We start from the raw sequence: 115,343 nt of genomic DNA, 5'->3' as shown, positions 1-115,343 counted from the left end.
GCGTGGCGCCGCCGATGATCGAGTTCTGCGGCGCGCCTTTCATGTCCGGCCAATACGGCATCATGCCGTAGCCGATCTCGAACTTCGAGTTCGCCTTGATGTCGGCGCGCGTCGCCGAGGAGCCGATGAAGATGCCGCATTCGCCGTTCTGGAACCGCGGCTCGGCGGCCTGGCCGCGGCCGCTATAGTCGAACAGCTTGGTCTTCTGCCACTCGCTGAGCGCTCCGATGTGATGCACGAGCGAGGGATTGTTGATGGTCAATTCCGCATCGAGGCCGCCAAAGCCATTCGCGCGCGTGGCCAGCGGAAGATTGTGAAACGCCGAAAAGTTCTCGACATGGATCCAGGACGGCCAGGACGTGGTGAAGCCGCACACCGCGCCGCGGTCGCGCAGGCGCTTTGCGGCGGCACCGAGTTCCGGCCAGGTCTTCGGCGGCGTCTCCGGATCGAGACCGGCGTCGCGGAACATCGTCTTGTTGTAGTACAGGATCGGCGTCGAGGAATTGAACGGGAACGACAACAGATTGCCGGCCGCATCGGTGTAGTAGCCGGAGACCGCGGGCAAATAGTCGGCCAGCGAGAACGGCTCGCCCTGGTCCCGCATCAAAGTGAATACCGGATAGATCGCGCCCTTGGCCGCGGTCATGGTGGCGGTGGCGACCTCGTTGACCTGAACGATGGCGGGCTGGCTGCGCGAGCGGAAGGCGAAGATCGCAGCCGTCACGGTCTCGGTGTAGTTGCCCTTGTAGGTGGGCACGATGCGGTAGTCGGATTGCGAGGCGTTGAAGTCGGATGCGAGCTTCTCGAGCTGCTTGCCGAGCTCGCCGGACATCGCGTGCCACCAGGCGATGTCGGTGGCGGCCTGCGCTTTCGAGATGAATGTGAGAGCCGCGACAGTGGCGACGACCGGCAAAAGGCGCAATGCTGAAATCACGATGGCTCTTCCATCTGGAGCGGCGAGCGGCAACCGCTCCTGCTTAAGGCGCGGCATATCCGGTTTCAACCGGGAATGAAGGACAGCCGCGCCGCACAATCACTCCGAGGACCGAAGCGGGATGGCCTTCCCTTTACCATCTGCTAGATTGCATTGAACCTTTTGCCTTCGCCATAGACTCCAGCACTGAGGGGTTGAGTGTGCCAGTGTTGAACCGTGCCGAACTCTCGCGGACCGGGGTGATCTTCGTCGCGCTTCTGCTCGCCGCATTCTCGATAGGCATGCGCGCGACGGGCGCCGTTGCGCGCGAATTTCGCGCCGCCGACACCCAGGCCGAGGATTACCCGACCGTCCAGGCGCTGCGCTACATGGGCGCCCTGATCGCCGAGCGCAGCGGCGGCCGCCACGAGATCAAGGTGTTCCACTCCCGCCAGCTCGGCGAGGAAAAGGAGACCATCGAGCAGACCCGGGCCGGCGCGATCGACCTCAACCGGACCAACGTGGCCCTGATCGGCAATTTCGTTCCGGCGATGAACGTGCTCGCGATGCCGTTCCTGTTCCGGTCCATCGAGCACATGCAGAAGGTGCTGGACGGCCCTGTTGGCAGCGAGATCCTCGGCAGCTTCGAGCCCTACGGCTTCGTCGGGCTCGCCTTCTACGATTCCGGCGCGCGGTCGATCTACAATGGGGTGCGACCGGTACGGACTATCGCGGACCTCAGGGGACTGCGGATCCGGGTGCAGCAGTCGGAGTTGATGAGCCAGATGATGCGCGCGCTCGGCGCCGAGCCGGTCGAGCTTCCTTACGGGCAAGTGCTCACCGGGCTCGCCAACCATCTGATCGACGGCGCCGAAAACAACTGGCCATCCTTCGTGACCACGGACCATTACAAGCATGCCGGCTATTACACGCTCACAGAGCACACGATGAGCCCCGAGGTGCTGGTGATCTCGCTGAAGGCCTGGCAGAGCCTGTCGCCGGACGACCAGACCATCTTCCGGGAGGCCGCGCAGCGCTCCAGCCGGTTCATGCGCGAGAAATGGCGCGACCTTGAGGAGCAGTCGCAGCGCAAGGCGCAGGAAGCCGGCGTCACCATCGTCAGGGACATCGACCGCAAGCCGTTCGAGGACGCGATGGCGGCGATCTACGCCAAGGCCGGGCGCGATCCCGCCGGGGCCGCGCTGATCGAACGTATTCGCAAGGTGGAGTGAGCCCGTTTGGCTGCACTTGGACATCACGAGCACGCGGACAGGCCGGCCGGCCCGATCGGGCGGCTGCGCGCGCGTGTCGTCGGCGTGCTGCGGGCGGTGCCGATCCGCTGGCGCATCCTGTCGATCGCGGCGCTGAACTCCGCCGTCGTAGTGGTGCTGGTGGCGATGATCTGGAATGGCGCGCAGGTGCTGGGCTCGGCCTGGGACGACGTGCGCCAGGTGCGCGAATCCGACCGGATCCTGGCGCTGCTCGAAAGCGAGACCGGACGGCTGCACAATCTGATCCACCGCTACATCAACCAGCCGAGCCCGGACCTGTTCGCCGAGATTCTCCTGCTGCGCGAGGCGGTGCTGGGCACGCTGGCGAACCGCGCCGCCAAGGACCCGATGCTGTCGGGCTCGGTCGAGGAGCTGGAGCGCACCACCGACCGCTTCCTCAACGGCTTCGGCGAGCTGCGCAGCGTGCAGGCCACCATCGCGACGACCTATGAGGAGCAGGTTCAGGGCCCAGCCAGGGACATGGCCGGGCTCTATTCCATCATCGAAGGCGCCACCGGCCATCGCGACGCGCTGATCTGGCCCTCGCTCGGAAAATCCCGCGAGGCCTTCACCGCGATGCTGGTGGCGGCCAATTCCTATTATCTGTCGCAGTCGTCGGGCGCGGCCGACGACGCGCGGCGCAACACCGAGACGATCGAGAAGACCATCCCCGTGATGATCGATCTCGCCGACAATGATTTGCAGAAGATGGCCTTGCGGCGGCTAGGGGCCCGCACCGCCGCGCTGCGCGAGGGCTTCGCAAAGCTCTCCGAGCAGCTTGCGAGCCGCACCGAGCTGCTCCGCAACACCATCGACGCCAGCCAGGCCGAGGCGATCGGCGCCATCGACGACCTCTCCACCAAGATGCGCCAGCGCGAGCAGAAGGCGCAGGAGACCTTCGACCGCACGCTGGCCGCCATTTCCAGGCGGGTGCTGTCGATCGCGGTGATCTTCCTCGGCATCATCCTCACCGCCGGCGTGCTGATCGCGCTGTCGGTGCGGCTGCCGTTGCAGCAGATCATGACCGCGATGCGCGCGATCACGCTCGGCGACCTCGACCGCGAGGTGCAGGGCACCAAGGCCCGCGACGAGGTCGGGGCCATGGCGCGCGCGGTGGAGGTGTTCCGCGAGAACGCGATCGCCAAGCGCGAGACCGAGGACGAGCTGCGCGCATCGAAGGAGAAAGCCGAAAGCGCGCTGCTGGAGCTCAACGCCGCGCAGCAGAACCTGATCGACGCCGAGCGGCTGGCGGCGCTCGGCGGCCTCGTGGCCGGCGTCGCGCACGAAGTCAACAATCCCATCGGCATCAGCCTGACGGTCGCCTCGAGCTTTGCCCGGCGCACCGAGATCTTCGAGGCCCAGCTCAGGGGCGAGGGCGGCCTGCGCCGCTCGCAGCTGGAGGAATTCGTGCAGTCCTCGCGCGATGCCTCGCAGCAGCTCGTCGCCAATCTCCAGCGCGCCGGCGAGCTGATCCAGTCGTTCAAGCAGGTCGCGGTCGACCGCTCCCATGCCGAGCGGCGGCAATTCTCGCTCAGCGAGGCCACCGACCAGATCATCGCCAGCCTCAGGCCGGTCTTGAAGCGCTCGCCGATCACGCTCGGGGTCGACGTGCCCGAGGGCCTGCTGCTCGATGGCTATCCCGGCTCCTACGGCCAGATCCTGACCAACCTGTTCCTCAACGCCGCCAACCACGCCTTCGCCGACGGGCGCGCCGGCACCATCACGATCTCGGCGCGGCCGCGCGGGACCGAGGACATCGAGCTCATCTTCACCGACGACGGGGCCGGCATGACCCCGGACGTGCAGCGGCAGGCCTTTGACCCTTTCTTTACCACCCGGCGCAATGAAGGCGGCACGGGACTTGGCCTGCATATCGTCTATAACCTCGTCACCCAGCAGCTCGGCGGTCGCATGATGCTGGAATCCAAGCTGGGACAAGGCACCACTTTTCGCATTATCATGCCCCGGGTCGCCAAGGGCGGCGCGCAGAGCACAGAAAGTGACGGGACTTCTCAATGGCCGAACAGGACGATGTCCTCCACCTGATCGACGATACCGGTACCGCGTCGGAGGATAGCAACGCCCGAAAATGGAAGATCGCCGTCATCGACGACGATCCGGCGGTGCATGACGGCACGCGTTTCGCGCTCTCGGATTACAGCCTGAACGGCCAGAGCCTGGAGATCCTGTCGGCCTATTCCGCGGCGGAAGGCCGCAAGCTGATGGCCGAGCACGGCGACATCGCCGCCGTGCTGCTCGACGTCATCATGGAGACCGACGTCGCCGGCCTCGAGCTGGTCGAGTTCATCCGCAACGAGATCAAGAACGAGACGGTCCGCATCATCCTGCGCACCGGCCAGCCCGGCCAGGCGCCGGAGCGGCGCGTGATCGTGCAGTACGACATCAACGACTACAAGGCCAAGACCGAGCTCACCGCCGACAAGCTGTTCACATCGCTGACCGCAGCGCTGCGCTCCTATCAGCAGCTCGAGCGCATGGTGCAGACAAGGCGCGGGCTCGAGATCATCATCGACGCGGCCTCGACGCTGTACGACTTCAAGTCGATGCAGCGGCTCGCCGAGGGCGTGCTGACCCAGCTCGCCTCGCTGCTCAATGTCGACTGCGCCGGCATACTGGTGCTGCGCGACAATGGCGGCATCGACCCCGAGCTCTCGGTGCTCGCCGGCAGCGGCTGTTACAGCCGCTTCATCGGCACGACGTCGTCCAAGGCGCTCGACCCCGATTTGCGCGCGATGGTGGAAGCGGCCTTCCAGGGCCGCAAGAACGAATTCGCCGACCACCGCAGCGTGATTTACTTGCGCACCGGCTCAGGCCGCGAGGTCGTGGTGCTGCTGCAGGCCGAGCGCGAGCTGTCGGAGACCGACCGCTCGCTGGTCGAGATCTTCTCCTCCAGGCTCTCGATCGCCTTCGACAACGTCATCCTCTACCAGCAGCTGCAGGACGCCAACACCCAGCTGGAGGACCGCGTCGCCCAGCGCACCCGCGCGCTGATGCAGGCCAACCGCCGCCTCTCCGCGCAATGGCTGCGGCTGCAGCGCGCCAACGGCTTCAAGAACGAGATCCTCGGCACCGTCGCGCACGATCTGAAGAACCCGCTCGGCGTCATCCTCGGCCGCACCGAGATGCTGAAGGAATTGATCTCGACCGGCGCCTCGGAAAGCGGCGTAGTGGCCCAGGTCGACCACATCCGCGACGCCACCAAGCGGCTGACCACGATGGTCGACCATCTGATCTCGGACGCGATGGCCGATGCCTTCGACATCACCATCCGCCGCGAGCCGGTCGACGTCGCCGCTTTGGTCAAGGAGGTCGCCGAGGCCAACCAGCCGCTCGCCGTCAACAAGCAGCAGGCGATCAGCGTCACCGCACCAGCCAACATCGTCACCATGTGCGACACCGACCGCATCCGCGAGGCGATCGACAACCTCATCAGCAACGCCATCAAATATTCGCCGATCGGCGGCAAGATCGGCGTCGCCGTCAGCCACGAGGGCGGCGACACCATCGTCCGCGTCAGCGACGAGGGCGCCGGCCTGTCACCGGAGGATCTCGGCCGCCTGTTCGGCCGCTTCCAGCGGCTGTCGGCCAAGCCGACCGCCGGCGAGAGCTCGACCGGGCTCGGACTGTCGATCGTCAAGCGCATCGTCGACATGCATGGCGGCGAGGTGACCGCCGACAGCGAGGGGCCCGGCAAGGGCTCGACCTTCACCATCACCCTCCCCGCGACCGAAATGCCGTGACTGAGAGACCATGACCCAAAGCCAGCACATCATGATCGTCGACGACGAAGCCCCGGCCCGGGAGATGGTCGGCGATTATCTCAAGATGCACGGCTTCACCGTGACGCTGTGCGATGGCGGCAAGTCGCTGCGTGCCGCGATCGACGGCAGCATGCCCGACCTCGTCGTGCTCGATCTCAACATGCCCGAGGAGGATGGTCTCTCGATCATCCGCGACCTCAAGAGCCGCATCAACGTGCCCGTCATCATGCTGACGGCGACCGCGAGCCCGATCGATCGCGTCGTCGGCCTCGAGCTCGGCGCCGACGATTACGTGGCAAAGCCCTGCGAGCTGCGCGAATTGATGGCGCGCATCCGCTCGGTGCTGCGGCGGAGCGTGCCGGCCAAGGCAGCAGCGCCGGAAGCCGCGGCGGCGAAATCCGACAAGGACCAGCTGGTGCGGTTCGGCACCAAATGGCTCGACCTCGAAGCCCAGGCCTTGCGCGACGACGAGGGCAACGAGCATCCGCTGACCGCGTCCGAGTTCGGGCTGTTGAAAGTGTTCGCGGCCAATCCGAAGCGCGTGCTGTCGCGCGAGCGCCTGCTGGAATTGGCCAATGCGCGCGACGCCGAAGCCTTCGACCGCGCCGTGGACCTGCGCATCATGCGCATCCGCCGCAAGATCGAGCCCGACCCGGCCAAGCCGGCCGTGATCCGCACTATCCGCGGCGGCGGCTATCTGTTCTCGCCGCAGGGCGAGAAGGCGTAGAGGGCGGGCGGCGGAGCGCGGTGCCGTAGCCCGGATGGAGCGCAGCGCAATCCGGGGCGCTGTATACGCGGATCGAATTGTCCCGGATTTCGCTGCGCTGCATCCGGGCTACAAGAGCAAGCCGGTGTAGGTTCGCGGAGCGCCATCTGGAACGACATCGGTGGGTACAGCGCGACCGAACGCAATCCCCCCGAATACGTTCCGTGGCGCCCCTGCCCGCCTCCAAACCCCCACCCCGTATTTTCCGTACATTGAAATTCCACGACTTTTTGCTCCGAATGTTTCGTCGCGCCCCCTTCGACGAAACAATTTGGCGGCGCACGAAACCATTTTCCGCTTTTCGTGCAGACGTCCCGAAACGTTGGCTCATTAACACTTTGGTCCAAGGAAACGCCGCTCGGTTGCGGCGCTACGGGGAGCCAAGTCAATGCGGAACGTCATCGCCATCAACGCCCAGGCCAGCCAGAGCATCATTGCCGCTCAGGCGACTTCGGACGACATGCTTCTCGAAAGCATTGCCGGCGGCAACCGGACGTCGATGCATATTCTTTATTGCCGGCACAATGTGCGGGTGTACCGCTTCATCCTGCGTATCGTGCGTGACGCCACCGCGGCGGAAGATCTGGTCAGCCAGGTGTTCCTGGACGTGTGGCGGACCGCCGGCCAGTTTCAGGGCCGCTCGCAGGTCTCGACGTGGCTGCTTTCGATCGCCCGTTTCAAGGCGCTGACCGCGATGCGCCAGCGCCGCTTCGAGGACATCGACCAGGAAGACGTGCGCCAGATTCCCGACGGTGCCGACACGCCGGAGACCTCGCTCGACCGCAGCGACACCAGTGCCATCCTGCGCGCCTGCGTGCAGAAACTGTCGCCCGCGCATCGCGAGATCATCAACCTCGTCTACTACCACGAGAAGTCGGTGGAAGAGGTCGGGCAGATCATCGGCATTCCCCAGAGCACCGTGAAGACGCGGATGTTCTACGCCCGCAAGCAGCTGGCCGAATTGCTTAAGGGCGCCGGCGTCGAGCGTTTCGCCGCCTGAGGTCAACGATTTCAAAGGGATAGGGCTCGATATGGGCCCATCCCAGGACACGGAAGCGTTACCGCCCACGAAACAATTGAAACAAAGCACAACATCAGGCGGAAAAACTTCCCCCCTATAAAGCTCACATACGGTTTCGTTAAACCTCCCAAGACCTCCAGCGACCCGGACGATGCCCCCGTCCGGGTCGTTTTGTATTTGGACCCGGGCTCCGCTCCACTTGCAGCAGCGCACGTCACGAGCGCGTGACGCCGCGTAACGTGCCGCGCATCCAATCCGAACTGCCCTCGTGACCTCCTTCACGAGTGCCCCGATGCTCGAACTGCTCTTCGCTCTCCTCGCCGGCATTCTCACCATCGCCGCGCCATGCACGCTGCCGATGCTGCCGATCCTGCTTGGCGCCTCGATCGGGCGCGCGGGACATTTGCGCCCCGCGATGATCGCGCTCGGCTTCGTCGTCTCGTTCTCGGCGACCGCGCTGCTGTTAGGTGCGATCACGCGGCTGTTCGATTTCGATCCGAACGTGCTGCGCGAGGCGGCCGCGATCCTGCTGCTCGGCTTCGGCCTGCTGATGCTGTGGCCGGCGCCGTTCGAATGGCTGTCGATCCGGCTCAATGGCTGGCTCGATCTCGGCAATTCCGGCGCCACGCAGCGCGAGGGCGCGTTCGGCGGGCTGATCCTCGGCACCACGCTCGGCCTGGTCTGGACGCCCTGCGCCGGCCCGGTGCTCGGCTCGATCCTGACGCTGGTTGCGACCTCGAACAACCTGACCTGGGCCGGCACGCTGCTCCTCGCCTACGCCATTGGTGCGGCGATCCCGATGCTGGCGATCGCCTATGGCGGACAGGCCGCGACCACGCGCGTGCGCAGCATTTCGCGGATCTCGCCGCGCCTGCAACAGGGCTTTGGCATCGTCGTGATCGCTTTCGCGCTCGCCGCCTATTTCCAATACGACACGCTGATCGTGGCGTGGCTCACCGGCTTCTACCCCACCGGCCAGATCGGCCTGTAATCACCGAAGATTTCACCCGGAGGACGCTTCTATGGCTTTCAAACTGCTCGCCGTCTCAGCCGCACTTGTCGGCTTCGCCGTCACCGGCGCCGTCATCCCCGGCGTCTGCGACGAGGTGTCCCGCGCAACGCCTGTCTTCACTGCCCCCGCCGCGCCCATCACCGTCGCCGCCGCGAGCCAGCAGGCGGCGCCCGACTTCACCGGCATCAACAACTGGTTCAACTCCAAGCCGCTGAGCATGGCCGACCTCCGCGGCAAGGTCGTGCTGGTCGACTTCTGGACCTATGGCTGCGTCAACTGCGTCAACACGCTGCCGCATGTCACCGAGCTCTATGCGAAGTACCGGGACAAGGGCCTCGTCGTGGTCGGCGTGCACACGCCCGAATTCCCGTTCGAGCGCTCGGCCTCCAACGTCCAGGCCGCGCTGAAGCGCCACGGCATCACCTATCCGGTGGCGCAGGACAATGATTCCAAGACCTGGAACGCCTACCGCAACCAATATTGGCCGGCGCAATACATCATCGACCAGTCCGGCAAGATCGTGTTCCAGCACGCCGGCGAAGGCCGCTACGACGAGATCGACCGCACCGTGGCGAAGCTGCTCAACGCCAGCAGCTGAGCACGCAGGGACATCGCGGCCGGCTCGGGTCTCGCCCTTGTTGCTTGACTCCATGGACCCGTCCGTGGAGTTTCGCGGGCATCGAAATCAGCCGCCCGCAATGGACGACGCGACCGCCAGCACCGACATTCGCCTTCGTGAAGGTTCCTCGATCGCGCAGCGGCTGATCGTGGCCGGCTGCGCGGCGGCCGTGGCGCTGTGCTTCACGCCGGGCCTGTTCACGCACGACACGCTGGAGATCGTCATCTCAGTGGTCGCGCTGCTGGTGGGAGCGGGATTCGTCGTCGGCATCATGATCGCGCCGGCGGTGGTGTGGATCATCACGGCGAACGAGATCCTGATCGGGCGGCAAAGTCCGTTCGGCAGGCTGCGCACGCGGGTCGTCGCGAAAGACGATATCACGGCGCTACAGGTTCCCGGCAGCAAGCGCGTGAAGGCCCGTTTCCAGCTCGTGTTCACGCTGGCTTCCGGGGAGCGCCTGACCTCCCCGCCGATCTCCGACGTCACCCATGTTCGCGACACCGTGGCCCGGATCGCGGCGCAGTTCGAAGTCCCCAATGTCGAGGATCCCGTTAATCCGCTCGACGCCAGCAATCCCGAGATGCAGCTCGGCGAGCCGCTGGAGACGTTTTCCGCGCGGGACATCCGGATCGTGTCGCTGATCGCCGTCTCGTTGTCCGCCCTGCCCTACGCCTACAAGCTGTGGCGCGGATGGCCGCCGAGCCATGTCGACATCCTGCTGCTGCCGCTCGGCGTGCTCGCCGCATTCGCCGTGCACCGCTACGCCAACCTCGTGACCGGCGCCTTCTGGATCATCCGCGAGAGCGATATCCGTGTCGAACGCCTGTGGGGCGACGGCAGCCCGCGCGCCGACCACATCGCCGGACCCGACGTGAAGACTATCACGGTCGAGCGTCGCGGCCGGTCCGAGGACGAGCATTGCATCGTCGTGATTCGACTGCATTCGGGGCGAAGGTTTCGCAGCCCGCGGATCGGCTCGCGGGTGGAGGCGCGCGCGGTGGGGGCGGAGATCGTGCGGCGGCTGGGGATTGGGGCGGAGAGCAACAAGATCTGACTTTGCCAGTTGGGTCGGATGATATGACCTCGGGCTCGGTCTGCGCCTCTCCCGCTTGCGGGAGAGGTCGGCGCGTCCGGGCGATGCGAAGCATCGTCCCGCGCGCCTCCTCTGGAGGAGTCTCCCTGGAGGCGAAACCCTCTCCCCGGCCCTCCCCCGCAAGCGGGGGCGGGAGCGCAGCACCGTTGCCGCCGCGACCTAAGCTTTTCGCGCCATCCCCTGTTTGTGGCATTGCCCGGCACCGTTAAAAAACCATAGGCATTCTCGTGACATATCAGGGCGGCGCGCCATCAACTTGCCATGAACCTGCCCCTCAGGTTTGATGGATCTGAATGATTTGCGCTGTGGCAGCGGGGAGAGCTTGAGATGACGGATTTTCGTCGCCTGACCGGGATGTTCATGGCTGCGGTGGGGCTCATTCTGTCCGCCCCGCAGGCCTCCGCCCAGCAGCCTGACCGCGGCGACGAGCCCGGCCTGGTCGCTGACGACGCCTACCAGCTCGAGCCGGAATGGCAGAAGCAGGTGGTCTATTTCCGCACCACCGAACCGCCGGGCACGATCATCGTCTCGACCGCCGAGCGTCACCTCTATCTGGTTCAGCCCGGCGGGCGCGCGATCCGCTACGGCATCGGCGTCGGCCGCGACGGCTTCCAATGGCAGGGGCTGGTGACCATCACCAACAAGAAGGAATGGCCGGATTGGACGCCGCCGCCGGAGATGATCCAGCGCCAGCCCTATCTGCCGCGCTTCATGGCCGGCGGCCCCGGCAATCCGCTCGGGGCCCGCGCCATGTATCTGGGCACCACGGTCTACCGCATCCACGGCACCAACCGCCCTGACACGATCGGCACCAAGGTGTCCTCGGGCTGCTTCCGCCTCGTCAACAACGACGTCGCCGATCTCTACGACCGCGTGCCCGTCGGCACCAAGGTCGTCATCCGTCAGAAGCCTGAACTGTAAGGCTGTCGCTGGAGCATGATCCCCGGGGATCATGCTCCGCACCCTCCTCCCAATTCCTTTTCCCGATTTTTCGAGAGAGCAACATGATGCGCAGTTTTCGTGGCGGCCTGCTGATCGGGCTCGCTGTCGCCGTGCTGGTCGCCGTTCTGGCCATCATCTACGAGTTCTACGACACCCGCACGCTGAAGCGCACCGTGCGCCGCGGCGAGGTGCTGTGCGGCGTCAACAAGGGCCTGCCGGGCTTCTCGTACTCCGAGGACAACAAGAACTGGAGCGGCTTCGACGTCGATTTCTGCCGCGCGGTGGCGGCGGCGATCTTCAACGACCCCGGCAAGGCGAAGTTCATCCCGCTCGATGCCAGCGAACGCTTCAAGGAACTGCAGAGCCGCAAGGTGGACATCCTCTCGCGCAACTCGACCTGGAGCATGGCGCGCGAGCTCGATTACGACCTCTACTTCCCCGCGGTCGCCTACTACGACGGCGCCGGCTTCATGCTGCCGCGGTCGCGCAACAAGGAGACGTCGCTGGACCTCGACGGCAGCAAGGTCTGCGTCCAGGCCAACACCACGACGGCGCTCAACGTCGCCGACTACTTCAAGGCCAACAACATGAAGTACGACGAGGTGAAGTTCGACAACCTCGCCGACGTGGTGAAGGCCTACGACACCGGCAAGTGCGACACCTTCTCCGCCGACGTCTCGCAGCTCTACGCGCTCCGGCTGAACCTGACCAAGCCCGGCGACCACATGATCCTGCCGGACATGATCTCCAAGGAGCCGCTCGCCCCCGTGGTGCGCCAGCGCGACGACGACTGGATGATGATCGTGAAGTGGACGCTGTACGCGATGATCAATGCCGAGGAGCTGGGCGTCACCTCGGAGAACATCGACGAGGCGCTGAAGTCGAAGAAGCCGGAAGTGATGCGCCTCGTCGGCACCGAGGGCAATTACGGCGAGCAGCTCGGGCTGACCAAGGACTGGGTCGTCCGCATCATCCGCCACGTCGGCAATTACGGCGAGATGTACGAGCGCAACATCGGCGAGAAGTCCAAGCTGAAGATCCCGCGCGGCATGAACCAGCTCTGGAACGCCGGCGGCGTGCAGTACGCGCCGCCGATGAGGTAAGGTAAAGCGGCTCTCTCTGCTGTCGTCCCGGCGAACGCCGGGACCCATACCGCGTGATCTATCGATCAGCGCAGGTGACAGTACCGCGCGAAGCTCTTTAACTGCGAGCCTTCGCCAAACTACTCCCTGGGATTATGGGTCCCGGCGTTCGCCGGGACGACACCTGGGGTGCGGCACTATCGTGCCCTGGACTGTCGCCTCAATACCCGCGCGACCGCGCCAGCTGCTCGGTGTGGTAGTTCGCATCGCCGAACAGCTCCTCGCAGACCCTGGCGCGCTTCATGAAGAAGCCGATGTCGAACTGGTCGGTCATGCCCATGCCGCCGTGCATCTGCACGCCTTCCTGCACCGCGCGCGTCGCGGTGGTACCGGCGCGCGCCTTGGCGACGGCGACGGCTGAGGTCGCCTTGGCGACATCGGCGTCGAGGGCCTGCAGCGCTTTCATGGTGGCGGCGCGGGTGATCTCGATGTCGACATAGAGCTCGGCGGCGCGGTGCTGCAGGGCCTGGAATTCGCCGATCAGCTTGCCGAACTGCTTTCTGCTCTTGAGGTACTCGACGGTGCGATTGAAGACCTCATCGCTGAGGCCGACCATCTCGGCGGCGACCGCGCCGCGGCCGATGTCCAGCACGCCGTCGAGCAGGCTTGCTGCCTGATCGACCTCGCCGAGCACGCTGTCGGCGTTGACCTCGACATTGGCGAATTCGATCCGCGCCGCATTGTGCGCATCGACCATGATGGTGCGCTCGATCGCAACGCCCTTGGCCTTGGGGTTCACGAGGAACAGGGTCAAGCCGTCACGCTCCCCGGCGGCACCTGCGGTGCGCGCGGCAACGATCACGAGATCGGCGACGTGGCCGTCGACCACCAGCGCCTTGGCGCCGGAAAGCTTGAAGCCGTTGCCGGCGCGTACGGCCTGCAAGCTGGTCTGCAGCGGGCGATGCTTGGCGCCCTCGTCGATCGCCAGCGTCGCGAGCAGCGAGCCGTTCGAAATCTTCGGCAGATATTCCGACTTCTGCGCGGCATTGCCGCCGCGGTTCAGCGCGGAAGCCGCGACCACTGACGTCGCGAGGAAGGGCGACGGCATCAAGGTGCGGCCGATCTCCTCCATCACGACGCCGGCCTCGACATAGCCGAGCCCGCTGCCGCCGAACTCTTCCGGCACCAGCAGGCCGGCAAAGCCCATCTCGGCGAAGGAATGCCACAGTTCTTTCGAGTAGCCGGTGGGATCCTTGCTGTCGCGCAGATGCCGCAGATGCGACACCGGCGCCTTGTCGCTGATCAGCCCGCGCGCGCTGTCGCGGAGCATCGATTGTTCTTCGGTGAGGACGAGGGCCATGGGCGTGTTTCCGATGAGAGATCTTTTTGGTTCGTCATTCCGGGATGCGCCGTAAGGCGCAGGCCCGGAATCCATTTCACAGCAGAGAATGCGGCCTGATGGATTCCGGGCTCGCGACTTCGTCGCGCCCCGGAATGACGGGTGGTGAGAGTGCGGCTCAAGCCCCCGGCAAATCCAGGATACGCTTGGCGACGATGCCGAGCATCACCTCCGTGGTGCCGCCCTCGATCGAGTTCGCCTTGGTGCGCAGCCAGGCGCGCGGACGGGCGCCCTGCCTGGAGCGCTCGCTCTCCCATTCCAGCGCATCGACGCCGCCGGCCGACATCAGGATCTCGTAGCGGCGCTTGTTGAGCTCGGTGCCGTAATATTTCATCGCGGACGAGAATGCCGGATGCGCCTGCCCGGCCTTGGCGAGATCGACCGCGCGCTCGGCGCAGGCGGCGAGCGCGGCTTCATCGACGTCGAAACTGGCAATCTTTCCGCGCAGCATGGCATCGTCGAGCTTGCCCTGCGTATCGGTGCCGACGGAATCCGCCGCGATCTGGCCGAGCGGACGGCCGACGCCGCGCTCGCCCATCCCTGAGATCATCGCACGCTCGTGCTGCAGCAGATATTTGGCGACGTCCCAGCCGCGATTGACGGTGCCGACCACATGCGATTTCGGCACGCGGACGCCGTCGAAGAAGGTCTCGCAGAACGGCGAATAGCCGGAGATCAACAGGATCGGCTTGGTCGTCACGCCCTTCGAGGTCATGTCGAACAGGATGAAGCTGATGCCGTCGTGCTTCTTCGCCGTGGGATCGGTGCGCACCAGGCAGAAGATCCAGTCGGCGTAATTGGCGTAGGAGGTCCAGATCTTCTGACCGGTGATGACGAAGTCGTCGCCGTCGCTCTCGGCGCGGGTCTGCAGCGAGGCGAGATCGGAGCCGGCATTCGGCTCGGAATAGCCCTGGCACCAGCGGATTTCGCCCGCCGCGATTTTAGGTAGATGCTCCCTCTTCTGGGCGTCGTTGCCGTATTTGAGCAAAGCGGGCCCAAGCATCCAGATCCCGAAACTCGACAGCGGCGGACGCGCGCCAATCCTGGCCATCTCGGCACGCAGCACCTTGTGCTCGGCCGCGCTGAGGCCGCCGCCGCCATACTCCTTCGGCCAATCCGGCACGGTCCAGCCCTTGTCGCGCATGCGTTCGAACCAGATGCGCTGCGGCTCGGAGGAGAACTTTGCGTTGCGCCCGCCCCAGAACACATCGGCGTCGGAGGTCGCGGGCTTGCGCATCTCCGGCGGGCAGTTGGCTTCGAGCCAGGCGCGCGTCTCGTTGCGGAATGTTTCGAGCTCGGCGGATTCGGTATCGCTGGTTTTGAGTTCAGACATTGGTCGTTTCCATCAATCGAAATCGGCTTGTTGGGCGCGACTCTGGGCCAAGCCCTCGCGGAATTCAACCACTTCCGCGCGGGCGCATTCGGCTATAGTCGCGTCAACAGAGTGCTTGAAAACATGGAGGAAACGACCATGCGCCTGAAACTTCTTTCGCCTGGCGAAATGAGCGAGAGCCAGCGGCAGACCTATGACGAGTCGATTGCCGGCAAGCGCGGCAAACCGCCGGCGCCGATGATGGCCTGGCTGAACAGTCCCGACATGGCCCGCCACGCGACGCGGCTCGGCGAGGTCTTGCGCTACGACACGATCTTCCCGGCCAAGCTCTCGGAGATCGCGATCCTGGTGACGGCGCGGCACTGGACCGCGCACTACGAATGGTACGCGCACAAGCGCCTCGCGCTCGCGGGCGGCATGGACCCTGCCATCATCGACGCCATTCGCGACCGCCGCACGCCGGACTTCGACGATCCCAAGGGCAAGATGGTCTACGATCTCGCCAAGTCGCTGCATGAGGGCCATGGCGTCGAGAAGGGACTCTACGACGCGGCGGTGACATTGCTCGGCGAGCGCGGCGTCGTCGAGGTGATCGGGCTGTGCGGCTATTACACGATGGTGTCGATGACGCTGAACACGTTCGAGTTCGAGCTGCCCGAGGGCGAGGAGAAGGAGCTGGCTTGATTGCCGATGCTGATGCGCAATTGCGCATCAGGAAACGCTGGGTTTCAGGATAGGCCAATAGCAGTGTCCCGAGGTCCACCCTATGTGGAGTTCATCAACGGAGCATTCACATGTCGCAAAGCCCAGCCGTCGCCGCCGGCACGAAGATCGGCCACGTTCACCTCAAGGTCGCCGATCTCGATCGTGCGCTCGGCTTCTATTGCGGCGTGCTCGGCTTCGAGCTGATGCAGAAGATGGGATCTGGCGCAGCCTTCATCTCGGCCGGCGGCTATCATCACCACATCGGGCTCAACACCTGGGAGAGCAAAGGCGGCTCGCCGCCGCCGCCAGGAACGACGGGGCTCTATCACACCGCCATCCTTTATCCGACGCGCGCAGCGCTGGCGGATGCGCTGCACCGTGTGCTGACGGCGGGCATCGCGCTGGACGGCGCCAGCGACCACGGCGTCAGCGAGGCGCTGTATCTGCGCGACCCGGATCAGAACGGCGTCGAGCTGTATTGGGACAAGCCCAGGGAGCAATGGCCGTTCGGGGCGGACGGCAAGCTGGCGATGTTCACCAAGCGGCTGGATGTGGAGCGGTTGTTGACGGCGCGGGAGGCGTGATGCCGTAGGGCGGATTCGCGGAGCGTAATCCGCCAACTTCGTTCCTCACGCGCTGCAAGGCGGCGGATTACACTCCGCTAATCCGCCCTACGAGACCTGTTTCCTCGGACCATGATCAGCGCGGCGGCCGCCAGCTCCAGCGCGATGCAGAGATAGAATGGCAGCGAATAGCCGCCGGACCAGTCGCGCAAGGCGCCGACCACGCCGGGACCGAACGCGTAGGTGACCTGATTGATCGCGGTGTTCAGGCTGATCAGCACGCCGAATGAGCTGCTGTCGAACTCCTGCTGCACGATCAGCGACGGCAGCGTGATGAGATTGCCGACCGAGAAGCCGAACAATGCGCAAGCCGCGATCAGCACGTAATCATTGTGCAGGTTGATGACGACGAGCAGCGCGGCGGCCTGGCTGAGGAACGACAGCGCGGATGCGAGGCGCTGGTTGAGACGGTCGATCACCAGCGAGAACAGCACGCGGCCGACCACCGCCATCGCGGTCAACACCGCGACCGCGACGGCGGCGCGCTCGCGGCCGATCACGGGATCGAGGAACGAGATCAAATGCACGATGAAGCCGACCTGGGCGAACAACACCAGTGCGAACGCAATCGTCACGGTGAGGAAGCCGACGTCGCGCAGCGCCCAGGCGCGGATCTGCGTCGACGATTGCGGCTTCGCCTTCGTCGCCGCGTGCCAGCCGTGGTGGGCCGGCGGCCGGCCGACCACGAGCAGGATCACCGGCAGCAGCAACACCAGCATGGCGCCGGCCGCGATGTACATCGCACTGGCAAAGCCGACGTGGCCGATCAAGGTCACCAGCAATGGCACGCCGACGATGCCGCCGAAGCTGGCGCCGTTGAGCGCGAGGCTGATCGCCATGCCGCGCTTGTGGTCGAACCACAGGCTGATGGTGTTGGTGATCATGGCAAGGCTGGTGCCGGCCCAGCCGAAGGCGAGCACGGCGTTGGCGAGATAGAGCTGCCAGGGTTCGCGCACCGCGCCGATCGCGACGCCGGCTGCCGCCATTGCCAGCGTGCCGGCGACGAGACAAAGCCGCGGGCCGTATTTGCGCACGGCCTCGCCGACGAACACGACGAGCAGCGCGCCGAACAGGTAGAAAAACGTCGTGCCTGCGGAGATCAGCGTGGTGGGCCAGCCCCGCGCGCGCTGCAGCTCGGCGACATAGACGCTCTGGCCGTAGAAGCCGAGCCCCCAGCCGAAGGTCGCGAGCAGGAAGCAGACGGCGACGATGCGCCAGCCTTCGTAGCGAAGGGAGGATTCGTCGATGCGAGCGTCTTGCCGGGGATTGTCGAGCATTCGCGCTTTTCCTTCGCTGTCCCCACGCCGGGTTCATGATGAGCATCATGTAACGGTGCGGGACCAGAAAATCACTTCGACAGCGATCGAAGCATCAACGCTGCTGACAGCCTCCCGCCAATCAGACCGCGTCCGGGAACTCACCCATCACAGCCTCCAGTCGCGCCCTACGGCGGCGGGCATACGAGACGAGCGAGAGCACGATGAGGCCGAGAACGACCGGCGGGAACACCACCAAATTCACCGCCGACCAGCCGTAATTGGCGAGCAATTGCCCCGAGGAGAACGAGCCGATCGCCATCATGCCGAACACCAGAAAATCGTTGAAGGCCTGAACCTTGTTGCGCTCCTGCGGGCGGTGCGTCTCCAGCACCAGCGCGGAGGCGCCGATGAAGGAGAAATTCCAGCCCACGCCGAGCACGACCAGCGTGGCCCAGAAATGCATCGCGGTGAGGCCCGAGAGGCCGATGCCGGCGGCGCCGGCTTCGAGCAGCAGGCCGGCCGCCACGATCTTCGGGGCACCGAAGCGGGCGATCAGCGCGCCGGTGAAGAAGCTCGGCCCGTACATCGCGACGATGTGCCATTGAATGCCGAAATTGGAATCGGAGACGGACAGGCCGCACATCTTCATGGCGAGCGGCGCCGAGGTCATCACCAGGTTCATCATGGGATAGGAGATGACGCCGCACAGCGCCGCCGCGATGAAGCGCGGCTGCGTCACGATGGCGAACAGCGGCCGGCCGCCATGCAGATCGGCCGGCGCGGGTTTTGGCATATCGACGCCGGCGACGATGCCCATGGCGATCAGCGCCACCGCCGCCTGCACCAGGAAGCTGAAGGCGAACAGATAGGGCTGCCAGACGTCCATGGTCCATTGTACGAGCTGCGGACCGAGCACGCCGGCGAACACGCCACCCGCCATCACCCAGGACACGGCCTTGGGCCGGTAAGCTGCGCTGGCGCCGTCGGCGGCAGCGAAGCGATAGGACTGCGCCACGGAGCCATAGAGGCCGCCGAGGAAGGTCGCGATGCAGAACAGCGCGAACGAGCCGTGCAGGATCGCGAACGAGCCGAGCAGGCCGGTCAGCGTGCCGAGGCCGGTGCCGATGACGAAGGCCACGCGGCGGCCGTAGCGGCGCGAGATCGCGCCGGTCGGCAGCGTGCCGGCTGCGAGCCCGACCACGTACATCGAGATCGGAACGGTCGCGAACGACATGTCAGGCGCGAGCGTGGCGCCGACGATCGCGCCGGTGGCGAAGATCACGGCCGAGTTGGCTCCCGTCAGCGCCTGCGCTGCGGCGAGGCGCACCACATTGGCGCGCACGCGGGCGTCATCGGCGATCTCATGGGTCGAAGTCACGTCCAGCATCGGCTTTTCCGCCCCAAGGGACTTTCGAGGGCTTTGTTGATTCGCGGCACTATGGAGGGGTGAGGGAAGGCCGGCAACCGGCGCAAACGGGCGCAGGCCATGCCTGTGACGCAATCGGTGCGATGATAGCGGAGCGCGCCCTTGACGGCTTGCGCTCGATCAAATCTGATCCGCCGCGATTTTTCGGGAGTTTCGTTCATGATCGTCGACGACAGGCCCACGCTTCAAGCTCCCGACGACGATCCCTGGCTCTGGCTGGAGGAGATCGAAGGCAAGCAGGCGCTGGATTTCGTGGAGCGGCAGAACAGCCTGACGCTGCAGGCGTTCGGCGGGAAGGCCTTCGAGCACGACCGCGACGTTCTCGCGGCGATCTACGATCGCCCGGACAACATTCCCTATGTCGGCCGGCGCGGCGATCATCTCTACAATCTCTGGAAGGACGCCGGCAATCCGCGCGGCCTGTGGCGGCGAACCACGCTGGCCGAATTTCGCAAGCCTACGCCTTCCTGGGAGACCGTGCTCGACATCGACCAGCTCGCCGCGAACGAGGGCGAGGACTGGCTGCTCAGCGGAATCGCCACGATGCCGGGAAGCCCGCGCGTGATGCTGAGCCTGTCGCGCGGCGGCAGCGACGCCGTGGTGTTGCGGGAGTTCGACATGGCCACGAGGAGCTTCGTGGCGGACGGCTTTACGCTGCCCGAGGCGAAGGGCGGCGCCGACTGGGTCGATGCCGACACGCTGCTGCTGGCGAGCGCCCATGGCGAGGGCATGGCGACGACGTCGGGTTACGCGCGGACCGTGCGGCTGTGGCGGCGCGGCCAGCCGGTGGAACAGGCTTCCGTGCTGTTCGAAGCTTCCGTGAACGACATGGCCGCGTATGGCCATATCGACCGCATGACTCCAGAGCGCGCGATCTGGTTCGGCCGGATGCTGGACTTCTTCAACTACAGCGTCTCGATCGGAGACCGGACCGGCCCCGTCTCGAAGCTGGACCTCCCCACCGCCATCGAGCTGCAAGCCCATGGCGACTGGCTCGCGATCAAGCCGCGCGCAGATTGGTCGGTGGCCGGACAGACCCACAAGGCGGACACCGTGCTCGGCATCGCGCTTGCGGACTTGCTGGCGGGCCGCCGCGACTTCGCCGTGCTGTTCGAGCCGGCGCCGCGCCGGGCGGTCCAGGGCTTTTTCTGGGCCGCCGGCAAGCTCGTGCTGTCGATCCTCGACGAGCTCCGCCCGCGCTTCGAGATCTGCACGCCGTCCGCCACCGGCTGGAGCCGCGCGACGCTTCCCGGCCTGCCGCAAATCGGCGTCGTCGATGTCTGGCCGCTCGATCGCGATCCCAGCGAGAGCAATGGCGATCTGCTCGCCAACGTGCAGGACCCGCTGACGCCGCCGTCACTGCTGTTGCTCGAGCGCGGCGTCGCAAGTCCGGTCGTGCTGAAGCAGGCGCCGAAGACATTCACCGCCGATGGGCTCGTGGTGACGCAGCACGAGGCAATCTCCATCGACGGCGAGCGCATTCCCTATGTGCAGACCGGCCCCGCGAAAGAGAGCGGCGATGCGCCGGTCTATATGAGCGCCTATGGCGGCTTCGCGCTCGCGGTGAAGCCGTATTACAATTCCTCGCTCGGCAAGCTGTGGCTGGAGCGCGGCGGCACCATTGTGCAGGCAAACTTGCGCGGCGGCGGCGAGTTCGGCACGCGCTGGCACGACGCCGGACGGCTCGCCGGCAAGAAGCTCTCGCATGACGATTTCGCCGCGGTCGCGGCCGATCTCGTCCGCCGCGGCGTGACGAGCGCGAAGCGCATCGCAGCCCAAGGCGGATCGAACGGCGGCATCCTCATCACCAACATGCTGGTGCGCTATCCCGAGCGCTTCGGCGCGCTGTTCTGCACCATCCCGCTGGTCGACATGCGCCGCTACACCAAGCTGCTCGCGGGCGCGAGCTGGATCGCGGAGTATGGCGATCCCGACAAGCCCGAGGAATGGGAGTGGCTGAAGACCTACTCGGCCTATCACAATGTGAAGGCCGGCCAATCCTATCCGCCGATCCTGATCGCCACCACGCGGCGCGACGACCGCGTCCATCCCGGCCACGCCCGCAAGATGGCGGCGAAGCTCCAGGCGATGGGCTATGAGGCCTGGTTCTACGAGCCGGCCGCCGGCGGCCACGGCTACGGCAAGGACAACAGGGAGCGCGCGGGATTCGAGGTGCTCGGCTATCGGTTCTTGAAGGAGAAGATCGGATGGCGGGACGGCGAGGTGTGACGCCGCTTGATGCGTAACCGCGAGCGGCGGGGTGGTGCACCTCCCGCCCAGCTAGCGCACAAACACCAGCGTCAGATTGTTCGCGGGCATGTCGATGGAGTCAACGAGGCGAAGGCCTACGCCGCGCGCGAGCGCCTCGACGTCGCCGATGTCACGCACGCCCCATTCAGGGTTGCCTTCACGCAAGGAGGTGTCGAACACCGCATTGCTGAGCGCGGTGTGCTTGCCGCCGCGCTTGAAGGGGCCATAGAGGAACAGCTTGCCGTCGCTGCGCAAATATCGGCCCGCGCCGGCGAACAGGCCCTCGGCCACGGCCCAGGGCGCGATGTGAATGACGTTGGCGCAGAACACGGCGGCAAGACTGGTCGGCACTTGCCCGTTCTTCATCTCCGCGCACCAGTCGGGATCGGTGAGATCGATCCGCAACGGGCTGCGGATGTTGGCGAGGCCCGCATAGACGCGCCAGGCCTCGATGCTCCTGAGATGGCGCTGATTGAGGTCGCTCGGCCACCAGATCAGGCCGGGCGTGTGGCGGGCGAAATGGACCACGTGCTGGCCGGTTCCGCTGCCGAGCTCGACCACGTTGCCGGTCATGCCGGTAAGGTGCTGTTCCAGCGCGTCCCAGAGCGGCCCGTGATTGCGATGGAAGGCCGGTGCATCGAGCCGCCCGTCCGGCTCGACCCGCCCGCCGTCCCTGCCAAATTCGACGACATATTCAGCCAAGTGAAGTCCCCAAAATAAGCGAGATAGAAAGTGAGTCCATGTGGGCCAAACGCCCTAGAATAATTTGCTAGTGCCAACCCACTAGATGAACGAACAATCTCATCGGTTGTAATGCGGAGGATATTAACTCCATTTTGCCGCGTGCATAGTCTTGATTGTCAGGCGGTGCCCTTTGTGCTTTGGAACGACTATATTTCCGGTAACGAGATCATCGACATAACGCTCGGGACGATACCTTGACCGCCTTTCCTCGCAAGCTTGCCGTCCTGCTGGCGCTGGCCCTCTCCGCCGGTGCGGCTGGGGCGCGGGCGCAATCTGCCGTCGCCGACGGCCAGAAGCTCGCCTTCGACCGCGGCAAGGGCAATTGCCTGACTTGCCACGCCATCAAAGGCGGCGACCTGCCGGGAACGATCGGGCCGGAACTGAAGGATCTCAAGACCAAGTACCCCGATCGCAACGAGCTCACCGCGATCATCTACGACGAGACCAAGCGCAATCCGCAGACCATGATGCCGCCGTTCGGCCGGAACCGGATTTTGACCGAACAGGAGATCAGCGCGATCGTTGATTTCCTGCAGACGCTGTAGCGGCACGCCAGGAGACCTCTGATGACCACGACCACCGGCCTTCACCCGACGCGGCGCCTGATCCTTCAGGGCGCGGCCTCGGTCGCGCTGATCGGCCTTGGCAATCTGCCGTTCGCTGCCGGCCCGGCGCGCGCCGCGGCCAACGACAAATATCCGGAAGAGGCGTTCAAGCAGAAGAACGAGGCCGACGCGATCAAGGCGCTCTACGGCAAGACCGCCGAGCCTTCCGACAAGGTCAAGCTGGATGCGCCGGAGATTGCCGAGAACGGCGGCGTGGTGCCGGTCTCGGTGACGACGACGCTCGACAAGGTGACCTCGATCTCGTTCCTCGTGGCCGAGAATCCGTTCGCGCTCGCAGCGTCCTACAAATTCGCCGACGGCACCGTTCCGGCCGTTGCCAACCGGCTGAAGATGGCCAAGTCCACCAAACTGGTCGCCATCGTCGAAGCCGACGGCAAGCTCTACAGCGCGGCCAAGGACGTGAAGGTCACCGTCGGCGGCTGCGGCGGCTAGGAGGATCGGTCCGATGGCATCAAGCATTCGCGTGCGCGCAACATCCAATGGCGACATCACCGAGGTGCAGGCGCTGATCCAGCACCCGATGGATACCGGCCTCGTCAAAAATCCCGCCGGCGAGCTGATCCCGGCGCACTACATCCAGCAGCTCAAGTTCGAATGGAACGGCAAGGACGTCTTCGTCGCCGATTGGGGCACTGCGGTCTCCAAGGACCCCTACGTCAAGTTCAGCTTCAAGGGGGCCAAGAAGGGCGACGAGCTCAAGATCTCCTGGACCGACAACAAGGGCGGTTCGGATACCACCACCGCGAAGATCGCGTGATGAAGACCCGCACCTCCCTGCTGCTTGGCTCGCTCAGCGCCGCGCTCGTTGCGTTTGCCCTCACCTCGCCGCGCGTCGTCGCGGCGGACAAGGTCGATCCGGTGGCTGACGCCAAGGCGTTCCAGAACTTCTTCTTCCAGAAGTTTCCTGATGTGAAGCACGAGGATTTCGTCAACGGTCCCTATTCGATGAACGCGGACCTGAAGCGGCAATGGCAGGAGAAGGAGGAATTCCCGCCTTACGAGTTCGCGCTCGATGCCGGCAAGGAGATGTTCTCAACCCCGTTCAAGAACGGCAAGACCTACGCTGACTGCTTCCCAAACGGCGGCATCGGCATCCGCCAGAACTATCCCTATTTCGACGAGAAGGACGGCAAGGTCGTCACGCTCGAGCTCGCGCTCAACCGCTGCCGCGAGGCCAATGGCGAACCGCCCTATTCCTACGTCAAGGACGAGATGGCCTCGCTGACCGCCTATATGGCGTTCACCTCGCGCGGCAAGCCGATGGACATCAAGATCCCCGATGATCCCCGCGCGCTGGAAGCCTTCGAGAACGGCAAGCGCTATTTCTACACGCGGCGCGGCCAGCTGAATTTCTCCTGCGCGAGCTGCCACGTGCAGAGCCCGGGCGAGCGCATCCGCGCCGAGATTCTGGCGCCCGCGCTCGGTATCCTGAACGCGATGCCGATCTACCGCTCCGAATGGAGCGGCATGGGCACAACCAGCCGCCGCTTCGTCACCTGCAACAGCCAGACCCGCGCGGTTCCGCTCGAGCCGCAGTCGGACGAGTATCGCGACGTCGAATATTACCTGTCCTACGTCGCCAACGGCCTGCCAATCTCGGGCCCGGGAGCGCGGCCATGAAGCGGTCACTTCCTCTCGCCATGCTGCTCGCGCTTTGCTTCGCGCCCAATGCGCGCGCGGCAAATGAAGCGGACTACAAGGCGGCCTTTGCCGCCGCGGAAGCCGCATCGAAGGAGGCTACGGGCTTGCGCAATCAGTGGACCGTGACCGTTCAGGCGCTGACGGCGGCCAAGAAGGCGGCGGATGGCGGCGATTTCGACCGCGCCACTGCCGCAGCCAAGGAGGCCGAGGCGCTGGCAAAGGCCTCGATCTTCCAGGCGAACACCGAAAAAGAAGCCTGGAAGGCGATGGAAATCCGCTAAACTGGGTTTCTAACCGGAACAGCCTTGCGACCACTCGAGGGCGCGGAGAATTTTGGGATGGCGATCCGCCGCCGCGATTTCCTGAAGAGCGCAGGCCTTGCCGCCGCATCGCTCAGTCTGCCGCGGCTTGCGCGGGGCACCGAGACCGCGGGCATTTACGACCTCGAGCGGTTCGGCAACGCGCGGATCCTGCACATCACCGACACGCATGCGCAGCTCAACCCGGTCTATTTCCGCGAGCCCAGCATCAATATCGGCATCGGCGAGATGGCCGGACGCCCTCCGCATCTGGTCGGCCGCGCCTTCCTGGATCGGTTCGGCATCCGCCCCGACAGCGCCGATGCCTATGCCTTCACCTGCGTCGAGTTCGAGAAGTCCGCAGGCCGCTTCGGCAAGCTCGGCGGCTTCGCCCATCTGAAGACGCTGATCGACCGCTTGCGGGCCGACGTCGGCGAGAGACGGTCGTTGCTCCTCGACGGCGGCGACCTCTGGCAGGGCACCGGGCTTGCCAATGTCATGCAGGGCCGCGACATGGTCGAGGTCGCCAATCTGCTCGGCATCGAGGCGATGACCGGACATTGGGAATTCACCTATGGCGAGCAGGTGCTGCGCGACAATCTCGAGCGCTTCAAGGGCGAGTTCCTGGCGCAGAACGTCTTCCTGACCGAAGAGGCCGCGTTCAACGATGCCCCCGCCTTCGACAAGGCCAGTGGGCGCGTGTTCAAGCCGTCTGTCATCAAGGAGATCGGCGGCCATCGGGTCGCGATCGTCGGCCAGGCCTTCCCTTACGTGCCGATCGCGCATCCCAAGCGGTTCACGCCGGACTGGAGCTTCGGCATCCGCGAGGAGGAGTTGCAGAAGCATGTCGATGCCTTGCGCGGCACCGACAAGGTCGATGCGGTCATTCTGCTCTCGCACAACGGCATGGATGTCGACCTCAAGCTCGCAAGCCGCGTCACCGGCATCGACGTCATCCTCGGCGGCCACACCCATGATGCCGTGCCGCAGCCGATGCCAGTGAAGAACGCCGCCGGCACCACGCTCGTCACCAATGCCGGCTCCAACGGAAAATTCCTTGCCGTGCTGGATCTCGCCATCGACAAGGGCAAGGTCGGCGACGTCCGGTATCATCTGCTGCCGGTTTATTCCGAGCTGCTGAAGCCCGATCCAGCCATGGCCGAGTTGATCGGCCGGGTGCGCGCGCCGCATGTGACCGACTGGTCGGAAAAGATCGCAACGCCCGACCGCCTGCTCTATCGGCGCGGCAATTTCTCCGGACCGGTCGACGAGCTGATCTGCACCGCGCTCCGCACCGAGCTCGATACCGAGATCGCGCTGTCGCCGGGATTCCGCTGGGGCGTCACCGCACTGTCCGGCCAGGGGCTGACCATGGAGGATTTGCTCGCGGAGACCGCGATCACCTATCCCGAGACCTATGTGCAGGAGATGACGGGCGCGCAGATCAAGGACGTGCTGGAAGACATCTGCGACAACCTCTTCAACGCCGATCCCTATTACCAGCAGGGCGGCGACATGGTGCGCGCCGGCGGGCTCAGCTACAGCTGCACGCCCAATGCTGCGACCGGCAGCCGCATCTCGGAGCTGAAGCTTCATAATGGCAAGGCGCTCAGCGCCAGCCACCGCTACAAGGTCGCGGGCTGGGCTTCGGTCAACAGCCAGCAGGGCGCGCCGGTGTGGGACGTCGTCGGCAAATATCTGCGCTCTGGCCGGATGTTTCAGGAGCGGCTCGGCTCCGGCGTCACGCTGAAGGGCGTCGACGGCAATCCGGGCATCGCGGGACAGGGATGAAGCGGGCGCAGATCCTGACCGCGCTGGCGCTGCTCGCCTTCGCCGCGCTTCCGCCGGCCTCGGCAGAGCAGGTGCCGCTGCAAGACAAGCCGTTCGCCGAGCACAGGATCGTGCTGCAACTCTCCGACGGGGATGCGCGGAAGCAGGCGCTGGTGCTGAGCGTCGCCAACAACCTCCTGAAGGCCTACGACCCCGACAAGATCGCGATCGAGGTGGTGACGTTCGGCCCCGGCATCGATCTCCTGTTGTCCGGCAGCGAGCGCCGCAAGCAGGTCGAAAGCCTGATCGCGCAAGGCGTTCGCTTCGACATCTGCCTCAACACGGTGGACACGATCGAGCGGGAGACCGGCAAGCGGCCGGAGTTCATCCCCGCGGCGACGCCGGTGCAGGTGGGCGTCGGGCAGATCCTGTTCCTGGCGGAGAACGGGTACACGCTGGTGCGGCCCTGACGGGCACCGCGGTCTAGCGCCGCAATCCCTGTCGTCCCTGCCTAGTGCGCAATTGCGCACGGGGCGCAGGGACCCATACCGCGTGATCTATCGATCGCGGCGGCAGGAGTACCGAACGACTAATCGTCGCCAAACTACTCCCTGGGGTTATGGGTCCCTGCGCCCCGTGCGCAATTGCGCACTCGGCAGGGACGACACCGAATTTGTCGGGCAAGTATCGCGCCCATCTGCAGGTCATTCCGCACAGCAAAAATCTTCCAAATCTCGTGATCTTATCAGTGAATTGCTTCTCTTTCCGGGGCCCGGCGTAGTAGAATCCTCGAAATCAGTTCCACTGCCGGACTTCCTGCCATGATCTTTCGCCAACTCTTCGACAGCGTTTCGGGGACCTACAGCTATCTGCTCGCCAGCCGCGCCGGCGGCGAAGCGCTAATTCTTGATCCCGTGCTGGAGAAGGTCGATCGCTACTGCCAATTGCTGCGCGAGCTCGACCTCAAGCTGGTCAAGGCGGTCGACACCCATCTGCATGCCGACCACGTCACCGGCCTCGGTGAGCTGCGCGACCGCACCCATTGCATGACCGTGATGGGCGACCAGACCAAGGCCGACGTCGTGGCGATGCGGGTCGCCGACGGCGACAAGGTGACGATCGAGGGGCTGTCGCTCGACGTGATGTACACGCCCGGCCACACCGACGATTCCTATTCCTATCTGATGGGTGATCGCGTCTTCACCGGCGACACGCTGCTGATCCGCGGCACCGGCCGCACCGATTTCCAGAACGGCTCGTCGCGCGCCCAGTATGATTCGATCTTCAACCGGCTCTTGAAGCTGCCGGAGGAGACGATGGTGTTCCCCGCGCACGACTACAAGGGCGACACCGTCTCCACCATCGGCGAGGAGAAGCGCTACAACCCGCGCCTCCAGGTGCGCTCGGTCGACGAATATATCGAGCTGATGGCGAACCTGAAGCTGCCCAACCCGAAGATGATGGACGTGGCGGTGCCCGCCAACATGCATGTCGGCCTGCACCAGGAGGAGTTGGAGAAGGAAGGCCGCGCGCTCAGCGCCGTCGAGGCGATCCGCGCGCTCGGCCGGCCCGACATGCTGCTGGTCGATCTGCGCGAGGCCAACGAACGCGCCAAGCACGGCATGCTCGAAGGCGCGCTGCACACGCCCTATCCCTCCGTCGAGGAGAGCCTCAAGCCCGGCGGCATGCTGCGCGAGGTCGCGGCCGCCACCGGCCGCCGCATCGTGTTCTTCTGCGCCTTTGGCGAGCGCTCGGCGATGGCCGTGGCCGCCGCCAAGGCGGCCGGCCTCTCCAACACGGCGCACATCGCCGGCGGCGTGGATGCCTGGAAGAAGGCCGGCGGGCCGCTGGTGCACTGACGGCCGCTAGCCATTCTCGGGGCGGTTCTTGCGCTAGGTCAGGGACCGCTCATATTTCGGGAGTAGGATCGGGTGCAGCATCACCATCCGGAACCAGCCATGACCAAGTTCTGCAAACCGAGCGAACCGCCCAAAGCCGCCGACAAGAAGCCGGCGGACAACAAGGCGAAGACACCCCCGCCGCCTCTCGATGACGACGATTACGAGGACGGCGACATCGCCACGCCCAAACGCGACCGCTACGGGGTGGACGACGAGCCGTTGTGAGGGTTCGCGCCTGATTTGGAGACCGCTGTCCGGTACTGTGACCGATCACAATCGAGACATCACGCGGTATGGGTCCCTGAGTTCGCAGGGACGACTGATGGGATGAGGCTCTGCTTCCCCACCCGCGCTACCTGCCATGCGCCTGCGTTCATGGACAAATAACCGCTCTCCCCGATAGTTTCCGCGCTCCAAGGGAGTGAAACGGAACTGCAATGGTCGACGTTCTCGCCGCACCGCAGCATGGCAAGGCGGACAGCGCGCTGCGCACGCTGACGGGAATCTCGATCGCGCATTGGGTCAGCCATTTTCATCTGCTGGTCCTGCCGATGCTGTTCCCGTTCCTCAAGGCGCAGCTCGGGGTCGGCTATATCGAGCTCGGCTTCGCGCTCACCGTGTTCGCGGTGGTGTCGGGATTGACCCAGGCGCCGACCGGCTATCTCGTCGATCATTTTGGCGCGCGTAAAATCCTGCTCGCCGGGCTCGCGCTCGGCGGCTGCGCACTGATCCTGCTCGGCCTGCACCTCAGTTACGCCTCGCTGATCGCCTGCGCCGTGCTGCTGGGCCTTGCCAACAGCGTCTATCATCCCGCCGACTACGCGATCCTGGCCGAGCATATGGACGAGGCGCGGATGGGCCGCGCCTTCTCGATCCACACCTTCGCCGGATTTCTAGGCGGCGCGGTGGCGCCGGCAATCGTGGCGGCGTTCGTCACCGTGTCCGGCGGCGTCGGCGCGCTGATCGCATCGGGTGCGATCGGCATTCTGGTGGCGCTGCTGCTGCTCGCCATGAACATTCCCGACGCCGGCGCCAGCAGGAAGAAGCCGGGCGCGGCGACCACGCCGAAGCAGGCCGTCATCACCCCGGCATTGATCACGCTGACGGCGCTGTTCATGCTGCTCAGCCTGTCGGTCGCGGGCATCAACAATTTCGGCGTCGTCGCGCTGATGAGCGGTTACGGCACGTCCTATTCGGCGGCCAACGTCATGCTGACGGCATTCCTCGGCGCCAGCGCCGCCGGCGTGCTCGCCGGCGGTTTCCTCGCCGATCACACCGAACGCCACGGCTATGTCGCGGCGGCCTGCTTTGCCGTCAACGCGGCGATCGTGCTGCTGATCGCGCTGGTGACGCTGCCGGGCTGGCTTCTGACTTCCGCGATGACCGTGGCGGGCTTCCTCTCCGGCGTGATCGCTCCCTCGCGCGACATGCTGGTGCGCAACGCAGCTCCTCCCGGCGCAGCAGGCCGCGCCTTCGGCATCGTCTCCACCGGCTTCAATCTCGGCGGCATCGTCTCACCGCTGCTGTTCGGCTGGATCATGGACCAGAACGCGCCGCACTGGGTGTTCGGCGCGTCGGTGGTGTTCATGGTCGCGACGGTGGTGCTGTCGCCGTTCACGGAGCGGAAGCGGGAAGCTTGAGCGGTCGGTCTCGCCACGAATTCAGCTGTCGTCCCTGCGAACGCAGGGACCCATAACCACAGGGAGAGGTTGAAGCGCGAGACTAGTCACTCCGAGTCTTCGCCAAACATCTCCCTGGGGTTATGGGTCCCGGATCTGCGCTTCGCTTGTCCGGGACGACGGCTGAGAGAGTTGCGCAGAACAAACAACAAAACAAACCGGGAAGAGACACCATGAGCACCCCTGATCTCGTCATCCGCGGCGGCACTGTCGCGGATGGAAACGGCGGCGAGCTGTTCGAGGCCGATGTCGCCATCACCAGCGGCAGGATCAGCGAGGTCGGCAAGGTCGCCGCGAAGGGACGCGAAGAGATCGATGCGCGCGGCAAGCTAGTGACGCCGGGCTTCGTCGACGTGCACACCCATTACGACGGCCAGGTGACCTGGAGCCAGGACATCACGCCGTCCTCGCAGAACGGCGTCACCACCGCGATCATGGGCAATTGCGGCGTCGGCTTTGCGCCGTGCAAGCCCGCCGACCACACTCGCCTGATCCAGCTGATGGAAGGCGTCGAGGACATTCCCGAGCCGGTGCTGAGCGCCGGCATTCCCTGGGCCTGGGAGAGCTTTCCGGACTACATGGACTGGCTGGCCAAGCGCGATTTCGACATCGACGTTGGCGCGCAGCTGCCGCATGCGGCGCTGCGGGTCTATGTCATGGGCGAGCGCGGTGCGCGCCGCGATCCCTCGACCGCCGAGGACAACGCAGCGATGGCCAAGCTCGCGGGCGAAGCGGTGCGCTCCGGCGCGCTCGGCTTCTCGACCTCGCGCACGCTCAACCACCGCACCTCGACGGGCGATTTCACGCCTACGCTGAAAGCCGGCGAGGACGAGCTCACCGCGATTGCGGGCGCGATGCACCGGCAGGGCCGCAGCGTGCTGCAATTCGTGCTCGATCTCTCCACCATCCACGAAGACCTGCCGATGATGCTGCGGGTCGCGGATGCTACTCGCTGCCCGATCTCGTTCTCGATCACGCAGAACGACAAATCGCCCAACCGCTGGCGCCAGACGCTGGACGAGATCAATGCGGCGGCACAGCGCGGCCTCTCCATCACCGCGCAGATCGCGGCGCGTCCGGTCGGACTCCTGCTCGGGCTCGAGCTGTCACGCAATCCATTCCAGACCCATCCGAGCTACAGGGCGATCGCGCATCTGCCGCTGGGGGAGCGGCTGGCGCGGCTGCATCAACCGGAAGTGCGCAAGGCGATCCTGAGCGAGACGGCGACCGCGACCGACGATCCGCTGTTCTTCCGGCCCAACTACGACAAGATGTTCCTGCTCGGCGATCCCCCCGATTACGAGCAGCCGCCGGAGAATGCGCTGGGGCCGCAGGCGCGCAGGCAGGGCCGCCAGCCGGAAGAGCTCGCCTATGACGCGATGCTGTCGGACGAGGGCCGCGGCATGCTCTATGTGCCGTTCCTGAATTACGCAGACGGCAATCTCGACGCGACGCGCGAGATGTTGATCGACCCGCAATCGGTGCCGGGCCTGTCCGACGGCGGCGCGCATTGCGGCATCATCTGCGATGCGAGCTTCCCGACCTATCTCCTGACGCACTGGACGCGCGACCGCACGCGCGGCGAGAAGCTGTCGATCCCGTTCGTGGTCGCGGCGCAGTCGCGCAAGACCGCGCTCTCGGTCGGCCTCACCGACCGCGGGCTGATCGCGCCGGGCTACAAGGCCGACGTCAACGTGATCGACTATGACCGGCTGCACCTGCATCCGCCCAAGGTGCACTACGATCTGCCGGTCGGCGGGCGGCGGTTATTGCAGGATGTCGACGGCTATGACGCCACGATCGTCTCGGGCGTGGTGACGCGGCGGCAGGGCGAGGCGACGGGCCTCCGGCCGGGGAAGCTGATTCGGGGGGCGCAGGGAGTGAACTAGGCCGGGGTGAGAGGCGCGAAAGCGTATCAACAATCTCGCTGTCGTCCCTGCGAACGCAGGGACCCATAACCACAGGAAGACGTGTGGCGGAGGATGGCAACTCGGTACTGCGATCTATCATAACCGAGAGATCACGCGGTATGGGTCCCTGCGTTCGCAGGGACGACAGCGGAGTGTAATGCCATTAGTCGCCTACGTCGGCGACACCGCGCCCTTTAGCGCGGCGGCCTGCGGTGTCGCACCGCGCGTCAGCCTGGCCTTTTCCGTGTTCGGCCAGAGCAAGAGCAGGCCGAGCAGGCCGGAGCAGACCATGATCACGGCGTTGATGGTGAAGCCGGTCATGTAGCCGTCGATGGTGCTGCCGGCGCGCTGGATCGTCGCCCCCATCACGGCCGGCGCGATGACGCCGGCCAGCGTGTAGAGCGCGCCATAGATCGCGAGGATGGCGCCGCGCTGCGAGGTTGGTGTGAACTCGCCGAGCATGGGCGGACAGACGACATAGATCGCCCCGCACAGCCCCGATCCGATCACGAGCAGCGCGATCTGCAGGCCTGCGCCCTGAACGTGCGGCATCGTCGCCAGGATCAGTCCGCCGATCACCAGCGGCACCGAGCCGAGCACGCCGCGCGCCGCGCGGGTGTTGTAGCCGCGCGCCATCATCACCTGCGAGATCCACCCGGTGAGAATGACGATGGTGGCGCCGAACACCCAGGGCAGGATCGAGATGAAGCCGGCCTGGCTCTGCGAGAAACCGAGCCCCTTGACGATGAACGGCGTGAACCAGGTCAGGCCGAGCGACAGCGCCCAATAGGCGCCGAAGGTCGCCGCGACGCAACCGATGAAGGTGCGCGAGGTGAGCAGCTGCAAGTAAGGGATTTTCTGCTCGGTCGCCGCCAGGACCTGCGTGTCCTCCAGCGGCCCCTCCTTGCCGAGTGCGAGCCAGGCGCAAACCCAGATCAGGCCGACGACGCCGAGCGCGCCGAACGCATAGTGCCAGGAATGATTGACGATGACCCAGTTCAGCGCCGGCACCGCCAGGATCACGCCGAAGGCCGAGCCTTGCGACAGGATCGCGGTCGGCAGCGTACGCTTCTCGTCGGGAAACCATTTGTAGATGGCGTGCGCGGCGACCGAGAACGCCGGGCCTTCGCCGGCGCCCAGCACGATGCGGCAGATCAGGAGCGTCGTGAAGGAGACGGTGCCGACCATCGGAAACTGCGCCAGCGCCCAGACCACCGCGAGAACCAGCAGCACCCAGCGGGTCGGAACCTTGTTGACGATGAAGCCGACCACGATGGCGGCGATCGAGAACAGAAAGAAGAACGAGGAGCCGAGCAGGCCGAACTGCTCCGGGGTGAGCTTGAGATCGGTCATGATCGGCACGCCGGCGAGGCCCACCACGATCTTGTCGGCGAAGTTCACGAGCATGAAGAGGAAGAGGAGGAAGGTGATGGTCCAGGCGCCCTTCGGCGTCGCGCTTGACACCCTCGCCGACTTGCCCGCCGCCTCTGGCGTTCCCTGAGCGCTCATGAATCCCCCCGTCCTTGTCTCTTGGTCTTTTGGCACTTTTTTGATTTGGCCGCCTTGGAAGCTAACAACGGCTTCGAGAGCAACGCAACCAGCATTTCCCCGGCAGGTGTGCTACGCAGCAATTCCGCTAATTCCGTCCGGCGCCATTCATCGTGCTGAGCATCAAGAATCTCTCCAAGACCTTCTCCTCGGCCGGCGAGCCGGTCCACGTGCTGCGCGGCGTCGATCTCGACCTCAGGGCAGGCGAGCGCGTCGCACTGACCGGCGAGTCCGGTAGCGGCAAGAGCACGCTGCTGCATCTGATCGCGGGGCTGGACGCCGCCGATGGCGGCACGATCCGGCTCGAGGACGTCGAGATCACTGCATTGTCGGATGCGGGACGGGCCCGCCTGCGGCGCGACAGCATCGGCCTCGTCTTTCAGCAATTCAACCTGATCCCCAGCCTGTCGGTTGCAGACAATCTCGCTTTCCAGGCGCGGATCGCCGGCCGACATGATGCAGCCTGGTCCAAGGAGCTGATCGAGCGGCTCGGGCTAGGGAGCCTGCTCAAACGTTATCCAGAGCAATTATCAGGCGGCCAGCAGCAGCGGGTCGCGATCGGCCGGGCGCTGGCGACCAAGCCTTCGCTGCTGCTGGCGGACGAGCCGACCGGCAATCTGGACGAAGCCACCGCCGAGGATGTGCTGGCGCTGACACGCGATCTCGTCGCGCGCACCGGCTGCGGCTTCCTGATGGTGACGCACAGCCTGCATCTCGCCGGCACGCTCGATCGCCACCTCACCTTGCATGCGGGACGGATCGCATGAGGCGCGCGCTCTGGATCCTCGCGGTGCTGCTCAGCCATTGGCGGCGTCACAAGATGCAGTTCGCGACGCTGCTGGTCGGGCTGATCGCGGCGACCGCGCTGTGGAGCGGCGTGCAGGCCATCAACCAGCAGGCCCGCACCGCCTATGACCGCGCCGCGGCGACGTTCGGCGGCAGCCGCACCGCGATGCTGGTGGCGCCTGATACGGCGACCTTTTCGCAGGACTTGTTCGTCAAGCTGCGCCGCGCCGGCTGGCCGGTGTCGCCGGCGCTGGAGGGCCGGGTCCAGATCAACGGTCGCTCGCTGCGGCTGCTCGGGATCGAGCCGGTGACGCTGCCGGTCGATGTCGGCAATGCGCCGCGCCTTGGTGCCGCGGATCTCGGCAGTTTCGTTGCACCGCCGGGTCAGACTCTGGTGGCGCGGGAGACGCTGAGCGATCTGCGGGCGCAGGAGGGCGCGGCGCTTCCAACCAGCGACGGCGCAACATTGCCGCCGCTGCGCGTGCTGCCGCAGCTCGTGCCCGACGTGCTGGTGGTCGATATCGGCGTGGCGCAGCGCCTCCTCAACAAGCCGGACCAGGTGTCGCGGCTTCTGGTCGGCAAGCCCAGAAGCACGCCTGCGCCGCTCGCCAGCGTGGTCGGCGACCAGTTGCAGCTGATCGAGCCGAGCGCGGAGACCGAGCTCGAGCGCCTCACCGACAGTTTTCACCTCAACCTCACCGCATTCGGCCTGCTGTCGTTCTTCGTCGGCCTGTTCATCGTCAACTCCGCCGTCGGCCTCGCCTTCGAGCAGCGGCTGCCGATGCTACGCACCTTGCGCGCCTGCGGCGCCTCGGCCCGGCTGGTCAACACGGTGCTGGTGATCGAGCTGGTGGTGCTGGCGCTGGTCGCAGGATTGATCGGGCTTGTCTGCGGCTATTTCATCGCCGCCGTGCTGCTGCCCGACGTCGCGGCGTCGCTGCGCGGGCTCTACGGCGCGCAGATTCCCGGGCAGCTTTCCTTACGGCCAGAATGGTGGCTCGCCGGCATCGGCATCAGCATTGCGGGTGCGCTGGTGGCGGCGGCGACCAGCCTGATCAAGGCGATCCGGATGCCGGTGCTGGCGACCGCGCAGCCGCGCGCCTGGCAGCAGCGGCAGCGTCGCTGGCTGGTGCTGCAGAGCTGTGCGGCCTGCGCCGTGTTCGCGGTCGCGCTGTTGCTGCTGCGCTTTGGCGAATCGCTGATCGCGGGCTTTGGCGTGCTGGCGGCCCTGATGCTGGGCGCGGCCCTGATCCTGCCGGCGTTGCTCGAACTGCTCCTGCTCGCAGGCCAACGGACCGCGCGACAACCGCTGGCGCTGTGGTTCTGGGCCGACAGCCGGCAGCAGCTCTCCGGTCTGTCGCTGGCGCTGATGGCTCTGCTGCTCGCGCTTGCCGTCAATGTCGGGGTCTCCACCATGGTGGAGACGTTCAGCCGCACCTTCCTCGGCTGGCTCAACGGACGGCTCGCGGCCGACGTCTACATCAGTGCCTCCGACAATGCGCAAGCTGTCGCGATCCGGAGCTGGCTGCGCGAGCGCAGCGAAGTGCAGGCGATCCTGTCGGGCGGACGGGCCGAGACGCAGGTTCAAGGCCAGCCGGTGGAATTGCTCGGCCTGCCCGATCACGCACTCTATCGCGAACGCTGGCCGCTGCTGGAGACCGCGCCGCGCGCCTGGACCCGGCTGGTGCCGGGCAATGCCGCCTTCATCAGCGAGCAGCTCAGCCGCCGCCTGAACGTGCACATCGGCGACGTGATCGAAGTGCCCGCGCCGGGAGGGACGTGGGAGCTCGACATCGTCGGCATCTATGCCGATTACGGCAATCCCCGGGGACAGCTGACCGTGAATGTTGCGGCACTGATCCGGCAGTTTCCGCAGACGCCGCAAACGCGGATCGGACTGATCGTCGCCAGAGAGAACATCCCCGGCCTGATCGCGGCCCTGCAGAAGCAGTTTGCACTCGGCGAGCGCAACGTCGCGGACCAGGCAACCGTGAAGGCGGAATCGATCCGTATCTTCAACCGCACCTTTGCGGTGACCTCCGCGCTGAACGCGTTCACGCTCGGCGTCGCCGGCATCGCGCTGCTCACCAGCCTGCTGACGCTGGCGAACTCGCGTCTGCCGCAACTCGCACCGCTGTGGGCGATCGGCATCACGCGGCCGCGTCTGGCTGCAATCGAACTGACCAAGACACTGTCGGTGGCGCTGTTCACGGCGCTGCTGGCGGTGCCACTGGGGCTGGTGGTGGCGTGGTGCCTGATCGCGATCGTGAACGTGAAGGCGTTCGGCTGGCGGTTGCCGTTCCATGTGTTTCCGCTGCAGCTGGTCGAGCTGGTCGCGGTCGCGCTGATCGCCTCGCTGTTTGCGGCATTGCTGCCGATGATCCGGCTGGCGCGAATGCAGCCGACGAGCCTCGTCAAGGTGTTTGCCAATGAGCGCTGACGGGATCTCACGGCGCGCCTTTGCCGGCGGCATCGCGGCGCTGACGCTCGCACGCCGCGCCGGCGCGCAAGGTTATGCCGGGCTCGGCGAGACCGCGGACGGCTTTGCGAAGGTGACGCCGGGAAAGATTTTTGCCTTCCCCGCCGATCACGGCCCGCATCCGGAGTTTCGCATCGAGTGGTGGTACCTGACGGCGAACCTCAGGGACGGCAGCGGTGCGGCGTGCGGCCTGCAATGGACGCTATTTCGTCAGGCGGCGCAGCCGGGCCCGCAAGGCGAAGGCTGGGCCAATCAGCAGATCTGGATGGCGCATGCCGCCGTGACGCGGGCCGACACCCACCGCTTCAACGAGGTGTTTTCACGCGGCGGGATCGGGCAGGCCGGCGTCACCGCAACCCCGTTTGCAGCCTGGATCGACGATTGGGAGATGAAGGGTCTCGATCGCACGGACGATCGCAGCCTGGCGCCGCTGACGCTGAAGGCGTCGAGCACCGATTTCAGCTACGCCCTGACGCTGGAGGCCGATCGTCCGGTCGTGCTGCAGGGAGATCGCGGCTACAGCCGCAAATCGGAGCGCGGCCAGGCTTCCTATTATTACAGCCAGCCGTTCTATCGCGCCCGCGGCACGCTCACGATCGACGACAAAGTGGTCGATGTCTCAGGTCAGGCCTGGATGGACCGCGAATGGAGCAGCCAGCCGCTCGACACCGATCAGACCGGCTGGGACTGGCTGTCGCTGCACCTTGCGTCCGGCGACAAGCTGATGCTGTACCGGCTGCGGCAAAAGGACGGCAGGGATTATCCGTTCGGCAATTGGATCAGCGCCGCCGGCGAAACGAAGATGATTGCGGGCGGCGACATCCAGATGATTCCGAAAGCGACCGCTGAGGTCGCAGGGCGCAAGCTACCGGTGGAATGGCAGATCGCGATCCCGTCGCGATCCTTCGCGATTGCGTGCAAGCCGCTCAATCCCAAGGCCTGGATGGGGACTGGCTTTTCCTATTGGGAGGGACCGATCGGCTTTGCCGGCACGCATGACGGCGTTGGCTATCTCGAGCTGACGGGCTATTGAAGCGGCGACCTCTTCAAAGGATTCCGCGATGTATCATTTCACCGCCCTCGTCACGCTGCTGGCGATCGCATTTTATTTCTTCACCGCCATGAACGTCTCGCGCTCGCGCAGCAAGACCGGCGTCAAGGTGCCCGCGATGTCGGGCCATCCGGACTTCGAACGCGCCTTCCGCATCCAGATGAACACGCTGGAATGGATGCCGATCTTTCTGCCGGCGCTCTGGCTGTTCGCGGTCTATATCGGCGATGCCGCCGCGGCCGGACTCGGCGCGGTCTGGATCATCGGCCGCATCGTTTATTTCATGGGTTATTCCAAGGCCGCCGCAAAGCGCGGCCCAGGCTTCATGATCCAGGGCATCGCCGCCATCGCGCTGTGGGCGGGAGCACTGGGGGCGGTGGTGCTGCGGTTGGTGTGAGGCGATCTGCCGCCACATATCCCGCTGTCGTCCCGGACAAGCGAAGCGCAGATCCAGGACCCATATCCACAGGAAGAGGTTGTAGCGCGAGCAGGTAACGCCGAGTCCCCGTAACCACATCTGCCTGGGGTTATGGGTCCCGGATCGGCGCGCGCTTGAGGCGCGCTTGTCCGGGACGACGCCGAGTGTGTAGCGCTCGCTGTGCCTCTTCCTGCTATTTCGTCAGCGGGCAGCCGCTGTCCTTGGCGGTGAAGAACGCCTTGTCGCCGGGGACGGTGGCGAGCAGCTTGTAATAGTCCCAGGGCTTCTTCGACTCCGCGGGCTTCTTGACCTCGAACAGATACATGTCGTGGACCATGCGACCGTTCTCGAGCACCTTGCCGCCCTGCGCGAAATCGTCGTCGACCGGAAGCTCCTTCAGCTTCTTGGCGACGGCATCGGGATCCTTGGTGCCGGCAGCCTTGACCGCCTTCAGGTAGCTCAGCGTCGCCGAATAGGTGCCGGCCTGGATCATGTTCGGCATCCGGCCGGTGCGCTTGAGGAAGCGTTCGCCGAGATTGCGGCTCTTGTCGTTGACGTCCCAGTAATAGCCCTCGGTCAGCACCAGGCCTTGCGCGGCCTGCAGGCCGAGGCCGTGCACTTCGGCCAGCGTCATCAAGAGGCCGGCGAGCTTCTGGCCGCCAGAGACGATGCCGAACTCGGAGGCCTGCTTGATCGAGTTGGTGGTGTCGAGGCCGGCATTGGCGAGGCCGACGATCTTGGCCTTGGAGCTCTGCGCCTGTAGCAGGAAGGAGGAGAAGTCCGAGGAGTTGAGCGGCACGCGCACCGAGCCGACCACCTTGCCGCCGTTCGCCGTGACGATCTCGCTGGTGTCCTTTTCCAGCGCGTAGCCGAACGCGTAATCCGCGGTGAGGAAGAACCAGGTGTCGCCGCCGGCTTTCGTCAACGCGCCGCCGGTGCCGACGCCGAGCGCGCGGGTGTCGTAGGCCCAGTGGAAGCCGTAGGGCTGGCAGGCATCGCCGGTCAGCCGCGAGGTCGCGGCGCCGACCACGATGTCGATCTTCTTCTTTTCCTTGGACAGCTCGTGGATCGCCAGTGCGACCGAGGAGGTCGTCAGCTCCGTGATCATGTCGACGTTCTCGACGTCGTACCAGCGCCGCGCGATCGAGGTCGCGAGGTCAGGCTTGTTCTGGTGGTCCGCGGTGACGAGCTCGACCTTCTGGCCCAGCACCTCGCCGCCAAAATCCTCAATCGCCATCCTGGCAGCTTCCACCGACCATTTGCCGCCGTAATCGGCATAGACGCCCGACTGGTCGTTGAGAATGCCGATCTTGACGCCTTGCGCGGACGCCGGCGCCGCCAGCACCAAAGCAGAGGTTGCGACGGCGGCCAAAAGTGCTGATTTCATCTGTTAGCTCCCAGCAGTTTTCTGTTTTGAAATCGCGCGGATATTAGGGAAGAACCCCGCGCCTGCCCATCCATTTCAAGTTGGTCGTTAGTATGGGATTCTGCGCGCCCAATACCCGCTGTCGTCCCGGGCAAGCGCGCCTCAAGCGCGCGCAGATCCGGGACCCCCGCGCGAGCGCTTGCGCTCGTCGCGACCCCAGGGAGGAGTTTGGCGAAGACTCGGAGTTGCCAGCATCGCCCCACACTTCTGCCTGTGGTTATGGATCCCCGCGTTCGCGGGGATGACGGCGGAGGGTGTGGAGGCGCCGGTGGCCAGCACTTGCCTCTAAGAGGCCGCCGCCTCCGGCTTCTTCCCCTCGTTCCGCCCTTCCGCCAGGTTCCGCACCACCACATAGAAGATCGGGGTGAAGAGCAGGCCGAACAGGGTGACGCCGATCATGCCGAAGAACACGGCGACGCCGACCGCCTGCCGCATCTCGGAGCCGGAACCGGTCGAGATCACCAGCGGCAGCACGCCGAGGATGAAGGCGAACGACGTCATCAGGATCGGCCGCAGGCGCAGGCGGCAGGCCTCGATCACGGCCTCCAGGCGCGGCTTACCCTCGTTCTCGATGTCGCGCGCGAACTCGACGATCAGGATCGCGTTCTTGGCCGCCAGCCCCACCAGCACGACGAAGCCGATCTGGGTGAGGATGTTGACGTCCTGTCCCATGAGGCGCACGCCGATGGTGGCAGCCAGCAGACACATCGGCACGATCAGGATCACCGCAAACGGCAGGGTCCAGCTGCCATATTGCGCGGCGAGCACGAGGTAGACGAACAGCACGCAGATCGGGAACACGTAGAGGCCGGCATTGCCGCCGGTGATCTGCTGATAGGACAGGTCCGTCCATTCGAAGGTAAAGCCGCTCGGCAAGGTGTCGTCCGCCAGCTTCTTGATCGCGTTGAGCGCCGTGGTCGAGCTGGTGCCCGGCGCCGGCTCGCCCTGGAGCTCAGACGCGGCATAGAGATTGTAGCGCGCGACGCGGTCAGGACCCGAGACGTCCTTGAATTCGACCACGCTGCCGAGCATCACCATGTCGCCGGAAGCATTGCGGGTGCGCAGGCGCGCGAGGTCGCTGGGTTCTTTCCGGAACGGGAAGTCGGCCTGCGCGGTGACGTGATAGGTGCGGCCGAACAGGTTGAAGTCGTTGACATAGGTCGATCCGAAATAACTCTGGATCGTGTCGTTGATGTTGGAGATGGGAACGCCGAGCTTCTGCGCCTTGGTGCGGTCGATGTCGACGAAGAGCTGCGGCGTATTGGCCGTGAACGGCGAGAACACGGAGGGGCCGAGCAGCGAGGGCGATTTGCGCGCCGCGGCGACAAGCTCGTCGGTGGCCGCAGCGAGCAATTCGGGCCCGCGGCCCTGGCGATCCTGGATACGGATGGTGAAGCCGCCACCGGTGCCGATGCCGGGCACGGCCGGCGGCGGAATCACGATGATGAAGGCGCCCTGGATCGCGGACAGTCGCTTGCGCAGATCGACCGTGATGGCGTTGGCCGAAAGCCCCTTCTTGATCCGCGCCTCCGGTTCGTCGAATACCGGGAACAGCGCAGCCGCGTTACCGGCTTGCGTGCGCGTCGCGCCGGAGAAGCCGGCAAAAGCCGCAACGCGGACGATACCCGGCGTATCCAGCGCGATTCGCTCGATCTCGCGCACGACCTCCGTGGTACGCGCCAGCGAGGCCGCGCCGGGCAACTGCACGGAGACGATGACGTAGCCGCGGTCCTGCGCCGGGATGAAGCCTTGCGGCGTGGTTGCGATCAGCCAGCCGGCGCTCCCGATCAGCACGACGTAGATCAGGAGCATCATCATCGAGTGCCGGATCACGAAATTGGCAAGGCCGGCATAGCCGTGCGCCAACCGGTCGAACACGCGGTTGAACACCCCCGTGAAGGCATTCCAACCTCGTGCTATGACGTTCCAAGCCGCCGGCGGGCGCTTCGCTTCATGCGGAGTGAGGATTTGCGAAGCCAGCGCCGGCGACAGCGTCAGCGAGCAGAAGCAAGAGATCGCGGTCGCAACCGCGATGGTGACGGCGAATTGCTGGAAGAACTGCCCGGAAATGCCGCCGAGAAACGCCGTCGGCACGAACACCGCGCAGAGCACCAGCGCGATCGAGACCAGCGCGCCGCCGACCTCCTCCATGGTCTTCAGCGCGGCGTCGCGCCGGCTCAGGCCGTGCTCGAGATGCCGCTCGACATTCTCGACCACCACGATGGCGTCGTCGACGACGATGCCGACGGCGAGGACAAGGCCGAACAGCGTGAGATTGTTGATGGAGAAGCCGAGCGCCGCCATCACCGCGAAGGTGCCGACCAGCGACACCGGGATCGCGATGATCGGAATGATCGCGGGCCGCCATCCCTGCAGGAACACCAGCACCACGACGACCACTAGCAGCATGGCCTCATAGATGGTCTTGATCAGCTCGTGGACGGACTGCGCGATGAACTCGGTCGGGTTGTAGCCGATATTGTAATCGAGACCCCTAGGGAAACTCTCCTTGAGCCTCACCATGGTGTCGTTGATGTTCTTTGCGGTGGCGAGCGCGTTCGATCCCGGCCGCTGCGTCACCAGCATGGCGACCGCGGATTTGCGCAGCAGGAAGCTGTTGGTGGAGTACGCCAGCGCACCGAGCTCGATGCGGGCGACATCGCGCAAGCGCACGACGCGGCCGTCGGAGCCCGCCTTGATCAGAATGTCCTCGAACTGCTTCTGGTCCTTCAGGCGCCCCGTGAAGGTGAGGTTGGGCTGGAAGGCCCGATCTGCGATCGGCGGCTCGGCGATCTGCCCGCCGGCGATCTGCACGTTCTGGGCCCGGATCGCCGTCAGCACTTCGGCCGAGGTCAGGCCGAGATTGGCGATGCGGTCAGGATCGAGCCACAGCCGCATCGAGTAATCGCGCGCGCCAAAGATCTGGATGTCGCCGACGCCGTCGAGGCGCAGCAGCTGGTCGCGGACCTGCAGCAGCGCATAGTTGGAGATGTAGAGCTGGTCGAAGGTGTCGTCCGGCGACAGCATGAACACGACCATGAGAATGTCGGGCGAGTTCTTGCGGGTGGTGACGCCGTTGCGCTGGACCTCCTCGGGCAGCCGCGGCTGCGCGATCGCGACGCGGTTCTGCACCAGCACCTGGGCCTTGTCGAGGTCGGTGCCGAGCTTGAAGGTGACGGTGATGGTGAGCTGGCCGTTCGAGGTCGCCTGGCTGTACAGATACAGCATGTCCTCGACGCCGTTGATCTCCTGCTCGATGGGAGCTGCCACCGTATCGGACACGGTCTGTGCGGAAGCGCCGGGATATTGCGTGGTGACGACCACGGTCGGCGGCACCACTTGCGGATATTCGGAGACCGGCAGCGTGGTGTAGGCGAGCGCGCCGACGATCAGGAGCACGATCGACAGCACCATCGCCAGGATGGGCTGGTTGATGGAGAGACGGCCGAGATTCATGATTTGCCACCGGCCGGAGCTTGCGCGGTCTGCGGCGCGACCTTGGCGCCGACACGGGCGCGCTGGATGCCGTTGACGATGACACGGTCCTCCGCCTTCAATCCTTCGCGGATCACGCGCAGGCCGTCGTCGAGCGGTCCAAGCACAACGGGACGCGCCTCGACCGTGTCGTCGGGCTTCACGACGAACACGATCTTGCGGGACTGATCGGTCGCAACAGCGACGTCCGGAATCAGCAGCGCCTCATAAGGCGCGCTGCCGATCAGCCGGACACGGCCGAACTGGCCGGGCAGGATCGACAGGTCCGTGTTCTTGATCACCGCGCGGCTGCGCAGCGTGCCGGTGGAGACGTCGAGCCGGTTGTCGAGGAAATTGATGGTTCCTTCGTGCGACGGCTTGGTTTCGCCGGCGAGCGTCACTTGCACCGGGTTGGCCGTGTCGCGCGAGCTCGGGCGGCGGCCTTCGAACCACAACTTGCTGTATTTGATGAAAGTTGCCTCATCCATGTCGAAATAGACGTAGATCGGATCCAGCGTGACGATCGACGTGAGCAACGTCGACGTGCCGGTATCGCTGCCCTGCACGAGATTGCCGGGACTGACGAGGTGGCGGCCGACCCGGCCCGTGAGCGGCGCTGTCACGTGGGTGAATTCGATGTTGAGTCGTGCAACCTTCAGCGCGCCCTCGGCCTGCATCTCGGCGGCGTGCGCGGCCTGGAGGGCCTGACGGCGCTGGTCCACGACCTGCTCGGAGACGGCACTGCTCTGCACCAGGCTGAGGCCGCGATCGAGCTCGCGCTTGGCGAGCTCCACCTTCGCCCGTGCATCCGAGAGCTGTCCCTCCGCCTGCGTGGCGACTGCCTCGAACGGACGCGGGTCGATCACGTAGAGCAGATCGCCCTGATGCACGATGGCGCCGTCCTGGAATTCGACCGAATTGACGAAGCCGCCAACACGCGGGCGCACCTGCACCTCCTCGACCGCCTCGAAGCGCCCGGTGAACTCATCCCAATCGGTGACTGTGCGCTTGACCGGCTGGGCGACCGTCACCGGCGCGGGCGGCGGAGCCGTGGCTTGCGAGGCCGGCTGGCCGCAACTTGCGAGTGCGAATGATGCGGCGAGGAGGCTCGCCATTGCGTAGCGCCGTGACTGGAAGAATTCGTGCTTTTTGACAAGTCGCTTGCTTCCGTCCGGTCCGCTCATCCCAGGTCCTCGCATCGCCCTCGTCGCAAAAGCCGCGGAAAACGCAGGGTAGGCGATTACCCGCGGGTGTTCCAAGATGGGTTGAGTTCATGAACACTTCAAGACCAAAGCGCACGCGCGACTTCCGCGCCCGCCCTGGCCGGATGGCGGGTTGACAGGGTGCGAGTTGGGTGCGCGGGAGGGCCTTCCTTCGCGTCTGCCCGCACGCGGGCAGACGCGAAAAGAAGCCAGCGTCTTCGCACATGACGGACGCGGCGGGCTCGGTTAGATTGCCCGCACAAAAACAAGGCAAATTGTCCGGGAGGACAGGCGTGCACCAGGGACGTGTCGTTTTCGGCGCGATCGAGGAGGTCGTGTTCGGCCATCCCTCGGCCGGCGCCATCGTCGCGCAGATGGACCGGCTGGGAACGCGCCGCGCCTTCCTGATGGTTTCGGGCACGCTCAACCGGCAGACCGACGAAATCGAAAAGATCAAACAAGCGCTGGGCTCCCGCTGCGCAGGCCTGTTCGACGCCATGCCGGCGCATACGCCGCGCGAGGCGGTGATTGCGGCCACAAATGCAGCCCGGGAGGCTGGAGCTGATCTGATCGTCACCGTCGGCGGCGGCTCGATCACCGACGGCGCCAAGGCGGTGCAGCTTTGCCTTGCCAACGACATCACCGATATCGACGGCATCGACCGCATCCGCGTGCACAAGGGCATCGCGCCCGAGATGAAGGCGCCGACGGTGCGGCAGATCAGCGTGCCGACCACGATCGCCGGCGGCGAGTTCAGCGCGATCGCCGGCGTCACCGACCGAGCCACGCATGTGAAGCAGATGCTGCGGCATCCACTGGCGGTGCCGCGCGCGACCATCCTCGACCCGGCCATCACCGTGCACACGCCGGAATGGCTGTTCCTGTCGACCGGCATCCGCGCCATCGACCATTGCGTCGAGGCGATCTGCTCGCGTGAGACGCATCCCTATGCCGATGCGCAAACGGTGAAGGGCCTCGCCATGCTTGCCGATGCGTTGCCGCGGGTGAAGGCCGATCCGTCCGACCTCGACGCGCGGATGGACGCACAGATCGGCACCTGGCTGTCGATGGGCGCCCTTGCCGCCGGCGTGCCGATGGGCGCGAGCCACGGCATCGGCTACGTCCTGGGCGCGGCCTTCGACGTGCCGCACGGCTACACCTCCTGCATCATGCTGCCGGCGGTGATGCGTTGGAATGCCCGCGACAACGCCGAGCGGCAGATGATCGTCGCCGCCGCCATGGGCTTTCCCGGCCACGCCGCCGCCGACGTGCTCGACGCCTTCATCCGCTCGCTCGGCATGCCGCGCAGCCTTGGCGACGTCCGCGTCACGCCGGAGCATTTCGAGACGATCGCCGAACAAGCGATGCGCACGAACTGGATTCCGCGCAACCCGCGCAAGATCGAAGGCCCTGCCGACGTTCGCGAAATCCTGCTTCTCGCAGCATGATTGAAGCCGGAGGATAGATGTACCCAGGTCAGCATGCCCGCCTGCGCCCGCTGCAGCCCGCCTTCATCATGGCGTCGACCGGCGAGGCTGTCACCTATCGCGAGCTCGAAGCGCGCAGCAACCGGCTCGCGCATCTCTTCCGCAAGCACGGATTGAGGCGGCTTGACCACTACGCGATCTTCATGGAGAACAATTCGCGCTATCTGGAAGCTTGCGGCGCCGGCGAGCGCTCCGGTCTCTATTACACCTGCATCAACTCGTTCCTGACACCGGGCGAGCTCGCTTATCTCCTGGTCAACAGCCAGTTGAAGATCCTGATCACGTCGGTGGCCAAGCTCGACATCGCGCGCGAGGCGATCCAGGCCTGCCCCGACATCGAGCTCTGCATCGTCGCCGACGGACCTGGTGAGAGCGAGCGCATTGTCGGGCTTGCGGACGTCACCGCGGACCTGCCGGCGACGCCGATCGCGGACGAGTGGCTCGGCACGGCCATGCTCTATTCATCGGGCACGACGGGACGCCCGAAAGGCATCCTGCGTCCGCTGCCGGAGGAGAAGCCGAAGCACAATCTGCCGCTGTTCGATTTCCTGACAAAGCTCTGGCACTATCGCGAGGGCATGGTCTACCTCTCGCCGGCCCCGCTCTACCACTCCGCGCCGCAGGCCGCCGTGAACCTCACGATCCGCATGGGCGGCACCGTGATCATCATGGAGAGTTTCGATCCCGAGCGCTACCTCGAGCTGGTGCAGCGCTGGGGCATCACCCACACCCAGCTGGTGCCGACGATGTTCTCGCGCATGTTGAAGCTGCCGGAGGAGGTGCGCGGCCGCTACGACCTGTCGTCGCTGGAGATCGCGATCCACGCCGCTGCACCCTGCCCGGCCCTCGTCAAGGACGACATGATCAAATGGTGGGCCCCATCATCCACGAATATTACGGCGCGACCGAAGGCCTCGGCTTCACCGCCTGCAACAGCGAGGAATGGCTCAGCCACCGCGGCACCGTCGGCAAGGTGCTGCTCGGCGACCTCCACATTCTCGACGAGAACATGCGGGAATGCCCGATCGGCACGCCCGGCCAGGTCTGGTTCAAGACGGCAACGCCGTTCGAATATTTCAACGACCCCGAGAAGACCAAGGAGGCACGCTCGGCCGACGGCAGCATGAGCACGGTCGGCGATGTCGGCTATGTCGACGCCGATCGCTTCCTGTACCTGACCGACCGCGCGACCTTCATGATCATCTCCGGCGGCGTGAACATCTATCCGCAGGAGTGTGAAAATCTCCTGATCACCCATCCGAAGGTGGCCGATGCCGCCGTGTTCGGCGTGCCCAATGCCGATCTCGGCGAAGAGGTGAAGGCCGTGGTGCAGCCGATGCCCGGCATCGTGCCGGAGGTGGCGCTCGCCGAAGAGCTGATCGCGTTCTGCGCGACATCGCTGTCGCGTCAGAAGGTGCCGCGCTCGGTCGATTTCGAGAAAGAATTGCCGCGGCTGCCGACGGGCAAGCTGTACAAGCGGCTGCTGCGGGATCGGTATTGGGGGAACAAGGCGTCGCGGATCGTGTGAGGGCGGAGCGGCAATCTTGCTGTCGTCCCGGCGAACGCCGGGACCCATACCGCGTGATCCATCGATGTGAGCAGTAACAGTACCGAACGACTTTCTTCGCCTAACTACTCCCTGGGGTAATGGGTCCCGGCGTTCGCCGGGACGACGGCGGTGTTTGTTGAGATCGCTGCACGCAATAGCTGCAACAGGACACCTCTCTTCGCACCTGCACTCTCACATTTTGAAACGCTGAAAGCCCTGCGGCCTTCGTCATCCGAATTGTCGAGGCGGCCTACAGCGTTACGGGTTGCCTCCCCCGGCTTGCGTGCTATCGTCGGCTCAAACAGGTCGCAAAAGGCCGATGTCCAGGGAGGATGAGCATGCGGAGCGTGTGGGCGCTTGCCGTAACGGCGACGCTATCTGTGCTGACGGCCTCAACCGCCACGCTCGCCGGCGAGCCCAAGCAGGGCGGCGTCTTGCGGATCTATCACCGCGACAGTCCGGCCAACGCATCGATCCTCGAAGGCGCGACCTATTCGGTCAACGTGCCGTTCATGGGGGTCTTCAACAATCTCGTCATTTACGATCAGCACATCGCGCAGAACAGTCCCGACACTCTCCGACCAGAGCTCGCCGAAAGCTGGTCCTGGAGCAGCGACAACAAGAAGCTGACATTCAAGCTGCGCCAGGGCGTCAAATGGCACGACGGCAAGCCGTTCACCTCGGCCGACGTCAAATGCAGCTTCGATCTCCTGATGGGAAAAACGCAGCAGAAGCTGCGGCAGAATCCGCGCAAGGCCTGGTACAGCGAAGTCAACGAGATCACGACGAACGGTGATTTCGAGGTGTCCTTCGACCTGAAGCGGCCGCAGCCCTCGCTGCTGGCAATGCTCGCGTCCGGCTATACGCCGGTCTATCCCTGTCACGTCTCGCCGGCGGACATGCGCACCCATCCGATCGGGACCGGACCTTTCAAGTTCGTCGAGTTCAAGGCCAATGAATCGATCAAGCTGACGCGAAATCCGGACTATTGGAAGAAGGGCCTGCCTCATCTCGACGGCGTCGAATACACCATCATCACCAACCGCTCGACCGCGATCCTCGCCTTCGTCGCCGGCAAGTTCGACATGACCTTCCCGACCCACATCACGATCCCGCTGCTGAAGGACATCAAGTCGCAAGCCCCGAACGCGACCTGCGTCGTCGAGCCGACCAACGTGTCGACCAACATCATCGTCAACTCCACCTCGGCGCCGTTCGACAACATCGACATTCGCCGGGCCGTGGCCCTGGCGCTCGACCGCAAGGCCTTCGTCGACATCCTGTTCGAAGGCCAGGCCGATATCGGCGGCACCATGCTGCCGCCACCCCAGGGCATCTGGGGCATGCCCAAGGACAGACTGGAGACCATTCCGGGCTACGGCCCGGACGTGATGGCGAATCGGGAGGAAGCCAAGAAGCTGATGCAAAAGGCGGGCTACGGTCCCGACAAGCATCTCGCGGTGAAGGTCTCGACGCGCAACATCGCGGAATATCGCGACCCCGCCGTGATCCTGATCGACCAGCTCAAGAGCATCTATATCGACGGCGAGCTCGACGTCGTGGAAACAGCGAACTGGTTCCCGAAAGTCGCGCGCAAGGACTACATGCTCGGCCTCAATCTCACCGGCAATTCGGTCGACGATCCCGACCAGTCCTTCTACGAAAACTATTCCTGCGGTTCGGAGCGGAACTACACCAATTATTGCAACAAGGAGATCGAAAAGCTGTTCGACGTGCAGTCGCAGGAGACCGACATCGCCAAGCGCAAGCCGCTGGTGTGGGAGATCGACAAGAAGCTGCAGGAGGACGTCGCCCGTCCCATCATCTTCCACGCACGCGCCGGCACGTGCTGGCAACCCTACGTCAAGGGCGTCACGATCATGTCGAACAGCTCCTATAACGGCTTTCGCTACGAGGATGTGTGGCTCGACAAGTAACCGGCCTGGCTGAAGAGTAGCGGCTCGCGGAGGGCGAAGCATGTTTGCCTATCTGGTGCGACGCCTGTTGCTGATGCTCGTGACCCTGTTCGGGATCTCGGTCGTCATCTTCCTCCTGCTGCGCATCGTGCCCGGAAACATCGTCGACATCCTGTTCGCCGCCGCCGGCTATGTCGATCCCGCCGACAAGGCCAATCTGGAGAAGGAGCTCGGCATCGACCAGCCGCTGATCGTACAATATTGGCACTGGATCAGCGGCTTTCTGCGCGGCGACTTCGGTTACTCCTACGTCTCGGAGAAGCCGGCGCTGCAGGAGATCCTGCCGCGCATCCCGATCACGGCGAAGCTTGCCGGCCTCGCATTGCTGTTCTCGGCCTCGATCGGCATTCCATTGGGCGTCATCAGTGCGGTCAAGCAGGGCACGCGGCTCGACTACGCCTTGCGCGTGGTCAGCCTGAGCGGATTGTCGCTGCCGTCGTTCTGGCTCGGCTTGCTCATCCTCACAGCGGCGGTCGCGATGTTCGGCCAGATACCGATCTTCAATCCGAACCCGAAGACCTGGCTCGAGGCGTTTGCAACCTACGCCGTTCCGGCCGCCGCCGTCGGCTTCCGTAGTGCTGCGCTGACCATGCGCATCACGCGATCCTCGATGCTGGAGGTGCTGCGGCAGGACTACATCCGCACCGCCCGCGCCAAGGGCGCCTCCGAGACGGCCGTGAACTATCAGCACGCGCTGAAGAACGCGATCCTGCCCGTCATCACCGTGATCGGCATCGAGGCGGCGTTCCTGATCGGCGGCCTGATCGTCACCGAGACGGTGTTCAACATCCCCGGCGTCGCCCGCTTCCTGGTCGAGGCGATCCGCTGGCGCGACTATCCGATCGTGCAGAACCTCGTGATGCTCATCGCCGTGGTCGTGGTGGTCGCGAATTTCACCGTCGACATGCTCTACGCGGTGTTCGACCCGCGGATCAGATACACGGATTAGGAGAGCTGTTTGGCCGCGATCGACTTCGACGTTGAACTGCGGCGGGCCGGCGCGCATGCGACCGGAGGCTGGCGGCGCGTGCTGTTCCTGGCGCAGCGGCACGTGCTGGGCGCGGCCGGGCTGACCATCTTGGCGGTGTTCGTGCTCACCGCGATCTTTGCCGACTTCATCGCGCGCTACGATCCCCTCACCATCGATTCCGCGCGTGCGCTCGCTCGCCCGAGCTGGGCGCACTGGATGGGGACGGACTCGTTCGGCCGCGATGTGTTCAGCCGCATCATCCACGGCGCGCGGATCTCGCTCGCCGTCGGCATCGGCTCGACCGCGCTCGGCGGCACGATCGGCGTCGTCGTCGGACTGACGTCGGGCTATCTGTCCGGCTGGGTCGATCTCGTATTCCAGCGCGTCTCCGACGTGCTTCAGGCGCTGCCGCTGCTGGTCCTTGCCCTGATCATGACCGCAGCGCTCGGCCCGTCTTTGCCGAACGTCATCATCGCCATCGCGATTCCGCTGATCCCGACCGTATCGCGCGTCACCCGCGCCAACACGCTGGCGCTGCGCGAGCAGCCCTTCGTCGAAGCCGCCAAGTCGATCGGCATGAGCGAGGTGCGCATCGCGCTGCGCCATGTGCTGCCGAATACGCTGGCGCCGCTCATCGTGCTCGCGACCGCCCAGCTCGGCTCGACCATCCTGACCGAGGCCTCGCTGTCCTTTCTCGGCCTCGGCATTCCCGAACCTTATCCATCATGGGGCCGCATGCTCTCCGAATCCGCCGCCGAATATGTCCGCACCGCGCCCTGGCTGGTGATCTTCCCCGGGATTGCCATCAGCCTCGCCGTGTTCGGCGCAAACCTGTTCGGCGACGCGCTGCGCGACATTCTGGATCCGAGGCAACGCGGCTGATGGCGGACAAATCCGATCTCGTGCTCGAAGTGAAGAACCTGAAGACGGTGTTCTTCACCAATTCCGGCCTGTTCAAGGCCGTGGACGATCTCTCCTTTTCCGTGAGGCGCGGCGAGACGCTGGCGATCGTCGGCGAGTCCGGCTGCGGCAAGAGCGTCACCGCGCTGTCGCTGATGCGGCTGGTGCCCGATCCGCCCGGACGCATCGTCGGCGGCTCCGTTACGCTGGAAGGCACCGACCTGCTGGCGCTGAATGAGGCGCAGATGCGCGCCGTCAGGGGCAATCGCATCTCCATGATCTTTCAGGAGCCGATGACATCGCTCAACCCGGTGATGCGAATCGGCGATCAGATCGTCGAGGCCGTGCGGTTACACCGGAACATCTCGTCGAAGGAAGCGCAGGCCATCGCCGTAGAGATGCTGCGGCTGGTGCGCATTCCCGAGCCGGCGCGGCGGGCGCGCGAATATCCGCATCAGCTGTCCGGCGGCATGCGCCAGCGCGCGATGATCGCGATGGCGCTGGCCTGCCGGCCGGCGCTGCTGCTCGCGGACGAGCCGACCACCGCGCTCGACGTCACCATCCAGGCGCAGATCCTGGCGCTGATCCTCGACCTGCAGAAGGAGCTCGGCACCGGACTCGTGCTGATCACGCACGATCTCGGCGTCGTCGCGCAGACCGCACAGCGCGTGATCGTGATGTATGCGGGGCGGAAGGTCGAGGAAGCCAGCGTCGAAGCGCTGTTCGCCGCGCCAAAGCATCCCTATACGCGCGGGCTGATGGCCTCGATCCCGGCGGTCCCGGCGCACGGAATCGTCGCCCCGGCACGGTTGAACGAAATTCCGGGCACGGTGCCATCGCTGGTGCGGTTGCCGCAGGGTTGTGCCTTCGCGCCGCGCTGCAAGCTCGCGATCAAGCGTTGCCAGGACGAATATCCGCCGCTGGCGGATTGGGGCGGAGGCCATCTCGCGGCGTGCTGGCGCGCGGAAGAAGTGGCGGAGGTGGCATGACCGAGGCGCTGCTCGAGGTCACCGACCTCAAGAAATATTACCCGGTGCGCGCCGGGGTGCTGCGCCGACAAGTCGGCACCGTGCACTCGGTCGACGGCGTCTCGTTCTCCGTTGCAGCCGGCGAGACGCTGGGGCTGGTCGGCGAGTCCGGCTGCGGCAAGTCGACGGTGGCGCGTAGCGTGCTGCGGCTGGTCGAACCGACCTCAGGGCAGATTCGTCTCGACGGCGAGGACATCACGCATCTGTCCAAGACGGCGTTGCGCCCGCACCGCCGCTCGATGCAGATTGTATTCCAGGACCCGTTCGCCTCGCTCAATCCGCGCATGACCGCCGGGGACATTGTCGGCGAACCGCTCGCCGTGCACGGGCTCGCGAGCGGCAAGGAGCTGGAAGCGCGGGTCGCAAGACTGTTCGAGCAGGTCGGCCTGCGCCCGGACCAGATGCGCAACTTCCCGCATCAGTTCTCTGGCGGCCAGCGCCAGCGCATCTGCATCGCACGGGCGCTGGCGCTGGGGCCGCGCCTGATCGTCTGCGACGAGCCGGTGTCCGCGCTCGATGTCTCGATCCAGGCGCAGGTGATCAATCTGTTGATCGACCTGCAGCGGCAGCACGGCTTCTCGTATCTCTTCATCGCGCACGACCTCGCCGTGGTCGCTCATATCAGCCACCGCGTCGCCGTGATGTATCTCGGCCGCATCGTCGAGATCGCCGCCAAGGACGAACTGTTCCGCAATCCCCGGCATCCCTACACGCAGGCGCTGCTTGCCTCCGTGCCGGTCGCCAATCCGCTCGCAAAGAAGCTCGCGCCGCTGGTCGATGGCGACGTGCCGAGCCCGGTCAATCCGCCGCCCGGCTGCGCGTTTCACACCCGCTGCCGGTTCGCGATCGACCGGTGCAAGATCGAGCGGCCGGCGCTGCTGGATGCCGGCGGCGGGCATCAGGTGGCGTGTCTGCTCAACGAGGGAACGGGGCGGAACAACGCGGCTGTGTAGATCCTGTAAGGTGGGTTAGGGTTAGCGTCAGCGTAACCCACCCTACGATACTGCGATCGCCGCCACGATTCTGCCCGTGGTGACCTGCTCGCCTTCAGCGACATCGATCGCGGCGATCACGCCATCGATGCCCGCCTTGTGGATGTGCTCCATCTTCATCGCTTCCAGCGTCAGCACCGGCTGGCCGGCGGTCACGCGCTCGCCCGGCTTGACCAGGACGGCGACGACGCGGCCGTTCATGGCGGCGCGGACCTTGCCGTCCCCGCCGTTGGCGGCAGCGGCTTTGGGCGCGGCGAGGGTGAGATCGACGATCGAGAGCGGGATGCCGCGATGTTGAACATACATCCGATCGCCATCGCGCAGGAATTTTGCGCTGTCCATCACGCCGTCATGGCGAAAGCGGATCGTATCGGCGTTGAGCTGCTCGACCTCGAACTTGTCCTGGCGGCCGTCGGTCCCGACGATGTAGCTGCCGTCGCGCTCGCGGTTGATTTCGAGCTCCAGCGTCTGGCCGGCGAGCTCGATTTTCGCCGGCAGCGGGAACGTGGCCGACAGGCTTCGGCCCCCCTGCCAGGACGGCGCGCGTAGGTTGGTGACGTAGAGCAGCAGGCCCGCCAGCGCGGTGTCGAAGGCTGCACCGGCACGCGGCGCCAGCAACTCGTCGCGGTGTGCGCCGATGAAGGCCGTCGTCGCCTCGCCCCTGGCAAAGCCGGGATGACGCAGGCAGGACATCAGGAACGACTGGTTTGTGGTGACGCCGAACGCGGTGAGCTGCTCCAGGCCGACAATCAGCCGCCCCCTCGCCTCCTCGCGCGTCGCGCCATGGCTGATCACCTTGGCGATCATGGAATCGTAGAATGGCGGGATCTCCGAACCCGATTGCAGCGCATGCTCGACGCGGACGTTGGCTGGCATCTGCCAGCGCGCCATGCGGCCTGATTGCGGCATGAAATCCTGCACGGCATCTTCCGAGCAGAGCCGGACCTCGATGGCGTGGCCGGAGAACTTGACGGCCTGTTGCTTCACCGGCAGCGCCTCGCCGCGCGCGACGCGCAGCTGCAGCTCGACGAGGTCGAGCCCGGTGATGGCCTCAGTCACGGGATGCTCGACCTGGAGTCGCGTATTCATCTCCATGAAGTAGAATTCGCCGCTGGCGTCGAGCAGGAATTCCAGCGTCCCGGCGCCCTCGTAGCGCAGCGCCTTCACCGCAGCGACGGCAACCTCGCCCATCTTCGCGCGCAGCTCGGGCGTGACCGCGGGCGACGGCGCTTCCTCGATCAGCTTCTGGTGCCGGCGCTGCACCGAGCAATCGCGCTCGCCGAGATGAATGGCGTTGCCGTGACTGTCGCCGAACACCTGGATCTCGACGTGGCGGGGATTTTGGATGGCGCGTTCGAGGATCACGGTGGGATCGCCGAACGCCGCCTTGGCTTCCGACCGCGCGCTGCGCAGCGCGTCGGGGAACGCCGCAGCGTCCGCGACGAGCCGCATGCCGCGGCCGCCACCGCCGGCCACCGCCTTGATCATCACGGGGAAGCCGATCTTTTTGGCCTCCGCCAGCATGACCTCGTCACTTTGGTCAGCGCCCTGATAGCCCGGCACGCAGGGCACGCCGGCCTTCTTCATGATCTCCTTGGCGCCGGCCTTGTTGCCCATCGCCTCGATCGCCTGCGGCGACGGGCCGATGAAGACGAGGCCGGCATCTTTGCAAGCCTGCGCGAAATCTTCGTTCTCGGCGAGGAAGCCGTAGCCGGGGTGAACGGCATCGGCGCCGCTCGCCTTCGCCGCCGCGATGATCGCGGGGATGTTGAGATAGGATTGCGCCGGCAGGGCCTCGCCGATGCGCACAGCCTGGTCGGCTTGCCGCACATGGAGGGTGTCACGATCGGCGTCCGAATAGACCGCGACGACGCCAAGGCCGAGCTGCCGCGCGCTGCGCATCACGCGCAGTGCGATCTCGCCGCGATTGGCCACCAACACCTTCTGGAACGGCCGGTGATGCACTGATCCGTTCCTCATGGGCGGGCCACCGAGAACTGCATGCGCTGCGGCGCGCGTGCGTCACCCTCGCGGCAGATCGCGAGCACTTCGGAGAGAACCGCACGGGTGTCGCGCGGATCGATCACACCGTCGTCGAGCACGCGGGCGCTGGTCGAGAACACGTCCATCTGGCCGTCGAACACGCCGATGATCTGGGCCTTCATCGCGTCGAGCTTGTCTTTCTCGACCGGCTTGCCCCGCCGCGCCGCGGCGGCCTCGGTCACGATCGCCATGGTTTCGGCGGCCTGCTCGCCGCCCATCACGGCGGTCTTCGCGTTCGGCCAGGAGAAGCAGAAGCGCGGATGGAAGCCGCGGCCGCACATGCCGTAATTTCCAGCCCCGAACGAGGCGCCGCAATAGATCGTGATCTGCGGCACAGTTGCCGAGGTCACCGCCTGGATCATCTTGGAGCCGTGCTTGATCATGCCGGCTTCTTCGTAGGCTTTGCCGACCATGTAGCCGGTGGTGTTGTTGAGATAGAGGATCGGCGTGCGCGTCTGGCAGCAGGCCTGGATGAAATGCGTCGCCTTGTTGGCGCCGGCGGGATCGAGCGGCCCGTTGTTGGTGATGACGCCGATCGCCTGGCCCTCGATGCGGGCATGGCCGCAGACGGTGGCCGGGCCGTAATTTGGCGCCATCTCCGTGAAGTCGGAATCATCGACGATGCGGGCGATCACCTGCTTCATGTCGACGGTGCGCTTGTGGTCCATCGGCATGATGCCGAGCAGCTCGTCCTGGTCGTAGCGCGGCGGCTTGAACTCCCGCGCCGTCCGGCCCGGCCGCTCCCATTCCAGCGCCGCCATGATCTCGCGCGCGATGCGAAGGGCATCGCGGTCGTCCTCGGCAAGATAATCGCCGAGGCCGGAGACCTGCGTGTGCATCTCGGCGCCGCCGAGCTCCTCCTCGGTCGCGATCTCGCCGGTTGCCGCTTTCAGCAGCGGTGGCCCGGCGAGGAAGGCGCGGGTGCGGCCGCGGACCATGACGATGTAGTCGGACAGGCCGGTCTGATAGGCGCCGCCCGCCGTGGACGAGCCGTGCGTCACGGTGACGACCGGCAGGCCTGCGGCCGAGAGCCGCGCGAGGTTACGGAAGATGTTGCCACCGCGGACAAAGTCCTCGACGCGGTAGCGCAGGAGATTGGCGCCGGCACTTTCGACGAGCTGAACATAAGGCAGCTTGTTCTCCAGCGCGAGCTCCTGCACGCGCAGCGTCTTGTCGAGACCGTAAGGCTGCAGCGCACCGGCATCGATGCCGGAATCGTTGGCGCTGACCATGCAGCGGATGCCCGACACGAAGCCGATGCCGGCGATGACACCGCCGCCGGGCACGCTCTTGTTCGCATCCGGCACATCGAACATGTAGCCGGCGAGCGTGGAGAGCTCGATGAAGGGCGCGCCGGGATCGAGCACCAGCGCGACCCGCTCGCGGGGCAGCAATTGTCCGCGCTTGTGGAAGCGGTCTTTCGCCGCCGCCGAGGCCGCACGCGTGCGCTCTTCCAGCGCGCGCATGCGATCGATCAGGCCGAGCATGCCGTCGCGGTTGGCGTGGTAGGCGGCGCTGCCGGGGGAAATGGTGTTTTCGATAGTGGACATGACTTGATCCTGCTCGTCATTGCGAGGAGCGGAGCGACGAAGCAATCCAGGCTGCCTCAGCGGAAAGACTCTGGATTGCTTTGCTTCGCTTCGCTCGCAACGACGGGTGAGGCTACGTTCAGCGATTCGTCCCAAAGATCTTCCGCGCCTCGGCGGGGCTTGCGATCTCGCGGCCGGCGCGGCGGGCGCAGGCGGCGATCGCCTCGATCAGTTGGCCGTTCGACGTCACCTTCTTGCCGTCGGCGAGATAAAAGGCGTCCTCGAGACCGGTGCGCAAATGGCCGCCGAGCTCGGCGCAGCGCTGGTGCAGCGGCCAGATCTCCTCGCGACCGATCGCGGTGACCTGGAACTGCGCCTCCGGCCGCTTCAGCTTGATCAGGATCGGCAGCAATTCCGGGTCGGCGGGCATGCCGGAGGCAACGCCCATGACGAAATTGTATTCGAGCGGCCCCTTGTACATCCCGACCTGGCGGTACATGCCGACACAGCGGACGATGCCGACGTCGAAACACTCGAACTCGGGGATGGTGCCGACCTCGTTCATGACGTCGAGATAGTCCTTCACCTTCTCGACCGCGTTGTCGAACATCATAGGCGGCCAGGCCCAGGTGTTGTCGGCCTTCACCTTCAGATAGTTCAGCGAGCCGGCGTTGCAGGCGGCGATCTCGGGTTTGGTCTCGCGGATGCAATCGAGCGCGCCTGAGTAGTTCGGCCCTGACACGCCCGAGGTGTGGTTGATGATCACGCCGGGGCAGGCCTCGCGGATGGCCTGCTGGATCTCCTTGCTGACAGCGACCTCCCAGGATGGCAGGTGCCCCTTGCCCGGCGCCTGCTGGCGCAGATGGATGTGCATGATGGACGCGCCAGCATCGAACGCAGCCTTGGCCTCGCGCGCCATCTGTTCGGGCGTCACGGGCACATTGTGCTGCTTCGGGTCGGTGAGCACGCCGTTCAGCGCGCAGGTGATGACGGCCTTGTCGCTCATGCCAAAAATGTCTCGCACGTTGAGAATTCAACGATGCGATCATGTGATGAGCGGCATGCGGCTTCTTGCGCGGAGAAGCTGGGAAAAACGAGATGCCGCAGGGTGGTTAGCCGAAGGCGTAACCCACCTCTTTGGCTTTAGCGGAGACAGAAGTGGTGGGTTACGCTTCGCTAACCCATCCTACGAAGCATCAACTCGCTTCCGCCAGCCGCACCGTCTCGGTGCTGCGATAGATCGCAAGGTCGCGCGAGCCGACGAAGATCGCGCGCGGCTTCAGACCGTAGAAACGGCGGATCGAATGGCTGAAATGCGTGGAATCGGGATAGCCGATGTCCTGCGCGAGATGGGCGAGGTTGAGGTCCTGGTTGGCGAAGTGCAGCAAATGGCGCGCACGCTTCCAGGCGCGGAACGAGCGGAAGGAGATGCCGGTCTCTTCCTTGAACAGATGCAGGAAGCGCGAGGCGGAGAGGCCCGCCTCCGCCGCGCAGGTGTCCGCCGTCACCGGCTCCCCGGAGAAACGCCCGATGCGGGCGACGGCGCGGGTGACACGCGGATCGAGCACGCGACGCGGTAGCGCCTCGCCAAAGCACATCTCGTCGAATTCGGCGGTGGTGATATCGCCATAGCGGCGCTGGCGGAGCAGCGCGTAGGCGGCCAGGATCTTGCGGGCATAGGCGGCTTTGTCCGGCCCCCGCATCCGCTCGGCCAACGCCTCGATCACGCCGTCCGGCATGCTCTCGGGCTCCAGCGTTACGCTGATGGCGGTGCGGTAATCGCTGGCAATGGAATGCCGCTGGTTCGGCATCGTGACGAACAGCTCGCCCGTGGCGAGAGCGTCGTCGATGGTCAGGTGCAAATTGCCCTTCACTGCCACGTAGACATGGCAGCAGCCGGGCGTCCGTTTGCGAGGGCGGCCGAGCAGGCCGGCATAGAACACCCGCTCCGGCGTGATCAGCATCAGATGGTCGGATTCGCGACCTTTATCTTCCATTGGGATCCTCCTCGCGCGGCTCTCTGGCCGCTGCGGACGGAGGTCACCTTAGCGGAAATTTGGGCGCTGTCACGACGGGATAGCGCTGTCATGACGCGCAAAGCGTTGGCATTCCAGGACGGCATCCAGCCAGTTCCGGAACCGTCACGAGGCGGCAGTCCGACTGCGAGGGCTTACGCCCTCACACGCGGTGCAACATTCTGCTCGACGCCGGCCTTTTGCTCCGCAGCAACGGCACGCTTGAAACCCTCGCGTTGCTGCAGACGCGCCCAATAGGCTGCGACATTTGGCCCGAAATCCTTCGCGAGCCCGATATTGTCGGCAAGTCGAAGCGCATAGCCGATCACGATGTCGGCGGCGGTGAAGCGGCCGGCGCACAAGGTTTCGGCATTTGCGGTCGCTGCCTCAACGGCGCGCAGGCGTCCCAGAAACCATTTCGCATAGTCGCCCGCGACCTGCGGATTGCGGCGCTCCTCCGGCTCGAGCTGAGAGTACCGAAGCACCAGCGTCTGCGGAAAGGTTAACGTGGCGTCGCTGAAATACATCCAGTTCAGGAACGCGCCATAGGCAGGATCCTCCGGCCCGACCATCAGCGGCGTCGGCCCGTGCTTGATGCCGAGATAGTGGCAGATGCCCGACGACTCCGTCATCCTGGTCTCGCCGTCGACCAGGAAGGGAATCGTGCCGAGCGGATTGAGCGCCAGATATTCCTTGGCAAACACCCGCGGCGGGAACGGCAGCATCTTCAATTCATAAGGCAGCCCCATCTCCTCCAGCATCCAGAGCGGGCGGAACGAGCGCGCGGCGTCGCAATGATAGAGCGTGATCATCAGGCGTTTCCTTTACTCCCCGGCAGCGTGCCCATCATCTTGCACAGGACCATCAGCATGACCTCGTCGGCACCACCGCCGATCGAGGTCAGGCGGCTGTCGCGATAGGCGCGGCTGACCGGCGTCTCGTTGGTAAAGCCCATTCCGCCCCAATATTGCAAGCAGGCGTCGGTGAGCTCGCGGCCGAGCCGGCCGGCCTTCAGCTTCGCCATGGTCGCAAGCCGCGTCACGTCCTCGCCGGCGACCAGCTGCTCGGCAGCGCGATAGATCAGCGCGCGCAGCAACTCGACCTCGGTCTGCATCTCGGCGAGCTTGAAGTGCACGACCTGGTTGTCGAGAATACTTTGGCCGAAGGCCTTGCGATTGCGGGTGTATTCGATGGTCTGGTCGATGATGTATTCGTGCGACTTCAGGCAGGCCGCCGCACCCCAGAGCCGCTCCTCCTGGAACTGGATCATCTGGTAAGTAAAGCCCTTTCCCTCTTCGCCGATCCGGTTGCGCTTGGGCACGCGGACATTGTCGAAGAAGATCTGCGCCGTGTCCGACGAGCGCATGCCCATCTTGTCGAGCTTTCGCGCGATGGTGACGCCCTTGCTCTTCATGGGCACGCAGATCAGCGATTTGTTGCGGTGAACGGGCCCGTCGCCGGTGTTGGCGAGCAGGCAGATCCAGTCGGCTTGCGTGCCGTTGGTGATCCACATCTTGCCGCCGTCGATCACGTAATCGTCGCCGTCGGAGCGGGCCTGCGTCTTGATCGAGGCGACGTCGGAGCCCGCGCCGGGCTCGGAGACGCCGATGCAGGCGACGAAATCGCCGGAGATAGACGGCGCCAGGAATTCGCGCCGCACCTCGTCCGAACCAAAGCGCGCCAGAGCCGGCGTCGCCATGTCGGTCTGCACCCCGATCGCCATCGGCACGCCGCCGCAGGTGATGGCGCCGAGCTCTTCCGCCATCATCAGCGCATAGGAATAGTCAAGGCCGGAGCCGCCGAATTCGACCGGCTTGTTCAGCCCGAGGAAGCCGAGGCTGCCCATCTTCTTGAACAGCTCGTGCGCCGGGAAGATGTCGGCCTTTTCCCATTCATCGACGTGCGGATTGATCTCATTGGCGATGAACTTCTGCAGGGAACGGCGGATGTCGTCGTGGTCGGCGGTAAATAGCATTTTTGTCCTCTGTCATTCCGGGGCGCGCGCAGCGCGAGCCCGGAATCCATTCCTCTACGGTACGTACGGCCCGATGGATTCCGGGCTCGTACGCGTTGCGCACGCCCCGGAATGACCGGGCCTCACAACCCCATCTGCCGTGACGCCAGATCCTTCATGATCTCCTCGGTGCCGCCGCCGATGGCGTTGACCTTGACCTCGCGGTAGATGCGCTCGGCCTTGATGCCGCGCATGAATCCGGCGCCGCCAAAGATCTGCACGGCTTCGGAGGCGCAGAAAGCCATGGTCTGTGTCGCCTGGTTCTTCATCATGCAGATTTCCGCGACCGGGCTTTCGCCCTGCTCGAGCCGCCAGGCCAGCATTTCCAGCATCGCCTGAGAAGCTGCGACCTTCTGCGCCATGTCCACGATCTTGTGGCGGATGACCTGGTGCTGCGCCAGCGGCTTGCCGAAGGTCTTGCGCTCTTTGGCATAGGCGATGGCTTCGTCGAGACAGACGCGCGCAAAGGCCGTGCAGCCCGCGGCCATGCCCATGCGCTCGCTGTTGAAGTTCTGCATGATGATCTTGAAGCCCTGGCCCTCCTTGCCGATCAGATTCTCGGCCGGCACGCGGCATGCGTCGAAATGCAAGGTCGCGGTGTCGGAGGCCCACCAGCCCATTTTCTTCAGTTTTGTCCTGGACAGGCCGGGCGTGTCGCCCTCAATCAGGAGCAGGCTGACGCCCCCGGCGCCCTCGCCGCCTGTACGCACCGCAACGGTCAGATAATCGGCGCGCATCCCTGAGGTGATGAAAGTCTTCTCACCGCTCACGACGTAGTGATCGCCATTGCGCCGCGCCCGCGTGCTGAGATTCGCGACGTCGGAGCCCCCGCCCGGCTCGGTGATCGCGAGCGCCGAGATCTTGTCGCCCGCCAGCACCTGCGGCAGCACGCGCGCCTTCACCTCGGGCCGTGCCGCGCGCGCGATCGGCGGCGAGCCGATGGTGTGGCTCATCAGGCTGGCGCTGACGCCGCCCGCGCCCGCCCGCGCCAGCTCCTGGCTGGCCACGATCTTCATGAACTGGTCGGCGGCGGTGCCGCCATATTCCTCGGGGAATCCCAGGCCCAACAGCCCGATCTCCGCCGCCTTGCGATAGAGCGCGCGCGGAAATTCGCCGGCCTCGTCCCATTCATGGGCGAAGGGGGTGATCTCCTTCTCGACGAAGCGGCGCATTACGTCGCGGAAGGCGTCGTGCTCGGCGGTATAAAACGGGCTCTTCATCGCTTTCGCCTCGCGGCCGGATTCGTCTCGGCCACCATGGCTGGAACATTGCTGGTTCACTTGCGCGGAGTGGCTGGCTGGTGCGGACGCTTCGCGCAAGGCAGTCACCTAGCAACTCAACGCAAGACGCTTTTCCCCGCTCGCAGGCCAACTCTGGCGCAAAAAAGTTGCTGCACAGACTCCGGCTGGCCCCAGGGCCACGCCGGGCATGGTGCGCCGAGGGAGGAATCTTTGGCCGTTCGTTACTACGACTGGATCGTTCATCATGGCCGCCGCACGCCTGACAAGGTCGCGGTGATCGACCTCGCGAGCGAGCGCCGCTTCACCTATTCGCAGCTCGACGGCCGCGTCTCGCGCCTCGCCTCGTTCCTGCGCCACACGCTCAACATCTCCCGCGGTGACCGCGTCGCGGTGCTTGCGCTGAACACCACCGATACGCTGGAGGTACAATTCGCCTGCGGGCGGCTTGGTGCTATCTTCGTGCCGCTGAATACCCGCCTCACCGTCCCCGAGCTTCAATTCATCACCAGCGATTGCGCGCCGAAGGTGATGATCCACGACACCGATCTGGCCGAGACGGCGCTCAGCGTCGCGAAGCTCTGCGGCATCGCCAGCAGCCTGCTGCTCGGCCCCGGCGGGTCCTATGAGGCCGGCATCGCCGCCGCAAAGCCGCTCGACCGCGCCGAAGAGGTCACGCTCGATGATGTCTCGACCATCATGTACACCTCGGGCACGACGGGCCATCCGAAGGGTGCGACCATCACCCATGGCATGACCTTCTGGAATTGCGTCAATCTCGGCGGCCCCGCCTGCATCGGGCCGGCCTCGGTGCTGCTCACCGTGCTGCCCCTGTTCCACACCGGCGGTCTCAATTGCTACACCAATCCCGTGCTGCACGCCGGCGGTACCGTGATGATCATGCGCGCTTTCGATCCCGGCACCGCGCTCGGCCTGATCGACGATCCCGCGCAGGGCATCAACGTGTTCTTCGGCGTGCCCGCGATCTACCAGTTCATGGCGCAGCATCCGGCCTTCGCGACCACCGATCTCAGCCGGCTGATCGTCGGCGGTGTCGGCGGCGCACCGATGCCGGTGCCGCTGCTCAAGGTGTGGGAAGCGCGCGGCGTCGCCCTGCAGCAGGGCTACGGCATGACGGAGACCTCGCCGGCCGTGCTGGTGCTCGATCGCGAGGATGCGGCGCGCAAGGCCGGCTCCGCCGGGAAACCGGTGCTGCATACCGAAGTGCGGATCGTGCGGCCCGACGGCAGTGAAGCCGATGTCGGCGAGCTCGGCGAGCTCTGGGTCAAGGGACCCAACATCACGCCCGGTTACTGGAACAGGCCGGAGGCGAACAAGACCTCCTTCACCGACGGCTGGCTGCACACCGGCGACGCGACGCGCGTCGACGAGGAGGGCTTCTACTACATCGTCGACCGCTGGAAGGACATGTACATCTCCGGCGGCGAGAACGTCTATCCGGCCGAGGTCGAGAACGTCCTGCACCAGCTCACGGCCATCGCGGAAGCCGCGGTGATCGGCATCCCGGATCCGCAATGGGGCGAGGTCGGCCTTGCCATCGTCGCGGTCAAGCCGGGACAAAAGCTGACGGAGGCTGATGTCTTTGCGCACTGCGTCGGCAATCTGGCGCGCTTCAAATGCCCGCGCCAGATCCGCTTCGTCGATGCATTGCCACGCAACGCCACCGGCAAGATCCACAAGCCGACCTTACGCAAGGACTTCTCGGTGGTCTCCGAGGTCGACAAGAAAGTCGCCAACGCCTGATCGAAGCGCCCTGACGGGCGCTTTTCTTTTGACGTGCCTCCCCAAAAGAAACCAAAGAAACCCCAAGGAATTTTCATGAACAAGAAACTCGCACTGCTTGCCGCAGCAACAGCGATGACGCTGCTTGCGACCCAATCCGCCCAGGCGCAGAAGAAATACGACACCGGCGTCACCGACACCGAGATCAAAATCGGCAATGTCGAGGCGTATTCGGGTCCTGCGTCCGCCTACGGCGTCATCGGCAAGACCGAGGAAGCCTATTTCAAGATGATCAACGACCAGGGCGGCATCAACGGCCGCAAGATCAACTGGATCTCCTATGATGACGGCTATTCGCCGCCCAAGACCGTGGAACAGGTCCGCAAGCTGATCGAGAGCGACGAGGTATTTTTGATCTTCAACGCGCTGGGCACGCCGACCCAGACCGCCGTTCAGAAATATCACAACAGCAAGAAGGTGCCGCAGCTCTTCCTCGCCACCGGCGCCTCCAAATGGAACGACCCGAAGAACTTTCCCTGGACTATGGGCTTCCAGCCCAGCTACCGGGTCGAGGCCCAGATCTTCGCCAAATACATTCTGAAGGAGAAGCCGGACGCGAAGGTGGCGATCTTCTATGCCAACGATGACTTCGGCAAAGACTATGTCGCCGGCATCAAGGACGTCTTCGGCGACAAGGCCTCCAAGCTGATCGTCGCCGAAGAGAGCTACGAGACGTCGGAACCGTCGATCGACGCCCATATCGTCAAGCTCAAGGGCACCGGCGCTGACGTCTTCGTCAATATCGCGACCCCGAAATTCGCGGCGCAGGCGATCAAGAAAATCGCGGAGCTGGAGTGGAAACCGATGCACCTGATGACCGACGTATCGGTGTCGATCGGCGCGGTGATGAAGCCCGCCGGCCTCGAGGCGTCCGAAGGCGTGCTCTCGGCCGGCTATCTGAAGGATGCCTCGGATCCGCAGTGGAAGGACGACGAGGGCATGAAGAGGTTCATGACCTTCATCGACAAGTACATGCCGGGCGCCAACATCTCGGACGCCAACCTGGTCTACGCTTATGCCGCGGCCCAGACGATGGTGCAGGTACTGAAACAGTCGGGCGACAACCTGACCCGCGAGAACGTGATGAAGCAGGCTGCCAGTCTGAAAGACTTCGTTCCTGACACGCTGATCCCGGGGATCAAGATCAACACCTCCGCCAACGACTTCGCGCCGATCGAGCAGCTCAAGATGTGGCGGTTCAAGAAGGGCCAATGGGAGCTATTTGGTGATATCATCAGCGCGGAGACCGGAGGCTAGCTTTCGCGCATGTCCCTATCGAGCGATCCGGAGCCGCCCCCGGCGGAGGCGGCTCCGCACAGGAGTGAAACAACGGCCGGGAGGCCGTTTTTCTTTCTTCACATCCGCAAGACCGCCGGCGTCTCGATGCGTGGCCTGCTGGCCAACCGTTTTCCCGCCGACAGGCTCTTGTTTCAGGCGCATTCTGTGAGCGGCCCGCAACGGCCGGGCGAGGCGCTGTTCGCAACCGGCCATGTCGGGTTCGACTATGCCGCGCGGTTCGAAAGCGATCCGGTCATCTTCACGGTGCTGCGGGAGCCGATGGCGCGCTGCCTGTCGGCCTACCACTTCTTCCAAAGTCACAGCGAGGCCTATCTGCGAAGCCTCGCGACCGAGCTGAGCGCCGAGGAGTATCAGAGCCGCCTGCGTTTCCAGGAGAGGGCCCGCGAGCTCGGCCCGGCGCGCTTTTTTGCCGAGGAGGAGAGGCTGGCGCGTCATTGGCTCGCCAATGTGCAAACGCGACAACTGGCCGGCGCTGATTTTGCCGAATGCCGCGATGACGATCCGCGCCTGCTGGATGCAGCCCTGCGACATCTCGCGCGGATCGATCTCACCGGCATCCTCGAACGCAGGCAAGACACCCTGCGTCTGCTCGGTCGGATGATGGGCTGGGGTGCGTTCGGCCCGTTGGCTCACCTCAATCGCACACCGCAGGCCCGCTTGTCCGACATGGACCCGGATTCCCGGGATATCCTCCGGTCCTGGAATGGGCTGGATCTGCGGCTCTACGCGGAGGCCTGTCGGTTGTTCGACGAGAAGCTGGGTGCTCCACTGGATCCGGCGAGGCCGCCGATGCTCGCAACGCTGCTTGCGGCGAACCGCTTCACACCGGACCAGCCGTTGCACGGACACGGCTGGCATGAACGGGAATATTTCGAGAATCGCTTCTTGTGCTGGAATTCGGCGCCGACGGCGACGCTGAACCTGCGAGTGCAGGCGGCCCGCCCGGCGCACTTCAGATGTCTCCTATCACATGTCATCAATGCGGACGCGCTCGACCGGCTCGAGATCGCACTGAACGGCCGCGAGCTGGATCTGCGCAAGCGCGCGGTCAGTGACGGCATCCTCCTCGAGAGCAACATTCCCGCAACGGCCTGGCCGGCATATCTGCATCATGCGGCGCTAGCCTTCCAATGTCCGGTGATGGGAAGCCCGCGCGATCTCGACGCGGCTTCACCGGACGGGCGGCGATTCGGTTTTGCCCTGGGCTGGCTGGAGCTTGATTGAAGCTTCGGCATCCCGGCACACCTCGATGGACACTATGGACAGGCCAAGGCGGCGGGAATCGTCGATGCCTCTGAGCACGGGGCATGACCATGCAAGGACGGCGATGCCCGAGGACGGCAGATCGAGACACAGCGTATAACTGTCAGGGCCGATCGTGATCGCGGAGGGATCGACGCGCACGCCGTCGAGATAGAAATACGCACCGATCTCGCGCAGCGGTGCGCGCAAGGCGGGGCTTCGGATCAGGACGGTGTTGCGCCCCGCGCCCCCCTGGATGCGAACAGCGGCCTGCGGCTCACTCCAGCGGAAGAGGTGCCCCGCCGACGATTCGAGGCCATGGAATCCGGCTTGCCCGAGTACGCGATCTCCCAGGAATTTCGCCGCCGGCCCGGCCTGACCACGCATGCGACGAATGCATTCAAGTCGCTGCAGATGGATCAGCGCGGCGATGTAGCGCCTCATCCATCGCGCGATCGCCGCGCTCGACCCGATCGCCGTCAGCGCGCTCAGGCCGAAATACGCCTGCATCACGGCCAGGCGCGCGGCGACGCGAACGAGACGATCGCCGCACAAAGCCAATCGACCCCAGCGCCAGAAGGCGCGCAGCTTTTCATCGGGCCGCTTCCAGCCGCGGCCTTCGAGGCTGTATTGCACGAGCGCATTCATCGCCGCGCGGGCGAGCGATACGTCGAATCCGGCCCATTCGACCCATTCAACGGGAATTTCGAGCAGCTCGCTGCCGGGCTCGCGGCGCGCCTCGCTGAGATAACGGATCTCGCCCTGAACGAAATCGAGCGTGAACGTCTTCAATTCTCCGATTTCGCCGACGTAATAGTGGTGGAAGCGCGCCTCCTCCAGATAGCCGATGGCATGGCCTTTCGCGTGATAGGCCGCAGCCAGCACCCATTCGGCGAAATGGCCGAGCTCCTCGCGCAGGCCGCCGCATTCCCAATAGACGTCACGCCGCGTGACGAAGCACTGATCGAGCACTTTCCGCCAGGGATGCTGCTTCATGCCGAACTCGATGTCGGCCTGGTACATCGCTGCCTCGGCTTTCGAGAGCCTGTTATGGCAGATCGGCACCGAATGGCAGGAGAAGCCGGCCCAGTCGGGATGGGCTTCGATGGCGCGGATGCACAGCTCGATCACGTCAGGCTCGGGCCAGCAATGCGACTCCGTGAAGAACAGATGGCTGCCGCGGGCCTTGGTTGCACCGAGCGCGCACAGCCCGATGTCGTGTTCGGACTCGGCGAACTCGATGCGCGCCGCGTCACCGGCCAGCGCCTGCAGCTCCTCGCGCGCCCGGAAGTCGGGCGGCACGACCAGGATGATCTCGTAGAGCGATTTGTCCGCGGTCTGCGACGTCCAGCCCAGCCAGGACTGCTCCCATTGCCCGCGATGATATTCGAGCGGGATGATGATGGAGAACAGCGGAGATCGGCCGCCGTATCGCGCGGGCTCGTCCTGCATGGTCCACCCTTATAGACGCATGCCCGGTCGGTGCAGGACTATTTCTTGCGGACTATAGCGTCAAAAACAGCGCAAACGGCTCTTCTACCGTGCGTCGCAGGTGCTTTCGATACAAGGCATGGTTGGCGTCGTCGGGAGCCACCCGCCCCAGCGACGGCTGCTGGATGTTTTTGAGCGGCACATAGGCGATCGGCGCCGCGATCGGCGTGAGCTGCGAGCCGGGGCCTGCGCGCAGCGTCGAGATGATGCCGTACATCTCGCCGGCAACCGTCGGCCGCGACACCGTGATCACGCGATGCTGGCCGTGCTTGATGATGACGAGGTAGATGAAGCCGGACTGATGGGGAACGGCGACCTCGCCGGTGTGCTCGTAGGCAGTATCGGTCCGCTCGCCCTCGCGGAAGACCAACGAAGAAACCTTCGGCTCCCAGACGATCTCGGTGCGATAGGCGAAGATCGCATCCTTGTCGCCGAACGACGGCCGCAGCGTGATGTAGACGTCCTCGAGCCAGCTCACCGCGCGGTGCGCATAGGAGCCGAGGCTGTCAGGCGCGACATCGTTTGCGGCCGGCGGCGTCACCACGACGATGCTTTTGCGCAAGGAGACGCCCAGCGCCTGCTCCAGCCGGACCGTCGTCGCCAGCGTGAACGGCCTGCGGCCGCCGAGCACCTTCTCCAGCGTCGACAGGCTGAGCTTGGCCTGTTCGGCCAGCGTCTGCCGGGAGATCCGGCGTCTGGCGAGCTCCTCGCGGATGGTCTCGGCGATCTCGCGACTCTGCTCGTCGGAGAGCTGCTTGTCGGTGACTTTATCCTGCATCTGCATCGCTAGCCCTGCCTTGGGAGGGCCAGTCTAGCAGGCCGGACAAACCAGCACAAAACCGCACATGACCGCCCACGTGCGGCGTGCCCGGGCCGGCCGCGGCGGAACATTGCCGATCATTCTGCTCGCGAAATCGGCCCCTCCCGGCGAATGCTCAAAGCCAGCAAACGTCCGCCAGGAGCAGGCCAAATGGACACCTACGACACAGCCGACAACGACGAGCACCCCATGTTGAACCGGCTGATCAAGCTTGGATTGCTGCTTCTCGCGCAGGGCATCGCGGTGATGCTGATGGCCTTCGTGGCCCTGCTGGTCAGCTTCGGGACGAGCTGGTCGACAACGACCGAGCAGGCCAGCCTGCTCCAGCCCGGCGATGCCAGGTCCGGCACGCTGCTCCTGAAGGACGACGGCGCCACCACGGAAGCAGTCCGCCTCGGTATCGACATCGACATCACGGTATCGGGCCCGACGCTGCGCGCCCGGGTCACCCAGATATTCCGCAACCCGACCAAGGATTGGGTCGAGGCAACCTATGTCTATCCGCTCGCAACCGGGGGCGCCGTCGATACGCTGAAGATGGTGGTCGGCGACCGCGTCATTGTCGGAGACGTCAAGGAGCGGCAGCAGGCGCGCGTGATCTACGAGGAAGCGCGCCGCGCCGGTCAGAAGGCCGCGCTCACCGAGCAGGAACGGCCGAACATCTTCACCAATTCGGTTGCCAATATCGGCCCCGGCGAAACCGTGCTGGTGCAGATCGAATATCAGGAGCCGGTGCATCAGTCCGGCAATGAATATTCGCTGCGCCTGCCGCTGGTGGTCGGGCCGCGCTACAATCCGGCGCCAATCGTGCAGAGCGTCGACTTCCGCCATGACGGCTCGGGCTGGGGCGCGACGACGACCGATTCAGTGCCGGACCGCGACCGTATCTCACCGCCCGTGCTGGACCCGGCCAGGAACGCGCCGGTCAACCCGACCACCATCACGGTGCGCCTGAAGGCCGGCTTTGCACTCGGCGAGGTCAAGAGCCACCACCACAAGGTCAAGGTCGAGAGTCCGGACAACACGACGCGAATCGTCACGCTCGCCGACGGCGCCGTTCCCGCTGACCGCGACTTCGAGCTGACCTGGAAGCCTGCCGCCGAGAAGGCGCCGTCGGTCGGCCTGTTCCGCGAACGTGTCGGCGATGCCGATTACCTGCTCGCCTTCGTCACTCCGCCCAGCGCCGAGCAAACGGCCCAAAAGCCGCTGCCGCGTGAGGTCGTGTTCGTGATCGACAATTCGGGATCGATGGGCGGCACGTCGATCGTCCAGGCCAAGGCGAGCCTCACTTACGCGCTCTCCCGGCTCCAGCCGACCGACCGCTTCAACGTCATCCGCTTCGACGATACCATGGACGTGCTGTTCCCGGCTTCCGTGCCGGCAGACGCTGTCCATGTCGGCGAGGCGACCTCGTTCGTCAGCGCGTTGCAGGCGCGCGGCGGCACCGAGATGGTGCCGGCGATGCGCGCCGCGCTCGCCGACAAGCTCGGCGACACTGGCATGGTTCGCCAGGTCGTCTTCCTGACCGACGGCGCCATCGGCAATGAACAGCAATTGTTCGAAGCGATCACGGCGATGCGCGGCCGCTCGCGCGTCTTCATGGTCGGCATCGGGTCGGCGCCCAACACCTATCTGATGACACGCGCCGCTGAGCTCGGCCGCGGGGCCTTCACCCATATCGGATCCGTCGAGCAGGTCGAGGAGCGCATGCGCGGCCTGTTCGCCAAGCTCGAAAATCCAGCCGTGACCGGCCTCACCGCGAAGTTCTCCGAGGCCAAGGCCGACGTCACCCCGGCGATCATCCCCGACGTCTATCGCGACGAGCCGCTGGTGCTGGCGGCAAAGCTCGACAAGCTCGCGGGCTCGCTCGAGATCAAGGGACGCGTCGGCGACCGTCCATGGTCGGTGACGCTGCCGCTGCAGAATGCCGCCGAAGGCAAGGGCCTGTCGAAACTCTGGGCCAAGCGCAAGATCGGTGACGCCGAGGTGGCGCGCGCCATGCGGGAGCTCGCGCCCGAGGAGGCGGACAAGGCGATCCTGGCGCTGGCGCTCGACCATCAGATCGTCACGCGCCTGACCAGCCTTGTCGCCGTCGACAAGACGCCGAGCCGCCCCGAAGGCGCGCCGCTCAAGCTCAGCGAGCTTCCGATCAACCTGCCGGCCGGGTGGGATTTCGACAAGGTGTTTGGCGAACGGCCGCAGATCCCGCCGCAGCTGCGTGAACGCCACGCCGATGCAGGCGCGTCACCGGCCGCACGGCGCCCCGCACCAGCAGCGCCCGATGCCATCCGTCTGCCCAAAACGGCAACCTCGGCCGAGCTGAAGATGATCGCGGGTCTGATCCTGATCGTGCTCGCCCTGGTCCTGTTCGTGTTCAACCGGCGTCAGCTTGCTCACTGACGCCGTTTGAGAGAGGAGCACCCCGAACTCCTCTGTTAGCGCGCGCGGCTGCCCGTCCCATACCAACGGCCGCGCGCGCCTTTTTTCTCAACGTCATTGCGGGAAGCCAAGCGACGAAGCAATGACGAGCAGGCGAAACACAATGCCCCGCTTCCTATCCCCCCTGGCTCTGGCGCTGATCGGCCTCTTCCTGTTCGGCGACGGCGCCTATATCCATGCCAAGGCGTGGCTGGCGCAGGTGCTGCTGGAGCGCGCCTTCGACAGAAGCATTGCGACGGGTGAAGCGATCAAGCCGTGGTCATGGGCCGACACCTGGCCGGTCGCGCGGATCGAGGTGAAGCGGATCGGCGCCAGCGCGATCGTGCTGGATGGCGCGAGCGGGCAGTCGCTTGCCTTTGGACCCGGCCACCTCCACCAAACGGTTGATGCCGGCGAGCGCGGCATTGCGGTATATGCCGGGCATCGCGACACACATTTCCGTTTCCTGCGGAATGTTGCCATTGGTGACGTGATCGATGTCACACGTAGCGACGGCAAACAGTTTCGCTATCGGGCGGATTCATCCGCCGTGGTCCGCTTCGATGCGTCGGGCATCGATCCCACGGCGCAGGATGCCGAACTCGTGCTCACGACCTGCTGGCCATTCGACGCCGCCACGTCCGGTCCGGAGCGGTATGTCCTGCATGCCACCTTGATTGGAACAGGTGAATAGCGGTTCGCAATCCGTCCATCCCGCATCGACAAGCCCTCTGAAATCGCGCCGGACGGGCCGCACCATTGCGTTTGACGAGACCGTGAACTGGCGCCGCCGACCGAAGGCCTGTAAGAATGGCTCATTGATTTTTTACGCTGTGATTTTGAAAGAACGATAGATGGACGACGAGTTCAGGCAGCGCCTCGAACAACGATTCGAGCAGCTCGAAAATCGCGTCGCACTCCTGGAAAGAAACCAGGATCTCATTGCCGCGGGGCAAAGGAGATCTTCGCTGCGGAGCCTGTGGCGGCGTCCGCCGATGTGGACCTTCGAGCAATATCCGCCGCGCCTGCTCAATCTGCGTGCATTCCCTCCAGCCCCCGCCATCGACGAGAATGCACCACGAATCGCAATGGTCACGCCGAGCTACAACCAGGCGCAATATCTCGGCGACACGATCGAGAGCATCGTCGGTCAGAACTATCCGAAACTGTATTATCACGTGCAGGATGGCGCCTCGATCGATGGCACGGTCGATCTCCTGAAGAGCCGCGGCAGCGGTATCAGCTGGAAGAGCGAACCAGACAACGGGCAGTCGCACGCGATCAATCTCGGCTTCGCCGGCACCGACAGCGATATCATGGCTTACCTCAACAGCGACGATATGCTGCTGCCGGGGACGCTGGCCTATGTCGCCAACTACTTCGCGGCGCATCCGCATGTCGACATCGTCTATGGCCATCGTGTCTTCGTCGATCGCGAGGGGCTCGAGGTCGGCCGTGCCGTACTGCCGCCCCATGACGGGCACGCGCTGCAATATGCCGATTATATCCCGCAGGAGACGATGTTCTGGCGCAGGCGCGTGTGGGACAGGATCGGGCCGCTCGACGAGAGCTTTCACTACGCGATGGACTGGGATTTCATCCTGCGGGCGCAGGAAGCGGGATTCAAATTCGTCCGCCTGCCGCGATTTCTCGCCTGCTTCCGCATCCACGACGCGCAGAAGACGGCATCGACCTACGCGATCGGCGTCCGGGAGATGGGGATCTTGCGGCGTCGCGTTCTCGGCTTCGATCCGACCCAGCTGCAAATCCGCCGCGCCATCGCCCCCTATCTCGCAAGGCAGGTCGTCTTCCACTACGCCCACAAGCTGAGCCTGCTGCGGTACTGAGCGGGCGGCGATCAGCGGCCTTGTGGCGAACGAACACCGTCATCGATCCAGATGCGCTCGAGGCCGATGCCGAGGGGGCGCACATCGGAGCTCAATCCCAGATCCGCAGGGGAGCGTGGATCGGATAGCGACAGGCTGATGGTCAGTGTCCCGTCGGCGGCAATCGCGGCGGGATCGAGCGTCAGCCTGCGCTGGCCCGCGAACGCCGCTTTCGCAAATATCAATTGCTGCGGCGCTCCGTCGCCGACGCGGCAAGCCGCACGCAGTTGCGGGTTTCTGTCGGAAACGAAGGCCCGGCACGCCAGCACGAGCTCGACCGGTCGTGACGGAATGGGATGAACCTCGAAGCGGAGCACGCAATTCCTGGCGACGGACCAGGTGCCCCATTGCTCCGGATCGCTCCATCCCTCGATCAACGCGGCGACGCCCGCTCCGCCACGTCTGAATTCGAGCGCCCCCGCACCGAGGACCGGCGCCGACATGGGAGCCGCCAGAGCGGCCGGATCGAACGGCTCCTGATCCGGAACGAACTGCGCGATCACGCGCACGGCATCCGCGATCGAGCTGAGTCCGAGCGCGGCACCGTCCAGCTCGTAAACCACGCTGTTCTGCCCGACGACGCGAACACCGTTGCCGGGTGGCGGCCGGTCCGCAAGGCGGGCGGGAATGATGATGTCGGCGACGTCGAACCCATGCGTGCGCGCGAGCTCGCCGATGGTCTGTACGGTCCGATCATACAGAGGCGGCCGATTGTTGATGTCGGTCGCAAGCGCCTGTGCCAGCGCCTTGAAGTCGATCCGCACGCGGTCATCGTCCGCCAGCAACAGATGCTTGAGAACGAGCATATCCTTGGCGATGAAGAGCTGGAGGGCGTTGAGATCAGGAAGCCGGGGCTCGTCGTCAATCGGGCCGAAATCGCGCGCGCCCCGCGACGTTTCGAGCAGATCAGAGGTCTCGAAGAACAGCGCGTGGCCGGTGCTGTGCTGCGAAAATCCAGCCATGCTCAGAGGCCGCGACAGCCGGACGAAACTCTCGGTCAGCGCAGCATTGGCGATACCGGATGCCACGTCGGGCGACAGGCCGATGAAGTAGCGGCCGCCGACCGCACGCATCCGATCGATGACGGTGCGGCGGACGAACGAATTGTAGATCATCGGCAGATGCGCATAGTGCACCTGGAAGCCGAAGATGCGCGCCAGTTCGTCGCGCGACGAGACGTGCTTTGCCGACGAGGCCAGGTCGATCTCGGCGAGCAGCCGATTGCGGAATGCCGGATGGTAATAGCCCGGCCAGTAGTAGCTGTAGGCGCGCCAGCTCAGCAGATCGATCTTTCGGCCGGAGAGCAGATCCGATGCCGTGGCGCATGCATAAGGCATCAAGCCGTCGTCATCGCCGAGGAAGGCGATGTACTCGCCGGAGGCGTGGCCGAGCGCTGCCTCCCAATTGTCGGTCATGGTCAGGACGGCTTCGCTGGCGAAATGCTTGAAGCGCTCGTCCTGGAGGTCCGCGACCGCCTTCGCGATCTCGGGATTGCCGCCATTGTTCTGAACGATGAATTCGCAATCTGCATGCGCGGGCTGGCACGCCATGGTCGCGAGCGCGTGGCGAAGCGTGTCGGGACGATCGAGGGTCGGCACCACGACGGATAGAAGCGGCATGATCACCATTTGAGAGAATGAGCGTCACGGTTTCCTAGCATCTTGCCGGATCGTTCGCACTTTCGCCAAAAGTCTCGTGATGCTAGCCTTATCGTCAGGTCTTGTCGCCGAGTCTCGACCATTCCGCCTCGCGGCATGGAGTCCCGCCACGATCAACTCGGAAAGCCGGCGCGACTGCGCGTTGCAACAAGAACAAGAAGTGAGGGAAGCGCATGGAAGCTCAAGTGCCTGCCGCATCGGTTTCTCGACGTCCATGGTCTCCGGCGCCCGATGCCAGCGACATCGTCAAGGGCATCCACGCCATGCTGCACCCGCACAACATCGTGCTGGTGGGCGCGACCGACAAGCCCGGCAATTATGCCGAGCGCATCTGGAATAACCTCGTCAAATACGGTTTCGAAGGCGGGCTCTATCCGGTCAACGCCAAACGCGACGCCATCTGGGGCGTGCCCTGCTACAAGGATTTCGCCAGCCTCCCGGAAAAGCCCGATCACGTGCTGGTGCTGGTCCCGGCGCGCTTCGCCGTGCAGGTGATCCGCGACGCCGCAGCAGCCGGCGCACGCTCCGCCACCATCGTCACCTCGGGCTTCAGCGAGCTGCAGGATGAGGAAAGCCAGAAGCTCGCCGCCGAATTGCAGACGGCGATACGCGAGACCGGGCTTGCGGTCACCGGGCCGAACTGCCTCGGCAATTTGAGCGCCGGCGAGAAGCTCTTCACCAATATCGACGACCGCGTCGTCACCATGGAGCAAGGCGCGGTGGCGATCGCCGGGCAGTCCGGCGCCATCGTCATGGCGATCCGCCAGGCGCTGGAGGATCGCGGCGTCGGCGTCGGTTATATGGTGACATCAGGCAACGAGGCCGGACTCGAGACGCCGGACCTGATGCGCTATTTCGCCGAGGACCCGAGCATCAAGGTGATCGTCGTCTACCTCGAAGGCGTACGTAACACCAAGGCGTTCCGCGACGCCTGCAAGGCGGCGCGCGCCGCGAGCAAGCCCGTGATCGCGCTCAAGCTCGGCGCCTCCGAAGGCGGCCGCGCCGCGGCGATGGCGCATACCGGCGCGCTCGCAGGCTCGATCGAGACGTTCGACGCGATCGCAACGCGCGAAGGCGTGATCCGCGTCGGCGGGCTGGACGAGCTGATCGAGACCACCGAATGCTTCGTTCACGCGGCCGTCCCCAAGGGCAACCGGCTCGCCGCCGTCACGCTGTCCGGCGGCAAGCGCGGCATGCTGCTCGACGCCTTCTACAAGGAAGGGCTGAACTTCGCTCCGCTCAGCCCGCATGTCGGCTCCGAACTCGCGAAGATGCTGGGGCCGGGCTCGATCGTCGGCAATCCGCTCGATGCCGGCTTTGCCGCGGTCGTCGATCCCTCCGTCTACATGAAGTCGATCAAGCTGATGATCGACGACCCTGATATCGATATCGTCATCATCGATGCCGAGCTGCCCAAGGCGCCGCACGAATTGCGCGAGCGCAATCTGCGCATCGTCGACGAGATGGCGCGCCAGGGCGGCAAGCCCGTGATCTACATCAGCGCGATGTCGATCGGCTTCACCGAGTTCACCAAGAGCTTGCGCAAATCGCTGCCGCATCTTGCGGTGATGCAGGGCATGGACCGCGCGGTGACCGCGATCAAGTCGCTGCTCGATTACGCCAGGCTGCGGAAAGCAGTGCCTGATATCGTCTCGAGCTCGAAACCTTCCGCACGCGCCGTGCTGGAGAAGGCGTTGAGATCCGCAAGCGGCGCCGCGCTCGACGAGGTCGCCTCGAAGAAGCTTCTGAAGGCCTATGGCATCCCGATCTCGAAGGAAGCGATCGCGCAAACTGCTGCGGAGGCGGCCAAGATCGCCAAGCAGATCGGATTCCCGGTCGTGGCGAAGGTCGTCAGCGCCGAGATCCTGCACAAATCCGACATCGGCGGCGTGGTGCTGAACCTCAACAGCGCCGCCGAGGTGAAGAAGGCGTTCGCCGACATCACCGTGCGGGTTGCGAAGCTGAAGGGCAAGCCGAAGCTCGACGGCATCCTGATCGCACAACAGGTCAAGGCCGAGCTCGAGCTCGTGGTCGGCGCCTCGCTCGATGCCGAGATGGGACCGGTCGTGCTGTTCGGCACCGGCGGCATCGACATCGAGCTGATGAAGGACGTGGCGCTCGCCGGCGCGCCGCTTGACGAGACCGAGGCGCGGCTCCTGATCGGCCGCACCAAGGCCGGCATCAAGATGCGCGGCTATCGCGGCAAGCCTGCCCTGCACGAGGCCTCCGCGGTGAAAGCGCTGGTCGGCCTGTCCAATCTGATCGCGGATGCCGGCGACCGCATCGCATCGATCGACATCAACCCGTTCCTGATCAACGCCAAGACGGGCGTCGCCGTCGATGCCCTGATCGTGCTGAACAATGCCGCGGCAAAGCGCGCGGCAGGACATTGAGGCGCCGTGGCCCGTAGGGCGGATTAGCGCCAGCGTAATCCGCCAGCTTGCACGGCTAGAGGCGAGAACGGCGGGTTACGCTTCGCTAACCCGCCCTGCTTACCATAGCGGCCATCTTCCAACTTCCCCGCTTTGGCCGTAAAACCTCCCCCGCATGGCACGCGCGAGCAATCTGGTGATCGGAACGGCGACGCTGGCGGTGATCGCCGTGGCGTTCGGCGGCGTGCTCGGCGTGCAGAAATGGCGCACCATGCAGAGCCGCAGCCAGTTGCGCGTGGTATTCGAGGGCGGGTCCGCCAGCGGCCTGCGTCGCGGCGGGCCGGTCAATTTCGACGGGGTCCCCGCGGGCCAGATCCTGTCGATCAAGCTGGACAATCCGCGCAGGATCGTCGCGCTGGTCATGCTCGACAACACCGCGCCGATCCGCAAGGACACCGTGGCGGGCATCGAGTTCCAGGGCCTCACCGGCGTCGCCGCGATCTCGCTGATCGGGGGCGCGCCCTCCGCGCCACCGGTGCCGCTGGACTCGGACGGCATCCCGGTGCTGACCGCCGATCTCAGCGACGCCGAAACCATCGTCGACACCCTGCACAGCGTCGACCGCACGATCGTCAGCAACGCTCCCGCGATCAAGGAGGGCCTGCGCACGTTCGAAGACTATACCGCCGATCTCCGCAGCAAGGGCGGCGAGATCGATTCCGTCATGGCCAAGGTCGACAGCGCCTTCGCGGGCTTCGACAAGGCGGTCACGAAGATCGAGGGCGTCGTGCCCGGCTTCGTCGACGGCAAGGCCGACGAGCTGTACGAGAAGATCAAGGGACTGCATGAGCTCGCCGACATCATGAGGAAGAAATCGGCGGGCTATCTCGAAGACATCCGTCGCTCGCTGCTCGACGTCAGCGAAGCCGCCAACAAGATGAGCGGGACGCCAACCCCCGCCGCCGCTGCCCCGCGCCCACCACGCAAGCCCGAGCAGAAGAAGAAGCAGTAGCCCGCTTCTCTTATCCTCCCCTGGAGGGTCGCAGTCCCGCCTGGCCTGGCGACAACGCCTCACCAGGCGTAGCGCACGACGCCCTTGCCGGCGGTGGAGCGCGTGACGTTCGAGAACTCGCCTTCGAAGGTCGCCGACGCAGACCAGCCGTTCATCCAGTTCATCTGCACTGATGCCGTGGTCAGCGCAGCATCGCGCGCTTGAACCGCGCCGTTCACGACAAAAGCCGATCCCGGCAACGTCTGGAACACCGCGGCGGCGGTGCGGTCCGGATTGTAATCATGCGCCCAGGCGAGGCGGCCGCGCAGGGTCAGAAGGCCGCCGGCCGCGGCAAACGACCTGTCCGCGCGCAGGCCGAGTTCGGTGCGGGTGCTGGTCACGTCCTTGGCGGCATAGTTGAGCGCGAAGACGTTGCTGCCCACCACGGCCGACTCGGCATAGGAGGGAAGGCTGAACAGAGTGGCTTGGAGCGCCGCATAGGGCGTGACGCCGGCCCACTGCATGGCATGGCGATAGCCGCCTTCGATGCGGCCGGAGACCGCGTTGGCGTTGAACTGCGCGCGCAGCTGGTCGTAACCGGCAGCCGTCACGACGCGGTTGGTCGTGACGTCCTGCCAGCCATAGGCCAGCGCCGCCGTGATGTAAGCCGGTCCGGCCGTATGACGCACGAAGGCGCCGGCCTGGAACAGATCGGAACGGCCCCAACCGAGACCGTTGACGTTGAAGCCGGTCCCGCCGCCCGCGAGGGCGAAGCCCGCAACCGTCGACGGCGAGAAGCGGTAGTCGAGACCGACGGCAGTGCCATAGACATTGCTGGTCGTGCCGTTCGAGCCGAGGCCGGCATTGCCGTCGGTGGTCTGCGAGCCGCCATAGCCGGCCGCCCACACATCCCAGCGTTGCTCGAACGTCGCAGTCGGCGCCTTGAACGAGGCAAAGGCGTCGCGAGCGTTCTTGTCGCGTCCATTGGTGTCCGCGGCAAATGGCGTCGCGGCGGGCGTGCCGCTGCGTCCCGCACCGAAAACGTCGGTCAACAGGCTCATGAACAGATTCATCGCATTGAACGTCGTCTGCTGCGATCCCGTCCCCGGCTCGCCGGAGGCCTGCGTCAGGCCGCCCGGCCCGAGACCTGCGAATTCGGCTCGCAGAAAGCCATTGGCGTTGAAGAAATTCTGAAGCGTCGTGGCGACGTTCTTCTGATTGACGTTGAGCGCGTATTTCGCGCCATAGTCGAGCGCAAAATCGAGAAAGACCTCGTTCGCTCCGACACTCGTCGTGCCGATTAGGCCGCCCGGCGCGGCGACGCCGGAGAAATTCCCTGTGGGAGTGCCGAAGAACTCCATGATCGAATAATGCTTCTTCACCGCAGCGCCCGGATACAGCGCGACGCCGACGGTGCCGTCCAGCGTGACATTGCCGTTGACGATCGCCTGGCTCGTGCTGGAACCGCTGCCGACCTGCACGACATAGACCGAGCCTGGCTGGAAGGTGAGATCGCCCTGAACCTGCATGCTCGAGCCCGGGCCGCCGTCACCCGGCGCATAGATGCCGCCGCTGGCGATGATTGTATTGCCGACCTGCCCGGCGCCGTACAGCGCGCCGCCCGCATTGACGGTCGTCAGGCTCGATTGGGAGATATCGCCATCGACACGCAAGATGCCGCCGTTCACCGTGGTGGTGCCGGTGTAGGTGTTGGCGCCAGAGAGGATCAGCGTGCCGCTGCCGACCTTCTCCAGCGAGCCCGGACCGGCGGGACCGCAACCGCAGCTATCACCGATGACGCCACTGACTTCCGTCGACAAATTGTTGCCGCCGACGACCAGCGTGTTGCCGCCACCGATGTAATAGAAGCCGCTGCCTTCGATCGATCCTGCGGTGATGCGACCATCGCCGGCCGGGCCGGTGCCTCCGCCGAAATCGACGACGCCGGTCCCGGTGGTGATGAAGCGCGCATTGCCGCCGGTGGAATTGTCGAAAAACTCTGTCCTGCCGCCGTCCCTGGTGATGATGGTGGCGTTGCCCGCGGTCGCGAACTCACCGAAATCGGTAACACCGTCGGTCTCGTTGATGATCGTGGCATTGCCGGCGGTCGCTGTGCTTCCGGGGCTCGCGCCAAACGAGGTGGCGCCAAGATCCTTGTTGAGGATCGTCGCCGAACCAGCCGAGGCCTGTTCGATGAAGGCGGTGAGGCCGACGTTCTGATTGGTGATCGTGGCGCTGCCCGCGCTGGTGTTGCCGAAGAAGGCGGTCACACCGCCGTCATTGACAATGGTCGCGCGCGCGGCCGTCGCGGTGTCGGTGCCGCCTCCGGCCACATCGCCGAAAATCACCTGGCCGTTGTTGGTGATCGACATGGAGCCGGCTGACGTTGCATTGAGGAACATCGTCGTCCCGCTGAAAGCGTTCGAGAGCGAAGTCACACCGGACATGTCGGCATTGACGATCTTGAGCGAACCCTCATTGGTGATCCCACCGACGATGCTGGCGGTATGAGTTGCATCACCGAGTTGCAGCGAGCCGCAGGTGCAGATGAAGGTGTCGCCGGTGTAGGTATTGGCACCGAGCAACGCAAGCAAACCGGGTCCTTGCACGGAGATGCCGCCGCTGCCGACGATGCGGGAGGCGATCACGGCCGAGGGATCACCGGTGCCGGTCACGTCGGCGGTGATGAATGTGGTGCCGCCCGGCGCCAGCCTGAGATCGCCGCCCTGGATGGTGTAGATCGAGCCGTCGCCGGTGATGTCGAACCCCACGAGGCCGGTCAGTTGCACGCCGCTAGGTGCCACCGTCACCGTGCCGCCCGACGCCGGGATCGAAGGGCCACTGCTGCCGAATTGGATGCCCGCGGACGCCGGATCATAGGCCGTGCTGGTCGAGCCAAAGAAGTCGGTCCAGTTGGTGGTGGTGGTGTCCCAAACGCCGCCTCCGCCGTTGACGGCGCCGTTCGGCGTGGTCTGTGATCCGTTGAAGACCTGAGCCCGCGCGGGGCTCGCGAGTGCGATCGCGCCCAAGACCAGCGCACCCAAGACGAGCGCGCCCAAGGCGAGGCTCGCGCCGAGGGCCGCGCGCATGTCCGCAGCACTCCGGCGCAGGCAACCCCGCCCGCTCGATCGCGACCACCCGCCCAACGCCAGCTCCTCAGCCGCGGCGCTCCCCAGCGGCGCCGGAGGGAACTTAGGCGATGAGGGTGAGCAGTAGAACTACGGTGTCTCGGGAATCTGCCAACGCGACCGCGACTCGGACGGATTCAACAGACCATGTTGCAGCCGCGCCACGGTTTTGCCGAATACCATTCCCATCCCGCGCATGCGGACATGTCAGATCGTCCGCTCATATGGACGGCCGTTCACATCAAGGACTGGTCACCGACCTCGTGGCGCCAGCAAAGCCTCAATAGTTGCTTGGAGACGAGCCATTCGGAATGCCGTCGATCGGGCATTCGTCGGTCCCCGGCGTCGAGCGGGTCATCGCCTCGACCATGTCGCGCGTGCCTTCGGGATCCTTGATCCAGTTCTTGTAGAAATCATAGGGACATGCCGCGACGCCGCGCGGGCTATCGCCGGAATTGATCATGCCGGTGTAGCCACGGTGGACCAGCTTGTAGAGATGGTTCTGCGACTGGCCGTTGCGGCGCGCGTCGCGAATCAGATGCTTCGAGAGCTGCGCGTATTGGATGCCGTAATCCTCCTCGCCGCATTCGCCGAGCGTGCGGCCGTCGAAGCCGATGATCGCGGAGTGACCGAAATACGAGTAGACGCCGTCGAAGCCGGCGGCATTGGCGACCGCGACATAGACGTTGTTGGCCCAGGCCATCGCTTTCGAGATCAGAACCTGCTGCTCCTTGGCGGGATACATGTAGCCCTGGCAGCGCACGATCAGCTCGGCGCCCTTCATGGCGCAGTCACGCCAGATCTCCGGAAAATTGCCGTCATCGCAGATGATCAGGCTGACCTTCATGCCCTTCGGGCCTTCGGAGACATAGGTGCAATTGCCGGGATACCAGCCCTCGATCGGCACCCACGGCATGATCTTGCGGTACTTCTGGACGATCTCGCCCTTGTCGTTCATCAGGATCAGCGTGTTGTACGGCGCCTTGTGCGGATGCTCCTCGTGACGCTCGCCGGTGAGCGAGAACACGCCCCACACTTTCGCCTTGCGGCAGGCCTCGGCGAAGATGGCCGTCTCTTCACCGGGCACCGAGCACGCCGTCTCGTACATCTCCTTGGAGTCGTACATGATGCCTTGCGTCGAATATTCCGGGAAGATCACCAGATCCATGCCGGGCAGACCGGCCTTCATGCCCACCAGCATGTCGGCGATCTTGCGGGCGTTATCGAGCACCTCGGCCTTGGTGTGCAAGCGGGGCATCTTGTAGTTGACGACCGCGACGCCGACCGTGTCGTTGCTGCTGGAAATGTCGCCGTGAAGCATTTTGAGCGCTCCTGTCTTTTGTTTGTTCGAGGTCTTCGCACTAGTGGCTGATCATCCAGGGCCGCGCGGTCGGAAAGCCCTTGGCGCCGCTCTTGGTCTTGGTCACCAGCCGTGCCGGTTTCTTGCTGTCCGCCGAGCCCTTGTCCTTGAGCGTCTTTCCCGAGGAGCAGCAGCCACAGCCGGGGCCGTGCGAGGCCTTGTATTGCGCCAGCGTCTGCGGCGCATGCGAGCTGCGCTCGTTGACGGCGTGCGCCTTGCGCTTGTCTGACGGCATGCAGAAAAAATTCGGCGCGGTCAGGATCACCCGAGGCGCCATGGTCTCGCAATGCGGGCAGCTTTGCGGATCGTCGCATTCGGCCATCGGGCGCAGATCCTTGAACGGACCGCAATCGTCACAGAGATATTCGTAGACCGGCATCGTTGATTCCTACGCATTTGGTGACCGCTTGTGCGGAAACAGTCCCTCTCCCCGCGAGAACGGGGAGAGGGAGCGCTGCCGTCACTTGTCCGGCGAGATCGGCATCTGGATGTCGCCGGTGATGTGCTTGATGGGCCCGGCTGCCGACGGCATCACGTCGAAGTCGAAGATCTCGGTCGGCAGCCATAGCGTGGCGCAGGCATTGGGCACGTCGACCACGCCGGAGATGTGGCCCTGGCACGGCGCAGTGCCGAGGATCGAATAGGCCTGGGCGCCGGAGTAGCCGAACTTCTTCAGATACTCGATCGCATTGAGGCAGGCCTGGCGGTAGGCGATGTGGACGTCGAGATAATGCTGCTTGCCGGCCTCATCCACCGAGATGCCCTCGAAGATGAGATAGTCCTTGTAATTCGGCGTGATCGGCGACGGCTTGAAGATCGGATTCTTGATGCCGTATTTGGCCATGCCGTCCTTGATCACCTCGACCTTCAGATGCAGCCAGCCGGCCATCTCGATGGCGCCGCAGAAGGTGATCTCGCCGTCGCCCTGGCTGAAGTGCAGATCGCCCATCGAAAGTCCCGCGCCGGGCACATAGACCGGGAAGTAGATCTTCGAGCCACGCGAGAGATCCTTGATGTCGCAATTGCCGCCATGCTCGCGCGGCGGCACGGTGCGCGCACCTTCCGCGCCGATCTTGGCCTTGACGTCTCCCTTGGCGCGTCCGCCATGGGCGGTCGGCGCGAATGGCGGATTGGCGAGGCCGGGCACGCGGGTCGGGTTGGTCGAGATCAGCTCGGCTTCGCGCTTGTTCCAGGTGTCCAGCATCTTCGGATCGGGCAGACAGCCGATCAGGCCGGGATGAATGAGGCCGGCGAAATTGACGCCGGGCACGTGGCGCGACGAGGTGTAGAGGCCCTTGATGTCCCAGATCGACTTCTGCGCCAGCGGGAAATGGTCAGTGAGGAAGCCGCCGCCATTCTGCTTGGAGAAGAAGCCGTTGAAGCCCCACAGGCTCTCCTTGAGCGGGCCGACGTCGAGAAGGTCAACGACGAGCAGGTCGCCGGGCTCGGCGCCCTTGACGCCGATCGGGCCGGACAGGAAGTGCACGATCGACAGGTCGATATCGCGCACGTCATCGGCGGAATCGTTGTTCTTGATGAAGCCGCCGGTCCAATCATAGGTCTCGATGATGAAATCGTCGCCGGGATTGACCCAGGCCACGATCGGGATGTCGGGGTGCCAGCGGTTGTGCACCATGTCATTATCGTAAGCCGACTTGGTGAGATCGACCTTGATCAGTGTCTCTGGCATCGAGATGCTCCCCTTTTACACGGTTGGTTAGACGGACAGATATTTCGAGACCTGAGCGGCATCGACGGCGTCGCGCGGGTCGTCGCGAACGATCTCGCCGTTCTCGATCACCAGCACACGGTCGGCGATCTCAAGCGCGAAGCTCAGCACCTGCTCTGACACGACGATCGAGAGGCCCTTCTCGTCGCGGATGCGCTTCAGGGTGCGTGCCATCTCCTTGATGATCGAGGGCTGGATGCCTTCGGTCGGCTCATCCAGCAGCAGAACTTTCGGCTTCGTCGCGAGTGCGCGGGCGATGGCGAGCTGTTGTTGCTGGCCGCCCGAGAGATTGCCGCCGCGACGGCCTTTCATTTCCAGCAGCACCGGGAATAATTCGTAGATGTCGCCGGGCACCTCGGATTCACCCGCGACGACGAGCCCGGTCTCAATGTTCTCCTTCACCGTCATGGTCGAGAAGATCATGCGGCCCTGAGGCACATAGGCGAGGCCCTTGGCGACGCGCTCATAGCTCCTGAGGCCGCCGAGCTCGGCGCCATCCATGGTCACCGAGCCGCTCTTCGCCGGCAGGATGCCCATCAGTGACTTCATCAGCGTGGTCTTGCCCATGCCGTTGCGGCCCATGATCGCCACGATCTCGTTGGGCGCGACCTTGACGTTGAGCCCGTGCAGCACCTCGCTCTGGCCGTAGGCGACGTGGAGGTCGGAGATTGCCAGCATTAGTACGCCTCCTGGGCTCGATATGTCTTCTTCCTTCTCCCCTTGTGGGAGAAGGTGGCGCGGACGCAGTCCGCGACGGATGAGGGGTCTGCATCCGCGAATGCGAGAAGCAGTTTGACTCGCGGAGAGATACCCCTCACCCGGATCGCCTGCGCGATCCGACCTCTCCCACAAGGGGAGAGGTGCACCGGCGTTGCCGCGACAGGCTCGCTCGACGTCATGTCTCAGTGACCCAGATAGACTTCGATGACCTTGGGATCGTTCTTGACCTTCTCCATGGTCCCCTCCGAGAGGATCTGGCCCTGGTGAAGCACGGTGACCTTGTGGGCGATGTCTTCGACGAACTTCATGTCGTGCTCGATCACCAGCACCGAGCGGTTCTTGATGATGCGGTTGAGCAGCTCGGCGGTCTTGGTGCGTTCGGACACGCTCATGCCGGCGACGGGCTCGTCGAGCATCAACAGGTCCGGATCCTGGATCAGCAGCATGCCGATCTCGAGCCACTGCTTCTGGCCGTGGCTGAGCTCGTCGGCATAGGTGTTGAGCTTGTCCTTGAGGAAGATCATCTCCGCGACCTCCTCGACCCGATCCTTCACGAGCTGATCGCGCTGGAAGGTCAGCGAGCCGAACACGGTGCGACCGCGCGGAAACGAGATTTCGAGGTTCTCGAACACGGTGAGGTCCTCGAAGACCGACGGCGTCTGGAATTTGCGCCCGACGCCGGTCTGCACGATCTCGTTCTCCCTCATCTTCGTGAGCTCCTTGCCACGAAACTGAATCGAGCCCGAGGTCGCCTTGGTCTTGCCGCAGATCAGGTCGAGCACCGTGGTCTTGCCGGCACCGTTGGGACCGATGATGACGCGGATCTCGTTCTCCTCGACGTAGAAGGATAGATCGTTCACCGCCTTGAACCCGTCGAACGAGACGGTCAGGCCGGAGACGGCGAGCAGGAAGTCCTTGGGCTGGTGTCCGACGAGCATGATTGATCCCCTCACTCTGCCGGTGCGCCGTCGGCGACCGAATTGTCTTTCCAGTCCGACTTCGGCTTGCGCGAGGCGAACAGCCAATCGATGCGCGGCTGCACGTAGTCGGCCCACAGCCCGGACAGACCGTTCGGGAAGGCGAGCACGACCGCGATGAACAGCGCGCCGAGGCCGAACAGCCAGAGCTGCGGGAAGGATTCCGACAGGCTGGTCTTGGCGAAGTTCACCAGGATCGCGCCCCAGATCGCGCCGAAGATCGACATGCGCCCGCCGACCGCGGTGTAGATCACCATCTCGATCGACGGCACGATGCCGACGAAGGACGGCGACATGAAACCGACGTTGAGCGCAAACATGGCGCCGCCGATCGCTGCGAAGACCGCGGCCATGCAGAAGGCGAAGATCTTGAAATTGGCGACGCTGTAGCCGGAGAAGCGGACGCGATCCTCCTGTTCGCGCATCGCCACCAGAATGCGGCCGAGCTTGGTCAGGCGGATGAACTGCGCGATGCCGATGCAGGCGAACAGCAGCACCACCTCGACGAAGTAGAGGATGATCTTGGCGTGGTCGGGCCGGATGTCCCACCCCTTGAGGGTGCGTAGGTCGGTCATGCCGTTGATGCCGCCGGTGTAGCCCTGCTGACCCACGATGAGGATGGTGAGAATGGCGGCGACGGCCTGGGTGATGATCGCGAAATAGGTGCCGCCGACGCGGCGCTTGAACATCGCGGTGCCGATGATCAGGGCGAACAGGCCGGGGACCAGGATGATGGCGAGGATCGTGAAGGTGAGGCTGTGAAACGGCTGCCAGAACAACGGCAACGACGTGATCTGATTCCAGTCCATGAAATCGGGAATGCCGGGCGTCGACTGGATCTTGGTGTTCTCGACGCTGGAGGCTTCCAGCTTGAGGAACATCGCCATGCAATAGCCGCCAAGGCCGAAGAACACGCCCTGCCCCAGGCTCAAAATGCCGCCATAACCCCAGCAGAGCACGAGGCCGAGTGCGACGAAGGCGTAGGTCAGATATTTCGCGACCAGATTGAGACGGAACACGTCCAGCGTCAGCGGCAGGATCACGAACAGCACTGCGGCGAGCGCAATGAAACCCATGAGCTCGGATCGATTGAAGAAGCGTGAGTTGATCATGACTTGCCTGCTTCTTGTTATTTGCGGACCTTGAGGGCGAAGAGACCCTGCGGCCGCAGCATCAGGATGCCGACGACAGCGAGCAGCGTGAGCACCTTGGCCATCGAGCCCGACATGAAGAACTCGAGCGTCGACTGCGTCTGCGAGATCGAGAAGGCCGAGGCGATGGTGCCGAGCAGGCTCGCGGCGCCGCCGAACACGACGACCAGAAACGTATCGACGATGTAGAGCTGGCCCGACGTCGGCCCGGTCGAGCCGATCATGGTGAAGGCGCTGCCGGCGACACCCGCGATGCCGCAGCCGAGGCCGAAGGTGTAGCGATCGACCTTCTCGGTGTTGATGCCGACGGCGCCGGCCATGATGCGGTTCTGCACGACGGCACGCACCTGGCGGCCCCAGCGCGATTTGTACATCACGTAGGCGACCGAGATGGTGATCAGCACCGTGAGACACATCACGAAGACGCCGTTGATCGGCACTTCGATGCTCTCAGTGACGTGCAGCGAGCCGAGCATCCATTGCGGCAGCTCGACACCGACCTCGCGCGCGCCGAACACGGAGCGATAGCCCTGCTGCAGCATCAGGCTGAGACCCCAGGTGGCGAGCAGCGTGTCGAGCGGACGTTTGTAGAGGTGGCGTATCAGCGCCCATTCCACCAGCATGCCCAGCGCGCCGGATGCCACGAAGGCCAGGATCATCGCGAGGAAGAAATAGCCGCTGAACAGGCTGGGCAAATAGGCCTGGAACAGATTGGAGGTCATCCAGGTGACGTAGGCCCCGAGGATCATGAACTCGCCATGGGCCATGTTGATGACGCCCATCTGGCCGAAGATGATGGCGAGCCCGAGCGCCATCAGGACGTAGACCGAGAACAGGATCAGTCCTGCAAAGCCCTGCATGACGAAGATCGAGCCGAGATCACCAAGCGAGTAGTCGCCGAACATCGATGTCCTCCGTCAGGGATAAGGGTCCCGCGTCGCGAGCAGGTTCGCGACGCGGGGGTCTTGGGCGTGGATTTGCGGTCCACGCCAGGGAGCGGGTTGTGCTGAGGGCAGCGCGGCCGGGTTGCGCTTACTGGTAGCCCTTCGGGAACGGATCGGGCTCGACGAGATCGGCGGTCTCGAAGATCAGCTCGAACTGGCCATCGAGCTTGGCGCGGCCGACGCGGGTCTTCGACCAGAGGTGATGGTTCTCGTGAATGCGCACATAGCCTTCCGGCGCCCCCTTGAACTCGACGCCGGGCGAGGCCGCGGCGATCTTGTCGACGTCGAAGGAGCCGGCCTTCTCGACCGTCAATTTCCACAGCCACGGGCCGAGATAGGCAGCCTGGGTGACGTCTCCGATGACGGTCTTCTCGCCCCACATCTTCTTGAACGCCGAGACGAAGGCCTTGTTGTTGGCATTGTCGAGCGACTGGAAGTACTTCATGCAGGCATAGGCGCCGGCAATGTTCTCGCCGCCGATGCCGTCGATTTCGTCCTCGGTCACCGAGATCGTCAGCAGCGCCTGCTTGGAGAGGTCGATGCCGGCAGCCTTGAGCTGCTTGTAGAACGCCACGTTCGAGCCGCCGACGACGTCGGTGAAGATGACGTCGGGCTTGGTCAGCTTGATCTTGTTGATGACCGAATTGAACTGGGTGTTGCCGAGCGGATAATATTCCTCGCCGACAACCTTGCCCTTCAGCACGTTCTCGACGTGCTTGCGCGCGATCTTGTTCGAGGTGCGCGGCCAGATGTAGTCGGAGCCAATGAAGAAGAACGACTTCGCGCCCTTCTCCTTGGCGATCCAGTTCAGGCCGGCGAGGATCTGCTGGGTCGCCTCCTGACCGGTGTAGATGACGTTCTTGGACTGCTCGAGGCCTTCATAGAAGGTCGGGTAATAGAGCATGCCGTTGTACTGCTCGACCACCGGCAGCACCGCCTTGCGCGAGGCCGAGGTCCAGCAGCCCATGATGGCCGCGACCTTGTCGTTGACCAGGAGCTTCTTGGCCTTTTCCGCGAAGGTCGGCCAATCGCTGGCGCCGTCTTCCTGGATGAACTTGATCTTGCGCCCGAGCACGCCGCCCGCGGCGTTGATCTGCTCGATGGCGAGCTTCTCGGCCTGGATCGAGCCGGTCTCGGAGATCGCCATGGTGCCGGTCGCCGAATGCAGGATGCCGACGGTCACCTCGGTGTCGGTGACCGCAAGACCCGTGGTGTTGACCGCCGAGGTCGCCGGCGCCTGGGCGAATGACGCCCGCGGCAGCATCGTGATGGCCGGCACGGCGGCCATTCCCATCAATAATTTGCGCCGAAGCGGCGACAACAGGCCCTTGTTTGCTTCGTCCGACATGAGCACCCCACTTTTGTTCGAGAACACGCGATTGGTGCGGTGAGGATGGCTCGGATTTATGCAGCGTAAGCATACGCAAGATCGCGTATACTGCACCGCAAAATGCCGACGTAGGCTTTTGGTACGGAATTTGCGAGGGCACGGGGTCCGTATCGGGAGTGGGGTAGAGCGTGGCAGGGCGGCAGCGAATAGACCGCGTCAGGCGCCAGTACAATCAGTGGGTCGCCAACCAGACGCTTGAGGACTACGCGCTGCGCTTCACGGCCAAGAGCGCACGCCGCTGGTCCGCCGCCCGGGTCGCCAACACCGCGCTCGGCGCAATCTCGTTCCTGGCGATGGAGGCGATCGGCGGCACCATCACCCTGAACTATGGCGTCACCAACGCGACCGCCGCCATCCTCGTGGTTTCCCTCATTATCTTCTGCTGTGGCGTGCCGATCGCCTATTATGCCGCCAAATGCGGCATCGACATCGATCTGCTGACGCGCGGCGCCGGTTTCGGCTATATCGGCTCGACCGTCACCTCGCTGATCTACGCGTCCTTCACTTTCATCTTCTTTGCAATCGAGGCCGTAATCCTCGCCTCGGCGCTCGAGATGTGCTTCGGGATCCCGCGGCCGATCGGCTATCTGATCAGTGCCGTCGTCATCATCCCGCTGGTGGCCTACGGCATCACGCTGATCAGCCGCTTCCAATTGTGGACGCAGCCGCTGTGGATCGTGCTCCACATCATTCCGTTCGCGGCGATCGCCTGGCACAATCCGCACTCCTTCACGGAATGGCGCAAATTCTCGGGCGAGCACGGCGATCTCAACGGCCAATTCGACCTGCTCCTGTTCGGAGTCGCGGCCTCGGTGGTGTTTTCGCTGGTGGCGCAGATCGGCGAGCAGGTCGACTTCCTGCGCTTCCTGCCGCGCGACCGCCGCGCGTCCAGGGCCTCCTGGTGGATCGCGCTGATGAGCGCGGGACCGGGCTGGATCGTGCTCGGCGCGCTGAAACTGCTGGCGGGCTCGTTCCTCGCCTTCTTCGCGCTCAGCCATGGGGTGCCGCCCGAGGAGGCCGCCGAACCCGCGCATATGTATCTCGAAGCGTTCCGCTATGTGCTGTCGCAGCCTGACCTTGCGCTGGCATTGACCGGCACGTTCGTGATCCTGTCGCAGGTGAAGATCAACGTCACCAACGCCTATGCCGGCTCGATCGCCTGGTCGAACTTCTTCTCGCGCCTGACCCACAGCCATCCCGGCCGCGTGGTCTGGCTGGTCTTCAACGTCATCGTGGCGCTGCTGCTGATGGAGATCGGCGTCTACAAGGCCCTGGAGCAGACGCTGGCGCTCTATTCCAACGTCGCGATCGCCTGGGTCGGGGCGCTGGTCGCCGATCTCGTCGTCAACAAGCCGCTGGGCTTGAGGCCGGAGCAGATCGAGTTCAAGCGCGCGCATCTCTACGACGTCAATCCTGTCGGCGTCGGCGCGATGACGATCGCGACCATCGTCTCCATCAGCGCCTTCTACGGCTTGTTCGGACCTACCGCGAAGGCGCTGTCGGCTTTCATCGCGCTCGCGGTCGCCTTCATCGCCGCACCGCTGATCGCCTGGGCCACGGACGGCAAGTACTACATCGCGCGCAAGCCGAAGCGGAGCTGGCAGAACCTCGAGGCGATCCAGTGCTGCATCTGCGAGCACGCGTTCGAGCCGGAGGACATGGCGTCCTGCCCCGCTTACGCCGGGCCGATCTGCTCCTTGTGCTGCTCGCTCGACGCCCGCTGCCACGATCTCTGCAAGCCGCACGCCCGGATCCAGGTGCAGGTGTCGGAGACGCTGGGCAAGCTGATGCCGCAGCCGATCTATGCGCGGATCAACTCGCAGCTCGGCCAGTATATCGGCGTGTTCGCAGTCTCCGCCGGCCTCGTCGCGCTGGTGCTGGGCCTGATCTATCTGCAGACCTCGGCGAGTGTGCATGGCGAGAATGCGCTGGTCTCCGACGTGCTGTGGAAGGTGTTCTTCTCGCTGAGCATCATCATCGGCGTGGTGGCCTGGCTGTTCGTGCTGGCGCAGCAGAGCCGCCGCGCGGCCGAGGCCGAGACACGGCGGCAGACCACGCTGCTGATCCAGGAGATCGACGCCCACAAGCGCACCGACGCCGAGCTCCAGCGTGCCAAGGAGGTCGCCGAATCCGCCAACCTCGCCAAGAGCCGCTACGTCGTGGGCTTGAGCCACGAGTTGCGCTCGCCGCTGAACGCGATCAGCGGCTATGCGCAGCTGCTCGAGCAGGATACGACGCTGAGCACCAAGCCGCGCGACCAGGTCCGCGTCGTCCGCCGCAGCGCCGACCACCTCTCCGGCCTGATCGACGGCATTCTGGACATCTCCAAGATCGAGGCGGGACGGCTGTATCTGTCGCGCGACGAGGTGCGCCTCAGCGAATTCCTCGATCAGCTCGTCGGCATGTTCCGCCTTCAGGCCGCAGCCAAGGGCATCGACTTCGTGTTTCGTCGGCCGCCACATCTCCCTCTCGTCGTCTATGCCGACGAGAAGCGGCTGCGTCAGGTGCTGATCAATTTGCTCTCCAACGCGATCAAGTTCACCCAGACCGGCAGCGTGCAGTTCGTCGTGCATTATCGCAGCCCCGTCGCCGAGTTCGAGGTGATCGATACCGGTCCGGGCATCCGGAACGACGATCTCGAGCGCATCTTCGCGCCCTTCGAGCGCGGCGCGCTCGGTGTCTCGCAGCCGCAGACCGGTACCGGGCTCGGCCTCACCATCAGTCGGCTGCTCGCCGGTGTGATGGGCGGCGATATCAAGGTCTTGAGCACGGTCGGCGCCGGCTCGACGTTCAAGGTCAAGATCCTGTTGTCGGAGGTCGCCAACCCGCAGCGCATTGCGCCGGTGGAGGCCCCGGTCTCCGGGTATCACGGCGCGCGCAAGACCATCCTCATCACCGACGACGATCCCGTGCATCGCGACCTGCTGCGCGAGGTGCTGACGCCGCTCGGCTTCATCCTGCTCAGCGCGCCCGACGGACCCGGCTGCCTCGCGCTGGCGCAACATTGCCGGCCCGATCTGTTCCTGCTCGACATCTCGATGCCCGCCATGGACGGCTGGGCCGTGGCGGAGGCCTTGCGCGCCAGCGGCCATCACCAGGCGCGGATCCTGATGGTGTCGGCGAGCGCCATCGAGGCTCACGGTGCGCCGCTGGCGCAACCCTTTCACGACGGCTATTTGATGAAGCCGATCGACATCCCGCGGCTGCTGGAGGCAATCCGCCAGCTCCTGAAGCTCGAGTGGCAGTACGGCTCGGACGAAATCGCGGTGCCATTCTGGCGGCCGGAGAGCGGATCGAAGCCGCCGGTGCGGCACATCGAGGCGCTGATCGGGCTCGGCCGGATCGGCTACGTCAAGGGCATCCAGTTGAAGCTGGACGAGATCGGCAACGAGCACCCGGAGCATGCCGACTTCGTGGCGCAGATGCGGTCGCTGGTCGACCGCTTCGATCTCGACCAGTACATGGACACATTGAAGACATTGCATGCGCATGAGCATTGAGTCGAAGAAGCGCGACGTCGCGCTCGTTGTGGATGACTCGCCCGAAACGCTTCGGCTGCTGACCGATGCGCTCGACGGCGCCGGCATGACCGTCATGGTGGCGCTCGATGGCGCGGCCGCAATGCGCATCGTCGACCAGATCACGCCCGACATCGTGCTGCTCGATGCCGTGATGCCGGGCATCGACGGCTTCGAGACCTGCCGCCGGCTCAAGCGGGATGCGGGGCTTGCCAACGTCCCCGTGATCTTCATGACGGGCCTTGCCGAAACCGAGCACATCGTGCGCGGGCTCGAGGCAGGTGGCGTCGACTACGTGACCAAGCCGATCGTGATCGAGGAGATGCTGGCGCGCATCCGCGTCCATCTCGGCAATGCCCGGCTGACGCAGAGCGCGCGCACGGCGCTCGACGTCTCCGGCCGCTTCCTGTTCGCGGTGAACCGCCAGGGCAACGTGCTATGGGCAACGCCGCAGGCGCAGAAGCTGCTGTCCGACCATCATGGCGCACAGGCCGACGATTTCGCCCTGTCGCCGTCGCTGCTGCAATGGCTGGAGCAGGCCAAGACCAAGGGCAGCGCGAAGTCTCCGGCCGCCTGTTTGCCCGACAATCCACAACTCCGGCTCTATTACATGGGCGAGACGGCGCCGAACGAGTTTCTGCTGCGGCTATCCCGGGAGTCCGGCACGGCCCTGCCCCCCGAATTCACCAGCGAGCTCGGCCTCACCACCCGCGAGGGCGAGGTGCTGGCCTGGCTCAGCAAAGGCAAGACCAACCGCGACATCGCGCAGATCCTGGGATTGAGCCCGCGCACCGTCGACAAGCACCTGGAGCAGATCTACGCCAAGCTCGGCGTGGAGAACCGGACGGCGGCCGCGGCGATTGCAGCGAATGCGACGCGGAGGAATTCGTAGGCAGGGCTCGGAATGAGTTGCCACGCCGGCCGACAAACAAACGGTGTCGTCCCGGCGAACGCCGGGACCCATACCGCGTGATCTCTCGATTTGAGCGATCACAATACCGAACGGCGAATCTTCGCCAAACCACTCCCTGTGGTTATGGGTCCCTGCTTTCGCAGGGACGACGGCGGAGTCACGGCGGCGGGTGACCATTCAATGGACCCCTGCCGAACCTCACCCATACACGAACGCCTTGTCGTCCAGATCCGTCTTCGGGATCTCGTCCTTCTCGGTCCAGTAATCCTGGCTGTGCTGCCATTCCGGCTTGTCGCCGCGCTTGGGCAACAGGTCCATGTTGCGCATCATGTAGCCGGGATTGAAGTTCTCGGGATCGATCCAGGGCAGGATCGGCATGTTGTGGTCTTCGGCGCGCAAGCTCACCTCGACTTTCTTCTTGCCCTTCGCTTTCATATGGCCGAGCAGCCGGCAGACGAAATCGGCGACGAGGTCGACGCGCAGTGTCCAGCTGGCGCGGAAATAGCCGAACACCCAGACCATGTTCGGAACGCCCGTGAACATCATGCCGCGATAGGTGACGGTATCGCCGAAGGCGAGAGGCTTGCCGTCGATCTCGAAGGCGATGTCGCCGAGCGCGGCGAGGTTGAAGCCGGTTGCGGTAACGATGACGTCGGCTTCGAGCAGCTTGCCGGATTTGAGCTGAATGCCGTTCTCGACGAAGCACTCGATCTCGTCGGTGACGACGGAGGCCTTGCCGCTGGCAATGCCCTTGAACAAATCCGCATCCGGCACGAAGGCGATGCGCTGTCGCCACGGCCGGTAGCTCGGCGTGAAATGCGTCTCGACGTCGTAATCGGGACCGAGCACCGCGCTGATCTGGCCGATCAGCTCCTTCTTCACCTGCTCGGGCTTGGACACGCAGAGTTTGGTGAAGGCGTCCTGCTCGAACAGGATCTTGCGCCGCACGATCTCGTGGATCCAGGCCTCGTCGACCTGGAGCCGGCGCAGCTCCTCCGCGATCTCGATGGCATTGCGGCCGAGCCGGAAATAGGTCGGCGAGCGCTGCAACATGGTGACGTGTGCGCATTGGTCCGCGATGTTCGGCACCAGCGTCGCCGCGGTCGCGCCCGAGCCGATCACGACCACCTTCTTGCCCGTGAGGTCGATGTCATCAGGCCAGGTCTGGGGATGGACGATCCGGCCCTTGAAGCGGTCCATGCCTTTCCATTGCGGCGTGTAGCCTTCCGAATGGCGATAATAGCCCTGGCACATCCAGAGAAAGTTCGCGGTGAAGGTCCTGGGTTCGCCCGTGTCGGTCGTCACCGCCTCGATGGTCCAGAGATTCTGTTCGCTCGACCAGCTCGCCGAATTGATCTTGTGCTTGTAGCGGATGTGCCTGGCGATATCGTTGTCGTCGATGACCTCTTTCATATAGGAGAGGATTTCCTCGGCGGTCGCGATCGGTGGGCCGACCCAGGGCTTGAAGCTGTAGCCGAAGGTATGGAGATCGCTGTCGGAGCGAATGCCGGGATAGCGATGCGTGCTCCAGGTGCCGCCGAACGTTTCCTGCGTCTCAAGGATGACGTAGCTGGTGCCTGGCAGCTGCTTCTGGATGTGATAGGCGCTGCCGACGCCTGAGATGCCGGCACCGACGATCAGCACGTCGAAATGTTCGGAAGCTTGCTTGGTAGCGGTGTGACCGCGAACAGCGACATTCATTGTTGCTTCTATGCCTTGGTTGTTTTGTGGCCGCCCTTGATGGACGACGCGTTTCCTCCGCGCCGGCATGATCACCCGACGCGCTTCAACCTCAAAATGACATAGATCAAGCCGCGGTCAAATCACAGCGCCGCACCCCAGCTCCGCGCGGTCTGCAAGATCCAGTCGCGGTAGAGCGTGAGCGGCGTGACCCCGGTCAACCCGCCGCAACCGGCGGCGCCGTTCGGCCCCGTGGACCAGCTGATGAGGCCGACGAGCACGGGACCGTTCGGTTTGTCCTCTAATACGGGACCACCGGAATCACCGGTGCAGGCGCCGATTCCATCGCGAACACCGTTGGTTACGGGATCGACCAGCCGGATCTGGAGCGTGCCGGGCTGCCCGGTGGCAACGAGCGCGGCAACGCGCGTGGTGCCGCCGCTCTTGCCGTCACCGCGAACGGTGACGCCAATGCCTGCAATGACGAAACGGCTGCCGACCCGAATTGGAATTTGCGGCATGCCGACCGTCGCCGCGGATTTTCCCTTGAGTGGAATTTCCAGTTGCAGCAAAGCCACGTCGGCTGTGGCACGGTGCGACTGCATCGCCTGCATGTTGAAGTTCGGATGGATCGCGACGGTGCGGACGTTCAGCAATTGCGGCGCACCGTCGGTGCCACGATCGACGACCTTGTAGTCCGCGCCGGGCTGCACACAGTGGGCAACCGTCAGGACCACGCGTGGCGCAATCAAGCTGCCGGTGCAGAAATTGCCGCGCGAGCCGACGATGGTGACGACGGAACGCGCCACGCCATCCGCCTGCGGCGTGCCGCCGCCGACGATGGCCTGCGCGGGCGTGGCGAGCAGCAGCGCGGTCGTGATGAACGTGGCAAGCTTCTTCATGGGAACACGCTTCGGTATTGGCGGCGGAGGATTGCTTCGGACTGGCCCTTGCCGATAGCGCATGCTAGCCCTCTTGGAAAGGAATTGACGAGGGCAGGATAGTGGCGATCGAGGCGGTGATCTTTGATTTTGGCGGCGTGCTGACGAGTTCGCCGTTCGAGGCCTTCGCGCGATTCGAAGCCGAGCGCGGGTTGCCGATCGACATCATCCGGCGGACCAACGCCGCCAACCATCTGGAAAACGCCTGGGCCAAGTTCGAACGCGCCGAGGTCGATATCGACACGTTCGATCATCTGTTCGCCGAGGAATCTCGCGCGCTCGGCGCCGAAGTGCGCGGGCGCGACGTAATATCGCTGCTGCAGGGTGACCTGCGCCCAGAGATGGTGGAGGCGCTAAAGCGCATCAAGGCGCAGTTCAGGACCGGCTGCATCACCAACAACCTTCCGGCCAACGCCATCGGCAGCCTGACCGGGCGCTCGCTTTACATCGCCGAAGTCATGGTGCTGTTCGACCACGTCATCGAATCCGCCAAGATCGGCCTGCGCAAGCCCGACCCGCGCATCTATCAGATGATGGTGGAGACGCTGAAGGTCGATCCGAAGAGGTGCGTCTATCTCGACGATCTCGGCGTCAACCTGAAACCCGCGCGCGAGATGGGCATGACCACGATCAAGGTGACGAGCGGCGCGCAGGCCATCGCCGAGCTGGAGAAGGCGACGGGGTTGAAGCTGGCCTAGGTACCTCGTCGGAGCGAGGCACAAAGCCGTAGGGTGGGCAAAGGCGCGCAGCGCCGTGCCCACGTTCTTTCTCGATCGCCACCGATCGTGGGCACGCTACGCTTTGCCCACCCTACGAGACCTACTCCGCCGCGGCAGCGATCCGCTCCGGAAATGCCGCTGCCAGCGAGGCACGATCCGGCTTCAGCACGCCGCGCTCGGTGATGAGGCCGGTCACGAGCCGCGCCGGCGTCACGTCGAAGGCGTAATTCGCGACCGGCGATCCCTCGGGCACGATGCGCACTGTCTCCAGCCTTCCATCCGCGGTGCGGCCGGTCATGTCGGTCACCTCGACGCCGCTGCGCTGCTCGATCGGAATGTCACGAATGCCGTCATGGACCGCGAAATCGATCGTCGGAGACGGCAGCGCGACGTAGAACGGCACGCCGTTGTCGTGAGCGGCGAGCGCCTTCAGATAGGTGCCGATCTTGTTGCAGACGTCGCCATTGGCGGCGACGCGATCGGTGCCGACGATGGCGAGATCGACCATGCCGTGCTGCATCAGATGGCCTCCGGTGTTGTCCGGGATGACCGTGTGCGGCACGCCGTGATGGCCGAGCTCCCAGGCGGTGAGCGAGGCACCCTGATTGCGCGGACGAGTCTCGTCGACCCAGACATGGATCTTGATGCCGCGCTCATGCGCGAGATAGATCGGCGCCGTCGCCGTGCCCCAATCGACGGTGGCGAGCCAGCCGGCATTGCAATGCGTCAGCACGTTGACCGTCTCGCCCGGCTTTTTCGCTGCGATCGCCTCAATCAGCTTCAGCCCGTTGCCGGCAATGCCGCGGTTGATCTCGACATCCTGCTCGACGATCTCGTCGGCGCGCGCATAGGCCGCCTCTGCCCTTTCAACGGGATCGATCGGCGCGAGCGCCATGCGCATCTCGTCCAGCGCCCATTTCAGATTGATCGCCGTCGGTCGCGCCACCACGAGCGTCTCGTAAGCGCGCTTCAAACCGGCGTCGGAGGCGTCCTCGCGCATCGCGAGCGCCATGCCGTAGGCGGCGGTCGCGCCGATCAGCGGCGCGCCGCGCACCAGCATGTCGCGGATCGCGACGGCTGCGTCTTCAGACGAGGTCAGCTTGGCGATGACGAACTCGTGGGGCAAGCGGCGCTGGTCGATCGCACCGACCGACCAGCCGTCACGCTCGCGCCAGATGCTGCGAAAATGCTTGCCGTCGACCTTCATGGCATTCTGCCTTCTCGTCTGTCTTGCGCCTCAACCGCGCAGGATGCGCCCAGCCACCGCATCGAGCTTCTTCAGAAGTTCGGGATCGCGCGCTTCGGGCGCCGTGATCAGCGCGGTGTCGAGCGCCCGGTCCGAACCGATCGGGCACGGCTCATGCTCGCGCGGAAAGTCCTTGGCCAGTCGCGCCACCAGCGCTTTCGCCTTGTCGGCGTTCGAGGTCAAGACGCGGATGATGTCCTGCACGGTGACGGCGTCGTGATCGGGATGCCAGCAATCGAAATCCGTCACCATCGCCACGGTGGCGTAGCAGATCTCCGCCTCACGTGCGAGCTTGGCTTCCGGCATGTTGGTCATGCCGATCACCGAATAGCCCAGCGTCTTGTAGGTCATGCTCTCGGCATATGTCGAGAATTGCGGCCCTTCCATGCAGACATAGGTTCCACCGCGCCCGATCGCGATGCCTTCGGCTTCGGCTGCCGCGGCAAGATGAATGCGCAGGCGCGGCGAGACGGGATGCGCCATCGACACATGCGCGACGCAGCCTCGTCCGAAGAACGAGCTCTCGCGCTTGTGGGTGCGGTCGACGAACTGGTCGACGAGAACGAAAGTTCCGGGCGGCAGCTCCTCCTTGAAGGAGCCGCAGGCCGATAACGAGATCAGGTCGGTGACACCGGCGCGCTTCAGCACGTCGATATTGGCGCGATAATTGATGTCGGAGGGGGAGAGGCGGTGGCCCTTGTCGTGGCGCGGCAGGAACACCACCGGCAGGCCGGCAATGGTGCCGCGTCTCAAAGGCGCCGACGGCTCGCCCCAGGGGCTCTCGATCACCTCTTCGCGCGCACCCTCGAGACCCGGCAGGTCATAGATGCCGGAGCCACCGATGATGCCCAATACCGCCTGAGTCATGCCTGCTCCACCCGTTCGCCACGTACGACATGGTTAAGCTATGCCAGCTTTGCGACGGTTTTGGAACGGGGTGGTGGGAAGATGCCGGGGGTGTGAGGGGCGGAAGGTGCGCGCTAGGCACTCAGTGTCGTCCCTGCGAACGCAGGGACCCATAACCACAGGCCGTGGTTTGGCGAAGACTCGTCGTTCGGTACTGTGACCGTCAAAGGTCGATAGATTCCGCGGTATGGGTCCCTGCGTTCGCAGGGACGACAGTTGTGGTTTTGGCTTATGCCGCGTTCGCCAGCTGCAACTGCTTCGCCACCATCCGCTCCAGCGTCTCGACGGACTGGAAATTCTCCGGCGTGATCTCCGATTGCGGGATGGTGAAGTCGAACTCGGCCTCGACGCCGAGCATCAGATTGACCATGTCCATCGAGGTCAGGCCGACGTCGACGAGCTTGGCAGACGGCGTGACGTCGGCGCTGAGCGAATTCTGCTCGAGGACACCCTTCACCAGCTTGATGATGCGATTGCGCAATTCGGTATCAAAGGCTTGCATCGGCAAATTCCCGTCTGTCTGTCAAAACTCGGACCGGCTTCCGGCTACGATGGGCACGGCCTGCCGGGCCCGCAATGGGCGACATCAATACTTCGCGTTTCTTAGTAAACGATGACTCAGATTGTCCGGAATTCGTCCCTACTTCCAGATTCCTAACGCGATGTCCGAAAACCGGGCGATGCAAACAACCGGACCTTAACTGTTCGTTCGGAATTTGACTTTGTTTACCCTCTATTTCATCGACGAATTTGAATTAAATCCGTAGCCTCGTCTCACAAGCAAAGATAGCCGGAGGATCGCTTACGCGCATCGCGAATGATGCCGGCGATCTCGAACGGCAAACCGGAGGCGGACGAGTATGAACGTGCGTGAAGCAGTCCTCACTGTCGACGAAACACCGACGAGCTTCCTCGAGCAGGGTCCCTCCCTGATCGAACGCGCCGCCCGGACCGCGTCCGCCGCGGCGGCCGACGCCGACGGCGTCGATCGCGACGCCCGTTTCCCGCACAAGGCTTTCGAGATCGCGCGCGAGCAGAAGCTGCTCGGCGTCATGATCCCGGTCGAGTACGGCGGCTTCGGCGCCTCCATCTACGACGTCACCGACATCTGCTACACGCTCGGACGCGCCTGCGCCTCGACCGCGATGATCTACGCGATGCACCAGACCAAGGTCGCCTGCGTCGTCAGGCACGGCCACGGCATCCCCTGGATGGAAACCATGATGCGCCGGGTCGCCCGCGACCAGTGGCTGCTCGCCTCCTCCACCACCGAAGGCCAGAACGGCGGCAATATCCGCGCCAGCGCCGCCGCCGTCGACCACGCCGGCGACACCGTCTCGCTGGTGCGCGATGCCACCGTGATCTCCTACGGCGCGGAAGCCGACGGCCTCGTCACCATTGCCCGCCGCGCCAACGAGGCCGCAGCCTCCGATCAGGTCCTGCTGGCACTCGCCAAGGACGATTATTCGCTGAAGCGGACGCTGGGTTGGGAAACACTGGGCATGCGCGGCACCTGCTCGACCGGTTTCGAGCTGAAGGTCGATTGCCCCGCCGACCGCGTCTTCCCGGAATCCTATGACAAGATCCACGCCCAGACCATGACGCCGTTCGCGCATCTGTGCTGGTCGTCGGCCTGGGCCGGAATCGCCGCCGCAGCCGTGACCCGCGCGCAGGCCTTCGTCCGCAAGGCCGCGCGCTCTTCCGGCGGCCAGATGCCGCCGGCCGCAGCTCACTTCACCGCCGCCAAGATGTCGCTGGCCAAGCTGCGCGCGCTGATCGCTGCCAACACCGACGCTTTCGCCCGCGCCGAGCATGACGAGCGGGCCCTCGCCTCGCTCGACTTCCAGTCCTCGATCACGCTTCTGAAGGTGCAAGCCTCCGAGCTCGCGGTCGAGACCGTGATGCATGCGATGCGCACGGCCGGCCTCTCCGGCTACCGCAACGACGGCGAGTTCACCATGGGCCGGCACCTCCGCGACGTGTTGTCGTCCCCGATCATGATCAACAACGACCGCATTCTGGCCAATGCCGCGACATCGACGCTGATGAGCGGCGTGCCAACCAGCCTTCGCGACTGAATGTTTGACGACCGAACCAACAAGAACAATTTTGAGATAGCAGGACATCGCGACATGAACATTGCCATTCTTCCCGATTCGCCCGCGACCGCACCGCAAATGATCGATCCGCTCGATCATCTCGCCGACAAGCTGTTCCACCGCATGGGCGCCGACGGCGTCTATGCCCGTACCGCGCTCTATGAAGGCATCGTCGAGAAGCTCGCCGCGCTGATCACGAGCCATCGCGAGGCCGGCACCGAAGTGATGCGCTTCCCGCCGGTGATGAGCCGGGCTCAGCTGGAAAAATCCGGCTACCTCAAGAGCTTTCCGAACCTGCTCGGCTGCGTTTGCGGCCTGCACGGGACCGAACGCGAGATCAACGCCGCGGTAAGCCGCTTCGATGCCGGCGGCGACTGGACCACTTCGCTGTCGCCCGCCGACCTCGTGCTGTCGCCGGCCGCCTGCTATCCGGTCTATCCGATCGCCGCGAGCCGGGGCCAGCTGCCTAACGGCGGCCTGCGCTTCGACGTCGCCGCCGATTGCTTCCGCCGCGAACCGTCGAAGCATCTCGACCGGCTGCAATCGTTCCGGATGCGCGAATATGTGTGCATCGGCAGCCCCGACGACGTCGCCGATTTCCGCGAGCGCTGGATGGTGCGCGCACAGAAGATCGCGACCGATCTCGGTCTCACCTTCCGTGTCGACTATGCCAGCGATCCCTTCTTCGGCCGCGTCGGCCAGATGAAGGCGGTGAGCCAGAAGCAGCAGCAGCTGAAGTTCGAGCTCCTCATCCCGCTGCGCTCGGAAGAGCAGCCGACCGCCTGCATGAGCTTCAACTATCACCGCGAGCATTTCGGCACGACCTGGGGCATCCAGGACGCCAATGGCGAACCGGCCCACACCGGCTGCGTCGCCTTCGGCATGGACCGCCTGGCCGTCGCCATGTTCCACACCCACGGCACCGACCTTTCCGCCTGGCCCGCCGAGGTGCGCGACATCCTGGGCCTGCAGCCGTCGTCGACGGTCGGCGCCCATGGCGAAGGTTGGCGCTAACGGCATGAGCCGGAAAAGTGCGAAGCGGTTTTCCGAGATGATCATGCCGAAACAAGAGACTGAACGAGGCCTGTCATTTCCACGGGTAAGACGAGCGTGATTCACACCAAGGTGCGATGCCGCGAGATCACCGAGTCCGACGCCGAGGCGGTCGCGGACCTGCTGACGCGCGGCTTCGTCGGCCGTTCACGCAACTATTGGATCCAGGGCCTGCGCCGACAGGCCTTCCGCTCTGTGCCGGAGGGCTATCCGCGCTTCGGCTACATGCTCGAAAGTGACGGCACGCCGGTCGGCGTGCTGCTGCTGATCTACACGGCGCGCAAGAACGGCGAAGAGACCGCCATCCAGTGCAACCTGTCGAGCTGGTATGTCGATCCGGCCTATCGCAATTACGCCCCGCTGCTGACCAAGATCGCGCAGCGGCACAAGGACGTGACTTACTTCAACATCAGCCCGGCGCCGTGGACCTGGCCGATCATCGAGACGCAGGGCTTTCGCGCCTATTGCCGCGGCATATTCTTCTCGGTCCCTGCGCTGGCGCGCCCCCCGCGCTGGAGCGAGATCGAGGTCATCTCGCCTCACGCCAAGACGATCGAAGGGCTGTCCGAAGCCGAGACAGAGCTGCTGACGCGGCACGCGCGCTACAATTGCCTCAGCCTCGTCTGCCGCACGCCGAAGGGAACATTCCCCTTCATCCTGCAACCGGTGCGCATCCGCCGCGGCTTCATTGCGCCCCCCGCGATGAAGCTGATCTATTGCCGCAGCGCCGCGGAATACGTCGCCTGTGCGGGCCGCATCGGGCGACTGCTGCTTCGGCTCGGCAAGGTCGCGGTGGCGCTCGATTCCAACGAACCGATTCCCGGCCTTGTCGGCATTTATACCGAGCGGCGCGGTCGCAAATACTTCAAGGGCCCGCACCGGCCGCAGCTTGGCGACCTCACGGATACGGAACTGGTGCTGTACGGGCCGTAGCGAAGGCTTTCGGACCCAACCAGCGCTGTCGTCCCTGCGAACGCAGGGATCCATAGGGACGACACCTCAATATGTTGCGCCGTACCGGCCAACTCTTGAAGGAGTCTCCGCATTCCGGCGCGCTCTCCATCCCCGGTCACCCTCCGTAAACTACTGCGCTTAAGGGAATTTTCCCGCCTCTTCGCTACCCTCGGTGGCTGAATTAGATTGCGTTAAGCCTATTGCCCGCCGAGATGCCGCCGATCCCATGATTTCGACCCGCGACAACGAGCTTGGTGCACGCCGCGAGCAGGGCCCGGAGGCCCTGGTCGCGCTGAGCCAGCTTGCGCTCGACCACATGGAGCAAGGCGTCTGCGTCTACGATGCCGACAACCGGATCGTGCTGGTCAACCAACGCTATTTGTCGCTGTTCGGCATGTCGGCCGATGTCGTGCGTGTCGGCACCAGCTACCGCGAGGTGCTCGCGCACAGCGCCGGGCGGGGCAACTTTCCGGAAGGCGAGCTTGACGCTCTCTATTCGGCGCGGATGGCGCAGATTGCGGGCGGACAGCCGTTCCGGACCGAGCAGCGACTTGCCACCGGCCTCGTCATGTCGCTCGAGCTGAAGCCGCTTCCCGGCGGCGGCTGGATGACGATCTGCGACGATGTCACCCGCCTCGCCCGGCTCGAAGCGGAATTGCGCGTGCAGACCGAGCGCAGCCAGCACGCACTCTCCAACATGTCGCACGGCCTCATCATGTACGACGCCGAGAGCCGCGTCGTCGTCTGCAACGATCGTTTCCTGAACCTCTATAATCTCGATCCCGGCGTGGTGAAGCCGGGCGTCTCGCATCGTGCGGTGCTCGACCACTGGATTTCGCGCGGCAATCTGCCGGGCATGCCGGCCGACGAATTCCACAATTCCAGACTGGAGGACGTGCGCGCCAGACGGGCGAAAACCATGCTGGTGATGCGTTACGACGGACGCATGGTGCAGACGGTCTCCCGTTTCCTGCCCGACGGCGGCTGGGTGACGGTGCACGAGGATGTCACCGAGCGGTTGCAGTACGAGGAAACGCTGAGGCAGCAGAACTTCATCCTCGATGCGGCGCTGGAGAACATGGCGCACGGGCTCGCCTTCTACGACAGCGACATGCGCCTCCGCGTCTGCAACACCACCTACCGCAAGATCTACCGGCTGTCGCAAGAGGAGACCAGGCCCGGCACGCATCTCGCCGAGCTGATCGAGCGTTCGATGGTGAACGGTGCGTTTGCTTCGGAGTACAGCCCGGAGCAGATCCTCGAAGCCGCCAGAGAGCGAATCGCGAACCGCGACCGCTCGCCGATGCGGCGGAGCATGTCGAACGATACCGTGATCTCCGTACGCTATTGCGCGCTCGCCGAGGGCGGCTTCGTCGCCACCTATGAGGACATCACCGAACGCGAGCACGCGATCGAGGAGCTGAGCGAGCAGTACCGCCGCTTCGACGCGGCGCTGAACAACATGAGCCAGGGTCTGTGCATGCTCGATGCGAGCCTGCACGTCATCGTGTGCAATCGCCGCTATATCGAGATGTACGGCCTGTCGCCCGACATCGTGAGACCCGGCGTCTCGATGCGCGAGATCATGGAGCACAGCTGCGAGCTCGGTATCCATCAGAACATGACGGGGGCCAGGCTCTATGCCGACTACGTCGAACGGCTGCGCGAGGGCGAACACACGCTGCACCGCCATTTGACCGACGGCCGCATCATCAAGCTGAATCACAAGCGAATGGAGCATGGCGGCTGGGTCGTCACCTACGAAGACGTCACCGAGCGCCACAAGGCCCAGGCCCGGGTGGCGCATATGGCGCGCCACGACTCGCTCACCGACCTGCCCAATCGCACGCTGTTCCGCGAGAAGATGGGCGAGGGACTGAACCAGGTCGCGATCGCCGGCGGCGAGATGGCGGTGCTGTGCTTCGACCTCGACAATTTCAAGACGGTCAACGACCGCCTCGGCCATGCCGCCGGCGACCGGCTGCTGCGCTGGGTCGCGGCGCGTCTGAAGGAGAATGTCGGCGAGCACGACACTGTCGCTCGGCTCGGTGGCGACGAATTCGCCGTGCTGCAGCGCGGACCGCAACCGCAATCGGCAGAAAAGCTCGCCCGGCGCCTGGTCGAAATCATCGGCCACCCGCCACCGCTGGAAAGCCAGTCGATCCATGTCGGCGTCTCCGTCGGCATCGCGATCGCGCCCGATCACGGGCTCGATGCCGACGAGCTGATGAAATGCGCCGATCTCGCGCTGTACCAGGCCAAGGCCAAGGGGCGCGGCGCCTATCAGCTGTTCGAGCCCGAGATGGAAGAGGAGGCGCGCAGCCGGCACGCGCTGGAGCACGATCTGCGCGGCGCGCTGGCAGCGCACGAATTCCATTTGGTGTTCCAGCCGCAGGTCCGGCTCGATTCGTCGGAGCTCACCGGCTTCGAGGCCCTGCTGCGCTGGAAACATCCGTCGCGCGGCTTCATCTCGCCGGCCGAGTTCATTCCCATCGCGGAAGAAAACGGGCTGATCGTCCCAATCGGCGAATGGGTGCTGCGCACCGCCTGTGCGACCGCCGCGACCTGGCCCGGTGTCGCCGTCGCGGTGAACCTGTCGCCGGTGCAGTTCCGCTCGCGCGGGCTGGTGACGATGGTCACGAGCGCGCTGGCGGAGGCCGGCCTGCCGCCGCAGCGGCTCGAGCTCGAGGTCACCGAGACGGCGCTGCTCGACGACAGCGAGGCGACGATCGAAATCCTGCACCAGCTCCGTGCGCTGGGAATCCGCGTCAGCCTCGACGATTTCGGCGTCGGCTATTCCTCGCTGAGTTACCTGCGCAAATTTCCGTTCGACCGTATCAAGATCGACCGCTCCTTCGTCGGCACGCTAGGTGAAAGCCCGGAGAGCGTTGCCATCGTCCGCACCATCGCAAGTCTCGGCTCCGTGCTCGGCGTCGAGACCACGGCGGAGGGCGTGGAGACCGAGGAGCAACTCGACTTCGTCCGCGAATGCGGCTGCACGGCGGTGCAGGGCTATTATTTCGGCAAGCCCTGCCCCGCGTCGGAAGTCGGCCGCACCATCGAGATGCTGAACACTGTCCGGCGCGTGGCGTAGCGCGCTCGGTCAAATTCCGCCTCTCGGCACACGGCCAAACGACGAATTGTCGCATGTCCCGGTTTGACCGGCATTGCCGCACCGACCGCCGCGCGCAGTCCGCGCAATGCGCTTTTCTTCTCCCTCGATTTCGGGAACAATCGTCCGACAAGAACGAGAAACGGCGGTCCACGGAGACCGCTGCGAGGGAGGAATTCCGATGCCGCGATACGGGCTGAAGACGATCGCATTTGCAGCGATGCATGCCGTCATGGGCGCATTGCTCTCGACTGCCGCCAGTGCGCAGGACTATCCCACCAAACCGATCACGCTGATCGTGCCATGGCCGGCCGGCGGCTCGACCGATATCTCGATGCGCGCGATCGCCGACAGTGCCTCGAAGGTATTGGGCCAGCCGATCGTGATCGACAACAAGGCCGGCGGCGGCGGCACGGTGGGACCTGCAACCATGGCCGCCGCCGCGAAGCCGGACGGCTACACCATCTCGCAGATTCCGATCACCGTCTTCCGACTGCCTCTCATGCAGGAGGTATCGTGGGATCCGGCGAAGGATTTCACCTACATCATCCACCTCACCGGCTACACTTTCGGCGTGACCACCAGCGCGGAGTCGCAGTTCAAGAGCTGGAAGGACGTTGTGGAGTTCGCCAAGGCGAACCCGGGCAAGGTGACCTATGCCACACCGGGCGCCGGCACCTCGCTGCATATCGGCATGGAGCAGATCGCCGGGATGTCCGGCATCAAGCTGACGCAAGTTCCCTTCAAGGGCGGCGCGGAGACCAACGCCGCGGTGCTAGGGCAGCACACGATGCTTCAGGCGGATTCCACGGGATGGCGACCGCTGGTCGATGCCGGCAAGCTCCGCCTGTTGATGGTGTGGACCGGCTCGCGCTCGCCGAACTACCCAGATGCGCCGACGCTGAAGGAACTCGGCTACCCCATGGTCTATGACTCCCCGTTCGGCATCGCCGGCCCGAAGGGCATGGACCCCAAGATCGTCGCCAAGCTGCACGACGCTTTCAAGAAGGCGGTCGAGGATCCCGCCGTCGTGGCCACGCTCGCCAAATACGACATGGTGCCGAACTACAAGAACACCGAGGATTACAAGAAGTTCGTCGTCGAGGTCACGGAATCCGAGCGCAAGGTGATCGAGACGCTCGGACTTGCGAAGAAGTAGCTCCAGGCCACCGGCGTGTCCCGGACGCGGTGCAGCGCTTCTTCAGCGGTGCACCGCAGAGCCGGGACCCACCTTGCCAAGCATCCATGGACCCCGGATCTGCAGCGCGTCACTTCGTGCCGCGCAGCGTCCGGGGAACGGCCGAGAGGGTCTATGACCAACCAAACCAACAAACTCCGCCTCAACAATTCCGAACTCTGGGGCGGGCTGATCGGGCTCGCGCTCGGCGGCTTCGTGATCTGGTCGGGCATGAAGCTCAAGCTCGGCACCATCAACGATCCCGGCTCCGGTTACGTGCTGTTCTACACGGGCATCCTGATGTGCGTGTTCGCGGGCTCCATCATCGTCTCGGCTCTCACCGAGGGTGGCCCGACACTGGCCTCGCGCTGGGAGAATGTGCGCTGGAGCAAGCCGCTGCTGCTGATCGGCTGTCTCGTGGCGTTCTCCGTTGCACTGGAGCCGCTCGGCTTCCTGCTGTCGTCGATCCCGTTGATGCTGCTTTTGTTGCGGCTGATCGATCCCGTGCGCTGGACATTGGCGATCCCGATCGCCGTGCTGGTGCCCACGGGCATGTGGTGGGTGCTCAAGCGGCTGCTGCTGATCCAGCTCCCCTCGGGCCTGTTCGGGATCGGCTGAGCCATGGATACGCTCGCCAATGTCGCCCATGGCTTCGGCGTCGCGCTGCTGCCGGTCAACCTGCTGTATTGCTTCATCGGCGTCTTCATCGGCACGCTGGTCGGCGTGCTGCCGGGTATCGGGCCGATCTCCGCGATGTCGCTGCTGCTGCCCGTGACGCTGTCGGGCACGCCGGAATCCGGCATCATCATGATGGCCGGCATCTATTACGGCTCGATGTATGGCGGATCGACGACCTCGATCCTGGTCAACATTCCCGGCGAGGCGGCTTCCGTCGTCACCTGCATCGACGGCCACCAGATGGCAAAGCAAGGCCGCGCCGGCCCCGCGCTCGGCATCTCCGCCTTCGGCTCCTTCATCGCCGGCACGTTTGCACTGATCGCCCTGATGCTGGTCGCACCGAAGCTTGCCAGCGTCGCCATCGCGTTCGGCCCGGCCGAATATTTCAGCCTGATGGTGCTCGGCCTCGTCGTGCTCACCTTCCTGACCCAGGGCTCGATGCCGAAGGCGCTGCTGATGGCGTGCATTGGCGTCGTGCTCGGATTGATCGGGCTCGACAGCATCACCGCGCAGCCGCGCCTGACCTTCGGCCGCATGGAGCTGATCGACGGCATCGGGCTCGTGCCCGTGGTGATGGGCCTGTTCGGCGTCGCGGAGGTGCTGCTCAACACCGAGCAGGCGATCAAGCGCGACATCATCAACGCCAGGATCACCCAATTACTGCCCACCAAAGAGGACTGGAAGGCGAGCGCAGGTCCGGTCGGCCGCGGCACCCTCCTCGGCTTCTTCCTCGGCATCCTGCCGGGTGGCGGCGCCGTGGTGGCGTCGTTCGCCTCCTACGCGCTGGAGAAACGGCTGTCGAAGACGCCCGAGCGTTTCGGCCATGGTGCGATCGAAGGCGTCGCGGGGCCGGAATCGGCGAACAACGCCGCGGCGGGCGGCGCCTTCATCCCGCTGATGACGCTCGGCATCCCGCCGAACGTGGTGATGGCGCTGCTGCTCGGCGCCTTCGTCATCCACGGCCTGCAGCCGGGGCCCCTGCTGATCACGCAGAACCCCGGCCTGTTCTGGGGCATCGTCGCCAGCATGTATATCGGCAACGTCATGCTGCTGGTCCTGAACCTGCCGATGATCGGCATGTGGGTGCAGCTGCTCAAGCTGCCCTACAACATCCTGTTCCCCCTGATCATCCTGTTCACGATCCTGGGCGTCTACTGCTCCAGCAACAACGTGTTCGACGTCTATGTGATGATCGCGTTCGGCATCATCGGCTATTTCATGCGCAAGCTCGGCTACGAGCCGGCACCGCTGGTGCTGGCCTTCGTGCTGGGGCCGATGATGGAGAACAATTTGCGCAAGTCGCTGATCCTGTCGCAGGGCGATCTCTGGACCTTCGTGCAGCGGCCGATCTCTGCGGTGTGCCTCGCATTCGCAATGGCGCTGCTGATCGCGCCGCTATTGCCGTCGCTGCGCAAGAAGCGCGAGCTGGTGGCGCTGGACGAGGGGGCTTAGCGTTTTGCAGGATGGCAAGGGCGCAACGGCTCCGTGCCCCCCTACGACTTTCAATTTCGCGAAAACAACCCCATGCACAGTAGGAAGTGGTTGATTTCAAAGGAGAAATTTTAGCGTGAATCGCTACCCCGCCGCAGGCAATACGCTGTCCGGCGGCGCACCCCACGGCCGCTCGGCCGACGCGAGCCCGATCAAACGACCCTGGATATAGTCGCAGCCCCAATCGCGCAGCATGCTTGCGGCGTCCTCGTCCTGCACCCATTCGGCCACGGTCTTGATGTCGAGGCGGCGGGCGAGGTCGATCAGCGTCTGCACGAAGGCGCGGTCGTCGGCGGAATGGGTGATGTTCTGCACGAACGCGCCGTCGATCTTGACGATGTCGACGCCGAGCTTGCGCAGGTTTCGGAACGAGGTGTAGCCGGCGCCGAAATCGTCGATGGCAATGCGGCTGCCGAAATTCTTCAGGCGCGTGACGAAGCCACGGACGTCGTCGATGTCCTGGATCGCCACCGTCTCGGTGATCTCGACGATCAGCCGTTCGGCGACGCCGGGATGGGCCAGCATCAGCGATTCGATTCCCGCCCACCAGTCCGGATCCATGGTGGTATCGGGCGAGATATTGAGGCTGAGGCAGATGTCGGGCGCGGCGGCGAGCTCGGCGACCACGAGCTCAAGCACGCGATGATCGACCAGGCGGATCAGGCCGAGCCGTTCGGCGACCGGCACGATGTCGGGCGCGAGCAGCACCTGGCCGCCGCCCTGGTCCATCCGCACCAGGCATTCGTGGAAGGCGCGCTCGCGCGAGGCGGCCGACACCACCGGCTCATAGGCGAGCTTGATGCGGCGCTCGTTCAACGCGGTGACGATTTCATCAGTGACGCGGATGTTGACGCGCCGCTGGGCGTCGCGCGTGGCATCCGGACGCCATGCCGCGAACGAGCCGGCGCGGCGGCGCTTGGCGGCATCCAGCGTCTCATGGGCACGGTTGACGGCCTCAATGGTGCTGCGGGCATAGCGCGGCACGCTGACCGCGCCGATCGAGGCGGTGACCGAGACCGGACCGGATTTGGTCGGCACCACCTCGTCGCGGATGCCGGCGAGGAAGCGCTCGGCGGCGACGTTCATGTCGTCGACGGTGCAATTCTTCAGGATCAGGCCAAACTTGTTGCCGGAAAAGCGGCCGAGCACGTCGCCGCCGCGCAGGCGCGAGCGGATGCGCTTGGCGATGTCGAGGATCACGGCGTCGGCGACGTCGAAGCCGAAGGCGTCGTTGACGCGGGCGAGATGGTCGATACCGACGAGCATGAACGCCGCGGTCGAGCGGAAGCGGGTCGTCTCCTCGATCGCCTCGGCCAGCGCCGCGATCAGGTGCGAGCGGTTGAGCTCGCCGGTCAACGGATCGAGCCGAGCCAGCTTGGTCAGCTCCTCGTCGCGGGCGTGGCGCTCATTGTTGATGCGGACCGAGCCGATCGCGCGCGTGGGACGGCCGTCCGGGCCGGCGAACCAGCGGCCGGTCTCCTCGATCCAGATCACGGGATCGGCGGCGCTCATGCGGACGCCGTACTCGACGCGGTAGGGCGTGCCGTCGGCACCGTGCACGGGGGACGTTTGCGCCAGCGCGGCGGTGCGCAGCGACGGCGCGGGCTCGATCAGCTTGGCAAACTCGGCACCGGTCGCCAGTCGCTCGGCGGGAATGCCGGGAAAGACGCTGGCGACCTGATCACCCCAGATGATCGCATCGCTGCCGATGTCCCAGGCGAACACGGCCTGGCCGAGCGCGGCCAGAATGTCGGAGGCTTGCGGTAATGCGGGGATCAAATTCGCCTCGTTTCGGGACAGCGGGAAGTCCTGAGTCGGCACAGGATAGAGCCAGATTCGCGCCCAACCCTAGGCAAAGTTGATAAACAATTTGGAAACCACGTTTCCAAAGCCCTCAGGAACGGATTAGGCTGCGGCGGCATAGGCCTTGCGAGACCATCACATGCACCGGCGCCAATGTCCCAAAACGCGCCAGTTCAACCTGATGAACGGTGTTGCGATGGCGACTGCGGATGGAATGGAAGAGGCAACGAGGCAGGCCGGAACGGCTTTGGTGCCGCTGATGCCGACGTTGTGCTGGGTTCACAAGGCGCCGATGCCGCGCCCCGATCCGAGCTTCGTCACCCAGCTCATCGCCAATGCCGAGCACCTGCCGCAGACGAGCCGCTTGCGCCGCGGCTCTTCCGAAGACGCTCAGATGGCCTATGGCTGCAAGCGCCCGCTGCAAAGCGTCAGCGCACGGACACGGCAGGTGGCTTGAGGCAGGTCAGCGCGGCGGCGTCTCCGAGGACGGCGGCGTGCCGTTGCCCGGCTGAAGCTGCGGCGAGGGAATTTCCGGCGAAGGCGCGCCCTGCACAGGCTTGGGCGCAGGATGATCCATCAGCACGGATTCCGCGACGGATTGCGCCGAAGGTGCGGGAGGCTCCACCGGCGCCGGCTGCGGCGCGATCACCGGCTCGAACTTGCGCTCGGCCACTGCATCCTCCACCGGCGCCTCGGCTTGGCGCTTGGCCTTCCGCGGCGCCGCCACTGTCGTTTCGGCGACATACGTGACGCGACGGCGCGTGCGCTGGGCGATGCCGCCGAGGAAATCGGCCATCGAAAGCAGCACCAGCAGGAAGAAGGTCGAGTTGCCGAATTTCGGCCACATCACGAATTCGGCCGCGGCCGCGCCGAAGATGATCAGCGACAGCAGATGGTCCATCAGGAATTTCGATCCGGGCCGCGCGCCCTTGACCACTTCGAGCAGCAGCAGCACCACGCCGAGCGCCAGCATGAGATCGGCGAGCGTGACCGGCCAGGTCTCGCCCGTGATCATCGGTACCCTGAACAGCACGTCCGTGAAGGATACGGTCGGCATCAGGAAGGCGATGATGTTGTAGACCGCGAGCGGAATCAGAAGCAGCGGGAAACCGACCATCGGCAAAATGCCTTTTCGATCAAGATATCCGGACAGAACAATGCAGCGGCGAAGCATTTGCTCCGCCGCCGTCACTATCTATCTCATGGGTTGGCCGAAATCAGGCAGGCCCAATCATCCCGCCTGAAGAAAGGTCCTGCCTTCAGGACTCTTTCTTCTTCAGGACCTGGCGGCCCTTGTACATGCCGGTCTTGAGGTCGAGATGGTGCGGACGACGGAGCTCGCCGGAGTCCTTGTCTTCCACATAGGTCGGCTTCTTGATGGCGTCTGCCGAGCGGCGCATGCCACGGCGCGACGGCGAGGTTTTTCTTCTCGGAACGGCCATTTCAGTATCCTCTAGGGATTGGTGTCATCAGGGCATCGTCCGCGGGACGGCTCAGCACCCAAACGGGGCGAGCGAAATGCCGATCAAGGCCGGGCTTATAGAGGAAGGCTGGCCGTAAAGCTAGGCTCTTGGGGCGGAAAATACGCCCGGATTGGGCTCAAAATCAGCGATTTTCCTGCCAGCAGGTCAAAAGCGAGCTCGCCTGGCCCCGCGCCATATAGGTCGCCGCCAGCCGCCGGACACCCGGACCGGGGGTTTTGGCGCTGCGTTTGACCGGATTCGGCAGGATCGAGGCCAGGAGCGCCGCCTCCCGAAGTGAAAGGTCCTCCGCCGACTTGCCGAACGCATAGGCGCTGCCGGCCTCGACGCCGAATTGGCCCCGTGGGCCGAACTCGGCGATGTTGAGGTAAATCTCCAGTATCCGCGGCTTGGGCAGGACGAGATCGATCCAGAGCGCGAGCGGGAATTCGAGCGCCTTGCGGACGAAATCCCGCCCCTGCCAGAGGAACAGGTTTTTTGCGACCTGCTGGGTGATGGTGGAGGCGCCCCGGAACGGCGTACCGTCCTCCTTTGCATCGTCGATCGCCTCACGCAGTGCGCCCCAATCGATCCCATGATGCTTGCAGAAATGCGCATCCTCGGCCGCGATCACCGAACGCGGCAGTGAGGGCGACATCGCCGCCAGATCGATCCATTCCCGCTGCATCGGCGCGCCACGCAGCGAGCGCCACGCCATCAGCGTCGAAATGGGATGACCGATGCGGTAGAACGGCGCGATCACATAGGGCGCGAGAATGACGACCGCGATCACGACCAGCAGGATTTTGACGATGCGCAAATCGACCTTTCCGTCATGAAACGAGAAGCGGCCCCGGCTCCCCCCATTAAGTCTGTGATAATCCGGGCCTTTTCCAGCACTTTTTAGGCCTTCCAAACGATTGACTGGGGCGGGCGCATAAAGGATTGTCCCGCCGAATTTTAGTTCTGGAGCCCTTCTTGATGACCGGCACGTCCCCGTCCGATTTCGCCAAACGTCTGGACAAGACCGCTGATGACACCGAGGCCCTGCTCGGGCGCCTGCTGTCGGACGACATCCTGCACGATGAGATCGCCCGGCCCAAGCGACTGATGGACGCAATGCGCTATTCGAGCCTCAACGGCGGCAAGCGCCTGCGGCCGTTCCTGGTGGCCGAGAGCGCCGCCGTTTTCGACGTCCCGCGCGAAGCCGCGCTGCTCGTCGGCGCCGCGCTGGAATGCATCCACGGCTATTCGCTGATCCATGACGACCTGCCGGCGATGGACAATTCGGACCTGCGCCGCGGCCGCCCCACCCTGCACAAGCACACGGACGACGCCACCGCGATCCTCGCCGGCGACGGCCTGTTGACGCTCGCCTTCGATATCGTCACCCGCGACGAGATCCACCGCGACGCCAATGTGCGCCTGTTGCTGACACGCGCGCTGGCGCGCTGCGCCGGCATCGGCGGCATGGTCGGCGGCCAGATCCTCGATCTCGCCGGCGAAGGCCGTTTTGGCGGCAACGAGCCCATCGACGTCGCGCGTATTCAGCAGATGAAGACCGGCGCGCTGCTGCGCTACGGCTGCATCGCCGGCGCGATCCTCGGCCAGGCCTCGCAAAAGGAATACCAGGCGCTCGACGACTACGGCCGCGCGCTCGGCGAAGCCTTCCAGATCGCTGACGACCTGCTCGACGTCGAGGGCGATGCGGCCGCCCTCGGCAAGCCGGCCGGCGCCGATGCCGCGCTCGGCAAGACCACCTTCGTCACCCAGCTCGGCATCGAAGGCGCCAAGCAGCGCGTGCGCGACCTGCTCGCACGGGCCGACAGCGCCGTGTCGATCTTCGGCGACCGCGCCGCCGTGCTGCAGGCCGCGGCGCGCTTCGTCGCCGAGCGGAAGAACTGAGTTAGCGCACGATCTTCACCTCTCCCCGCTCGCGGGGAGAGATCGACGTTCAAGCGCAGCTTGAATGTCGGGTGAGGGGGAGCCTCCGCGAATCCATCTCTCACCGTCCTTGCGGAGG

The 115,343-nt window shown here is 64.8% G+C and carries 92 protein-coding genes and 1 pseudogene (1 of these 93 only partly in view); 55 read left to right on the top strand and 38 right to left on the bottom strand.

Features of this window, described 5'->3' with window-relative positions:
* On the bottom strand, positions 1-934 hold part of the coding region annotated (ugpB, locus tag SE92_RS25415; protein ID WP_245324687.1) for a sn-glycerol-3-phosphate ABC transporter substrate-binding protein UgpB (this coding region is incomplete at its 3' end). Its footprint begins 388 nt before the window's first position; 934 of 1,322 annotated nt are visible.
* Between the two features lie 200 nt (positions 935-1,134).
* Here ugpB and SE92_RS25410 point away from each other — a divergent pair.
* The 10 genes from SE92_RS25410 (at position 1,135) to SE92_RS25365 (ending at position 12,522) form a co-directional block, all read left to right on the top strand.
* Positions 1,135-2,145 (top strand): TRAP transporter substrate-binding protein, encoded by a 1,011-nt coding sequence (locus tag SE92_RS25410; protein ID WP_063199513.1) that lies wholly within the window; start codon positions 1,135-1,137, stop codon positions 2,143-2,145.
* 6 nt (positions 2,146-2,151) lie between these two features.
* Positions 2,152-4,230, top strand: a complete 2,079-nt coding sequence (locus tag SE92_RS25405; RefSeq protein WP_245324686.1) for a sensor histidine kinase — start codon at positions 2,152-2,154, stop codon at positions 4,228-4,230.
* Positions 4,200-5,945, top strand: a complete 1,746-nt coding sequence (locus tag SE92_RS25400) for an ATP-binding response regulator (protein WP_063199510.1) — start codon at positions 4,200-4,202, stop codon at positions 5,943-5,945. The genes SE92_RS25405 and SE92_RS25400 overlap by 31 nt, the downstream gene beginning before the upstream one ends.
* Before the next feature lie 10 nt (positions 5,946-5,955).
* Positions 5,956-6,693, top strand: coding sequence for a response regulator (locus SE92_RS25395; protein WP_063199507.1), 738 nt, complete (start codon positions 5,956-5,958; stop codon positions 6,691-6,693).
* 427 nt (positions 6,694-7,120) lie between these two features.
* Complete coding sequence (locus SE92_RS25390) at positions 7,121-7,732, top strand: sigma-70 family RNA polymerase sigma factor (RefSeq protein ID WP_063199504.1); 612 nt, start codon at positions 7,121-7,123, stop codon at positions 7,730-7,732.
* A gap of 313 nt (positions 7,733-8,045) precedes the next feature.
* On the top strand, positions 8,046-8,744 hold the full coding sequence (locus tag SE92_RS25385) for a cytochrome c biogenesis CcdA family protein (RefSeq protein ID WP_063199501.1): 699 nt from the start codon (positions 8,046-8,048) through the stop codon (positions 8,742-8,744).
* A gap of 31 nt (positions 8,745-8,775) precedes the next feature.
* Positions 8,776-9,363 carry a thioredoxin family protein gene (locus SE92_RS25380; RefSeq protein WP_063199497.1) on the top strand — a complete coding sequence of 196 codons (588 nt, stop codon included), beginning with the start codon at positions 8,776-8,778 and terminating at the stop codon, positions 9,361-9,363.
* Positions 9,364-9,463: 100 nt separating this feature from the next.
* The gene (locus SE92_RS25375) at positions 9,464-10,438 is read left to right on the top strand and encodes a hypothetical protein (RefSeq protein ID WP_063199494.1); all 975 of its coding nucleotides are present in this window, start codon (positions 9,464-9,466) and stop codon (positions 10,436-10,438) included.
* A 366-nt stretch (positions 10,439-10,804) separates the two neighbouring features.
* Positions 10,805-11,398, top strand: coding sequence for a L,D-transpeptidase (locus SE92_RS25370; RefSeq protein WP_063199491.1), 594 nt, complete (start codon positions 10,805-10,807; stop codon positions 11,396-11,398).
* Positions 11,399-11,484: 86 nt separating this feature from the next.
* The gene (locus SE92_RS25365) at positions 11,485-12,522 is read left to right on the top strand and encodes an amino acid ABC transporter substrate-binding protein (RefSeq protein ID WP_063203751.1); all 1,038 of its coding nucleotides are present in this window, start codon (positions 11,485-11,487) and stop codon (positions 12,520-12,522) included.
* A 199-nt stretch (positions 12,523-12,721) separates the two neighbouring features.
* Here the strand turns inward: SE92_RS25365 and SE92_RS25360 are convergent, their stop codons facing one another.
* Both SE92_RS25360 and SE92_RS25355 read right to left on the bottom strand, forming a co-directional pair.
* On the bottom strand, positions 12,722-13,861 hold the full coding sequence (locus SE92_RS25360; protein WP_063199488.1) for an acyl-CoA dehydrogenase family protein: 1,140 nt from the start codon (positions 13,859-13,861) through the stop codon (positions 12,722-12,724).
* Between the two features lie 157 nt (positions 13,862-14,018).
* A complete protein-coding gene (locus SE92_RS25355; protein ID WP_063199485.1) occupies positions 14,019-15,233 on the bottom strand; it encodes an acyl-CoA dehydrogenase family protein in 1,215 nt (404 codons plus the stop codon).
* A gap of 138 nt (positions 15,234-15,371) precedes the next feature.
* Here SE92_RS25355 and SE92_RS25350 point away from each other — a divergent pair, with 138 nt between their 5' ends.
* Positions 15,372-15,917 (top strand): carboxymuconolactone decarboxylase family protein, encoded by a 546-nt coding sequence (locus tag SE92_RS25350; protein WP_063203750.1) that lies wholly within the window; start codon positions 15,372-15,374, stop codon positions 15,915-15,917.
* 110 nt (positions 15,918-16,027) lie between these two features.
* On the top strand, positions 16,028-16,522 hold the full coding sequence (locus tag SE92_RS25345; RefSeq protein ID WP_063199482.1) for a VOC family protein: 495 nt from the start codon (positions 16,028-16,030) through the stop codon (positions 16,520-16,522).
* 77 nt (positions 16,523-16,599) lie between these two features.
* Here the strand turns inward: SE92_RS25345 and SE92_RS25340 are convergent, their stop codons facing one another.
* Both SE92_RS25340 and SE92_RS25335 read right to left on the bottom strand, forming a co-directional pair.
* Positions 16,600-17,838: an MFS transporter gene (locus SE92_RS25340; protein WP_063199479.1), complete on the bottom strand. Its 1,239-nt coding sequence runs from the start codon at positions 17,836-17,838 to the stop codon at positions 16,600-16,602.
* Positions 17,839-17,959: 121 nt separating this feature from the next.
* Positions 17,960-19,207: an MFS transporter gene (locus tag SE92_RS25335; protein ID WP_063199476.1), complete on the bottom strand. Its 1,248-nt coding sequence runs from the start codon at positions 19,205-19,207 to the stop codon at positions 17,960-17,962.
* Positions 19,208-19,405: 198 nt separating this feature from the next.
* Between SE92_RS25335 and SE92_RS25330 the strand changes: the two genes are divergently transcribed.
* Positions 19,406-21,475, top strand: a complete 2,070-nt coding sequence (locus SE92_RS25330) for a prolyl oligopeptidase family serine peptidase (protein WP_063199473.1) — start codon at positions 19,406-19,408, stop codon at positions 21,473-21,475.
* Positions 21,476-21,526: 51 nt separating this feature from the next.
* Here the strand turns inward: SE92_RS25330 and SE92_RS25325 are convergent, their stop codons facing one another.
* Complete coding sequence (locus SE92_RS25325) at positions 21,527-22,198, bottom strand: DUF938 domain-containing protein (RefSeq protein ID WP_063199470.1); 672 nt, start codon at positions 22,196-22,198, stop codon at positions 21,527-21,529.
* Between the two features lie 236 nt (positions 22,199-22,434).
* Here SE92_RS25325 and soxX point away from each other — a divergent pair, with 236 nt between their 5' ends.
* The 11 genes from soxX to SE92_RS25275 all read left to right on the top strand — a co-directional run bounded on the left by soxX (position 22,435) and on the right by SE92_RS25275 (position 32,045).
* Positions 22,435-22,785 (top strand): sulfur oxidation c-type cytochrome SoxX, encoded by a 351-nt coding sequence (soxX, locus tag SE92_RS25320; RefSeq protein ID WP_063199467.1) that lies wholly within the window; start codon positions 22,435-22,437, stop codon positions 22,783-22,785.
* A gap of 21 nt (positions 22,786-22,806) precedes the next feature.
* Positions 22,807-23,298: a thiosulfate oxidation carrier protein SoxY gene (gene soxY / locus SE92_RS25315; protein WP_063199464.1), complete on the top strand. Its 492-nt coding sequence runs from the start codon at positions 22,807-22,809 to the stop codon at positions 23,296-23,298.
* Between the two features lie 13 nt (positions 23,299-23,311).
* The gene (gene soxZ / locus SE92_RS25310; protein WP_063199461.1) at positions 23,312-23,623 is read left to right on the top strand and encodes a thiosulfate oxidation carrier complex protein SoxZ; all 312 of its coding nucleotides are present in this window, start codon (positions 23,312-23,314) and stop codon (positions 23,621-23,623) included.
* Entirely contained in the window at positions 23,623-24,486 is an 864-nt protein-coding gene (gene soxA / locus SE92_RS25305; protein WP_063199458.1) for a sulfur oxidation c-type cytochrome SoxA, read from the top strand. Before soxZ ends, soxA begins: the two co-directional genes overlap by 1 nt.
* The gene (locus SE92_RS25300) at positions 24,483-24,788 is read left to right on the top strand and encodes a hypothetical protein (protein WP_063199455.1); all 306 of its coding nucleotides are present in this window, start codon (positions 24,483-24,485) and stop codon (positions 24,786-24,788) included. The genes soxA and SE92_RS25300 overlap by 4 nt, the downstream gene beginning before the upstream one ends.
* 57 nt (positions 24,789-24,845) lie before the next feature.
* Positions 24,846-26,597, top strand: coding sequence for a thiosulfohydrolase SoxB (soxB, locus tag SE92_RS25295; RefSeq protein WP_063199452.1), 1,752 nt, complete (start codon positions 24,846-24,848; stop codon positions 26,595-26,597).
* Complete coding sequence (locus SE92_RS25290; protein ID WP_063199449.1) at positions 26,594-27,046, top strand: DsrE family protein; 453 nt, start codon at positions 26,594-26,596, stop codon at positions 27,044-27,046. The genes soxB and SE92_RS25290 overlap by 4 nt, the downstream gene beginning before the upstream one ends.
* A 351-nt stretch (positions 27,047-27,397) precedes the next feature.
* Complete coding sequence (locus tag SE92_RS25285; RefSeq protein ID WP_063199446.1) at positions 27,398-28,435, top strand: MBL fold metallo-hydrolase; 1,038 nt, start codon at positions 27,398-27,400, stop codon at positions 28,433-28,435.
* 99 nt (positions 28,436-28,534) lie between these two features.
* Positions 28,535-28,702, top strand: coding sequence for a hypothetical protein (locus SE92_RS36800; protein WP_198172781.1), 168 nt, complete (start codon positions 28,535-28,537; stop codon positions 28,700-28,702).
* Between the two features lie 212 nt (positions 28,703-28,914).
* On the top strand, positions 28,915-30,117 hold the full coding sequence (locus SE92_RS25280) for an MFS transporter (protein WP_063199443.1): 1,203 nt from the start codon (positions 28,915-28,917) through the stop codon (positions 30,115-30,117).
* Positions 30,118-30,329: 212 nt separating this feature from the next.
* Positions 30,330-32,045 (top strand): N-acyl-D-amino-acid deacylase family protein, encoded by a 1,716-nt coding sequence (locus SE92_RS25275; protein WP_063199440.1) that lies wholly within the window; start codon positions 30,330-30,332, stop codon positions 32,043-32,045.
* Positions 32,046-32,237: 192 nt separating this feature from the next.
* Here SE92_RS25275 and SE92_RS25270 read toward each other — a convergent pair whose 3' ends face one another.
* Positions 32,238-33,575 carry an MFS transporter gene (locus tag SE92_RS25270; RefSeq protein WP_063199437.1) on the bottom strand — a complete coding sequence of 446 codons (1,338 nt, stop codon included), beginning with the start codon at positions 33,573-33,575 and terminating at the stop codon, positions 32,238-32,240.
* 152 nt (positions 33,576-33,727) lie between these two features.
* Here SE92_RS25270 and SE92_RS25265 point away from each other — a divergent pair, with 152 nt between their 5' ends.
* From SE92_RS25265 to SE92_RS25250, 4 genes are read left to right on the top strand one after another with little or no spacing between them, the layout of a single operon-like run.
* On the top strand, positions 33,728-34,381 hold the full coding sequence (locus SE92_RS25265; RefSeq protein ID WP_063199434.1) for an ABC transporter ATP-binding protein: 654 nt from the start codon (positions 33,728-33,730) through the stop codon (positions 34,379-34,381).
* Positions 34,378-36,840, top strand: coding sequence for an ABC transporter permease (locus SE92_RS25260; RefSeq protein ID WP_063199431.1), 2,463 nt, complete (start codon positions 34,378-34,380; stop codon positions 36,838-36,840). Before SE92_RS25265 ends, SE92_RS25260 begins: the two co-directional genes overlap by 4 nt.
* Complete coding sequence (locus SE92_RS25255; protein ID WP_063199428.1) at positions 36,830-37,912, top strand: lipocalin-like domain-containing protein; 1,083 nt, start codon at positions 36,830-36,832, stop codon at positions 37,910-37,912. The genes SE92_RS25260 and SE92_RS25255 overlap by 11 nt, the downstream gene beginning before the upstream one ends.
* A 28-nt stretch (positions 37,913-37,940) precedes the next feature.
* Positions 37,941-38,327, top strand: a complete 387-nt coding sequence (locus SE92_RS25250) for an MAPEG family protein (protein WP_063199426.1) — start codon at positions 37,941-37,943, stop codon at positions 38,325-38,327.
* 214 nt (positions 38,328-38,541) lie between these two features.
* Here SE92_RS25250 and SE92_RS25245 read toward each other — a convergent pair whose 3' ends face one another.
* The 3 genes from SE92_RS25245 to SE92_RS25235 all read right to left on the bottom strand — a co-directional run bounded on the left by SE92_RS25245 (position 38,542) and on the right by SE92_RS25235 (position 44,432).
* Positions 38,542-39,735, bottom strand: a complete 1,194-nt coding sequence (locus SE92_RS25245) for an ABC transporter substrate-binding protein (protein ID WP_063199423.1) — start codon at positions 39,733-39,735, stop codon at positions 38,542-38,544.
* A gap of 324 nt (positions 39,736-40,059) precedes the next feature.
* Positions 40,060-43,230: an efflux RND transporter permease subunit gene (locus SE92_RS25240; protein WP_063199420.1), complete on the bottom strand. Its 3,171-nt coding sequence runs from the start codon at positions 43,228-43,230 to the stop codon at positions 40,060-40,062.
* Complete coding sequence (locus SE92_RS25235) at positions 43,227-44,432, bottom strand: efflux RND transporter periplasmic adaptor subunit (RefSeq protein ID WP_063199417.1); 1,206 nt, start codon at positions 44,430-44,432, stop codon at positions 43,227-43,229. The genes SE92_RS25240 and SE92_RS25235 overlap by 4 nt, the downstream gene beginning before the upstream one ends.
* A gap of 311 nt (positions 44,433-44,743) precedes the next feature.
* Here SE92_RS25235 and SE92_RS25230 point away from each other — a divergent pair, with 311 nt between their 5' ends.
* The 7 genes and pseudogenes from SE92_RS25230 (at position 44,744) to SE92_RS25200 (ending at position 53,313) form a co-directional block, all read left to right on the top strand.
* Complete coding sequence (locus SE92_RS25230) at positions 44,744-45,898, top strand: iron-containing alcohol dehydrogenase (RefSeq protein ID WP_063199414.1); 1,155 nt, start codon at positions 44,744-44,746, stop codon at positions 45,896-45,898.
* Positions 45,899-45,915: 17 nt separating this feature from the next.
* Positions 45,916-47,465 (top strand): annotated as a pseudogene (locus SE92_RS25225) (AMP-binding protein).
* 359 nt (positions 47,466-47,824) lie between these two features.
* A complete protein-coding gene (locus SE92_RS25220) occupies positions 47,825-49,423 on the top strand; it encodes an ABC transporter substrate-binding protein (RefSeq protein ID WP_063199411.1) in 1,599 nt (532 codons plus the stop codon).
* 40 nt (positions 49,424-49,463) lie between these two features.
* On the top strand, positions 49,464-50,411 hold the full coding sequence (locus SE92_RS25215) for an ABC transporter permease (RefSeq protein WP_063199408.1): 948 nt from the start codon (positions 49,464-49,466) through the stop codon (positions 50,409-50,411).
* 9 nt (positions 50,412-50,420) lie between these two features.
* On the top strand, positions 50,421-51,314 hold the full coding sequence (locus SE92_RS25210) for an ABC transporter permease (RefSeq protein ID WP_063199405.1): 894 nt from the start codon (positions 50,421-50,423) through the stop codon (positions 51,312-51,314).
* Positions 51,314-52,321, top strand: coding sequence for an ABC transporter ATP-binding protein (locus SE92_RS25205; RefSeq protein WP_063199402.1), 1,008 nt, complete (start codon positions 51,314-51,316; stop codon positions 52,319-52,321). Before SE92_RS25210 ends, SE92_RS25205 begins: the two co-directional genes overlap by 1 nt.
* Entirely contained in the window at positions 52,318-53,313 is a 996-nt protein-coding gene (locus SE92_RS25200) for an ABC transporter ATP-binding protein (protein ID WP_063199399.1), read from the top strand. Before SE92_RS25205 ends, SE92_RS25200 begins: the two co-directional genes overlap by 4 nt.
* A gap of 42 nt (positions 53,314-53,355) precedes the next feature.
* Here the strand turns inward: SE92_RS25200 and SE92_RS25195 are convergent, their stop codons facing one another.
* The 7 genes from SE92_RS25195 to SE92_RS25165 all read right to left on the bottom strand — a co-directional run bounded on the left by SE92_RS25195 (position 53,356) and on the right by SE92_RS25165 (position 62,173).
* Positions 53,356-55,332, bottom strand: a complete 1,977-nt coding sequence (locus SE92_RS25195; RefSeq protein ID WP_063199397.1) for an acetyl/propionyl/methylcrotonyl-CoA carboxylase subunit alpha — start codon at positions 55,330-55,332, stop codon at positions 53,356-53,358.
* On the bottom strand, positions 55,329-56,945 hold the full coding sequence (locus SE92_RS25190) for an acyl-CoA carboxylase subunit beta (RefSeq protein ID WP_063199395.1): 1,617 nt from the start codon (positions 56,943-56,945) through the stop codon (positions 55,329-55,331). Before SE92_RS25190 ends, SE92_RS25195 begins: the two co-directional genes overlap by 4 nt.
* A 118-nt stretch (positions 56,946-57,063) precedes the next feature.
* Positions 57,064-57,930 (bottom strand): beta-keto acid cleavage family enzyme, encoded by an 867-nt coding sequence (locus SE92_RS25185; protein WP_063199393.1) that lies wholly within the window; start codon positions 57,928-57,930, stop codon positions 57,064-57,066.
* Between the two features lie 190 nt (positions 57,931-58,120).
* Complete coding sequence (locus tag SE92_RS25180) at positions 58,121-58,921, bottom strand: helix-turn-helix domain-containing protein (RefSeq protein WP_063199390.1); 801 nt, start codon at positions 58,919-58,921, stop codon at positions 58,121-58,123.
* A 173-nt stretch (positions 58,922-59,094) separates the two neighbouring features.
* A complete protein-coding gene (locus SE92_RS25175) occupies positions 59,095-59,751 on the bottom strand; it encodes a glutathione S-transferase family protein (protein WP_063199387.1) in 657 nt (218 codons plus the stop codon).
* Positions 59,751-60,914, bottom strand: coding sequence for an acyl-CoA dehydrogenase family protein (locus tag SE92_RS25170; protein WP_063199384.1), 1,164 nt, complete (start codon positions 60,912-60,914; stop codon positions 59,751-59,753). The genes SE92_RS25175 and SE92_RS25170 overlap by 1 nt, the downstream gene beginning before the upstream one ends.
* 122 nt (positions 60,915-61,036) lie before the next feature.
* Positions 61,037-62,173, bottom strand: a complete 1,137-nt coding sequence (locus SE92_RS25165; RefSeq protein ID WP_063199382.1) for an acyl-CoA dehydrogenase family protein — start codon at positions 62,171-62,173, stop codon at positions 61,037-61,039.
* A 231-nt stretch (positions 62,174-62,404) separates the two neighbouring features.
* Here SE92_RS25165 and SE92_RS25160 point away from each other — a divergent pair, with 231 nt between their 5' ends.
* The 3 genes from SE92_RS25160 (at position 62,405) to SE92_RS25150 (ending at position 66,517) form a co-directional block, all read left to right on the top strand.
* Positions 62,405-63,955: an acyl-CoA synthetase gene (locus tag SE92_RS25160; protein ID WP_063199379.1), complete on the top strand. Its 1,551-nt coding sequence runs from the start codon at positions 62,405-62,407 to the stop codon at positions 63,953-63,955.
* Positions 63,956-64,030: 75 nt separating this feature from the next.
* Positions 64,031-65,251 carry an ABC transporter substrate-binding protein gene (locus SE92_RS25155; protein WP_063199376.1) on the top strand — a complete coding sequence of 407 codons (1,221 nt, stop codon included), beginning with the start codon at positions 64,031-64,033 and terminating at the stop codon, positions 65,249-65,251.
* A gap of 126 nt (positions 65,252-65,377) precedes the next feature.
* Positions 65,378-66,517 (top strand): sulfotransferase family protein, encoded by a 1,140-nt coding sequence (locus SE92_RS25150; RefSeq protein WP_063199373.1) that lies wholly within the window; start codon positions 65,378-65,380, stop codon positions 66,515-66,517.
* Here SE92_RS25150 and SE92_RS25145 read toward each other — a convergent pair.
* Positions 66,464-67,987, bottom strand: a complete 1,524-nt coding sequence (locus SE92_RS25145) for a glycosyltransferase family 2 protein (protein WP_063199370.1) — start codon at positions 67,985-67,987, stop codon at positions 66,464-66,466. The genes SE92_RS25150 and SE92_RS25145 overlap by 54 nt on opposite strands.
* A 52-nt stretch (positions 67,988-68,039) precedes the next feature.
* Positions 68,040-68,810: a helix-turn-helix domain-containing protein gene (locus tag SE92_RS25140; protein ID WP_063199367.1), complete on the bottom strand. Its 771-nt coding sequence runs from the start codon at positions 68,808-68,810 to the stop codon at positions 68,040-68,042.
* 186 nt (positions 68,811-68,996) lie between these two features.
* Here SE92_RS25140 and SE92_RS25135 point away from each other — a divergent pair, with 186 nt between their 5' ends.
* The 3 genes from SE92_RS25135 to SE92_RS25125 all read left to right on the top strand — a co-directional run bounded on the left by SE92_RS25135 (position 68,997) and on the right by SE92_RS25125 (position 73,111).
* Positions 68,997-71,246 (top strand): marine proteobacterial sortase target protein, encoded by a 2,250-nt coding sequence (locus tag SE92_RS25135; RefSeq protein ID WP_063199364.1) that lies wholly within the window; start codon positions 68,997-68,999, stop codon positions 71,244-71,246.
* A gap of 142 nt (positions 71,247-71,388) precedes the next feature.
* Positions 71,389-71,958, top strand: coding sequence for a class GN sortase (locus tag SE92_RS25130; RefSeq protein WP_063199361.1), 570 nt, complete (start codon positions 71,389-71,391; stop codon positions 71,956-71,958).
* Between the two features lie 160 nt (positions 71,959-72,118).
* Positions 72,119-73,111, top strand: a complete 993-nt coding sequence (locus SE92_RS25125; protein WP_063199358.1) for a glycosyltransferase family 2 protein — start codon at positions 72,119-72,121, stop codon at positions 73,109-73,111.
* Positions 73,112-73,122: 11 nt separating this feature from the next.
* On the opposite strand, the gene SE92_RS25120 is transcribed toward SE92_RS25125, so the two are convergent.
* A complete protein-coding gene (locus SE92_RS25120) occupies positions 73,123-74,769 on the bottom strand; it encodes a glycosyltransferase family 2 protein (RefSeq protein ID WP_245324685.1) in 1,647 nt (548 codons plus the stop codon).
* A gap of 212 nt (positions 74,770-74,981) precedes the next feature.
* On the opposite strand from SE92_RS25120, the gene SE92_RS25115 reads away from it, so the two are divergent.
* The gene (locus tag SE92_RS25115) at positions 74,982-77,201 is read left to right on the top strand and encodes an acetate--CoA ligase family protein (RefSeq protein ID WP_063199353.1); all 2,220 of its coding nucleotides are present in this window, start codon (positions 74,982-74,984) and stop codon (positions 77,199-77,201) included.
* A gap of 154 nt (positions 77,202-77,355) precedes the next feature.
* Positions 77,356-78,192: an MlaD family protein gene (locus SE92_RS25110; protein ID WP_063199350.1), complete on the top strand. Its 837-nt coding sequence runs from the start codon at positions 77,356-77,358 to the stop codon at positions 78,190-78,192.
* A gap of 59 nt (positions 78,193-78,251) precedes the next feature.
* Here the strand turns inward: SE92_RS25110 and SE92_RS25105 are convergent, their stop codons facing one another.
* The 9 genes from SE92_RS25105 to urtA all read right to left on the bottom strand — a co-directional run bounded on the left by SE92_RS25105 (position 78,252) and on the right by urtA (position 89,528).
* The gene (locus SE92_RS25105) at positions 78,252-81,260 is read right to left on the bottom strand and encodes an autotransporter outer membrane beta-barrel domain-containing protein (RefSeq protein WP_198172779.1); all 3,009 of its coding nucleotides are present in this window, start codon (positions 81,258-81,260) and stop codon (positions 78,252-78,254) included.
* Positions 81,261-81,579: 319 nt separating this feature from the next.
* Positions 81,580-82,620: an aliphatic amidase gene (locus SE92_RS25100; protein ID WP_063199347.1), complete on the bottom strand. Its 1,041-nt coding sequence runs from the start codon at positions 82,618-82,620 to the stop codon at positions 81,580-81,582.
* 40 nt (positions 82,621-82,660) lie between these two features.
* Positions 82,661-83,038 (bottom strand): FmdB family zinc ribbon protein, encoded by a 378-nt coding sequence (locus tag SE92_RS25095; protein ID WP_063199344.1) that lies wholly within the window; start codon positions 83,036-83,038, stop codon positions 82,661-82,663.
* A gap of 81 nt (positions 83,039-83,119) precedes the next feature.
* Complete coding sequence (fmdA, locus tag SE92_RS25090) at positions 83,120-84,349, bottom strand: formamidase (RefSeq protein ID WP_014491166.1); 1,230 nt, start codon at positions 84,347-84,349, stop codon at positions 83,120-83,122.
* 27 nt (positions 84,350-84,376) lie between these two features.
* Positions 84,377-85,066: an urea ABC transporter ATP-binding subunit UrtE gene (urtE, locus tag SE92_RS25085; protein WP_063199341.1), complete on the bottom strand. Its 690-nt coding sequence runs from the start codon at positions 85,064-85,066 to the stop codon at positions 84,377-84,379.
* Positions 85,067-85,290: 224 nt separating this feature from the next.
* Positions 85,291-86,046: an urea ABC transporter ATP-binding protein UrtD gene (gene urtD, locus SE92_RS25080; protein ID WP_063199338.1), complete on the bottom strand. Its 756-nt coding sequence runs from the start codon at positions 86,044-86,046 to the stop codon at positions 85,291-85,293.
* Between the two features lie 11 nt (positions 86,047-86,057).
* On the bottom strand, positions 86,058-87,197 hold the full coding sequence (gene urtC / locus SE92_RS25075) for an urea ABC transporter permease subunit UrtC (protein WP_063199335.1): 1,140 nt from the start codon (positions 87,195-87,197) through the stop codon (positions 86,058-86,060).
* Positions 87,198-87,214: 17 nt separating this feature from the next.
* Positions 87,215-88,141 carry an urea ABC transporter permease subunit UrtB gene (gene urtB, locus SE92_RS25070; RefSeq protein ID WP_063199332.1) on the bottom strand — a complete coding sequence of 309 codons (927 nt, stop codon included), beginning with the start codon at positions 88,139-88,141 and terminating at the stop codon, positions 87,215-87,217.
* Positions 88,142-88,268: 127 nt separating this feature from the next.
* Positions 88,269-89,528, bottom strand: a complete 1,260-nt coding sequence (gene urtA, locus SE92_RS25065) for an urea ABC transporter substrate-binding protein (protein ID WP_063199330.1) — start codon at positions 89,526-89,528, stop codon at positions 88,269-88,271.
* 170 nt (positions 89,529-89,698) lie between these two features.
* Here urtA and SE92_RS25060 point away from each other — a divergent pair, with 170 nt between their 5' ends.
* Both SE92_RS25060 and SE92_RS25055 read left to right on the top strand, forming a co-directional pair.
* Complete coding sequence (locus SE92_RS25060) at positions 89,699-93,070, top strand: hybrid sensor histidine kinase/response regulator (protein WP_063199328.1); 3,372 nt, start codon at positions 89,699-89,701, stop codon at positions 93,068-93,070.
* Positions 93,054-93,980, top strand: a complete 927-nt coding sequence (locus SE92_RS25055; protein ID WP_063199325.1) for a response regulator — start codon at positions 93,054-93,056, stop codon at positions 93,978-93,980. Before SE92_RS25060 ends, SE92_RS25055 begins: the two co-directional genes overlap by 17 nt.
* Positions 93,981-94,199: 219 nt before the next feature.
* On the opposite strand, the gene SE92_RS25050 is transcribed toward SE92_RS25055, so the two are convergent.
* Together SE92_RS25050 and SE92_RS25045 are read right to left on the bottom strand one after the other, a co-directional pair.
* Positions 94,200-95,702 (bottom strand): flavin-containing monooxygenase, encoded by a 1,503-nt coding sequence (locus tag SE92_RS25050; protein WP_063199322.1) that lies wholly within the window; start codon positions 95,700-95,702, stop codon positions 94,200-94,202.
* A 122-nt stretch (positions 95,703-95,824) separates the two neighbouring features.
* Positions 95,825-96,583: a S1 family peptidase gene (locus SE92_RS25045; RefSeq protein WP_063199319.1), complete on the bottom strand. Its 759-nt coding sequence runs from the start codon at positions 96,581-96,583 to the stop codon at positions 95,825-95,827.
* A 101-nt stretch (positions 96,584-96,684) separates the two neighbouring features.
* Here SE92_RS25045 and SE92_RS25040 point away from each other — a divergent pair, with 101 nt between their 5' ends.
* Entirely contained in the window at positions 96,685-97,320 is a 636-nt protein-coding gene (locus SE92_RS25040; protein ID WP_063199316.1) for an HAD-IA family hydrolase, read from the top strand.
* A gap of 121 nt (positions 97,321-97,441) precedes the next feature.
* On the opposite strand, the gene mtnA is transcribed toward SE92_RS25040, so the two are convergent.
* From mtnA to SE92_RS25025, 3 genes are all read right to left on the bottom strand, one after another.
* Positions 97,442-98,548, bottom strand: a complete 1,107-nt coding sequence (gene mtnA / locus SE92_RS25035) for an S-methyl-5-thioribose-1-phosphate isomerase (protein ID WP_063199313.1) — start codon at positions 98,546-98,548, stop codon at positions 97,442-97,444.
* A gap of 30 nt (positions 98,549-98,578) precedes the next feature.
* Positions 98,579-99,454, bottom strand: coding sequence for an S-methyl-5'-thioadenosine phosphorylase (locus tag SE92_RS25030; RefSeq protein WP_063199310.1), 876 nt, complete (start codon positions 99,452-99,454; stop codon positions 98,579-98,581).
* Between the two features lie 268 nt (positions 99,455-99,722).
* Entirely contained in the window at positions 99,723-99,995 is a 273-nt protein-coding gene (locus SE92_RS25025) for a phosphopantetheine-binding protein (RefSeq protein WP_063199307.1), read from the bottom strand.
* A 358-nt stretch (positions 99,996-100,353) separates the two neighbouring features.
* Between SE92_RS25025 and SE92_RS25020 the strand changes: the two genes are divergently transcribed.
* From SE92_RS25020 to SE92_RS24990, 7 genes are all read left to right on the top strand, one after another.
* The gene (locus SE92_RS25020) at positions 100,354-101,571 is read left to right on the top strand and encodes an acyl-CoA dehydrogenase family protein (protein ID WP_063199304.1); all 1,218 of its coding nucleotides are present in this window, start codon (positions 100,354-100,356) and stop codon (positions 101,569-101,571) included.
* A 54-nt stretch (positions 101,572-101,625) separates the two neighbouring features.
* A complete protein-coding gene (locus SE92_RS25015) occupies positions 101,626-102,606 on the top strand; it encodes an amino acid--[acyl-carrier-protein] ligase (protein WP_063203748.1) in 981 nt (326 codons plus the stop codon).
* Positions 102,607-102,702: 96 nt separating this feature from the next.
* Positions 102,703-103,578 carry a GNAT family N-acetyltransferase gene (locus SE92_RS25010; RefSeq protein ID WP_063199301.1) on the top strand — a complete coding sequence of 292 codons (876 nt, stop codon included), beginning with the start codon at positions 102,703-102,705 and terminating at the stop codon, positions 103,576-103,578.
* Positions 103,579-103,825: 247 nt separating this feature from the next.
* Positions 103,826-106,693 (top strand): PAS-domain containing protein, encoded by a 2,868-nt coding sequence (locus SE92_RS25005; protein WP_063199299.1) that lies wholly within the window; start codon positions 103,826-103,828, stop codon positions 106,691-106,693.
* A 199-nt stretch (positions 106,694-106,892) separates the two neighbouring features.
* On the top strand, positions 106,893-107,870 hold the full coding sequence (locus SE92_RS25000) for a tripartite tricarboxylate transporter substrate binding protein (RefSeq protein WP_063199296.1): 978 nt from the start codon (positions 106,893-106,895) through the stop codon (positions 107,868-107,870).
* 153 nt (positions 107,871-108,023) lie between these two features.
* Positions 108,024-108,506 carry a tripartite tricarboxylate transporter TctB family protein gene (locus SE92_RS24995; RefSeq protein WP_063199293.1) on the top strand — a complete coding sequence of 161 codons (483 nt, stop codon included), beginning with the start codon at positions 108,024-108,026 and terminating at the stop codon, positions 108,504-108,506.
* 3 nt (positions 108,507-108,509) lie between these two features.
* Positions 108,510-110,018, top strand: coding sequence for a tripartite tricarboxylate transporter permease (locus tag SE92_RS24990; protein ID WP_063199290.1), 1,509 nt, complete (start codon positions 108,510-108,512; stop codon positions 110,016-110,018).
* 123 nt (positions 110,019-110,141) lie between these two features.
* On the opposite strand, the gene SE92_RS24985 is transcribed toward SE92_RS24990, so the two are convergent.
* Positions 110,142-111,836, bottom strand: a complete 1,695-nt coding sequence (locus tag SE92_RS24985; RefSeq protein WP_063203747.1) for a bifunctional diguanylate cyclase/phosphodiesterase — start codon at positions 111,834-111,836, stop codon at positions 110,142-110,144.
* Positions 111,837-112,056: 220 nt separating this feature from the next.
* On the opposite strand from SE92_RS24985, the gene SE92_RS24980 reads away from it, so the two are divergent.
* Positions 112,057-112,317, top strand: coding sequence for a hypothetical protein (locus SE92_RS24980; RefSeq protein ID WP_063203746.1), 261 nt, complete (start codon positions 112,057-112,059; stop codon positions 112,315-112,317).
* 6 nt (positions 112,318-112,323) lie between these two features.
* On the opposite strand, the gene SE92_RS24975 is transcribed toward SE92_RS24980, so the two are convergent.
* From SE92_RS24975 to mtgA, 3 genes are all read right to left on the bottom strand, one after another.
* Entirely contained in the window at positions 112,324-112,977 is a 654-nt protein-coding gene (locus tag SE92_RS24975; RefSeq protein WP_063199287.1) for a hypothetical protein, read from the bottom strand.
* Between the two features lie 142 nt (positions 112,978-113,119).
* Positions 113,120-113,302 (bottom strand): 50S ribosomal protein L32, encoded by a 183-nt coding sequence (gene rpmF / locus SE92_RS24970; RefSeq protein ID WP_007598106.1) that lies wholly within the window; start codon positions 113,300-113,302, stop codon positions 113,120-113,122.
* A 163-nt stretch (positions 113,303-113,465) separates the two neighbouring features.
* Positions 113,466-114,140, bottom strand: a complete 675-nt coding sequence (mtgA, locus tag SE92_RS24965; protein ID WP_063199285.1) for a monofunctional biosynthetic peptidoglycan transglycosylase — start codon at positions 114,138-114,140, stop codon at positions 113,466-113,468.
* A gap of 161 nt (positions 114,141-114,301) precedes the next feature.
* On the opposite strand from mtgA, the gene SE92_RS24960 reads away from it, so the two are divergent.
* Positions 114,302-115,225 carry a polyprenyl synthetase family protein gene (locus tag SE92_RS24960; protein WP_063199282.1) on the top strand — a complete coding sequence of 308 codons (924 nt, stop codon included), beginning with the start codon at positions 114,302-114,304 and terminating at the stop codon, positions 115,223-115,225.
* Positions 115,226-115,343 lie beyond the last annotated feature (118 nt).

Origin of the sequence: Bradyrhizobium sp. AT1 (assembly GCF_001590795.1) — a bacterium.
In the GTDB taxonomy this organism is placed as follows: domain Bacteria; phylum Pseudomonadota; class Alphaproteobacteria; order Rhizobiales; family Xanthobacteraceae; genus Bradyrhizobium.
Note: the sequence above shows the minus strand (reverse complement) of the source record. Positions and strands in the feature narration are given on the sequence as shown.

Excerpts from the sequence above, each read along its gene's own strand:
- SE92_RS25400 (WP_063199510.1), top strand. The coding sequence starts at position 4,200 with ATGGCCGAACAGGACGATGTCCTCCACCTGATCGACGATACCGGTACC.
- SE92_RS25395 (WP_063199507.1), top strand. The coding sequence starts at position 5,956 with ATGACCCAAAGCCAGCACATCATGATCGTCGACGACGAAGCCCCGGCC.
- SE92_RS25390 (WP_063199504.1), top strand. The coding sequence starts at position 7,121 with ATGCGGAACGTCATCGCCATCAACGCCCAGGCCAGCCAGAGCATCATT.
- SE92_RS25385 (WP_063199501.1), top strand. The coding sequence starts at position 8,046 with ATGCTCGAACTGCTCTTCGCTCTCCTCGCCGGCATTCTCACCATCGCC.
- SE92_RS25380 (WP_063199497.1), top strand. The coding sequence starts at position 8,776 with ATGGCTTTCAAACTGCTCGCCGTCTCAGCCGCACTTGTCGGCTTCGCC.
- SE92_RS25375 (WP_063199494.1), top strand. The coding sequence starts at position 9,464 with ATGGACGACGCGACCGCCAGCACCGACATTCGCCTTCGTGAAGGTTCC.
- SE92_RS25370 (WP_063199491.1), top strand. The coding sequence starts at position 10,805 with ATGACGGATTTTCGTCGCCTGACCGGGATGTTCATGGCTGCGGTGGGG.
- SE92_RS25365 (WP_063203751.1), top strand. The coding sequence starts at position 11,485 with ATGCGCAGTTTTCGTGGCGGCCTGCTGATCGGGCTCGCTGTCGCCGTG.
- SE92_RS25360 (WP_063199488.1), bottom strand. The coding sequence starts at position 13,861 with ATGGCCCTCGTCCTCACCGAAGAACAATCGATGCTCCGCGACAGCGCG.
- SE92_RS25355 (WP_063199485.1), bottom strand. The coding sequence starts at position 15,233 with ATGTCTGAACTCAAAACCAGCGATACCGAATCCGCCGAGCTCGAAACA.
- SE92_RS25350 (WP_063203750.1), top strand. The coding sequence starts at position 15,372 with ATGCGCCTGAAACTTCTTTCGCCTGGCGAAATGAGCGAGAGCCAGCGG.
- SE92_RS25345 (WP_063199482.1), top strand. The coding sequence starts at position 16,028 with ATGTCGCAAAGCCCAGCCGTCGCCGCCGGCACGAAGATCGGCCACGTT.
- SE92_RS25340 (WP_063199479.1), bottom strand. The coding sequence starts at position 17,838 with ATGCTCGACAATCCCCGGCAAGACGCTCGCATCGACGAATCCTCCCTT.
- SE92_RS25335 (WP_063199476.1), bottom strand. The coding sequence starts at position 19,207 with ATGCTGGACGTGACTTCGACCCATGAGATCGCCGATGACGCCCGCGTG.
- SE92_RS25330 (WP_063199473.1), top strand. The coding sequence starts at position 19,406 with ATGATCGTCGACGACAGGCCCACGCTTCAAGCTCCCGACGACGATCCC.
- soxY (WP_063199464.1), top strand. The coding sequence starts at position 22,807 with ATGACCACGACCACCGGCCTTCACCCGACGCGGCGCCTGATCCTTCAG.
- soxZ (WP_063199461.1), top strand. The coding sequence starts at position 23,312 with ATGGCATCAAGCATTCGCGTGCGCGCAACATCCAATGGCGACATCACC.
- soxA (WP_063199458.1), top strand. The coding sequence starts at position 23,623 with ATGAAGACCCGCACCTCCCTGCTGCTTGGCTCGCTCAGCGCCGCGCTC.
- SE92_RS25300 (WP_063199455.1), top strand. The coding sequence starts at position 24,483 with ATGAAGCGGTCACTTCCTCTCGCCATGCTGCTCGCGCTTTGCTTCGCG.
- soxB (WP_063199452.1), top strand. The coding sequence starts at position 24,846 with ATGGCGATCCGCCGCCGCGATTTCCTGAAGAGCGCAGGCCTTGCCGCC.
- SE92_RS25290 (WP_063199449.1), top strand. The coding sequence starts at position 26,594 with ATGAAGCGGGCGCAGATCCTGACCGCGCTGGCGCTGCTCGCCTTCGCC.
- SE92_RS25285 (WP_063199446.1), top strand. The coding sequence starts at position 27,398 with ATGATCTTTCGCCAACTCTTCGACAGCGTTTCGGGGACCTACAGCTAT.
- SE92_RS36800 (WP_198172781.1), top strand. The coding sequence starts at position 28,535 with ATGACCAAGTTCTGCAAACCGAGCGAACCGCCCAAAGCCGCCGACAAG.
- SE92_RS25280 (WP_063199443.1), top strand. The coding sequence starts at position 28,915 with ATGGTCGACGTTCTCGCCGCACCGCAGCATGGCAAGGCGGACAGCGCG.
- SE92_RS25275 (WP_063199440.1), top strand. The coding sequence starts at position 30,330 with ATGAGCACCCCTGATCTCGTCATCCGCGGCGGCACTGTCGCGGATGGA.
- SE92_RS25270 (WP_063199437.1), bottom strand. The coding sequence starts at position 33,575 with ATGAGCGCTCAGGGAACGCCAGAGGCGGCGGGCAAGTCGGCGAGGGTG.
- SE92_RS25260 (WP_063199431.1), top strand. The coding sequence starts at position 34,378 with ATGAGGCGCGCGCTCTGGATCCTCGCGGTGCTGCTCAGCCATTGGCGG.
- SE92_RS25255 (WP_063199428.1), top strand. The coding sequence starts at position 36,830 with ATGAGCGCTGACGGGATCTCACGGCGCGCCTTTGCCGGCGGCATCGCG.
- SE92_RS25250 (WP_063199426.1), top strand. The coding sequence starts at position 37,941 with ATGTATCATTTCACCGCCCTCGTCACGCTGCTGGCGATCGCATTTTAT.
- SE92_RS25245 (WP_063199423.1), bottom strand. The coding sequence starts at position 39,735 with ATGAAATCAGCACTTTTGGCCGCCGTCGCAACCTCTGCTTTGGTGCTG.
- SE92_RS25240 (WP_063199420.1), bottom strand. The coding sequence starts at position 43,230 with ATGAATCTCGGCCGTCTCTCCATCAACCAGCCCATCCTGGCGATGGTG.
- SE92_RS25235 (WP_063199417.1), bottom strand. The coding sequence starts at position 44,432 with ATGAGCGGACCGGACGGAAGCAAGCGACTTGTCAAAAAGCACGAATTC.
- SE92_RS25220 (WP_063199411.1), top strand. The coding sequence starts at position 47,825 with ATGCGGAGCGTGTGGGCGCTTGCCGTAACGGCGACGCTATCTGTGCTG.
- SE92_RS25215 (WP_063199408.1), top strand. The coding sequence starts at position 49,464 with ATGTTTGCCTATCTGGTGCGACGCCTGTTGCTGATGCTCGTGACCCTG.
- SE92_RS25205 (WP_063199402.1), top strand. The coding sequence starts at position 51,314 with ATGGCGGACAAATCCGATCTCGTGCTCGAAGTGAAGAACCTGAAGACG.
- SE92_RS25200 (WP_063199399.1), top strand. The coding sequence starts at position 52,318 with ATGACCGAGGCGCTGCTCGAGGTCACCGACCTCAAGAAATATTACCCG.
- SE92_RS25195 (WP_063199397.1), bottom strand. The coding sequence starts at position 55,332 with ATGAGGAACGGATCAGTGCATCACCGGCCGTTCCAGAAGGTGTTGGTG.
- SE92_RS25190 (WP_063199395.1), bottom strand. The coding sequence starts at position 56,945 with ATGTCCACTATCGAAAACACCATTTCCCCCGGCAGCGCCGCCTACCAC.
- SE92_RS25185 (WP_063199393.1), bottom strand. The coding sequence starts at position 57,930 with ATGAGCGACAAGGCCGTCATCACCTGCGCGCTGAACGGCGTGCTCACC.
- SE92_RS25180 (WP_063199390.1), bottom strand. The coding sequence starts at position 58,921 with ATGGAAGATAAAGGTCGCGAATCCGACCATCTGATGCTGATCACGCCG.
- SE92_RS25175 (WP_063199387.1), bottom strand. The coding sequence starts at position 59,751 with ATGATCACGCTCTATCATTGCGACGCCGCGCGCTCGTTCCGCCCGCTC.
- SE92_RS25170 (WP_063199384.1), bottom strand. The coding sequence starts at position 60,914 with ATGCTATTTACCGCCGACCACGACGACATCCGCCGTTCCCTGCAGAAG.
- SE92_RS25165 (WP_063199382.1), bottom strand. The coding sequence starts at position 62,173 with ATGAAGAGCCCGTTTTATACCGCCGAGCACGACGCCTTCCGCGACGTA.
- SE92_RS25155 (WP_063199376.1), top strand. The coding sequence starts at position 64,031 with ATGAACAAGAAACTCGCACTGCTTGCCGCAGCAACAGCGATGACGCTG.
- SE92_RS25150 (WP_063199373.1), top strand. The coding sequence starts at position 65,378 with ATGCGTGGCCTGCTGGCCAACCGTTTTCCCGCCGACAGGCTCTTGTTT.
- SE92_RS25145 (WP_063199370.1), bottom strand. The coding sequence starts at position 67,987 with ATGCAGGACGAGCCCGCGCGATACGGCGGCCGATCTCCGCTGTTCTCC.
- SE92_RS25140 (WP_063199367.1), bottom strand. The coding sequence starts at position 68,810 with ATGCAGATGCAGGATAAAGTCACCGACAAGCAGCTCTCCGACGAGCAG.
- SE92_RS25135 (WP_063199364.1), top strand. The coding sequence starts at position 68,997 with ATGGACACCTACGACACAGCCGACAACGACGAGCACCCCATGTTGAAC.
- SE92_RS25130 (WP_063199361.1), top strand. The coding sequence starts at position 71,389 with ATGCCCCGCTTCCTATCCCCCCTGGCTCTGGCGCTGATCGGCCTCTTC.
- SE92_RS25125 (WP_063199358.1), top strand. The coding sequence starts at position 72,119 with ATGGACGACGAGTTCAGGCAGCGCCTCGAACAACGATTCGAGCAGCTC.
- SE92_RS25120 (WP_245324685.1), bottom strand. The coding sequence starts at position 74,769 with ATGCCGCTTCTATCCGTCGTGGTGCCGACCCTCGATCGTCCCGACACG.
- SE92_RS25115 (WP_063199353.1), top strand. The coding sequence starts at position 74,982 with ATGGAAGCTCAAGTGCCTGCCGCATCGGTTTCTCGACGTCCATGGTCT.
- SE92_RS25110 (WP_063199350.1), top strand. The coding sequence starts at position 77,356 with ATGGCACGCGCGAGCAATCTGGTGATCGGAACGGCGACGCTGGCGGTG.
- SE92_RS25105 (WP_198172779.1), bottom strand. The coding sequence starts at position 81,260 with ATGCGCGCGGCCCTCGGCGCGAGCCTCGCCTTGGGCGCGCTCGTCTTG.
- SE92_RS25100 (WP_063199347.1), bottom strand. The coding sequence starts at position 82,620 with ATGCTTCACGGCGACATTTCCAGCAGCAACGACACGGTCGGCGTCGCG.
- SE92_RS25095 (WP_063199344.1), bottom strand. The coding sequence starts at position 83,038 with ATGCCGGTCTACGAATATCTCTGTGACGATTGCGGTCCGTTCAAGGAT.
- fmdA (WP_014491166.1), bottom strand. The coding sequence starts at position 84,349 with ATGCCAGAGACACTGATCAAGGTCGATCTCACCAAGTCGGCTTACGAT.
- urtE (WP_063199341.1), bottom strand. The coding sequence starts at position 85,066 with ATGCTGGCAATCTCCGACCTCCACGTCGCCTACGGCCAGAGCGAGGTG.
- urtD (WP_063199338.1), bottom strand. The coding sequence starts at position 86,046 with ATGCTCGTCGGACACCAGCCCAAGGACTTCCTGCTCGCCGTCTCCGGC.
- urtC (WP_063199335.1), bottom strand. The coding sequence starts at position 87,197 with ATGATCAACTCACGCTTCTTCAATCGATCCGAGCTCATGGGTTTCATT.
- urtB (WP_063199332.1), bottom strand. The coding sequence starts at position 88,141 with ATGTTCGGCGACTACTCGCTTGGTGATCTCGGCTCGATCTTCGTCATG.
- urtA (WP_063199330.1), bottom strand. The coding sequence starts at position 89,528 with ATGTCGGACGAAGCAAACAAGGGCCTGTTGTCGCCGCTTCGGCGCAAA.
- SE92_RS25055 (WP_063199325.1), top strand. The coding sequence starts at position 93,054 with ATGCGCATGAGCATTGAGTCGAAGAAGCGCGACGTCGCGCTCGTTGTG.
- SE92_RS25050 (WP_063199322.1), bottom strand. The coding sequence starts at position 95,702 with ATGAATGTCGCTGTTCGCGGTCACACCGCTACCAAGCAAGCTTCCGAA.
- SE92_RS25045 (WP_063199319.1), bottom strand. The coding sequence starts at position 96,583 with ATGAAGAAGCTTGCCACGTTCATCACGACCGCGCTGCTGCTCGCCACG.
- mtnA (WP_063199313.1), bottom strand. The coding sequence starts at position 98,548 with ATGAAGGTCGACGGCAAGCATTTTCGCAGCATCTGGCGCGAGCGTGAC.
- SE92_RS25030 (WP_063199310.1), bottom strand. The coding sequence starts at position 99,454 with ATGACTCAGGCGGTATTGGGCATCATCGGTGGCTCCGGCATCTATGAC.
- SE92_RS25025 (WP_063199307.1), bottom strand. The coding sequence starts at position 99,995 with ATGCAAGCCTTTGATACCGAATTGCGCAATCGCATCATCAAGCTGGTG.
- SE92_RS25020 (WP_063199304.1), top strand. The coding sequence starts at position 100,354 with ATGAACGTGCGTGAAGCAGTCCTCACTGTCGACGAAACACCGACGAGC.
- SE92_RS25015 (WP_063203748.1), top strand. The coding sequence starts at position 101,626 with ATGAACATTGCCATTCTTCCCGATTCGCCCGCGACCGCACCGCAAATG.
- SE92_RS25005 (WP_063199299.1), top strand. The coding sequence starts at position 103,826 with ATGATTTCGACCCGCGACAACGAGCTTGGTGCACGCCGCGAGCAGGGC.
- SE92_RS25000 (WP_063199296.1), top strand. The coding sequence starts at position 106,893 with ATGCCGCGATACGGGCTGAAGACGATCGCATTTGCAGCGATGCATGCC.
- SE92_RS24995 (WP_063199293.1), top strand. The coding sequence starts at position 108,024 with ATGACCAACCAAACCAACAAACTCCGCCTCAACAATTCCGAACTCTGG.
- SE92_RS24990 (WP_063199290.1), top strand. The coding sequence starts at position 108,510 with ATGGATACGCTCGCCAATGTCGCCCATGGCTTCGGCGTCGCGCTGCTG.
- SE92_RS24980 (WP_063203746.1), top strand. The coding sequence starts at position 112,057 with ATGGCGACTGCGGATGGAATGGAAGAGGCAACGAGGCAGGCCGGAACG.
- SE92_RS24975 (WP_063199287.1), bottom strand. The coding sequence starts at position 112,977 with ATGGTCGGTTTCCCGCTGCTTCTGATTCCGCTCGCGGTCTACAACATC.
- rpmF (WP_007598106.1), bottom strand. The coding sequence starts at position 113,302 with ATGGCCGTTCCGAGAAGAAAAACCTCGCCGTCGCGCCGTGGCATGCGC.
- SE92_RS24960 (WP_063199282.1), top strand. The coding sequence starts at position 114,302 with ATGACCGGCACGTCCCCGTCCGATTTCGCCAAACGTCTGGACAAGACC.